This window comes from Lysinibacillus sp. NPDC097162 (assembly GCF_044762185.1).
GTDB lineage: Bacteria > Bacillota > Bacilli > Bacillales_A > Planococcaceae > Lysinibacillus.
Genome location: NZ_JBIWDT010000008.1, coordinates 78,101 through 165,883 on the forward strand (window position 1 = coordinate 78,101; position 87,783 = coordinate 165,883).

Below are 87,783 nucleotides of genomic sequence, written 5' to 3' on the forward strand. Positions count from 1 at the left end.
ACTTTTGGTTCTGTTGGGACTGTCATTGTTTCATCCACTTTTGGTTCTGTTGGGACTGTCATTGTTTCATCCACTTTTGGTTCTGTTGGGACTGTCATTGTTTCATCCACTTTTGGTTCTGTTGGGACTGTCATTGTTTCATCCACTTTTGGTTCTGTTGGGACTGTAGTTGATGTTGGTACACACCATTTAGCGAAGACTTCAGTTTTGCTAGTAATTGGCTGTGTGCTAAAATCAAATCTTTTCCCATCTTTATCTACCCATTCGATAAATGTCTTGCCTTCACTTGTCGGCTTAGAAGGCTCTTTAACTTTATCTCCTGAAAGAACAAGTGATGTCGCTAAAATTTCGCTCTTCTCACTATTTCCATAAAATGTAACTGTATTGTAATTTAAAGTAGCGATACTCGCCAGACGACCATTATGGTGTATTGTAATTTTCCCAGCTGGTTTTAACATTTTATGAACATTTGCTGCTTGAGCCGAGTCTGTTAAATCATAATCTGTCAAATCATAAATGTAATATGTTCCTGTATCTTTTACTGAAAGGGCTCTTGGTAATGTTCTTGTATAATATACATTATCGTCTTTTGTACTAACTAAACGAAGTGTTCTGCCACCCCATTGACCAGTTACTTTTTCACCGTCTATTTTCATTACAATGTTATAGTCTGCTTGTAATACATATACCCATCGTGATACAGCTTCAGCGTCTATTGGCGCTACTATTGCTGGTGTTACTAGTGCAGCAGTAGCAGCAGCAGCAAAAATTGCTGTTTTTTTAAATTTATTTCTTTTTTTCTTCTTCATTTTTTGACCCTCTCCCTTTCTTTAATTTTTTTTGCAATTTTGCAATCTATCTAAACCATAAATTATTTAATAGGCACGTAAGAATCTTCTTTTTTGCTTCTTTTATCTTTTTTTGAGAAATTTTATAACTACAAATACACTTTTATGTATAAATATTAGAAAATGAATATATTAAAATGAGCATTTTACACTTTTTAATGATAATTACTTAATTTTTCAACTATATTCAAAATCATATTTTTCTTTTATTTTTTATTTTTTTGATACAACCTAAAACATAATAGAATATAAACGAATGGGTTTAATTTTTAACGATGGCTTAAAAAGGATGAAAAAAACATTGATTGTCCTTTCAAAGGGGAAAGGGTTCAGTCCTTTAACAAACAAAAACAAACTGGACTGTTTAAGCCCAGTTTGAAATAGTATTTAGCACTATTTGTGTCGGATTTTCACTTATTTCTTTTGATAAGTTCATAAACATTCTTTTCTCAGGTGGCACATTTTCTTTCTTCATGTTGTACACTCCATTATCGTTAATGTACAAAGATTAAGTGTCCTTCGTTTTATCAACCCGATGATATTCGGAAACTTGAATAACGCGTACATTTTTTGTGTGTAATTCATGATATATTCCTCTACTATCTGTAAAAGCAATATATTGATCCCGTTCACTTTTAACCAATTGTTGTGCTTTTTCTTGTGACTCAATATGAATAAATCGCCTAACATAATGAATCTCATCAAAGAAATAGGTTATTTTAAATTCCTTCATTGTCAAACAACTCCTCCATTAATGCACTTATCATATCCACTAGCTGTTTTTATCATTCTTCCGCAAAAGTATAAGATTGAAAACGTGAGCAATAATAAAAAGTATCGGAATACGTTTAAACGGAGGTAAAAAAAATTGACCGCTACAAATAATGCATTATCCATTTTTGCTCTAGGTGGTATTAACGAAATCGGTAAAAATATGTATGTAATACAATATGGAAATGATTTACTTATTGTCGATTGTGGAGCAAAGTTTCCAGATGAAAGTCTACTTGGCATTGATTTAATTATCCCTGATATCACCTACTTACAGGAAAACAAAGAAAAAATTAAAGGATTAATTGTCACGCATGGGCATGAAGATCATATAGGTGGCATTCCGTACCTTTTAAAGAAAATTAACGTTCCCATTTACGCTACAAGATTTACATTAGGGTTAATTGAGTTAAAACTAAAGGAGCACAAGCTGCTAAGAGAGACTGATTTAATAGAGATACGCTCAGACTCCTCGTTACATTTCGGACAAATTGATGTGAGTTTCTTCAGAACAAATCATAGTATTCCTGACTGCTTAGGTATCGTTTTTCAAACACCTGAAGGCAAAGTAGTGCACACTGGAGACTTCAAGTTTGATTTAACTCCAGTTAATAATCAGTATGCTGATATTCACAAGATGGCAGCTATTGGATCTGAAGGCGTATTATTATTAATATCAGAAAGTACAAATGCTGAACGACCAGGATTAACACCATCGGAAAAACTTGTAGGTCATCATATTGAAGAAGCTTTTCTTCATGCCGAACGTAAAATAATCATTTCTACCTTTGCTTCCAATGTAAATCGAATTCAACAAATTGTAGATGCCACTATTGCAACGAATCGTAAACTTGCATTGTTAGGTCGCAGTATGGTGAATGTAGTTGATGTCGCCTTAGAGCGTGGGTATTTAGCGATGCCTGATGAGTTGTTACTTGATGCCCGTGAAGTGAAGTATCTCCCTCCAGAAGAAGTTGTTGTATTATGTACAGGGAGTCAGGGAGAGCCATTGGCCGCACTTTCTCGTTTAGCTAGTGGCAATCATCGTGAAGTAAAAATTTTACCTGACGATACTGTTATTTTAGCTGCCTCTCCAATACCAGGTAATGAAAAAGGCGTTTCGCGAATTGTCGATAATTTATTTCAGCTAGGGGCTAACGTCATTTATGGTTCGGCGAGTAACACAGGCATGCATGTTTCTGGACATGGTTATCAAGAAGATTTAAAGCTAATGTTGACGCTAATGAAACCAAAGTTTTTTATTCCGATACATGGAGAATTTCGTATGCTACATCAACATCGCTTGTTAGCAGAATCTGTCGGTGTCAAAAGAGGACATACCTTTATAATGAAAAATGGGGATGTTGTTGATATCGAAAAGTCGAAAGCTAGACAAACACGAAAAATCCCATCTGGTGAAACGTATGTTGATGGTATTGGCATTGGTGAAGTTGAAGGAATTGTTTTACGTGATCGTAAACAACTATCTGAGGACGGCATGCTCGTTATCGTGTTAACGCTTAGTAAGAGTGATGGGTCTATTATTTTAGAACCTGATACTACATCAAGAGGATTTGTTTATGCAAAAGAGTCGGAGAATTTGCTACAAAAAGTGAATGAACTCGTAAAAGCAACTATTAGCGAACTCCAAGGGGAAAACAAGCAACAGCTATTTGTTTTAAGGCGAGAGATTAAAAAAACGGTCGGCCAATATTTGTTTTCACAAACGAAACGCAAACCGATGATTTTGCCTATTATAATTGAAATTTAACTTCATATCGCTTTATGTTAAAAAGTCGGTGTTAGTCTTTCTATATCACACCGACTTTTTTTAACGCCAACTCAAGGTTTCCTTTTAACATTATTGTTGTGGAACTGATATAGCTCTCCAGTAAAGATTTTATGAAGTGCCAGATGATATAACGTTTGAAGCTGTTCAAATCCGTCATTTAAATGGCTAGCATGTTGTTCAGTTTGCTTTGAAATGTTTCGAATATGGAGTGGTAACTCCTCCACAACAGCTAGCAATGATTTTTTATGTTTCAATAAAAGCTGACTAGTTTTTAACAGCTTTACAATATTTGTTTGTATTTCTAATGCAGGTAAATCTAACTTTATATGATGCAATTGTCTCCAGTCTTTATTGGTCTGATACCAATGGAGAAAAAAATACAAATAATCACTTAAAATAATAGATTCATTTGGGATAATTGCAACTACATCATTAGCAATATATGCATCTTGTTCACATTGAAATATATACTTTTTAGCACGACCTAAGTCATTTTTCGCGAGAATAATTGTTTTTGCTGGCACCTTTGCACACTTAAAATGCATATTAACTGTATCATTCCATTTAGATAATTTACGAATATCACCATCAAGTGCTAACCATTTTAAATTTTTTGCTGTAATAAGAGGTTGACCAACCTTTGAGTAATCTGAAATATTAGGTGTTGTTAAACTAGCAACAATAAGAGCTATTTCATCTAGTCTATAACGCTCCAACAAGTTGAGATCCTCCATTCTTAAAGAGCTTTCAAAATTTCATACAACCAATCAAAAAATGCTTGTGTAGACGGCCAAAATGCAATGAATATTCTTCCATATCAATATTATAGTGATTATTGTACCATTTTAATGTAACATTATCTACATTATATAACTTTAATGGTATATGCATTTTCATTGTTTTTCACTAGCTTTTTACATAGAGGTGAGTGATATGTCAGACTTTTTAAAGCTAGTAGGTGAACAACTCCGTATCATTAGAGTTTCCAAAGGGCTTAGTCAAGAAGAAGTAGCAGAGAGAACGGGGAAGTTAGGTTTTAGTAAAGGTCGCATTTCAAATATTGAGCACGGGCAATCAAATATTACTTTAAGTACGTTAGAATTGCTTATGAAAGCGTTAGATATTGCACCTGAGGAACTTTTTAATTTCCAACGATTATCGGGTGTTACTGATATTGAAGAAAAAAATCTTATGCTCGACATTCATCGCTCATTATTAAGAGAGCGCAATTTAGACGAAGTAAAATATGTAGTACGCATTACAAGAGATTTTCTAAATACGATTGATGCTCAATCAAAGAAAAACAGCTCCAATGTTGAATAACATTGGAGCTGTAAGACTGTAGACGCACCTTGTCCCTTTCAAAGTGTTAATTGATTTCCGTTACGGGTTGCTCGCTTTCCGCGGGCGTGAGGCTATGTGGCGTGCCAGTCACCCATACAATTTCTATGCTTTGCATTCTAAACTAACAAAGGAAAAATCCACGTAGACTCCTGCGGGAACGCACACAGCGTAAGACGCAACAAGCCGCGCATTAGCGAGGATTGCGGCTTACGTGTGTGCCCGCGGAAAGCGCAGTGGATTTTTCCGTTTTAGGAACTACTACTCTTATGCCATGGGGCTATACGATGCGCCAGTCACTCATACTATTTCTAGGTTTTGCATTCTAAACTAACAAAGGAAAAATCCACGTAGACTCCTGCGGGAACGCACACAGTGTAAGACGCAACAAGCCGCGTGTTAGCGAGGGTTGCGGCTTACGTGTGTGCCCGCGGAAAGCGCAGTGGATTTTTCCGTTTTAGGAACTACTACTCTTATGCCATGGGGCTATACGGTGTGCCAGTCACTCATACTATTTCTATGCTTTGCATTCTAAACTAACAAAGGAAAAATCCACGTAGACTCCTGCGGGAACGCACACAGCGTAAGACGCAACAAGCCGCGCGTTAGCGAGGGTTGCGGCTTACGTGTGTGCCCGCGGAAAGCACAGTGGATTTTTCCGTTTTAGGAACTACTACTCTTATGCCATGGGGCTATACCGTGTGCCAGTCACTCATATATTTCTAAGCTTTGCATTCTAAACTAACAAAGGAAAAATCCTCGTAGACTCCTGCGGGAACGCACACAGCGTAAGACGCAACAAGACGCGCGTTAGCGAGGGTTGCGGCTTACGTGTGTGCCCGCGGAAAGCGCAGTGGATTTTTCCGTTTTAGGAACTACTACTCTTATGCCATTGGGCTATACCGTGTGCCAGTCAATCATACTATTTCTAAGCTTTGCAGAAAGCGACCGTGCGCAACGGATATCGACGGTCACAGCAAGGTTAGTGCAGTCAAAGTAACACTTTTCTCTTTTACCCTATTCGCCTTCCATACCGAACTTTTGACGGTAGCCACATTTTCTACATAACTCTTCGACCGCTTCTCGTCTTGAAAAACCATCAACTAAATTATTGGCACGCTCGCCTTCTACAATTTCACTAAAGGACTGCTCATGTACATTCCCCAAGTTGATAACACCTTCTCCATCAAGACAACATGGCACAACTGTACCATCTACAAGAATGGCTGCTTGGCTGCGTAACGCATGACAAAAGCCTTTGCCTTCATCCTCAGGCGCAAGCAAACTTGGCCATCTAAATTCATGATCCTGATTTAAATAAACATTGTTCGCAATTTTTACGCCCTTGCCTGGCTGAACTTTTTCCTCAATGCGAAAATCGAGATTATATTCATTTTCTAAAATTTCTAATGTCTCACGGTTTCTTCTAGCAGCAAGATCTGTAACATGATCCTGCTGTAAATTCCACAGACGATACGAAATTATTGTGTTAAATTCTTTTGCTTCGCGGACAAAATCTAAAATATCCCCTAAATATTTCTCACGATTTTCAGAGCCCTCATGGCCATCAAAGCTGTGTAATGAAAAATTAATTTGGCGTAGTGCTGGCTTGCCCAATAGCTTTTCACGATTCTTTTTAATAAGTGTGCCGTTCGTCGTAATATTCACCTTAAAGCCCTTGTCATGTGCCGCGTCTAATAGCTGATTAATCCGCGGATGCAAAAGTGGTTCGCCTTTAACATGCAAGTAAATGTATTTAGTATGAGGTCGTATTTCATCAAGTATTTTATTAAACTGTTCTACCTTGATAAGCCCTTTTGCACGCTCAGTTGGCGGGCAGAAACTACAAGCTAAATTACAGACGCTTGTTATTTCTATATAAACCTTTTTAAATGTTTTCAACGTTTATTCACCGTTCCAGTTCCATAGATATTCATATAATCTTATTCATTTTAACAAATTTTCGTTACGTCGCGCAGAAATTCATTATTAATAACTACTGCTTTACATAATATCTTCAATATTTCCGATATGTATAAGGCTACACGTACAAGTGAACCCCTAAAAAATTAATACTTTAATAATAATACTTAATGAAAGGGGTGAAAACTATGACAGGTTATAATAATGCCTCTAGAAATTCTAATCACTCTGAGGAACCAGAAAGAGATAAAGAAGCAAAAAATAACATTACTATAAATATCACTTTTAATATTGGCAACACAGAGAACCATTTTGAGCAAAGAGCTGAAGGTGGCGGTCAAATCAATAAAGATGTTGGTACAAATGCCAACCAAGGCGGACAAAATGCGCTCAATCATAGCCAAACAAGAAATCTTAATTCTAAATTCGCTGACGGTAATGGTAGAAGTGGAATTGCCGGAGATAATAATGATGAAGCTGGTGGACAACAAGGTATAAAAGTCCGAGATAGTTTAGTCATTGATAGTGATATACATTCGACTTCTAATCAATCACAAGACGTTGAAGAAGAAGAATTACAAGATTCAGCAATTGAAGAGCATCCTTCTAACAATGAAAACAATGAATAAAGTTATCTCAATAAAAAAGTAAAACTTCTATCTGTAGGGTTTTTCATCCTACCTGATAGAAGTTTTACTTTAGACAGAGCGCTTATAATTTTTTGTACCATCATACGAATAAAGCATCGGTTTTCCCTCAACAAACGTCTCTAAATGCACAGGACGCCCCCACAATTGATAAATATACGGCAATACATTTTCTAAATAATGTGGATCTAGCTCCATTCCCTCATAACCATGCACTAAATATAGCTCTCCATTTCGTAGATAATCGCCGTTTTTCACAACGATATATGGGAACCCTCCATTAACGCGCATCGATACAAGCTGATCACGAACCATTTCATGATCTTTGTCTGTAATGCGATATTCATTACCCTTTTTCTGGAACAAATATAGATCCTCTTGCTTTGCTAAATCCTTTGTTAAATAGTTGCGAATAAAGGAAATATCCGATTCAATCTCACGCACCTCAAACATCTTTTCTCGTCCGCTATTTGGTAGTACCCCTAATCTTAGCATCTCTTCACTTGGATTATTATAGCGTTTTTCAATATCCTCAAATATTTTCAGACCCAAATAATAAGGATTAATTGATGTTTTTGATGGCTGGACAACACCAGCGTTTAATTTGGCATATTCAATCGTCTCTACTGTTGTTAAATTGAGTTCACGCATGATGCGCTGATGCCAAAAGGAAGCCCAACCTTCATTCATTATTTTCGTTTCTAATTGAGGCCAAAAATATAGCATTTCCTCACGCATCATTGTTAAAATATCACGCTGCCATCCCTCTAGTTCACGACTATGCTCTTGGATAAAAAGTAATAAATCCTTTTCAGGTTTCATTGGAAACTGTTTAATTTTTCTACGTACCGACCTTTGCTCTTTTTCCTTATTATCTAAATTCCAAAGGTCATCATACGGCGATCTAGAAGTAACAATTTCTTCTTCATCATGCTCTTCATCTTCTGATGACAGCTTTGGTCTTAATAAAGAAGGATCGATATGTTCTTGAATAGCTAATATCGCATCTAAAAACTGTTCTACTTCTTCCTTCCCATATTCCCTTTCATAGCCTGCAATCCGCTCTGCAGTTGCTGTCATACTCTCTACCATATCTCGTCTTGTATTAGAAAATCGTACATTGTTTTTAAAGAAGTCACAGTGTGCTAATACATGCGCAATAATTAGCTTGTTTTGTGTGAGAGAATTCGTATCAAGTAAAAATGCATAGCACGGATTTGAGTTAATAACAAGCTCATAAATTTGACTTAGCCCTAAATCATATTGTAGCTTCATCTTATGAAATTGCTTTCCAAAGCTCCAGTGGGAAAAACGCGTAGGCATACCATATGCGCCAAATGTATAAATAATATCTGCAGGACATATTTCATAACGCATTGGGAAAAAATCTAAACCAAACCCTGTTGCAATTTCTGTTATTTCATCAATCGCACGGTGAAGCTCCTTCTCCATTTTTCAACCTCCTCCTCTGGAAAAATGAATGCTTCGCACCTTCCTAATATTAATTTTCATTTTGCAACTCATGTTTTTGGAAAAAGCTCTTTAAGGCATCATAGACATCGCCTTTTTTCTTTAAAATATGATACCTAAACTTTGGATCATCAATTTTTTTATACGTATACATTAATGTTGAAAAACGATTATGTTGATTTACTTCGCCATATCCAAACATGCTTGAGACGTCCATCAATTCATTAACTAGCTTTAAACATTTTTCATTATCCATTGAAATGTTTTCACCATCTGAAAAATGCACAGGATAAATATTATAACGACTAGGATTATACTTCTCACGAATCAACTCTAACGCTTTAATATAAGCCGAAGAACAGATCGTTCCGCCACTTTCCCCTTTAGTGAAAAACTCTTCCTCTGTCACTACTTTTGCCTCTGTATGATGTGCTATAAATTCAATTTCAACTGTTTCATATTTCGACCGTAAAAATCTCGTCATCCAAAAGAAGAAACTTCTAGCACAATATTTTTCAAAAGCACCCATAGAACCACTTGTATCCATCATTGCAAGGACTACAGCCTTTGATTCAGGCTTCTCCACTTCATCCCATGTTTTAAAGCGTAAATCATCATTATGAATTGGTGTAATTTGCGCTTTTCCTTCCATGGCATTGCGTTTCAGCGCATTCAATATTGTGCGCTTCTTATCCACATTACCCATAAGCCCTTTTTTCCTTATATCATTAAATTCAATTTTTTCGGTTTTAATATCTGCTTTTTCTTTTTGCTGTAAATTAGGAAGCTCCAGCTCTTTAAATAACACACTTTGAATTTCTTCCATACTTACTTCTGCTTCATAATAATCTTGACCAGGCTTGTCACCGGCTTCTTTCCCATTGCCCTGCTGATTGCTCTTGCTACCGTCACGCGCGACAACATCCCCTACGCTACTATCACCTTGTCCTTGACCTACATGCTTAGAATTATCATAATTGTATCGAATTTTATATTCATCGAGGGAGCGTATAGGTATTTTAATTACCTCACGACCATTTGACATGACAATACTTTCTTCACTAACTAAATCGGGTAAATTATTTTTAATCGCATCTTTAACCTTTTCCATATGACGTTGCTGGTCTTGGTGCCCTTTACGATGGAGGGACCAATTTTCCTGAGAGATGACAAAACCCTTATTTTCGTTTTCAGTCATTTTTATCCTCACCCATCTATCAAATTCGCTTTTTCTATACTATGCTAGTGATCCGCTTTATTGAACTTTTTTAGAGAAATAAAAGGAGTGCCCTAAAATTGGGACACTCCTATTACGTCTATCAATTACGCTTTTGGCATAATTGTGGCTGCCACTAAAATGAAAATTAACGATTCAGTAAGCTTCCTACATATTGTAATAACTCATTTGCTGACGTTGTATTATAGCCGTGTTCATCGACAAGTCTTGCTACAACTTCATTAATTTTCTTCAACTGTGACTCATCAGGCATTTTGGAAGAAGTCGTAATTTTCACGACATCTTTTAAATCAGCAAATAATTTCTTTTGAATCGCTTCTCGCAATCTTTCGTGAGAATTGTAGTCAAACCGTTTTCCATTTCTTGCATAAGCCGAAATACGAATTAATATTTCCTCACGGAATGCTTTTTTCGCATTTTCAGAAATACCAATTTGTTCTTCAATGGAGCGCATTAATTTTTCATCTGGATTCATTTCTTCACCAGTTAAGCGGTCAAATATTTTATTTTTATTACAAAATGCCTCTACATTATCGAGGTAATTATTCATTAACGTTTTTGCAGATTCCTCGTACGAATAAACGAACGCTTTTTGCACTTCATTTTTGGCAATATCATCATACTCTCTTCTTGCCACAGCTATATAGTTCATATATTTTTCTCGATCTTCCTGCGATATAGAAGCATGCTGGTCAAGACCATCCTTCAGTGCGCGCAAAACATCCAATGCATTAATCGATGGAATTTCTTTTCGAATAATAGCTGAAGAAATACGATTTATTATATACCGTGGATCAATACCGTTCATGCCTTCGTTAGGAAACTCTTTTTTAAGCTCCTCTAAGTCAACGGAATTAAATCCCTCCACATTTTCTCCGTCGTACAAGCGCATTTTCTTTATAAGATCCACACCTTGTTTTTTCGGAACTTCCAGCCTTGTTAGGACCGAAAAGATTGCTGCGGCCTTCAATGCATGTGGCGCAATATGAACATGGGACATATCACTTTCATTAATCATTTTTTCATAAATCAGTTCTTCTTGGCTCACTTTTAAATTATAAGGAATTGGCATTACAATAATTCGCGAGTGTAATGCTTCGTTCTTTTTATTAGAAATGAAGGAACGATATTCAGTTTCATTAGTATGGGCTACGATTAACTCATCCGCACTAATTAAGGCAAATCTTCCTGCCTTAAAATTCCCTTCCTGTGTCAGTGACAACAAATTCCATAAAAACTTTTCATCTAATTTCAGCATTTCTTGGAATTCCATCATCCCTCGGTTTGCCTTGTTTAACTCTCCATCAAAGCGATAAGCACGAGGGTCTGACTCTGAGCCAAATACGCCAATTGTCGAGAAATCAATGCTACCCGTCAAATCCGCAATATCTTGAGATTTTGGATCAGAAGGTGTAAAGGTTCCTATACCTACACGTTTGTCTTCAGAAAAAGTTATACGTTCAATGATGACATTCTCAATACGTCCATCGTATTCTTTTTCAAGACGCATCGTATTTAAAGGCGATAAGCTACCCTCAATTCGTATTCCATACTCTTCAAAAAAGTCATGACGTAAATGATGTGGAATTAAATGCAGGGGATCCTCATGCATTGGACATCCTTTAATTGCATAAACTGCTCCCTCTTCCGTACGCGAAAACTGTTCAAGTCCACGCTTTAACAAGGTCACGATCGTTGACTTTCCTCCACTTACTGGCCCCATCAATAACAAAATTCGCTTTCTAACATCTAATCTTCTTGCTGCTGGATGGAAATATTCCTCCACCAATCTTTCAATAGCTGATTCAAGCCCAAAAATTTCTTGCCCGAAAAATTGATACATTTTTTGCTCATCGCGTTCCTCTACTCCAGCGCTTTTGATCATATTGTAGACGCGAGAATGGGCTGTTTGAGCAACTTCAGGTCTTTCCTTCAGAATGCTTAGATAATCTGCAAATGTACCTTCCCACTTCAGTCGATTTTCTTCTTCGCGATAGCTTTTCACTTTATCTAAAATGTTGATAGCCTTCCCTCCATTCAGGGCTTGATTTATAACATAGTATGAAGTTAAAGACATTATGATACCCATTACTTTTTCTTTGATTAAGTTTCTTCTTATTGTTCCTTTTTTTTCTTGCTATAAAAAAGGCATTTACTGTATGTAAAGCGGACTTATGAAATATAAAATTTCGGTTATTCTAATCTGTAGAAAGGAGGTTCAATTTTGAGTCGTCATTTTATTTTCCTTCTGACATGTATGCTAGTGTGGAGTTATTTCTTTCCAACAGTTACATTGGCAAATGAAGGACCTAGTAATGAGGAAATTTTACAACAACGCATGTCTTATTATGTTCAATACGATGAATTACTGATTCCATGGCACTTCTTAGCAGCAATCGACCAATATGAGCGCAATCTCCAATCTGTTCGCAAAGATATTCCTAAGCGAGATGGCTACATTGCCATTCAATTTTCTGATGAATATTGGTCAGGCGCATTAAATCCTGTCAAGGAAGATACGATACCCGAAACAATCAGTTACTTCGGTGGAATGGGACTTGATGGCAATAATGATGGAATCGCTAGTCCTAAAGATGATGTAGATGTTATATATTCCATGGCAAGCTATTTAAGTAAATTTGGTTCTACAGATGAGGACTTCAAACTGGCTTTATGGGAATATTACAAAAGCGAAGAAGCTGTCAATCAAATCGTAACAATTTCTACTTTGTATAAACATTTTAAAACAACTGAGCTTGATGCTCATACATTCCCTATTCCAACTCGCTACAATTACAGCTTTAGAGGTACTTGGGGCGACAACAGAGGCTGGGGCGGTAGGCGCATCCATGAAGGCACAGACATATTTGCCAGCTATGGGACGCCTATACTTTCCACTTCCTATGGTGTAGTCGAAATCAAAGGCTGGAACCAATTTGGTGGATGGCGAATTGGCATTCGAGATAATCATAATTCTTATCATTATTATGCCCATCTTGGTAGCTATAATAAGGACATTAAGGTTGGAGATGTTGTAGAGCCAGGAACAATACTCGGCTATGTCGGTAGCTCTGGCTATGGGAAAGAAGGAACTTCAGGAAAATTCCCACCACACCTTCATTATGGAATTTATAAATTTAATGGTCGAACAGAATGGGCATTCGATCCATATCCATCCCTCTTGCAATGGGAGCGTCAGGCCAAAAAGGACAAGCAATAGTTGAAATTGCAAAGGGCAATTTTTTAGCGTTTATAGCCCTTTATACACAGCGTAAGCAGAGACATAAAGCAAGCCCCCCACGAAAACTATGTGGAGGGGCTTGTTTTTTTAATATATCTTTTTGATTAGTGTGCAGTGATGTAGGAAATTAATAATTTATCGCTTTCTAAAAATGACATTAACATAGGCAAATAGATAGACATTTTTTGCATTCTAACAAAAATATAAGAAAATTGTAAATTAATTATGCCAAAAAACCTTTTTTAGTATTTTCATCAAAAAAATTCTACTTTTCTTATGAAATAGTAATAAAATAAAAAGATAGGACTAGTTCTATAGAAAAAGCGAAAGGATGGGAAAAATGAACCATTTATTTCAGTTTAAATCAATCAAAGCGCGCATTTTAAGTAGATTTATAATTTTATTAGTATTATTTGTGTGTTTTACTACTTATACTTATTTTTCTAATACGAACATGGAGAAGCAAGCAACAGGACTTGTTAAGGAAGATTTAGTTGTTTTAGAAGCAAGTAAAAATCTATCTATGTCTATTAGTGTACGATTATCTTCAGCCCTAAGTTATGTTGTTACGGGCGATGAAAAATACATAGATACTTTTAATGAGTACCGTCAAATTGCTGAGGATAATAACCGTATCGTGGAGCAATATGAAAAAACGGCTGAACGTGAAAAGCTTGTAGAGAAAGCTCGTGAATGGAGCAACCGTGTTAATAGTGAAGTATTTGAAGTATATAAAAAGGGCGATAAACAATTAGCATTAGAAAATTTAACATCTATTAATCAGCTCGTCGATGAAGTTCGTGATGGCTATGAAGAAGTAGCTAATAAACGCGCTGAATCGATTACGCAAGTCGGCAATGATGTCGTTTCAACAAGTTCAAACAATAAATCCATTGGGTCCACTGTAAGTCTCATCTTAATTGTTGCAGGCATACTTTTAGCGATTTTTACAGCAAGTCGAATTGCTAAGCCAATTACGATTGTTTCAAATCGTATGAGAGAATTAGCTGATGGGAATTTGCGTCATGATAAGTTTTCAGTAACAAACCAAGATGAAATTGGGCAATTAATGCTTTCTGCCAATGACCTGAATGAGAAATTAAAGGATACTATAAGCTCTATTCATAATGTATCTGAAACGGTCGCTGCTAGCAGCGAGGAATTAGCGCAATCTGCCAATGAAGTTCAAACAGGTACAGAACAAATTTCTTATACTATGCAAGAGCTTGCTACGGGAACTGAAACACAAGCATCTACAGCTAGTGATTTAGCAGAAACTATGACAACTTTCCAACGCAACATTCATGAAACAACGCAAGAAGGAATGGAGTTAAAAGAACATTCGGGGCATGTACATGATTTAACAACGTCAGGTAAAAAATTAATGGTACAATCAACAAAACAAATGGCAACTATTAATGACATTGTATTGGATTCTGTGAAAAAGGTAGAAGGCTTAAACGAGCAGTCTGCTGAAATTTCGAAGCTCGTTTCAGTAATTGATGAGATTTCAAACCAGACGAATTTACTTGCTTTAAATGCTGCAATTGAAGCGGCACGTGCAGGAGAGCATGGCAAAGGCTTTGCGGTTGTTGCCGATGAGGTACGTAAGCTTGCCGAACAAGTGCAATTCTCTGTTACTGATATTTCAACAATTGTTCACCGCATTCAAAACGAAACAGGAAGTGTAACAAACTCACTACAATCTGGCTATGAGGAAGTAAGAAAAGGTACTGCGCAATTAGATCAAACTAATAATACTTTCGATCAAATTTCTCAAGCTATTGAAGATATGAATGACAATATCAATGTCATTTCAACTAACCTAACAAAAATATCTCAACACTCCGAAATGATTAATGGTTCTATTGATGAAATGGCTTCTATTTCCCAAGAGTCTGCTGCAGGCGTAGAGCAAACAACTGCAACTGTCGAAGAAACAGCCGCGACGATGGATGAAATTTCAAAGAGTGCAAATCAACTTGCAGAAATGGCTGAAGAGCTAAACGCACAACTACAAAAATTTACTTTATAACAGTATTACAAGCTATCCGAAATGTTTTTCGAGATAGCTTTTTTTATTACTGCCACCGTCGAATGGGCACTCTTTCAAGTTCATAGCGCTTTATAATAATACTGATCTTTTGATACCATTGCTCACATAACTCCATTGCCTCTATATACGTATCATCTTCTTTGGAAATCGCATCCTCTTGTTCTAAAAAGGCATATTCAATAATTGGAGCCGTAATATTATCTACCACCATCTTTATAGCTAATTGTGAAACCTCCTCCATTTCCTCATATTCTTCTTCCTCAATCTCATCTTCTTCTCCTAAAGAGCTTCCGTCTTCTTCTAGTAATGATTCACTAAATAGTCCATTACTAGTTCTGGCAATGATATGACCATCTTCAAAAATGGCTACTTCATAAATTTCATTAAAATGGACTTCCTTCTTTATTAACTCAGCTTCCCAATCTTCTTTAACACCTACTAATAGTGTTTTTGTATGCTCATTGAGCAATAATGCATGTAAACCGTCACTGGCGATTGTGCCATGTGTATGTGGGATATTATTTAACTCCTCTTCACTTGCTCTTTTTAGCTCTGTCATTATTTTATAAGTATGATATTTCCATTTAATATAACGAATGACCCCAACAGTAATTAAAGCAAGTCCAATTAAAAAATACGCTTTCTTAATTAGTATGGCTTCCATTGCATTTGCTAAAAACAAATAAATTGTACCTAACAATAATAGAAAGACTGTTTTCATTATTATCCCACCTTCAAAATAAATAATAGATAGGAAAAATACATCTATATACTAGAAATCTTATTCAGTAATCTCTCTTTTCATTCTTCATTTGAATAGCTTGCCACTACAAAAAAGCAGCGACAACGTTTTTTAAGACGTGTCGCTGCTCTACTATTAATAAACACTTACCCCTAAATGTTTATTGTATAAAATCATGCAAATTGTGTTACGAGTAACACAGATGGAATAAAGGATAAAGCAAAAACAAACATATACCATACTGAAGTACGGCGTAATGAAAAACGAACTTTTTTGTGTTCTGCATAAAAAATATCTAACATGATTGCTACTATTAATGGAATACTAATGCAAGAAACAACAATTAAAATAAGATCAAAAAATATCATAAAAGCACCCCTCTGTTCATGAACATTTCTTTTCCCTTTTGTGACAACATTGTGTCAATTCAAGTGTACACAATTTTGTCACATATTGCAATGGTTAAAAGAAAAAAATGGTACTTTTACAATATATTTTTTAATTAAGTAATGATTGTTGTTTTAGTCTCTATATTTATATGTTAAACCTTTTAAAAAATTCCTTACGAATCGATCACCGCATTCTTTGTAGTTACGATGGCTTGGATTTCTTAAAATTGCACCTAGTTCACCTTTCGATACTGACACGCCACCTTCAGCTAAAAGCTCAAGCATATCCTCAGTTGTTAAAGCTAGTGCAATTTTCACTTTTTTCATCAGCATATTATTTGAGCTTTCATTACCAGTCACTGGTGGGGGTCCTTCTTGTTGACCTTGTGTTGATGGTTGTGGGCCTCGTTTAAATGTAATTAAACCATTTAAAAATGCCTCTAACATTTTATTATTACATTTGATGTAATTCTCTGGGATGTTCTCTTCTTCTTCATCTTTAATTTTTATTAGCATATTTAAAACATCTTCTTTTGAATATTTCATGCCACCTAGCTTAAAGATTTCCACCATATCCGTATTTTTAATATCTAATGCATATCGTAAACGAATCAAAATATCATTATTCGTCATATCAAAACCTCCTCGATCTTCTAGCTAAACCTTAATTTTAAGAGCCAGGATTTATTATAACAGAGTAAATTGCATTTTTAGCTAGCTTTCCTGTTATTCCTAACTATAGTATATAGTTTGCACATTTCCTTCTTTTTAAATGTATGAAAAACAAGCTCACGACCATTCTAATATCACAAGGAGGTGAGAAAAATGGCTAACAACAATCGCAGTTCAAATAAGCTTCAAGTTCCTGGTGTACAAGAAGCTGTCAATCAAATGAAATATGAAATCGCACAAGAATTCGGCGTACAACTAGGGCCAGATGCTTCTTCTCGCGCAAACGGTTCAGTAGGTGGAGAAATTACAAAACGACTAGTAGAAATGGCTGAAAAAAGAGCAAAAGGTTTTTAAATAAAAAAAAGTGCCAGTCACTAAAACAATTTTGAATTGTTTTAGTGACTGGCACTTACATTTTAAGCACACGGTCACATATCGCATCAATGTCGGCAGGATCATGCGAAACAAACAAGCAGGTTATGTTCGCTTTTTGTAAAATTTGCCGAAGTTCATTGCGAATATTAGCTTTCAATTCTGCATCTAGACTGCTAAAAGGTTCATCCATCAGAAGCACAGAAGGCTGTGGAGCAAGCGCTCTAGCTAAGGCAACACGTTGTTGCTGTCCTCCACTGAGCTCATGGGGATAGCGCTTTGCATATTCTGTCATTTGCAATAGCTCAAGCATTTGTTCCAAGCGTAAACGACGCAAAGTCCGATTTAGTTTATGTAATCCAAAAATAATATTATCCGCTACGGTCATATTTGGAAATAAGGCATAGTCTTGAAAAACCATTCCTACACAACGATGCTCAGGCTCTACAAAAGTACGCTCCCCGACTATCAACCGATCATCGATGGAAATAATCCCTCGTTCCGGCATTTCGAGTCCCGCTAACAATCGCAGAAGTGTACTTTTCCCGCTACCACTTGGACCGAGAACACCAACAATTTCTCCTTTAGACATTGTGAAAGAAAGTTCATCGATAACCGCTGGAAGTCCATTTGCAAAACGGAACGTCATTTTTTCAACGGATACAAAGGACATTTTGTCATCCCCTTTCTTTCTTAATAATAATAAGTACTGAAGCTAATCCGATTAGAACTAGCAATAACGATGGTAGCGCAGCATCAAAGATACGTTCATCTGTTGCATATTGGTAAGCACGTGTCGCTAACGTATCAAAATTAAATGGTCTAAGTAGTAATGTCAGTGGAAGTTCCTTAATAATTTCCACAAAAGTTAATATAAAACCACTTAGCAACGCACCTCTTAAAAGTGGGAGCTCTATTCGAAAGAATGTCGACAAACTACCTCTCCCTAATGTTCGAGCCGCTTCTGTATAAGCCCGAGGCAACTTGTCATACCCCGCTTCCAATGAACCATACCCAGTTGCCATAAACCGAATTACATAGCCAGCTATAAGCATTGTTAATGACAAACTGAGCACGAGCACGCCTTCCTCCTTGCCGAATAACGTATAGAGTGATGCCAGCTTTTCATCTAGCGCAAGAAATAGAGCGAGAACACCAATTGCAATAATCGCACCTGGTACAGAATATCCTGCTGACATCAAACGCGTAAGTGCTTGTATAAACGGTGAAGCAAACATTACTGCTGCCCTTGAGGATAAAAGTGCAATAACTAGAATAAGCGCCGTTCCTATAGTGGCTCCTTTTAGCGTATTGATAGTTAAGTCAAAAAAATCAGATCTCCAAATTTTGCTCCCATATTGAAATGTCCATACTATTAATTGGCTTACTGGTGCAACAAAAGAGAGTAGGAATATAATTGTACAAAATATCGTGGCAACCCAAGCTTTGATTCCCTTCAATTGTTGCGGTTTAAGCCTATTGCTTCGATTTGCCTTCGCTGCATAGCGACGATTTCTTCTCAACAGTCGTTCGAACATAAAAATAGCAATTACAACGAGCATAAGCCAGGCAGCCAATTTCAACGCTGACTCTATATCATACATACCAAACCAAATCTGAAATATTGCGGTGGAAACGGTCTGTACGCCAAAAAAATTGGCTACTCCGTAATCGCTCAATACTTCAAAAACAACAAGCATTACACCTGCCATAATAGCGGGTCTAGCAAGTGGCAGTACTACCTTAAAAAAAATTGAAAATGGCTTATGTCCAAGTAATCGTGCATTTTCAATAAAGGATGCACTCTGAGATTGTAAAAAAACCCGCGTTATAATGAATATATATGGAAATAAAAACAGTGTTAGTATAAAAATAGCTCCGCGCTCTGACATTACCTCAATGGAACCTGGTGGTAGCTCAATACCAAATTTATTGCGAAGCATTGCTTGAATAACACCGGTATAGCCAGTCATATAGCTATACGTATAAGCAGCTATATACGGTGGAACTGCTAGTGGCAAAATAAATGCCCATTTATAAAAGTTACGCAATGGGAATGTATATCCGACTACAAGCCAAGCAAGTACTACTGCAATTAATGTGGCAAAGAAGCTGGTGATTAGCACCAGCTTCAATGATCCCAAAATATAATCTGCCAATAAAAATTGCAAAATGTTGTCCCAATTTTCATTGGCAGGACGGAACAGACCAGTCAATACGTAAAGGATTGACAGCAATACCATTGCAGCACCCAAAATACTTGTTATCGTCCAAACATTTATACGTCTCCAAATGTATTTTGGAAGCAGAGTTTGTTTCATCTTTTACTTCCAACCAACTTTATTGGCGATTTCCACAGCTTTTGGATTTAACTCACCATACTTTGCAAAGTCAACGTTTTGGTGCTTGAACTTGCCCCAACTTTCTAGAAGCCCTGGAAGCGTTGCTTGACTGTTTACTGGAAACTCATAGTTGGCATGAGAAATTTTTGTTTGAGCTTCTGCCGCAGTTAAAAACTCTAATAGTTTTAAAGCATTTTCCTTGTTTTTGCTATGTTTAACAAGTCCGGCGCCGCTAATATTAATATGTGTTCCTGTCGTTTGCTGGTTCGGGAAAAATACGCCGATATTCTCAGCAACCTTGACCTCCTCAGCATCATCAGAAGAAGACATATGTCCAACATAATAAGTATTCAAAATCGCGACATCACCTACACCAGAAACGATTGCTTTGGCTTGATCGCGATCACCGCCCTCTGGCTCACGTGCAAAATTCGATACAAGACCAGCCGCCCAAGCCTCTGCTTCTTTTTCTCCCATAACATCAATAAAGGAAGCAAGCATCGATTGGTTATATAGGTTTGTTGAAGATCTTACAACTACTTTTCCTTTCCACTTATCAGTTGCTAAATCCTCGTAAGTCGAAAGCTGGCTAGGATCAACGCGGTCTTTTGCATAGACGATAACACGCGCTCGTGTAGATAATGCAATCCAATGATTTTCTTTGTCACGCAAATCACTAGGAACTTGTTTATCCAATTCGTCTGACACAATTGGTTGTAGAATCCCCTCAGTTTTAGCTGAATTTAGAATACCACCGTCTACAGTTATGAACAGATCAGCTGGTGTACTAGCTCCTTCACGCTTCATGCGTTCAATCAACTCTGGTGCTTTTCCTTCCACCACGTTTACTTTAATGCCCGTTTGCTCTGTGAATTGATCGTATAGCTCCTTATCCACATCATAATGACGAGCTGTATAAATATTAACTTCACCGCCCGATTTGCTAGACTCTGTATTATTTGCATTGGAAGCCTCCGCCGTTTTTGCTGATGAAGATTCCTTGGCACTACTTTGGCTAGAACTGTTTGCACTACATCCAGCCAGCACAAAAACAAGTACAAGTACAAATGTTAAAAACGTTGAACTGTATTTGTTGTACATCTTATTTCCTCCCTAAATTATTTTCAGCAATTGATAATAACATTCATTCTCATTTATCCTGAAAAAAAATAACCTTCAAGTCATAAATGAAAATTATTATCTATACTGTCTATAATTTAGTTTAGCAACTGAAAATGAGAAAACGCTGAGAAAGGAAAAATTTTTTCACTTTCAAATATCTCTTTATTGCCAGCCTACATTTTCAAAAATTTCCGTTGCATTGTTGTGTAATCTTCCTAGACTTGCAACATCAATCGGTTGCCTTTTGAAGTTTTGCCAATCTTTTAATAGTGTAGGCATCGTTGATTCTGGGTTCACTGGAAATTCAAAGCTTCCTTGTACTAACAAAGTTTGTCCCTCTTTGCTCGTCAAAAATTCAGCAAATTTAATGGCGTTTTCTTTATTTGGGGCATTCTTGGCCAAGCCAATTCCACTAATATTTACATGAGTACCTGTCGTCAGTTGATTCGGAAAAAACACCCCTAGTTTTTCAGCAATTTCCCGCTCTTCTGGATCGTTCGAGTTCAACATCTGACCAATATAATATGTGTTCATAATGGCGACATCTCCAACCTTTGCTACAATTGCCTTCGCTTGAGATTTGTCCCCGCCTTCTGGTTCACGGGCAAAATTTCGCACAATTCCTTGTGCCCATTTTTCTGCCTGCTGTTCCCCATGCAGTTCAATAAACGAAGCCAACAAGGATTGATTGTATAAGCTTGAGGAAGATCGGACCAATACTTTGCCCTTCCATCGCTCGTTTGTCAAATCTTCATATGTAGACAACTCTTCCATCCTTACACGGTCTTTTGCATAAACAATAACCCTAGCACGAGTAGCAATTCCAAACCAGTAATACTCTTTGTCACGCCACTCCATAGGTACATTTCGTAGCAAAGTTTCCGTTTTTATTTTTTGCAGAACGTCTTGTTGCTTTGCGAATTCCAGTGCCCCTCCATCAACTGTTAACAATATGTCAGCAGATGAAGTTTCCCCTTCTTTTTTCATACGTTCTACAAGCTCCTCCGCTGTTCCCTTCACTTCATTGACATGAATGCCTGTACGCTTCGTAAATTCTTGAAACAACATACTGTCAACATAATAGTGTCTAGTTGTAAATACATTAACAACCTGTCGACTGTCTTCAGATTCCGCTTGTCGTGTCAAGCTACTAAGCGAACAACCCGTATTGATGAGCAGAATCCCCCCTGACAATAGCATGGCTATTCTTTTAACTAGCTTATTCACTTGGTTCAGCCTCCCTTTTTTTAAAACGAAGATGACATGTAAACGAAACTGTTACGGTCGTCCCTAAAGATTCCTTGCTTTGGATTGTTATTTGACCGTTGTACTGTTCTATTAACCGTTTAGCAATGGCAAGCCCTAGACCAGTTCCTCCCTGCTTGCGACTTCTTGTTTTATCCACCCGATAAAAACGCTCCATTACAAAAGGCAAATCTTTCTCTGGTATACCAATTCCACGATCAGTTACTTCAATGAACGCCTTATCATGTCTAACATAGCCTGCAATACGTATGGCAGAACCAATTTCTGAATATTTCACCGCATTGTCCAGCAATATCATTAAAATTTGTTCCAAATGACTATCAGAAACCATCATCTCTCGTTCCTCAAAACCTTCAAAAGACGTTTCAAATGTGTAATTGGGATGTAGTTGTTCACATTTTCCGACTGTCTTTAATATAGCTTGATCTGCTTGGAAAACTACTTCTTCACTAAAGTTTCCATCCCTCTCTGCACTAGTAAGAAGGAGCAGATCCTGAACGAGCGATTTCATACGAGTAAGTTCATGGTAGGAAATATTTAAAGATTCCTCCATCACTGCAGGATTATGCTTCCCCCAACGAAGTAGTAAGGACAAATGTCCATCGATAATCGCAATAGGTGTTCTTAATTCGTGTGAAGCATCCTCGACAAATTGGCTTTGTTGATGAAAAGACTGTTCAACTTGATCCATCATCTTATTAAACATTTTCATTAAGATGGCAATTTCATCATTACTTTTCGGAACTTCCATCCTTTCCTGTAGCCCTTTCCGCCCGACATTTTGTATCGTCGTTGCCATCGACTGCAATGGCTTTAACAATTGTTGGGCAAGCAAGCCACCACCCAAACCGCTTAAAATAACTGCCCCTAATCCAGATAAAACAAAGACGCGTAAAATATCTTCAGTAAATTGCTTAAATTGATCTATGTTTTTTACAATCTCGACGGTTCCTTTAAAAGAATGAATCGTGATGGGGCTTCTCATGATTAAAAAAGAATGATCTGCATAATCTGTAATAACGATTTCTGTTAAAGCGCTTTGCTTTGGAGGAATCCATTCTTCTGGGATACCATCAGATACTGAGATAATCTTGTTATTTTGCTTATTAATAATACGTATTAATTGCCCTTTTTGATTTTTTTTATTTAAATCATTTCGTATTTGAGGCAATTCGGTTTCAGCAAATTCAACTTCCTTCTCTAGCAATTCATTCAGAACGTCATTCATTTGTTGACGTATATGTACTTTCTCTTGACCAATCATCCATTTTTCCACAAATATATATTGAACGCTATTATAAGCAATGAAAAGCAACAAAATAAAAAAAGCAGACCATAAAGTAAGCTTCCATTTAATCGGCATTGATGATAACCATCGTTTACGATTTTGTTGTATCATTGTTTCATCACGTAGCCCATTCCACGAACCGTTTGAATATAGCTTGCTTGTCCAGGTTGGTCAATTTTATTACGTAAATACCTAATATACACATCTACAACATTCGTATCGACGACTGTCTCAAAGCCCCATACTTTATCGAGGAGCGTTTCACGGTCCATTACCCGATTAATATTTTGCATAAGCGCTACTAATAAATCAAATTCACCCTTCGTTAGTCCAATTTCAACATCTCCTCGTTTAACAACTCTCAGATCTAGATTGACAGATAAATCTTGAAACGTAAGAAGTGCTTGGCTTGTAGCAGCACTTTCCTCTAGCCTTCTAAAAATAACTCTCATGCGCGCCTGAAGCTCCTCAATGGCAAATGGCTTTGGTATATAATCATCAGCTCCACAATCGAGACCCGAGACTTTATCCTTAATGCTATCCCTTGCCGTCAGCATGATGACAGGTGTTTTTTTCAATGCGCGAATTCTCCTACATACTTCTAATCCATCTAGCTGTGGAAGCATAAGGTCTAGTAAAATAAGGTCCCATTCCTCGGAAAGCGCAAGATGTAGCCCCGTCACACCATCATAAGCCAAAACAACATCATACCCTTCACGCTGGAGCTCCAATTCTACAAAACGTGAAAGATGCTGCTCGTCTTCTATGAATAGAATACGTTTCATTCCACTCAACTCTCCTTAATGCCTTTTTAAATTACTATTTTATGAGTCTAGTATAGCTTATCAAAAGCTAATTGAGAATCAATTGAGAATAAAAGTGCCAGTCACTAAAACAATTCTGAATTGTTTTAGTGACTGGCACTGCAATTACTTCTTCTTCGCTCCATTAATCATGACAATAATGAAGACTAATAAAAGAATAAGTAATCCACCTATAATTACGTATCCGACCATACTAGTTATACCCAAAACGTTGTTGCTCCTTCCCATACGTAAAGTGGAACAAAATCTTTCCGATAATAATGAAATTGTTAAAATTCCACTTTAGTTTACCTATTTAAAATAACCTTCTACTTCTATTTCTTCAACTAAACTGCTCTATTACTATAATAAATTCAACCACTACAACTTTATTTTTATTCACATTAATTTCATTTTTCCCGATAATGGCGAAATATAACCTTCTACTTATGCTTGTGGAAGAAGATTTCACTTTTGAAGTCCTATTTCTCAACGCTTTTCTTGAAAGAGCAACACACCAAACAAACCAATGATGGAGAAGATAACTGGGGCAAAAAAACCATAGTAGTAGCCATCGCCTAAATTACCTGAAGTAGATTGAAAATAATCCAATAAATATCCGAAAATAATCGGTAGTAAGACAGCACTTAGAAAACCACCTGTATTTGCAAACCCCGAAACTACCCCAGCTTCATTTAACGGGAATGATTGTCGTACAGCAGCAAAAGTTAAAGCACTTGCACCGTAGCCAAATCCAATAATAAAAAATAATAACATTAATAAGAATAAAGATGGATGCCCATTGAATAAAAGAAACGAACACCAACCGAGTAAGACGATCATATGAACGGCAATATATGGTCTTTTTATTGTTTCTAACCTACTTGAAATCCAACTAATTAAAGGAGCTCCAATAAGTGCCCCAATAAGACCTACCATAATGAATTGACTTGCATCCAAACGTGTCATGTCATACATATTCATCCCATATGGTACAGCCCAAGAGCTAATAAATCCCACATAGCCTCCTACTACACCAAAATGACAAAAGAATAGCGCCCACGCTTGGGGATGTGAAAATATTCGTTTCACTAAGACGAATGGTTTTTCGCGTTGTCCTTCTGCTGTGACAACTACTTGCTCATCCTTAAACAGTGTTTTCGGCTTTTTTACAAGGACAAAATAAAGAACAACACCACAAAAACATAATAATAACCCCGCTGAAAAAAATGCCGCTCTCCAACCAAGTAAATCTATCCATTCGGAAAAAGGGACTGTCGCCAATAAAAAACCAAGACTCCCAGTCATACCTGCTAAGCCAATTAACCGAACAAATTCCTTTCGATAAAACCATTGAGCTAAAATGAGCACCATATTAACCCATATGGTCGCATCCCCTACCCCAGTAAGTATTCTTGAAAAGAACAACACAAATTCATGTGTACCAAAACTATAAATGATTGTGCCTAAACCTGTAAGCGTCGCACCAATAATTAAGAAAAAGTTCGGACCATAACGATCAGCCAAAATCCCCATTGGAATTTGCAAACTTGTGTATACAAAAAATTGTATACTCGTTAACAAGCCAATCGTTGCTGCTGTGACATGAAAATCCCGCATCAATTGCTCTGTAATTAATCCAGGTGCTGTTCGTTGACTCGCCATTAACAAATAAGTAAATAACACAACAACAAATACAATCCATCTGTATTTGCTATTTTGTTTGTCCATTAATATCTACTCCTATTGGCTTTTACTAAAATATATGAAAAGGTGCCAGTCACTAAAACAATTCAGAATTGTTTTAGTGACTGGCACCATATTTTTCTTTCGTGAATTGTAAAAATGCCGAAGCTGCAGGAGATAAGACACTATCCTTTTTGTAACTAATGACAACATTGTTTTTATAGGTGGGATTTCCTAATGTATAAAAATTCGATTCAAAGTTCAGGTGATCACGTGTAATGACACATTCGGGTATTATAGTCATACCTACCCCGCTGTTCGCTAATCTAAATGCATTTTCTATATTATTTGTTTCCAACACAATATTAGGTTTTATGTTGTACCGTTCAAAAATTTGATCCGTTAATCGGCGCAATCCAAGCCCTGGGTTTAGTAGCACAAACTTTTCTTTGTTTAAACTCGAAGGTTGAAAAGGTATATGAGTTGCTGTCTTAATATTTTTTTGATAGTAAGCGTGACCTGGTGGCACTACTAAATATATATCTTCTTCATAAAGACTTTCATAAACAAGCTCTGTATTCGTAATAGGTAACATATTGATACAAATATCAATTTTATTTTGAAGTACTAATGCTTCCATCTCATTGGCCGATGCTTCTTCAAGTTCAATTTCTATACCAGGATACTTTCTCATGAAATGCGGAAGAAATTTATAAAGTGTATGGGAAGCTAAAATTGGGTTAATGCCAATAATTAGTCGGCCCTTTTTTAAATTTGTTATCGATTCAATTTCACGTTCTAATCTCTCGTATGTTTTCTTTATATCTATCATATAAGAGACGTATAATTCGCCTGCATAAGTTAGTGTCAAAGGTGTTACTTGGCGATTAATTAATTCTACACCAAGCTTCTCCTCTAGATTTTTAAAAAACTTACTTAAATAGGGCTGCGAAACAAACAGTGCACTTGCTGCTTGGGATATATTCCCGTATTCTTCAATGGCCTGTAAATAGGCTAGTGATAAATCTTCCTTCATATATATTAACTCCTCAATTCCATGTATAAATATCACCTTATTATAGAATATATGCGACATTAATAGAATTTTTATGTATTTAGTAAAATATAAATTGCATTTTTTATGAATGATAACCATTTTGTTATAGACATGATAATAGAAATAGTATTATAAAATCCGACATATTTACGACATAATAAAACTGTCAAATAGCTGAAAATTGACACTAGAAAATGTGGAGGACAAATAGTATGGGTACATTAGGAATTATTGTTGCAATCTTTTTTGTCGTATTTTTGGCAATGAGAGGTTACAGCATTGTATTTATAGCGCCTGTAGCTTCAATTATTGTCATCGTAACAAATGGTATGAACTTTTTTCCATCGTTAATTGGAAATGAAGCTTCCTATATGACAGGACTTACAGGGTTTATCATTAATTTTTTTGCAGTATTTTTATTAGGTGCTATTTTAGCACAGTATATCGAAAAGAGTGGTGCAGCTCAATCCATTGCTCAAAAAGTATTATCAATTACTGGAACAGAGAAACCATTTTCTGTATTAATCGCAATTTTCGTTATTAGTGCCATTTTAACTTTCGGTGGTATTAGCTTATTCGTGGTACTGTTCGTAATTATTCCATTAGCAAAACCATTATTTAAACAGTTAAACATTTCATGGAACCTTATTGTTATTCCTGTATTTTTAGGAATCGGTACATTTACTATGACAATGTTGCCAGGTACACCTTCTATACAAAACGTTGTACCAACAAATTATTTAGGCACTACTGTAACCGCTGCACCTTTAATAGGAATTATCGCAACCATTGTCGCGATTGTTGTTGGTGTTTGGTATATGAAAAGCGCTCTAAATAAAAGTTTAGCTAAAAATGAAAAATTTGAAGCGAGTGAAGATAAAGATAATCAAACCGTCTTAAAAGAAAATATCCCCCCTTTCTTCTTAAGTATTTTACCGATTTTAGTACTAATCCTGATTATCTTTGTTGGTAGTGCACTCAAAGTACCAAACATTGTCTTAATGGGTTTAGGTGCAGGCGTTGTTGTCTCTGCAATTGGTTTTCACAAATATATTCCATCACATAAGCAGGCGCTTAGCCTTGGAGCCAATGGAGCCATTAATCCAATCTTCTTTACGGCAGCTTCAGTAGCATTTGGTGTGGTCATTACATTAGCACCTGGTTTCAAAGTAATCTCTAATTTAATTTTAGGGATTCCTGGGAACCCACTGATTAGTTTAACGATTGCTTCAAGTGCGCTTGGTGCAATTACTGGCTCAGCATCTGGCGGTCTAGGTATTGCAATGGAAGCGTTCGCACAATCGTACTTAGCTATGGGTGTAAATCCAGAAGCAATGCATCGTATATCAGCAATTGCATCAGCAGTGTTTACAGGTTTACCACATTCCGGTGCCATTCTATCAACATTTGCTTTAACTGGATTAACTCATGAAAAGGCTTTTAAATATTCATTTTTAAGTATGACATTACCAAATTTATTAGCATTAATCGCAGCTTTAATCGTTGGCGTTTTATTCTATTAATGGTTTGGAGAAGATGAGAGTTCTTCTCCAATTATAAAAATATTAATAAAGGTAGGAGATATATGATGAATAAAGAACGTACAGTTATTATTACAGGTGCAGCTCAAGGAATTGGATATGCAATTGCTCAGGAATTCATTGCCAATGGTGACTATGTAGCAATATTCGATATTAACGAAGAAGCAGCCGTTAATGCAGCTTTACAATTAGGCAATGCTAAAGGCTACCGTGTAGACGTAACATCAGAAGAAAATGTAAAGACAGCTATGGATGCTGTAATTTCTGAACGTGGGTCTGTAGAGGTTGTTATAAACAATGCAGGTATTCAATTTATTTCAAAGGTTGAAGACTTCCCAGTAGAAAAATGGGATTTAGTAAATGGCATTATTTTAAAAGGGACATTCCTAATGACAAAACATGCACTTCCCAACATGAAACAAAATGGCTATGGCCGTATTATTAACATTGTATCTGCACACGGTCGTATCCCTGATGCATACAAATCCGCTTATTGCGCTGCTAAAGCTGGACAAGTTGGATTTACTAAAGTCGTGGCATTAGAAAATGCAACTAGTGGTATTACTTGTAATGCAATTGAGCCTGGCCCAGTTCGTACAGAATTAATCGAAAAGCAATTACCCGTATTAGCAGAAAAAGACGGTACTTCTGTAGAAGAGGCATTAAATCACCACATCCTGGGCAAACAATGGATGAAACGTTTACTTGAGCCATCTGAAATAGCAAAAACTGCAGTATTTTTAGCATCAGAAGGTGCGGCTGCAATCACAGGGGAAGCAATCCCTGTAACTGGTGGTATGTAAGAAAAGTAGAGTGCCAGTCACTAAAACAATTCAGAATTGTTTTAGTGACTGGCACCTTTGTTGTGGATGCTCAGGCAACATAGAGTCTATCATTTTCTTTACAACAGGATGTTCTGATGCAAAAAATTGCCTTTTTGAATTGTATAAATTGACTAATTCTCCTCTTTCTATTACACCTAATGTATCACTAATCGCGCAGGCTGCTTTAATATCATGTGTAATAAAAAAATAAGATAATCCAAAGTCTTTTTTTAGATCTCTTAGTAACCCTAAAATAAGGGTTTGATTCACCATATCTAGACTACTAACAGATTCGTCTAAAACAATAAGCTTTGGCTTAAGTGAAATTGCCCTTGCTATATTGATACGTTGCAATTGGCCACCACTAAATTGATGCGGATATTTTTTCAAGTCCTTTTCACTGAGCCCTACCCTTTCCAATAATTCAATAACAACGCGCCTTTGTTCAGCTATTGTCAGCTTTTCATAATTTTCTAGTGGTTCTGCAATAATCCGTTCGGCAGTCATTCGAGGGTTAACGGACGAGTAAGAATCTTGAAAAACAGCTTGCAAATTACGGCGAATTTTTTGACGAGTATGCTTATCTACTGTATAAATATCATGCCCTTGAAACAGAACTTGTCCATGCTGTGGTCGTTCCAAACCAAGAATCACTTTTCCTAACGTACTTTTACCAGCTCCACTCGTACCGAGTATTCCTAAGCAGTTTCCTTCCTCAATCGAAAGAGAGATACTAGAAAGCACTTTTTTAGGACGATTGTGCCTTTTAAAAAAGCTTCGGAAGCCAAATCCGTAGCTATGAGTTACTTCATTAACTTGCAATAAACTCATTTGTTCACCCCCGCTAACATGACTATCATCACTCAATTTATATATTCTTCTATGTGTAATATTGAACGTGCATTTAATAGCCTCTTCGTATAATCAGACTGTGGCTCATTAAATAATTGAAAGACATCTGCTTGTTCGACTATTTTGCCGTTTTGCATAACTACTACTTCATCAGCCATTTCTGAAATGACACCTAAATCATGAGAAATTAATAAAATGGCTGAGCCATATTCAGAACGTATTTGATCTAAGTGATGTAACACCTTCTTCTGATTGTTTACATCAAGTGCAGTTGTTGGTTCATCTGCAATAATAACAGCTGGATGTAAGCATGCTGCAGTAGCAATCATAACCCTTTGAAGCATACCTCCACTTAATTGAAAAGGATACTGTTTTAAAAGATTAACTGGATTAGGTAAGTTCACATGTTGCAAAGCCTCGATGGCAAGCTCTCTAGCTTGTTTTTTATTCCACTGTGTATGAGAGCGTATTGTTTCTATCAGTTGGTGTCCTATCGTAAAAACAGGTGTAAAAGCATTCATCGGGTTTTGCATAATAAACGCTATATCCTTACCACGTATTTTTCGCATTTCTTTCTCAGCTAAGCCATTCAATTCTCTTCCTTGTAGTGCTACGCTACCTATAGTAGTTGTTGTCTTCTTATCTAAAAGTTGAAGAATAGACATACTAGTAATAGTTTTACCGCTTCCACTTTCCCCAACAAGTCCAAGTATCCTCCCACGATTTAATTCAAAATTAATATCTCGAACGAGGATAGCATCGCCATTTTGGGATTTAACTTTGACATATAAATTTTTAACATCTAATACCTTCCTCTGTTCAATTTCCAATCTTCTCATTCCTTTTTAAAATCTTCGTTTGATACCGTAACGTTCTGCTAAAGCTTCGCCTAATAGATTGAAAGTAATAATCACAAGCATAATGCTCAAGCCTGGATAAAGCATTAATTCTGGATTTGTCCGAATATATGCTTTTCCTTCATGAATCATCGCCCCCCATTCTGGTATAGGGGGTTGTACCCCAAAGCCTAAGAACGACAGTGCCGATATATCGATGATAGCCCAGCCGATTTCTAATGTACCAATTACCACAAGGGGTGGAAGAACATTAGGAATAATATGCTTTTTAATTATTTTTCGTTGTGAAGAGCCACTAATTTTCGCAGCGGCAATAAAGTTCTGCTCCTTCAGACTAAGAACCATGCCTCGGAATATTCTGGCGTAATAAACCCATTGCACAAGCATTAGCGCTAAAATAACTTGTGGAAGCCCTGGACCGAATATGCCAACTAAGCCAAGAATAAGAATCAGATTCGGAAATGCCAAAATACCATCGCATAATCTCATCAACATATAATCGATCCATCCACCTTTATATCCCGAAAAGGTTCCTATAATTAAACCAATAACTAATGAAGAAATAAAAATAAGCATAGCAAACCCCAATGAAATGCGCGCGCCATATAATATCCGTGACAAGTTACATCTTCCTAAATGGTCTGTCCCTAATGGGAACTGCCAAGATGGAGACTTCAGCTTATATGCTAAATTAACAGCAACAGGATCATTTGGTGCTATCCAAGGAGCAAAGATTGCGATGACAAAAAGAACAGCTAAAATGATTGAACAAATGGTAATCGCTTTCTGATGTTTCAACAATGTACGTATTCTTATTCTCATTGAAGACGCCCTTCTTTCCTTGAAATACGGGGGTCGATATACATTTGAATAAGGTCTACGATTAAATTGCTAATAATAAATAAACAAGCTGCAATTAATACATAGCACTGAATGATAGGTATATCACGGTTTAAGATAGCTTCAATAAAATAGCGACCAAACCCTGGCCAAGAAAAGACCGTTTCAACGATAATTGCTCCCGTTAGAAGTTTTCCAAGATTTATCCCTAGTCCAGTAATCATTGGAGAAATCGCAATCCTTAATACATGCTTTGCCATAATAATTGTTTCTTTTATTCCTCTCGTCCGGGCAAATAATACATAAGGCTCTTGTATATTTTCTAACACACTTGCACGCAACAGCCTTGTATACGTAGCCACTAAAGGAACAGCTAATGTAATGGAGGGCAGAACAAGATGCTGCCATGTCCCAATACCCTCCACTGGAAATAGATTAAGTTTGACAGAAAAGAAAAAAATCAATATATAACCTAGCCAAAAAGAAGGAATCGATGCTCCCATATACGAGAGTAAGCGACTAGTATAATCAATCAAGCTGTTTTTCTTCACTCCGGCTAAGAACCCAAGAGGAACACTGAACACCACCGCTATTAATAAACTTCCTAGAGCTAGCTGAATAGTGGCCGGTATTTTAGATGTAACCTCTTCCCAAACAGGCTTTTTAGAAACATACGAGTTACCAAAATCAAGCTGAATTATTTTAATAATAGAGTTTATATACTGTTTTAAAAATGGTTGATCTAAACCAAATTCTTGTCTTTTTTGAGCTAATATTTCATCTGTTGGTTGAATATGAGCCGCTGCTAAATACGCCTCAGCTGGATCCACCGGCGAAAGGTGGATCATTCCAGATGTAAGAAGTGTAGCCAAAAGAAAAACTGGAATAATCGACGTAATTCTTTTTAGTATATAAGTACCCATCAAATCCCCCTAGCTCACTATTTAATGCTTATTCCTGTGAATGGGTGCTCGTCTCGATTAGCAGGGAATGTGAAGTCAGAGACGTTCTTTTGATAGACCGCTGTCTGGCTTAAATAGGAAATAGGAACAAGAGCTCCTTGATCTTGTAGAGATGATAATATCGATGCGTATAATTGTTGACGCTCTTTTTCATCTGTAGTTTTAGGAACTTCTGTCATTTGTTTAAGCAATTCATCTTTGTTCGGATAAGCAGATATTGCTTCACTAAATCCAAAACCTTCTGTTGCTACAATATTAATAAATGTATGCGGATCATAAGGAGCACCATAGTTACTAAAGAAATTAATAGCAAAGTTATTATCTTTAAATCTTTGAATTTGTTCTGCCAATTCTAGCGGAACAATATTTAATTTCACCCCAATAGCAGCCCATTCTGATTGCAGTGTTTCCGCCATTACTTTTTGAATAGTTTCAGCTGAATTGTACATTAATTCCACTGCGAGCTGCTCTCCATCTTTTTCACGAACCGTTTTCCCCTCTGGAAGTATCCAGCCTGCTTCATCTAATAAAGACTTTGCCTTTTCGACATCATATTGAATCGACTTCACTTCAATTTTGGATGTATACGGGAAATTTGTTGATAAAATACGATCTGCTACTTTTTCTAAACCTGAGCTAATTCCTTCGACCATTAATTCTTTATTAAATCCATAATGTAAAGCCTGGCGCACACGCTCATCAGACAGTTGTTCTTGCTTTGTATTCATGACAAGTAACCTCGTCGCAACTGGCTCTGAAATACTAGTGTTATATTTACCAGTCGATTGTAATTGTAAGAAGGAATCTAAACTTATAGCCCCTTCACCGAAAATTAAATCTACTTCACCTTTTTCAAAGGCTAGTACCCTTGTTTCTGTATCAGGAATGACTTTCACCATTATTTTCTCCACTTTCGGCTTATCACCCCAATAATTGTCGTTCCGTTTGTACAGTGCATATTCATCAACCTTATGTTCTTCCAAAATCCAAGGGCCAGTACCAATCGCTTGCTCGACACCTTTTGAAGTATCAGAATCATTAGGGAATCCAGCCTCACCTAAAAAACGAACAGGCCGAACGACAGCTAACTCTTGAATCGTTGGATAATACGGCTCGGTTAATGTTATTTGAAACGTATTTTCATCCTTTACGTCCGTATGCTCTATTTTAGAAAGAAAACCCAGCCAACTATGTAATTGGAGATTGTTCATGATCGTATCAAAATTCTTTTTAACAATTTCCGCGTTAAAACTTGATCCATCAGAAAACTTTACGTCTTTACGAAGATGAAATGTATAAACTTTTCCATCTTCAGAAACTTCCCACGACTCAGCAAGGTGCGGTTTTAACTCACCCCCGCTTTGATAGCTTACTAAAGGTTCGTAAACCATCGACTGAGCAAATAATTGTGTAGGGTTATAAACATGTGGATTCATTTCACCTACATCTCTTGGCCATGCCATAGTTAGTATATTTTTTGCCTCTTCGCTCTCAGCCGTTGTTGGTGTAGCCTCTTCATCAGACTTTGTACAACCAAATAATACTGTTGATAGCAACAAAATAAACAAAGACGTTAAAAAAACTCCCGATTTATTCATTGCACAAAGCATTACAATTACCTCCTTGATTGATATTGATAATCATTATCAATTATATAATAAAAACTTGATTTTTTTTTGTCAAGAAAAAAAAAGTGCCAGTCACTCAAACAATTCAAAATTGTTTGAGTGACTGGCACACATCTTTTTATTCAAATCTATCTAGCAATGCACGTACTTCATCTGTTGTTTTTGTATTCATCAATTGATTTCTTAATTCACCTGCTCCGCGGAATCCTTTAACATAAATTTTGAAAAAGCGATGAAGTGCTGTAACTGAACGTGGCAACTCCTCTGCATATTTATCTTGAAGATCAAGCTGTAATCTTAAAAGATCTAAATATTCCTTACTACTATGTTCTTTCGGCTCTTTTTCAAAGGCAAACGGATTTTTAAAAATACCTCGACCAATCATAACCCCATCAACACCATATTGTTCAACAAGCTTCATGCCAGTTTCACGATCAGGAATGTCCCCATTGATTGTTAACAGCGTATTAGGTGCAATTTCATCTCGTAATTTCTTAATATCCGGAATTAGCTCCCAGTGTGCTTCTACTTGGCTCATTTCCTTTCTCGTACGTAGGTGGATAGAAAGGTTTGCGATATCCTGCTTTAAAATATGTGTTAGCCATTCTTTCCACTCATCTACTTCAGTGTAACCAAGTCTTGTTTTAACACTTACAGGCAGACCGCCCGCTTTAGCTGCTTGTATTAGCTCCGCAGCAACTTCTGGGCGTAAAATTAGACCGCTACCCTTTCCTCTCGTTGCCACATTCGGTACAGGACAGCCCATGTTAATATCTATGCCTTTAAAGCCTAGCTCTGCCATTCCAACACTCATTTGACGGAAATATTCAGGATTGTCTCCCCATATATGTGCAACCATTGGCTGTTCGTCTTCAGTGAAAAGTAGACGTCCTCGCACACTTTTCTGTCCCTCTGGGTGACAGTAGCTATCCGAGTTTGTAAACTCCGTGAAAAATACATCTGGTCTACCTGCTTTACTTACTACATGACGAAAAACAACATCTGTCACATCTTCCATAGGTGCAAGTACAAAAAACGGTCGCGGTAAATCCCGCCAAAAATTATCTGTCATCTCTACTTCAAATCCTCTCATGATGGGATACATTAGTAAATTCTGCTCCCTAAAATGCTTCTACTTTTGCACATTTGTGCCATGTTTAATACCTAAAACGTGCCCGAACAAAGGGCAAAATGTTAGGTTCAAGTAGTTAAGTCATTATTATAGTATAACCTAGCTTTTTTAATTTATCTTCACACAGATTCATCTTTAACTAGATTTTCATTTTGATTTATTTTTGATACTTAGAAATAAAAGCAGATGGCCAATTAGAAATGCATGTTTGCACTTTTAAACCGTCTGCTTTTTATGCTTTCACGAAAATTAAAATAGGAAGAGCCTGTGTGTATTCATATAAAAAAAGGCAATTCAAGTAGACGGGAAGATATCCTAAAGCAGTCTTATTATAAACGCTTTGATATCCGACACATCTTCTTGAACTGCCCTCTTAACTAGTAATTATTTAGATTCTACACTCTCATCTTTGCTGTAGTTATACTTAGATGGATCTACGGGCGTGAATCCTGTTGGCGTATAAAATCTCAATAAGTCACCATTCACTACTTTGTCAGATAACCCTAACTTAAAGTCTACTTCTTTTTTCATAGCTTTCGCTGACTCTAATTGACTATCATCTAATAGTAAACCTGTTTTGTTATCGTAATATTTTTCATTAATTGAATAAATCGAAGGACTAACAAAATCACCATTTCTAAATGGTACAATTTCATTGTGCTCTTCTGATAATAAATCGGAACCGAATTGAACATAGTTTTGCGTTTCAATTCCTAGTAAATGTAATAACGTTGGAAGAAGGTCTGTTTGACCACCATAAGTATGGTTAGTTTCACCTTGCATTCCTGGAACATGAATAAACAGTGGTACGCGTTGTAAATTAGCACTTTCATATGGTGTAATTTCTTTACCCATAACTTGTTCCATCGCCGCATTATGATTATCTGAAATACCATAATGGTCCCCATAAAGAACAATCATCGTATTATCATATAAGCCTGATTCTTTTAGTTGATTGAACATCTGCTCGATTGCTTCATCTGCATAACGTGCAGTTTGGAAATAATTATCTACACTTGCATCTCCAGTAGTAGCTTTATCGATTGTTACTAAGTCTTGATTCATTTTATATGGATAGTGATTCCCTACCGTAATTAACTTTGTATAAAACGGTTGTGGTAAAGAACTTAAAAGACTTTGAGATTGTTCAAAGAATGGTTTATCTAATAAACCATATTCAGCCATGTTATCTGAAGAGGCTGTGTCATAATAACTAGCATCATAAAACTTATCGAATCCAAATGATTTATAAATGACATTTCGGTTCCAGAAGCTTCCGTTGTTGCCATGGAAGACAGCTGAAGTATAACCATAATTTTTTAAAATACTTGGTGCTGCTTGGTACGTATTTTGTGCTTTCGTAATATAAGCAGAACCTTGTGGTAATCCGAATAAAGAGTTTTCTAACATAAATTCTGCATCAGATGTTTTACCTTGTCCTGTTTGGTGGAAGAAATTATCAAAATACAATGTATTTTGATCTTTTGCTAATGAATTTAAAAATGGCGTAACTTCTTCACCATTTAATTTATAGTCGATAAGGAAGTTTTGGAATGATTCTAAATGTAAATAGACAACATTCATTCCTTTTGCCGCCCCAAAATATTTTGGATTAGGGTTGGCATAGTTAGATTTTGTATAGTTAATTACTTCTGTAATATCACTACTATCCGCCAATGCTCTTTCTGAAGATGCTTTCATCGTTTCTACTGTGTCATAAATAGTATAGTTATACATTCCTAAATATTTCACAATATAGTTTCTATCAAAACCTCGAGATAAAAGTTGCGGACGACTAGTTTCAGCTAATCCTAAGTTTACGATTGATATTGCTAAGGCAAATGCAATAATTGCAAATGCTTTCTTATATCCAAAACGATTTGTTTCTTTTTCTATTTTTCTTGAGAAACGTAGGTAAATCATGACAAGTACATCGACAAAGAATAAAATGTCATAAGGTTTTAATAAAGATAGAATACTACCACCTAAATCGCCAAAGTTCTGTGTTTGGAAAATTGTTGGTAATGTAATGAAATCACTAAAAAATCTGTAATATACAACATTTGCATATAAAAGAATAGACATAAGCGTGTAAATTACAACGAGTGATGTATATTTTTTCTTTCCTCTAAATAAAAATGAGAACCCTAGGAATAGCATTGCTGAACCTAGTGGATTTAATAGTAAAAGGAAATGTTGAAGTGCTCCTTCTACACCTAAATCAAACTGTGCTGTTTGAGCGATGTATGTTTTAACCCATAACATTAAAACAGCTAATATATAAATCCCTAAAAATTTGTTTAATAAGTTTTTACTTACTAGATTTTTCATTTTTGCACCTACCTATTACTTATTTAAAAATATATCTAGATTAGAATATAAGTATAAATTTCGGAAAATTATTACTTCACTATAGCTTTTTTTCGGCGGCTAATGTATAATACTCCCGTTTTTACACTTCTGTCAAGTTGTAGACGATATTGCAAGAGAAATAGTTTCGTTTCTCTCTATTACTGGAATCCTTGCCATAAAAACACCCCGCAAACGTTAGTTTTTACTAACATTTGCAGGGATAAATTTTCCTTCTTATCTCGTTTAAATTCAATTATTCCACAGCCTTATACTATGTGTTGGTAGTTTCAGTTGGTCAAACTTCTGCTATAGTAAAACTGAGCTTTTTTTATCATCAAATAATTTTTCTACGGGTAATTTCATTTTTCATAATTCAAATATTAAACAGCAGCATATGGGATAATGAAAAAAAGATTAAAGACACGCTCTTCTTGAGCACATCTTTAATCTTTAAAATTTCTCTCTATTTTTTTTCCTTATCGTATAAAATCTCTTCAGCAAATTGTGCTAATTGTTGAGCTTTCAAGCTTATTTCTTGAATCGTTGAAGAAAACTCGTAGATTGAACCCGATTGCGTATCTGTTAATGTGTTGACTTCTGCAAATGATTGATTTAACACTTTTAGAAGCTGTTGAATATTTTTTGTAATATGATTAATTTGATCTGCATTTTGCTTCGAATTTGTAGCAAGCTTACGTATTTCATCGGCCACTACTGCAAATCCTTTACCCTGTTCGCCTGCACGTGCAGCCTCAATTGCCGCATTTAAACCTAATAAATTACTCTGATCTGAAATCCCTTTTACTACAGAAGAAATCTGACCAATTTCCTCCGCACTTGAACTCACATCTTTCATTGAAGAGGTCATATCTTTCACGCGGTCGGATAAATTGCCTACTGAGCCACTAATTTCTTCAATAGAAGCGGCCGTTTGCTCTACAATCGCAGAGAAACTTTCAGCCATTTCAAATAGTTTATGAGCTTTTTCCAAACTTGTTCCAATACCTACCCCACCAATTACTTTCCCAGTACTATCGTGAAGCGGGATAGCTCTTGCAACAAGTGGGAAGCCGAATAATTCTTTCGGTATAACTGCTGATAAAGATTTATTCGCTTTAATCGCATTTGTGATGACATCACCTTCAACAAGTGGATCCCCTGGCGTAACATTTAAAGAGAATGTCTTCGCTGGAATATTAATGATTAGTTTCTCAGTATCGTAAATGCCTACCGTAATATCGTCCTGAATAAGCCCGTTTAACAAAGGAGCTACTTTAATAAACGCACTAATTACATCTGCTTCTTGCATATTTTCCGACCCCTTTGTCCTTAATAAGGTAAAATTCTTTTGCTATAGTTTACAGAAATCCATTTTAAAGTTGTAAACTCCTCAAGGCTCCATTCTCCGTTTAAGCGACCGATACCTGATTGTTTTTCGCCACCAAATGCAACATTTGGTTCATCATTAATTGTTAAATCATTTACATGAATCATACCTGTATGTACTTTCTTAGCCATTTCTACACCACGTTCAAGGTTAGCCGTATGAATTGCACCGCTTAATCCAAAACGAGTATCATTTGCGATTTGAATAGCTTCTTCTTCCGTTTCGAATGGAATAACACAAACAACTGGGCCAAATAGCTCTTCTTGTGCCACACTCATGTCTGTTGTTACATCTGCTAAAATCGTTGGCTCTACCATTCTACCTTTAATATTACCTTTAATAACGGCTTTCGCACCTTCAGCAATGCCTTTTTCAATCATTGCTTCTAGGTTAGCTGCTTGGCGATCATTAATGACTGGGCCAATGATTGTTTCAGGATCTCTTGGATCACCAACTTTCAGTGAAGAAACTTTCGCTACATACTTGTCAAGGAACTCATTGTAGATCGATTTCTGCACTAAAATGCGGTTTGCTGACATACAAATTTGCCCTTGGTGTGTGAATCGACTAAATGTCGCAGCACCAACTGCGTACTCCATATCTGCATCTTCTAATACGATAAATGCACTATTGCCACCTAACTCTAATAATGGCTTTTTGAAATTTTTAATCGCTACTTGACCAATATAACTTCCTACCTTTGTTGAGCCTGTGAAGGAAATAATTCTTGGAATTGGATGCTCAACAAATGCATCCCCGATTTCATTAATATCCGTTACAACAACATTCATTAATCCTTTTGGTACACCAGCTTCTTCAAAAATCTTTCCAATTAATGTTCCACCTGTAATAGGTGTATCTTCATGAGGCTTTAATACAACAGCGTTCCCAGCACCTAATGCAGGTGCTACAGATTTCATCGATAAAAAGAATGGGAAGTTAAATGGACTAATGACGCCAACAACGCCTGCTGGAATACGATAAAGTCTGTTTTCTACATCATCGATTGTTGAAGGTAAAATCTTACCTTCCATACGAATTGGGAATGTTGCAGCCTCTTTAATAATATTCTTAACAAGACCAATTTCAAAAGCAGCCTTTAATCTTGTCCCACCTAATTCATCCATAATAATCGATGTAATGGCCTCTTCGTTTTCCTCAATATATTTCACTGCATTTTCAAGAATATCACGCTTTTTATATGGGTTTACTTTGTCCCATTCTTGCTTCGCTTGTTGCGCGGCTTGATATGCATAATCAATATCAGAAACGTTTGCTAATTTAAATTCTGTTATGACTTCATCTGAATAGGGATTAATGTCATGTAAAAGGCTAATACTTTGTCCTTCTCTCCATTCCCCACCTATAAATTGATTTCCTAAATTTTTAATATCCATTTTATAACCTCCAAGTTTAATCGACGTGTGTAATACAAATATCGACAAATATTTAGAAAAATTTATAAAATAACAAAAATTTTGTAGGTTTTTCTTTCTAATTACAGCTTACTCATATTATGCTTTGTCCCTATTTTTAAAATTCCACATCTACAAAAAGGACCTTATCGTTTTAAATTTTTTTCTTTATATAATCTGTTTTACTCATTACATTTGACCCAAAGTCCTCAAATTGGTAATGAAAGGCGCTCCTTACTCATCTTACCGATAGCCCAAAATAGCTCCGTCTCAGTACATACGGCGAATATCTGACTATCTGTATTTATTGTTAGTTAGCATTTATTTCAGTATTTCGATGCATCGCTAAAACAATTTTAAAAAGAGAAAGGTGAAATTGAACGTAGTCAATTTCACCTTTCTTACTATTGGAGATTGCTATCGTAGCTCTCCAGCATTATTAGTATTTATATGATTGTCCACCATCGATTGGTACAACAACACCATTTATGAAGTCTGCTTGGTTAGAAAGTAAGAAGGCAACTAAGTAACCAACCTCTGCTGGTTTACCGAAACGGCGCATTGGGTTTGGTTTTACGAATTCTTTACCTACTTCTTCCCAATTATCTCCACCAATTTGACGTAAAGAGCCCTCTACCATCGGCGTCATTATGGCACCGGGTGCGATTGCTTTAATAGAAACACCAAATTGTCCATATTCAATTGCTGAGTTACGTGTTAATCCGACTACACCATGTTTAGATGCTGCATAGCCTGATTGATTTCCAACACCACGAATACCACCTACAGATGCTGTATTGACAATTGAACCTGACCCTTGTTCTTTCATTACTTTTAAGACGTATTTCATCCCGTAAAATACGCCATTTAAGTTAATAGACACAACTTTTTGGAACTCATCAATACCAAAGTCTTCTGTTAAATTTTGTTTTCCTTCAATGCCTGCATTGTTAAAGAAACCGTCAATTTTGCCGAACTTTTCAACAGTCGCATCTACAAAACCTTTGACAGCATTTTCATCTGCTACGTTTGCTGCAATTAATAACAGTTCAGCCTGTGGTGAAATGGCTAACACTTTTTCTTCTGTTTCTTTTAAACCCGCTTCATTCAAGTCGACTAATACTAGTTTAGCACCTTCTTCTGCTAATTGAAGTGTTGCTGCTTGTCCAAGACCAGATCCAGCACCTGTTACAATGACTACTTTCTCTTCAAAACGTTTCATATTATATTCCTCCATTATTAAATATTATATAGTGACCCATCTACTGTGTAGGATGAAGAACTTACATAAGAAGCTTCATCTGATAGTAAAAACGCAATGACATTGGCTACTTCATTTGGTTCACCATAGCGCTTCATTGGCACTGCATCTTGATATGCAGATTGCGCTGCTTCGGCGGCACCTGGTGCAACTTTTGCCTCAATTTGACGCATCATTTGTGTATTAATAACACCAGGATTGACTGTATTCACTCGTACATTATATGGAGCAGCTTCTAATGCAGCTACTTTATTAATGCCCATTAGAGCATGTTTTGACGAATTGTATAGCATCATATTTGGCGAACCAATTAATCCAGCAACAGAAGCTGTATTGACAATTGAACCTGCTTTTTGCTGTTTCATAATGGGCATGACATATTTTAAACCGTAGAAAGCACCTTTTACGTTAATGCTATATACGAAATCGAAATCTTGTTCAGTAATTTCTTCTAAAATTTTTGCTGGACCTTCTACCCCTGCGTTATTTGCAAATCCATCAATGCGACCAAATTTTGATACAGTTTGATCAACATAATTTTTTACTTCTGCCTCTTTAGAAACATCTGCCTTTAAAGTCAGTACGCGATCCTCACTTAAGTTAAGCTCCTCTGCAACCGCTTTCACAGCAGCTTCATTTAAATCTACTAGCGTTAACTTAGCTCCTTCACCTGCAAGCTTGCGAGCAATCTCTTTACCGATACCTCCTGCAGCACCTGTAATAATGACAACTTTGTTTTCAAATCTCATTTTTTGTACCTCCCCTAAAGATTGTTGTTACATTTATAGTTTAATCCGTTTCATTTTCTGTAAGCCATCCTTAATATTTGCTATAATGTCGAAGAAACCAACACTTTTTATCAATCTGTCTAATGTAGGAGATAAATTTGATGAAATCTAATTCCAATCAAGCTTTACGTACAAAGCATTTCTTAAAAAAGGCATTTATTGATATGGTCCATAAAAAGGGATTTAGTGCTGTTACAGTGAAGGATATTGTAGATTATGCTCAATATAATCGGACAACCTTTTATGTGTACTATCAAAATATAGATGATCTTGTGGAAGAGTTAATGGAAGAAATGTTTGAAGCTATCCAATATAACAGCATGTCTAAGTATGTAAGTAATAGTCGTGTGAAAGTACAAGAGTTGACTACCCATTCCTTTGAATTGCTGTATTACATTTACGATCACCGTGATTACTTCACATTATTATTGTTAGAAGATACGTTACCTCGTATCCATCAGCAACTACCTGAAGCGATTTTTAATTTGCTCAAAGATAAATTTGATATTCATTACGGCGTGTCGGTTGTTGATGATCATTCCCAAAAGCGCTATATGGCTTATGGGACAGCCGGTTTGATTTTGGACTGGATTGCACAAGATTTTGATGCGACACCTGGTGAAATGACAGAGCGTCTCAATCGAATTTTCAACACTTTTGCAAGAGGCTTTATTATAAAAGAAATCGATACTTAATAAACAAAAGAACGAATTCCACCGTCCGGAATTCGTTCTTTTAATTATTATTAAGCTAACTTCACCACGCAATATGGAAACGAACACTTTAATTTTACTTTTAAATATGTGTTCCTACGTTGCTTTCCTGTATGTTTTTGCTAAGATGCGTCTCTACGTTCTCCGTTTTTTTCGACCAATACGTGGCTAAAATTGGACCTGAAATATTATGCCATACAGCACCAAGAACACTCGGTAAGGCAGCTAACGGACCAAAATGGGCAGTCGCTAACGCCACCCCAAGACCAGAGTTTTGCATACCTACTTCAATTGAAATAGCTCTTCGATTACTTTCATTTAGTCCTAACACAAGCGCTGTTAAATAGCCCAGCAGCAAACCGAATGCATTATGAAGCATTACTGCCGTAAAAATAATAAATCCAGCTGAAGCAATGCTATCAACATTTCCGGCAACAACCGCAGAGACAATAATAATAATAGCAACTACTGAGATTAGAGGAATGACGTTGATGCTTTTTTCTACAACTTGAGGAGCAAATCTTCTTATAACAATACCTAGAATAATAGGCAAAATAATTACTTGAATAATTGAAGTAAACATTGCGATTGGATCTACAGGCATCCATTTACCTGCAAGTAATAGTAGAATTAATGGTGTTGCAATTGGGGCTAGTAACGTCGAAAAAGATGTCATTGTAATTGACAACGGTACATTACCTTTAGCTAAATACACCATAACGTTTGAAGCAGTACCCCCTGGAACAGAACCGAGAAGGACTAGCCCCGCAGCTAATTCCGCTGGTAAGTTCATAATGTAAGCAATTAAAAAAGCTGTCAGTGGCATAATAATATATTGAGCACATACACCAATGATGACTGGCAATGGATTCGTTAAAATCAATTTGAAATCAACCGCTTTTAACGTTAGCCCCATACCAAACATAACGATGCCTAGCAAAATCGTAATATATCCTCCAAATATTAAAAATGGATCAGGAACTATAAAGGCAATAACAGCTATACAGATAACCCATACGGCAAAGTATTTTCCCGCTATCGTACTAATGGCTTCTAAAATTTTCATATTTCCACTCCCTATTTCTTTATTTTTAATATTTTATTTGGATTCAAAAGAGCGTCAGGATCGAGCGCTTGCTTAATCTTTTCCATCACAAGTAGTGCTTTTCCATGTTCTTTCTCCTGGTATTTCTGTTTCCCAATACCGACACCATGCTCTCCTGTACAAGTTCCCCCTCTTTCAAGTGCATACATTACTATCAATTCATTGAATTCATCAGCTTTCTTTATTTCATCACAATCATTCATATCAATCATTAAAAGAACATGGAAATTACCATCACCGACGTGGCCCACAATCCCCCCTGTAAGTGCTAACAAATTAAGGGCTTCTCTTGCATGTTCAATTGCTCCTGCTAACTCTGAAATCGGTAAACAAACGTCGGTCACCATAAGTTTTTTCCCTGGGTGTCCATGGACATAGGCGTAAGCTAAATTATGACGAGCTTCCCACAGCTGATTGCGAGCTGCATTATCGGACTCAAATTCAATATTTTCACAATTATGCTCCACTACAATTTCTTTCATAAAGTCAACGTCTTGCTTTAAGCCAGCTTCATTTCCATGAAACTCTAAAAATAAGGTCGGTTGCTCCTCATAAGCTGTTTTACTATGCAAGTTTACTTGTTTCATCGAATGCTCATCAACCAGTTCTACTCTTGCAATGGGAATTCCCGCTTGTAAAATACTAACGACTGCCTCGACAGCATCATTGACTGTTTTAAACGATGCTCGAGCAGCCATTTCATGTTCAGGAAGCCCATAGACTTTTAGCGTCAATTCAGTAAAACAACCAAGCGTTCCCTCAGACCCTACAAATAGACCATTTAAATGATAGCCAGAGGATGATTTTTCTGCTAAATTCCCAGTATGAATTACCTCACCATCTGAAAGAACAACCTCTAAATCTCGAACTTGGTCGCGCATAACTCCATATTTAACAGATGTTGTTCCACTAGCATTTGTTGCTGCCATCCCCCCAAGTGTTGCATCTGCTCCAGGATCGACAGAGAAAAACAATCCGTATTTTTTCAATTCTTTATTCAACTGAGAACGCGTTACCCCTGGTTGAACTTTTACGAGAAAGTCCTTCTCCCTAACTTCTACTATTTTGTTCATGTTGGAAAAATCTATCGTTATCCCGTGGTCGTAAGGGATAACATGCCCTTCTAAGCTTGTTCCTCTACCAAATGGCACTATTGGTACTTTGTATTGGTTTGCTATATTTATTGTCTTACTCACTTCTTCCGTCGTTGTCGGAAACACAACAATATCCGGTAAACTGACTCTATGATAGGATTCATCACTACTATGTTGTTCTAAAATCGTTTGATTGATTGTTACTTGGCTTTCAGAAAGAGCACTTCTTAGAGCAATCACCAATTCCTCATTTGTTGCAATCATTTTTTTCTCCCCTTTTTACTCTCATTCCTTCACAGTACTTGTTTATGGTGTTTTGATTGTGCAAATAATATATGTCATACCAATTTACAAAATAACGAAATTGGTCCAACCATTATTATACTTAATATTCTGAAAATATCAATAATTATTAATTTTCTTTAATTGATAACAATGTAGTATTTCTGTATGATTAAAGCGTTTATAATATTAGGTAATTGAGGGGAAGGACATAGGTAATGTTGCAACCAAGAAAAAAAGCCTATCAAGTAATTGTTGATCAAATAAATGAATATTTTTTAAATGGGGAATTACAACCTGGAGAAAAACTCCCGACAGAAAGAGAATTAGCGAGTCGGTTTAATGTTAGTCGAACATCGGTTAGGGAGGCACTTCGGAAGCTTGAAATAAAAGGAATTATTGAAATTAAACAAGGCAGTGGCAGCTTTGTTAAAACACAGGAAAGCCATTCTGTAGGACAAGAGCTTTCATCTACAATCTTAAAAACTGAAAAAAAATTAGTATATGAAATGTTAGAGCTACGCCAGACACTTGAAGTAGAATGTGCTTTTTTAGCTTCACAACGTGCCACTTCAGAAGACTTAGAACGCATTGGTCATGCATTAGAAATGATGGATCAAGTTAAAAATGATGTGGAACTAGGCATACAAGCTGATCTCAGTTTCCACATTAGTATTGTTCTCGCCTCACATAACTCAATCTTCTCGCAATTGTTCCAAACCCTTAGCGAACATATGCAAGATACAATCCGAGTTACCCGAACACAACGCTTGAAAGATGTAGAACGAACGCAAGAGACTATTGATGAACATAAAGAAATTTACTTGGCAATCGCAGCTGGCGATGCAAATCAAGCTAAACAACTTATGGAAAAGCATATTAAGCAAATAAGAAGAGAATTGACAGAGTCACTTTTTAATCATATTTGAAAACTAATCAAATAAAGCGCCCTACTCGTTGATTGGAGCGGAGGACGGGCGACTCCCGCGGAAACGCACAGTAAGTAAGACGCAACAGACCGCGCGTTAGCGAGGGTTGCGGCTTACGGTGTGCACGCAGAAAGCGCCCGTTCGTAGCAGAAATCAACGGCAGGAGACATCACTTCTATATTAATTTTAAATAAAAAAAGGACTATAGCAAACTCGAAAATCTTCGAGTTTGTCTATAGTCTGAACAAATCCTCTCTTAGGATTCGTCCTTTCATTCAAAGCTTAATTTATTCTAAAACAGCCATTCGAAAAGCCGTCGCAATTATTTGTGTACGGTTTTTTGCATTAAATACAGTTAGTAGCTTTTGAATATAGTCACGAATTGTGTACTCACTGAAAACGAGAAGCTCTGCCATTTCTTTATTACTGAATCCTTCCGCTAATAAAAATAAAACCGCCAAGTCTTTATCCGTTAACTTTAAGTCATGTAGTAGCCGTTGTGTACTGCGTGTACGTGAAAAGTAACAGCCTAATAAGTTCCCTACTTCTTCAAGTAATTGCATTTCTTCTTCATTATATGAAAAAGGCGTTCCACATTGGTCAAACGTTAACCAACCAAATAATTGTCCATTTTGCTGAATCGGAATAAAAATAATCGTAGATAAATTCAACATTTCTATTGCAATCGGATTTATATATGGCGCTGGTTGTTCTAAATAGAGTGGCTTTTTAATAGCAAAAACGGCCACCTCTTCCAGCTTACCTTTTAGCATTTGTACTTTGTGTAGCTCAGAGCCGTATACACCTGAAAATTCATTGAGCCATGGATTATAGCTATGAAAAATGACACGTTGAAATCCGAAGTTTTCCTGTGCTTTCGATAAAATAGTTGGTATATGATCTACGCCATCTAATTGAATAAGCAATTTGCTAAAACGTTGTAACTTTAGCAAACTTTCAAGACTTATTTCAACCTTTAGTGGAGATTGTATTACTTTACTGTTTACAAGACGTAATACATCTAGTACTTTTTCGTGATACTTTAGCATTTCGTTTGTATTCGGGTGCTTAATTTGTACAAGGACATCTCTTGTTGCGTAATAAGACAATGAAGGAAATATAGTGAGTAATTTTTCTGGTAAAAGGCGACTATGCATAGTCGCCCAGTTAATAAGTTCTTCGCGTTGAATCGTTTTATTTTTTAACTGACCATTTAAAAACGTCAACCAAGAACGATACCAATAACCAATTTGAATAATTTCTTGCTCATTTAACTCTCTTTTCGTTTGCAAATGCTTATTCCACGCATAGGCAATATCCTGATGGTGAATTTTATGAAACAATACATATTGAAAGTTGATTTTAGTCATAGTACACCTACATTTGCATGTTTATTTTCAATTAATATACCCTGAATTGCCGGTATCTTTGCATTAACTCTATCATTTACACTCTAGATGTAACAACTTTATTTTGTTATTTTGCTCCACTATTTATGTAAGGGTATTCAAATACAGAAATGAGGTACTAGATATGGAATTTAAAAAAATATTAGTCGCAGGTAGCGGCGTATTAGGAAGTCAAATTGCTTTTCAAACGGCATTTTTTGGATATGAAGTGAATGTATATGACATTAACGATGATGCGATTGCAGCAGCGCAACCACGCATGCAATCGTTATCGAACACATACGGAGATTATTTTAATGATACTGCACGTGCAGCTAAAGCATTAGAAAGTTTATCATTTTACACAGATTTAGCACAGGCAGTAACTGATGTAGATTTAGTTATTGAAGCTGTACCAGAACGTATTGAAATTAAACAATCATTTTATGAGCAGCTAGCAAAAGTAGCACCAGCAAAAACTGTTTTCGCATCAAATTCTTCCACACTATTACCAAGTCAATTTGCACAATATACTGAACGACCTGAGAAGTTTTTAGCATTACACTTTGCAAATTCTATTTGGAAAAACAATACGGCTGAAGTAATGGGTCATGAAGGAACTGATCCACAGTACACTGAACAAGTAATTGAATTTGCTCGTACTATTGGCATGATTCCATTCCATTTAAAGAAGGAACAACCAGGCTATATTTTAAATTCATTACTTGTACCCTTTTTAAGTGCTGGTATGGAGCTTTGGGCAAATGGCATTGCAGACCCACATACAATTGATAAAGACTGGATGATTTCAACTGGTTCACCATCAGGGCCGTTCGGATTTTTAGATATCGTTGGTATGGAAACACCATATAACTTAAATATGATGAAGGCAGAAATTAATCCAATAGCTAAAATCATAGCGGAAAAAATTAAAGCCGAGTATATCGATTTAGGGAAAATGGGTGTATCTTCAGGGGAAGGTTTTTATAAATATCCAAATCCAGCCTATCAGGATAAAGACTTTCTTAAACAAAATTAATTAGCAACAAAAGTGAAAAAGTGTTAGATTGACTACATCAATCTAACACTTTTTTGCATCACCGTTGATGTCCGCTACGGCGATACTTTCCGCAGGAGTCACGCCTTCGCTACTATCAATTTGTGCTATCTTATTTATGCTAAAGAGCGATTAGCTAAAGCTTCATTCATTTTGCATTGAAGAAAAATACCATCGATGGAATTCGTCGATATCCGCCACGGCGATGCTTTCCGTAGGCACATCGTAAGCCACAACCCTCACAAACTTTATAATTCTGAAAAAGTGGGTGGTTTCTTTTTGAAGCCTTTCGTCGTAATGAAAGCATAGATAAAACCGATTGCAAGCCACAGAAAGCCAATCTTCAATGTCATCGGTGATAAATTAATGAATAAGTAGAAACAAATACCGAATCCTAACCCTGGAATTAATAAGTATCGAATTCTTTTCTTTTCTACGGAAGAACTAATATACGATTACTGACAAGTTAACAAACATAAATCCTGTCAGGCCACCAAAGTTCATTAACTCTGCTACGAAAAATGCTGATAAAAACAGCGCTCCTAAAACACTAAATAAACTTACATTGTTATATAGTTTCGCTTACATTCCCTAAATTATCTTTTTTAAGCATTAACATGACAATAAAGGAAATACAATATAAACCTGCTAAGTAAAGCATCGCAACTTTCATATCATAACTTTGTAAAATATAGCCGACAAGGATTGGTGAAAAGCCTCCTATAGCTCGTCCAAAGTTAAAAATTGTATTTGTTGCGGTACTTCGAATTTGAACGGGATATAGACTACCAATCAATGCTCCATATCCAGCAAACATACCATTTGAGAAGAATCCGACAATTGCACCACCTATTAGGACACCAACACTACCCGTAGCATAAGAGTATAAAAACACAGCACATGCTGAGGCAATAAGGAAGACGCCAAAGGCACGCTTTGCGCCAAATCGATCTAGGAATAGTCCAAAGGTTAACATACCGATAATCATGCCAACCGCTGTACTAATTGTCCAAATGGCAGAACTTGAAATAGACAAACCTTGTGACTGTTGCAACATCGATGGTAACCAAATCATTAATCCGTTATAACCGGCAATTTGAACTGTTGCCATTATGATTAACGAGATTGTTGTCATCGCTGTTCGTGGCGTTTCAAACAATTGTACCAACTTACCCTTTTCATCTTTCTTACTAGCCTTTTTATTTTTCTGAGCAGCGAGCCACTCAGGTGATTCATCTAAATTTTTCCTTACGATAAAGGCAAAAATAACAGGTATTACACCAACAAAGAATAATGCTCTCCATCCTAAAGTAGGAAGAATGATGGCACTTAGTAATGCTGCTAAAATAACACCATATTGAGCACCTACACTGACATATGAAGACGCACGCCCTTGTTTATTTTTCGGCCAAGCTTCTGCAACAAGCGCCATACCAATTCCATATTCTCCTCCGGCACCTATTCCTGCGATAAATCTAAATAGGTACACTTGTTCAATGCTAGTGGCTAATCCTGTTAAAGCAGTACCAATGGCAAACAAGATGACGGTATAAGTAAAGACCTTTACCCTTCCATACTTATCTGCTAAAACTCCGAAAACGATTCCTCCTAATAGCATCCCTACATTCGTTATAGAAGAAATAAGTCCTCCCGTTGCTAAATCAATGTTAAATTCTGCAATAATCATTGTCATCGCAAATGAGATAAACATGATGTCCATGCCTTCTAATGTTAAACCAGCTACCGATGCGACCACGGTTTTTTTTCGATAATCCATTCTACTCTCCTCCAGTATGTTCTAGATGAAATAAATCTCTTTTATTTACGAATGAATGGATGTATCTATATAAATATAACGTTTCCATTCTCCTTTTAAGCCTCACTGGACTTCCTTTAAAAGAGGTACGTTAGTTGTGTTATCACAGCTAAAATGCAAAATAAATGCCCTTTCGTCAGAACAGACAAAAGGGCATGAATAAACAAAGATATTACTAGCATAATAACTTAAAGTATCATATAGCCCTTTTCAGCCTCTCTGGACCGTATTAAAGGTAAATTATTTCAAAAGATATCTTAGCAAAATTATTTATATTTTCATACAAGAAAATTTTGGTAAAATCTCGATTAAGCTAGTTCTAGTAATGCTTCTAACTCAAATAAAAAAATTTTAACAGTTGCTCACACGAAAAAAACTAGTCAAGATAGGCGGAGATTTGCTCCACACTCACGAAGAAGTGGAATCGAGCCAATTTTCTTCATCATATTTGGTTTTTGCTTATTTTATTAAAGTCCCACTTCGTTAGCTCAATAAATTCAATTAATACAAAAAGAACGAATCCCATTAATAAGAATTCGTTCTTGCTAAATAATTATATTAACTCCACATGTTAATTAGCAAACAGAGCAAAGCACTGTTCGGCATTAGTGATAGCTAGGAGATTATGTCAGTGTCCTGTCATTCTTATCTTTAGGCTAAAGTCTAAATACGCATTAATGCACCATTAGGCTTTGGTAAATCATGATCTGTTATTTGATTCATTTTACAAAAATGTTTAAAAAATCGTTGTGCTAGCTCTTGTTCTGTTGGTTCACTCTTCAACGAAACGATATCAAGTAAAATTTGAGCCATCCATACATTATCAAAATAACGGTATTTACCTGAATTCCATGTCATTTTGTCAGGGGATTTTTTATCTGTATAATACTTCCATAAAAGTAATTTATTTGATTCCTGTTCTGAAAGTTGGAGTTTGTATTTTGAATGGGCAGGAATATTTCCATCTTCACACAGCTTACCGATAAAATCTTCATTCACCATATAGACACCTATGATACGTCTGTCTTTTTCAGGCATGCCGGGATCTAGTGCTGTTAACAGGACAGCGCTATTTTGGTGCATGCGGATAGGTTTGTTTGGCTTCCCCTTGTTATTACCACTTTTTATTGCGCCTGAAAAAACCTTCCACTCTGAAACAGAACTATTTTGTTCTTCTATGTCACATCTAAAAACCATTTGTGATTCAGGATGGAGTTTATGATGTTTCATAAGTTTTTCGTGTTCTAATCGAAGTTTCAGGTTTTTTCGCTGTAGTTTTTTTTCTTCTTCCTTCTTCCTTTCTTCCTCTTTTCTTTCCATTTCCTTTATTTGTATTATTTTTTCGATTAAATGAGCATCACTTTTATCATGTAGTTTTAGGTACTTTCCAAATACATCAGGGAAAACAAACATTTTATTTTCCGACGCAAAATGTATTTCAATAATAGACTCATTATGTTTAACTATACTACCCATGCCAAAACGCTTATGTGTAACTTTTTTATTGATTAGATTCATTATTCTAATCCTCCTTTTGGAATAAAAACGCGGTTACTATTAGATAGTAAATTAATTAGACCTATTATCTTAAAAGCTTAAATAACTGTTTTAAATTTTTTCCTTTGTCTTAAGATAAAGGATATAAAAAAAACGTATCCGAATTCTATCTGCAAAAAAGGTCAGCGGAATTCGAAATACGATCTGAAAAAAACAACTATAAGACTATTATAACATTTTTTTAAAAAATCACAAATTTATTATTGACACCATATTTTATTATGAGGTAAAATAAAAAATTACTCTCTAAACCCTCATAAAATAAGACCCCTTATAAAAAGTCATGAAACTTATGGAAAGCCCCTATAAAAAGCAACTAATTTACTGTGATAAGCATAGGATATCTTCATGAAATAAATCCAATTAAGTTCCATATAAAAAGACCCCAATTTCGCAAAAGTTATTTGCAAAATCAGGGTCTGTATGGAACTTTTCTATTTTTTAAATTTTAATCCGTATTGTTAAGAATTATATGTGTACCCCATATATTAAGCTAACTCCAACCATGCAACTGCTTCACAATGTGTGGAATGCGGGAACATATCGACAGGTTGAATTTCCTGCGTTTTGTATCCGCCATCTTCCAATATGCGAAGGTCACGTGCGAGTGTAGCTGGGTTACATGATACATAAACAACTCGTTTTGGGCGTTGTTCTAAAATTGTTTGTAAAAGTGCTTCATCGCATCCTTTACGTGGCGGGTCTACAACAAGGACATCTGCTTCTTTGCCTTCCTTATACCAGCGTGGAATCACTTCCTCTGCTGGACCTGCCTCGAAGTACGTATTTGTAAAGCCGTTAAGCTCTGCATTGCGTTTTGCATCTTCAATGGCTTGTGGGACGATTTCGACACCCATTACTGCCTTCGCTTTTTGAGCGAGGAATAATGAAATTGTACCGATGCCACAGTAAGCATCAATGACACGTTCATGACCTTGTAAATCAGCATAGTCTAGCGCTTGCTTGTATAGCACTTCCGTTTGTTGAGGATTTACTTGGTAGAACGAGCGTGCCGAAATTTCGAAGCGCACATCACCGATAGAATCAATGATTACATCATTGCCCCAAAGGTTGATCGTTTCATCACCAAAAATAACGTTTGTTTTATCGCTATTGATGTTTTGCATGATAGATGTAACGTTTGGCAATAGCTTTAATATGCTCGCTACAGCCGCTTCTTTTTGCGGGAATTTTTTCTTTTTCGTAACGAGTACGACCATAACCTCACCAGTTGCACGTGCAGTTCGGATAACGACGTGACGCAGCATCCCTTCATGTGATGCTTCATTATAAGGCTGAATACCGATTGCCGTTAATTCCTTTTTTAGTCCCGAAAGAATTGCGTCCGCTTCGCCTGTTTGAATTAAACAGCGGTCCATATCGACAATTGTATGCGATTTTGTTTTGTAGAAACCAGCAATGACTTGTCCCGCGTCATTTGTAGAAAATGGAATTTGAGCTTTATTGCGATATTGCCAAGGCTCCTCCATCCCCTTCACTGGTAAAACGGGTGCGTCAATTTTGCCTAAGCGTTGCATAACATTCCGCACCATATTTTCCTTCCACTTTAACTGCCCCTCGTACGATAAGTGCTGTAACTGACAGCCACCACATTGCTTAAAATAATCGCAAGGTGCATCTACTCGATCAGGTGAAGGTTGAATTATTTCTATCACTTTTGCAAATCCATAATTTTTTAACGTTTTTAAAACATGAATTTCTGCTGTTTCATTCGGTAATGCACCTTGAATAAATAATGGATAGCCATCGACTTTTGCGACACCATTGCCATCATGTGTTAAATCTTCTATATAAACTGTGAGTTGGTCATTCTTTTTTACGGGTGCTGACATTCGTACATCCTCCATTTCAATCTTCTTATTGTAGCATGTGATAGCGGAGGAAAAAAGAACAAGGCATGAATTTATCACGCTATTCTAGCTGTGCTAAAAAATAATGACCTGGAGCGACCACGACTCGCAATGTGAACGAGCTCCCCGTTTTCCTTAGCGTATCTTCAATTGATAGTTACCTTAGCCCAGACAGTGCTAAAAAAGAGTCGCTATTCGCGACTCTTTTCATTATTTTTCGTTACATAATCATCTTTTGGTGCCCACCAGAACATCACAATAATCCCGAGAATGACAACAATAAATGGTGCATAAAACATTAAAAACTTTTCCATCGCTATAACCTCCTATGCATGATGGTCTTCTTTCCCTGTCACATAATTTTTGTTGAATAAAAATAGTTTCAGCAATAAATATAGTGAAGGTAGAAGCAGGCATAATCCTAAAACAAATACGATAACTAATGCAATGGCCATTTGTGTGTTTGTAAAGCTATCATAAATCGTTAAATATGGATACAGTAAATATGGATATTGCGCGATACCGTAAGCAAAAAACGCTACTGCGAACTGAGCGATTAATAGTCCTACAGCAAGCCCATAATTTTTTCGCATCCATAACAATATGACAGTAATAATAAATAATACTGCGGAAATAGCAAACATCCACCATAAGTTGACCATATGCTGATAGCTTTCAGGGTTAATGGATTTCATTTCATACATAATCCCCAGTGCACTAATCATTAATGGTGCTGCCCAAATTAAGGCATATTTTCTCATTAAATTTGTTGCCTCTACATCTGTTGCTTTATGTGCATACCACGTTAAAAATACTGCGGATATATAAAGAACAGCTGCTATGCTTAATACGACAATACTCCAAGCAAATGTACTCGTATATAGTGTCCAATAATTTAATACTGGTTGCCCTTCCACCATATCCACATAGCCGCCACCTGCAATAGCAAATACTACAGATAATGAGGCTGGTATAAGTAAACCTGTTAAGCCATATGTCAGAGAATAACCAACATGTCCACGTGCGCCATACGATTCAAATGCATAGTACGAGCCACGAATCGCAAGTAACACTAATGAAATACTAACCGGCACAAGCAAAATTGTTCCATAGTAAAATGCTGTTTGAGGGAAAAATCCTACAATCCCAACAAAGAAAAACACTAAAAAGACATTCGTTACTTCCCATACAGGCGATAAATATCGTTTAATAATATTCGTTATAATATGGTTTTTCCCAATTAGGAGACTGTAAGCATTGAAAAAGCCTGCACCAAAATCAATGGATGCGACCATCACATAACCAAAAAGGAAAATCCACAATACTGAAATTCCTAATATCTCTAATGTCATATGATGTCACCGCCTTTTTCTATATTCCGATCTTCAATTTCACGCTCAATTGGATTCTTTTTAAACATGCGAATTAATACAACGGTACTACCTACTCCAAGTACCGCATAAACACCTGAGAATAACAGCATCATTAAATCCACATGATCGCTCGTTGTTGCGCCCTCTGGTGTTCGCATAATACCGTATAGTATCCACGGTTGACGTCCAACTTCGGCAAGCCACCAGCCTGATTCAATCGCTATTATTGACAGTGGTGCACCTGCAACAATAATCCATCTAAACAACCGCGAATGAATAAACCGCCAACGACGTAATTTCCCTACTACATAAACTAAAGAAACTAATGCCATGAACATACCGATAAAGACCATCGTATTAAACAGATAGTGAATATAAAGCGGTGGTCGGTCTTCCTCCGCAAATTGGTCTAAGCCTATCACTTCTGCATTTGGATTATTAGCTGCTAGTATACTTAATGCATAAGGTACTTTAATGGCATACTTTACTTCCTCGCCATCTAGCACACCGAATAAAATAAGTGATGCTTTATCTGTTGTTTCAAAATGCCATTCAGCCGCAGCTAATTTTTCTGGTTGGTATTCCGCTAAGTATTTGCCTGAGAAGTCACCTATTATTGCTGCTGAAATTGATGTCACCAGACCAATCTTCATTAATAAAAATAATGATTTTTTATGATAAACATGGTCTGAACCTTTAAGCATACGGTAGCCTGCAATTGCTGCCAACACAAATGCTGATGTCATGTAGGCAGTAACAAGCACATGCGCTACTTTAGTTGGCATAGCTGGGTTAAACATTGCTAAAAATGGTTGAATATTAACGAGCTGACCGTCCACTATGTCAAAGCCTTGTGGTGCGTTCATAAAGGCATTCACGATTGTTATAAAAACTGCAGACATTGATGCACCTAAAGCAACAGGAATTAGAAGGAGCATATGTTTTTTCTGACTATCGAAACGATCCCAAGTGTATAAGTAGATACCTAAGAAAATGGCCTCAAAGAAGAATGCAAAGGTTTCCATAAAGAGTGGTAATGCTATAGTTTGCCCTGCGAGTTGCATAAAATTCGGCCATAGTAAAGATAATTGTAATCCGATAGCTGTACCTGTAACGACCCCTACAGCAACGGTAATGACGAAACCTCGTGCCCAACGTCGTGCCATTAAAATATAATGCTCGTCATTCTTTTTGTATCCAGTCCACTGCGCAATCATAATCATTAACGGCACGCCGACACCAATCGTTGCATAAATGATATGGAACGATAACGTAAGCTCCGTTAATGCACGACTCCAAAAGACTGCTGATTCATTAATCATCTCATTACCCTCCTAACTACCAAATATTCTTCCCAGTATGGAAAGTAGCATGATAATTGCAACACCGAAGCTTAACCAAATAAGCTTTCTTTCCTGTGACTTATACAAATTGCACCACTTCCTTTCCCTTATCCATACCCATATTTTCCACTATTTCAACGAAAAAAACCTTTATAATGGACCGAAACTTCGGCCTATTATAAAGGTTTCAAATTTTGTTCATTTAATATACGCATATTCGCCAAACATTTTTCTTAATTCGTTCACAACCCCAATTTATGAGGGGATTACAAACAAATAAGTGTAAATTTACAAAATTATTTACACTTATTTGTCATTGTTCCATAAGATTAATTTAAATCCGATCTTCCTCCCGAATATCTTCAATCGGTACAAAAATTTCAATATGGCGCTTCAAGTTTTCAAATGTTGCAGGTGCATCTCCACCATATTCGCCATCTAGATTTAAATGCACTTCGTTTTCCGTCGTAACTTTCACAACACTTGCCTTTTTATAAATAACACGATCATCCTTTAAATGTTCGCCTCGTAACGCCATTGCCGCAAGTTGAATAAATTCTGGAAGGCTCACTTTTTTCAATACTAATAATGTAAAGTAACCGTCGTTTATGCTCGCATCTGGTGCAAGCTTTTCAAAGCCGCCAACAGAGTTCGTTAAGCCACATAAAAACATCATTGCATCTCCATCAAATACTTCACCATCATATTCAATACGCATATGTGATGCCTTAATAGATGGAATCATTTCAACCGCTTTTAAATAGTAAGCTAACTGCCCTAGCATTGTTTTCATTTTGCTTGGCACTTCGTACGTTAGCTCAGTAATACGTCCCCCAGCAGCGATATTGATGAAATAGCGTTCTCCATTTAACAATCCAACATCTACTGGTAAGGTATCGCCTTTAATAATAATATCAACGGCTTCATCAATATTTCGTGGAATATGGACGGCACGTGCAAAATCATTCGTTGTCCCCATTGGAATTAAGCCAATCTTCGGACGTTTTTCAAATTGCCCGACACCAGAAACAACCTCATTTAACGTCCCATCCCCACCAACTGCTATGATAATATCAAAACCACGTTCTACTGCGTTTTTTGCTGCTTCTATAGCATCGCCTTCACAAGTCGTTGCGTGACATGATGTCTCATAGCCTGCTACCTCTAGTTTCTCCAATACTTCTGGTAAATGCTTTTTAAACGCTTCTCGCCCAGATGTAGGATTATAAATGATTCTTGCTCGTTTCATAACATACCTTCCTGCTTCATAAGATTCTAATACTTTCAACGAATAAACCATTGAAATGTTGCACTGATGATTTAATGCGAAGTTCTACGCCTTGCAAAACAAATTACACCATATGCTTTCAATACGCCCGTACGAGCGCGTATTGTACGTTACACCTTTGACTAAGCCAATTGCTCCATTATTGTAATGCTGCTGTTACATGTTTTTTGAAATCTTCGTATACATATGTCCAATTTGCTTTGTTCGTAATATTATCTTCACGTATTTCAGTGTAAAGTGCTTTTTGTGCTTCCTCAAAAGTTGGATCTTCTTTGTCTGGTAATGTAGCTCTTTTCTTCACAACAATATCCTGTAACTCAGGCGCACGTGGTCCCCATTTACCTATAACTTGACCTGATTCATTAAGTAAAATATACATAGGAATTGCACGGCCACCGTTTGTTAAGTAACGGTCGATTAAATCTGTATCTTCATCGCGTAAAACGGTGCGCATATCTAATCCAGCTGCCTCTGCAACACGGCGAATAATTGGATTATTTAACATCGCATCTCCGCACCAATCTTCAGTAATTGTTAAAATTTTAGGTTGCTTGTCTTTTAATAAAGCTACAAAACCATCGTTCATTGGCACTTCAAAGCCATCATAAATACGGAAGCTATCTTCTTTAAGCGTTGTCATGTTTTCCATATATTGTTGAATTGAAATGGCTTCTTCAAAATATTGTTGTTCAGTTTTCATATACTTATCCCCTTTTTAAATGAAGTGTTTGTTCTATTCTATATTTTGCTATGAATACTCTTTTTAGACAACTATTTAGTGTTACGATTTGTTAGTATGTACAATTTTTACATTTAAAAAGCCAAGAAAGTGAATACACTCTCTTGACTCATCGAAATATCAAAAAAATTAGCGTTTTGCAATTTCTTGTTGTAATAATTTGTTGACCATTGGTGGGTTCGCTTGGCCTTTTGTAGCTTTCATAATTTGTCCAACTAAGAAGCCAATTGCACGATCCTTACCATTTTTGAAGTCTTCGATCGATTGTGCATTGTTATCTAATACTTCTGTTACGATTGCTAATAATGCACCCTCATCAGAAATTTGAACTAATCCTTTTGCCTTCACGATGTCATTAGCTGAACCGCCGTTTTCGACTAACTCAGTAAATACTTTTTTACCGATTTTAGAAGAAATTGTACCGTCTGTAATCAATTTCACCATGCCTGCTAGGTTTGCTGGAGTTAACGCAGTATCTTTAAGATCTTTTTGTTCAGCATTTAAATATGCAGAAACATCACCCATCAACCAGTTTGCAGAAAGTTTTGCATCTGCTCCTTCAGCTATCATCGCTTCAAAGAAATCAGAAATTTCTTTAGAAATAACAAGAACGCCAGCGTCATAAGGTGTTAATCCTAATTCTTCAACATAACGTTTTTTACGAGCATCTGGAAGTTCTGGAATCTCTGATTTTACGCGCTCTAACCACTCATCATCGATTGACAGACGCACTAAATCTGGCTCTGGGAAGTAACGATAATCATCTGTTCCTTCTTTAACACGCATTAAAATAGTTTTACCTGTTTTTTCGTCAAAGCGACGCGTTTCTTGATCAATCACGCCACCTGACAGTAATACGTCCGCTTGACGTAACTCTTCGTGCTCAATACCACGACGTACGTAGTTAAATGAGTTAAGGTTTTTAAGCTCTGTTTTTGTACCAAATTCTTCTCGGCCATATGGGCGAATTGAAATGTTGGCATCACAGCGTAGTGAACCTTCTTCCATTTTACAGTCTGAAACATCTGTATATTGGATAATTGATTTCAATTTTTCAAGGTAAGCATATGCTTCATTTGCTGTGCGAAGATCTGGCTCAGAAACGATTTCTACAAGCGGTGTACCTTGACGGTTAAAGTCCACTAATGAATGGTCACCAGCATGAGATAGTTTACCAGCATCTTCTTCCATATGAAGGCGCGTAATACCGATACGTTTTGTGTAACCATCTACTTCAATATCAATCCAACCGTTTTTACCAATTGGCTTATCGAATTGTGAAATTTGATATGCTTTCGGATTATCCGGATAGAAGTAGTTTTTGCGGTCAAATTTTGTTTCTTGCTCGATTTCCATGTTTAGTGCAAGAGCTGCACGCATTGCGAAATCTACAACATTTTTATTTAAGACAGGAAGGACACCAGGATAACCTAGGTCGATTACTGTTGTATTTGTATTTGGTTCAGCACCGAAGTGAGCTGGCGCTGGCGAGAAGATTTTTGAGTTTGTTTTTAACTCAACGTGTACTTCTAAACCAATGACTGTTTCAAAGTTCATGTTATTTTCCCTCCCAAATTTGAGGAACTTCTTTATGGAACGCAGTAGCTTGCTCGAACGCATGCGCTACACGGTAAATTGTTGCTTCATCGAAGTATTTACCAATGATTTGCAAGCCTAGTGGTAGACCGTTTTCAAAGCCACATGGAATTGAAATTGCTGGCACGCCCGCTAAGTTCATAGGAATTGTTAAAATATCGTTGGCATACATCGTCATTGGGTCATCAACATTTTCACCAATTTTAAATGCTGGCGTTGGTGCCGTAGGTCCAATGATTACATCAAAGTCTTCGAATACTTTGTCGTAGTCTGCTTTAATAAGTGTACGTGCTTGCTGTGCTTTTTTGTAATAAGCGTCGTAAGTACCAGCGCTAAGTGAATAAGTTCCTAGCATGATACGACGTTTTACTTCATCACCAAAGCCTTGTGCACGTGTTTCTTTGTAAAGGTCCATTAGGTTATTAACGTTTTCTGCGCGGAAACCGTAACGGATACCATCAAAACGAGAAAGGTTTGATGACGCTTCAGAAGAAGAAAGGATATAGTACGCTGCAAGTGCATATTTAGAATGAGGAAGTGATACTTCTTCTACTGTCGCACCTAAGCCTTTTAGTACTTCTAGTGCATCAAGTACTGATTGACGTGCCGCTTCGCCAACACCTTCACCTAAAAATTCCTTTGGTACAGCAATACGTAAACCTTTTACATCGCCAGTCAGTGCTGCTGCGAAGTTTGGTACTTCTACATTTGCTGATGTTGAATCATTAGTGTCTAATCCTGAAATAGCTTCTAGTAAAAGCGCATTGTCTTCAACATTACGTGTAATTGGTCCGATTTGATCTAACGAAGAAGCGAATGCCACAAGTCCAAATCGAGATACACGACCGTATGTAGGTTTCATCCCTACGACACCGCAATATGCTGCTGGTTGACGGATTGAACCACCTGTATCTGAACCAAGTGAGAATGATACTTCGCCTGCTGCTACTGCTGCCGCAGATGCACCTGAAGAACCACCTGGTACGTGATTTAAGTTCCATGGATTTTTTGTTGTTTTATAGAATGAGTTTTCATTTGAAGAACCCATTGCAAACTCGTCCATGTTCAATTTACCGATTGTAATCATGCCAGCTTCGCGTAGCTTATTAACGACTGTCGCATCGTAAATTGGCATAAATCCTTCAAGGATTTTAGAAGCACAAGTTGTTTCTAAGCCCTCTGTTACGATATTGTCTTTTACACCAATAGGAAGACCAAAAAGTGGTCCACGTTCTTCAAATGGCACTTTGTCCATTTCAGCTGCTTGTGCAGTTGCTTTTTCTTCGTTTGAAGCAAGGAATGCTTGTACATCGCCGTCAAGCTTTGTTACGCGTTCATATGCTTCTTTTGTTAAGTCAGCGATTGTTAGGTTACCAGCTTTAATTTCAGCTTGTAGCTCCTTTGCTGAACGTTCAAATAACGTCATGAGGAATCCTCCTATTTTTTAGTATTACATGATAGCTGGTACTTTTACTTGACCATCTTCTTGTTCTTTCACGTTTAACATCATTACATCACGGTCTAGACCTTTTGTTGCCACATCTTCACGCATTACGTTTACCAATGGTAAAACGTGTGTTGTTGGTTCAACATTTGTAGTATCTAACTCGTTTAGTTGCTCTGCAAAGTCAGTAATTTTCCCAAGTTGCTCAGCAAATTTTTCCGCTTCTTCTTCTGTAATTGCAAGACGTGCTAAATTCGCAACGTGCTTAACTTCTTCTTTTGTTAATTTTGCCATTTTTTACACCTCCGAATACGATCCAATTCATTGTTTTTGTTGATAACAATAGGGTTGAATAAAGTTAACCATGCCAATAATCATAACATTTTTCCTATTAAAAATCACAACTTTCACCAAAAATACAGAAACTTTCACTACTATAACAAAGTGTTGTCCTAAGATGTCTTCTTTTGTTGAATGTAGCTATATTTGTTAACTGATCTGGATTTCAGAAAAGCTTTACAAACCATTACTTACGTATGATGTACATTGTCCAAATTCTATTAAACGAAAACCTAGTGGATTTAAGTGCGATTATGCATAAAAATAGCCAGCACAAGGCTGACTATTTTTTACTCATAAACGTGTACATACGGGTCTTTATCATTCGCTTCTTTCATAATTAAAGCCTCTGGACCATTAATTGAAGTAATGCTCACTTCGACATTTATATTATCAAATTGATTGATTAGGGCGCCCGTTAAATATTGTGTAAAGCCTATAATTTCAGCAGTGCCGAAAAATTGAATTGGAATTTCAATTGTTAGCTTTTGTATTTTTTTATTTTGATAGAAACCTGTGCCAATAACACTTGTATAGTTAGAAAAATATTTATCGACATCTTGTTTGAAGTTTTTGAAGTTATTACTAACATCTCGATAAGTATCATGTGTATCATCTGTTGGGAACATCACATACTCTTCGTCAAGAGGTTGCCAATCGCCAATATCATTTTGCCCCTCTTTTGCAACACCATAAGTAAAATACGTACCTGGAATAATTTCATTGCGAGCCTGCTGTTTAAACAACCCAACGACTATCGGTACATCTTTTAATTCATCACGTGTACGCATACGGGAAACGATTTCAGCCGCCATTTTTTTGCCTTGCTCAACAAGAGCAGACTCAGGAATAGGCTCCTCGTAATACTCACCATATTTTTCTTTTTGATAATAATAGATAGAATTTAATGATAGCCCTATTGAAATACCAGCTAATTTCACCTTATTATCATCCGTTTTCTTTAAATAATTTTGCTCAACAATATGAGATAAATAAATAGGTGCTTTTGTTGCACGTTCTTCTGGTGTCATAGCATCTGTTGTTGGAGGATTTAAACCATCCTCCGTTTGTGAACTACGTGCTAGCCAAGAGCTTACAGTGCTTTCAGCTAAATATTGGCCTTCTTGGAAGTAATAATTTTCAGTGTCAAACTCATTTTGAGAAAGACGCATTAATCCTGTTTCTACTTCCTTCATATCATACTTCGTGTAAATATTCGAAACGACTAACCCACGGCTTGCACTTTCTTTATATGGTATTAGTGTTTTATAAAAAGATTCATCAATCTGTAGACTAGGAATAATCGTTGTTTCCGCTTTTTCCTGTTGCGTTTCCTGTGTAAGCTCTGTCTCCTTCTTATTCGAAGGCACACAGCCGACTAGCATTGCAGCAGCTACAATTGCTGGAATGAGTCGAAATGACTTCATTATTTTAGTACCCCTTTACTAATTATCAGATTCACCTTTGACAAATTTTCTATACCGCTCTCATTTAAGAGCAAACATCTGCCAGTGCTATATCTTTTACGTATTGTTTAAGTTAGTTGCTCAATTAGGTCGTCTTCATTCCAAACTTCAATACCTAATTGTTCTGCCTTTGTCAGTTTAGACCCTGCATCCGAACCTGCAATAACAAGATCCGTTTTTTTACTGACACTTCCTGTGACAATTCCACCTAACTCTTCTATTTTCGCCTTTGCATCGTTCCGTGTCAATTGCTCAAGTTTACCAGTTAGCACGATTGTCTTGCCTGCAAATGGATTGTCACCTACGACTACCTCTACCTTTTTGCCTTTATAGGTCATATTGACACCAGCCTCAGCAAGACGCTGAATAACAGCACGTGCATCTTCATTGGCAAAATACTCAACGAGGGAAGATGCCATTTTATCGCCAATTTCATGAATTGCTATAAGCTGCTCCTCAGTTGCAGCCATTACCGCTTCCATCGTCTCAAATTGCTCTGAGACAATTTTTGCCGCCTTCTCGCCAACATGTCGTATCCCTAAACCAATGAGTAGACGTTCCATTGAATTGTCCTTCGATGCTTGAATAGCATTCACTAGGTTTGTAGCTGATTTTTCGCCCATACGTTCTAGCTCGACTAACTGCTCTACTGTTAACTGATATAAATCAGATACATCATGAATTAAATCTGCACGCAACAGCTGCTCAACAACCTTTTCACCAAGTCCGTCAATGTTCATGGCGTTACGGGAAACGAAGTATTTAATGCTCTCAGCAATTTGTGCAAAACATGCTGGATTTACACAACGCAGGGCAACCTCTCCCTCAATTCGAATAAGCTCACTATCGCAAACAGGGCAATTTGCTGGCATTTCATAAGGAATGGAATCCTCTGGACGTTGCTCTAGTAATACACCGACTACTTGTGGGATAATGTCGCCAGCTTTTCGGATAATGACTGTGTCCCCAATTCGAATATCTTTATCACGAATTAAATCTTCGTTGTGTAAAGATGCTCGTTGCACAGTAGTTCCCGCTACTTGTACAGGTGTTAAAATCGCCGTTGGTGTCACGACGCCTGTTCGACCTACTGTTAAATCGATATCAAGCAACGTTGTTACAACTTCTTCTGCAGGGAATTTGTAGGCAATTGCCCAACGTGGACTTTTTGCTGTATAGCCAAGTTCATCCTGCTGCGCAAAACGATCGACCTTGATTACGATACCATCTATTTCATAGGCTAAATTCGGGCGATTTTCTGTCCACGTTTCAATAAAGGACAAAACCTCTTCAATCGAAGCACAGCGTTGACGTTCTTTATTTGAAGGGAATCCAAGCCCTTCCAAATAATCTAGCATCTCGCCATGCCCATCAATGCCGTACGCTTCACCATCTCCTCCAATTGCATAAATGAAGGTTGATAGTTGACGACTTGCTGCAATTTTTGGATCTAATTGACGTAATGAACCAGCAGCAGCATTTCGAGGGTTTGCAAATAATTCTTCACTATTTTCAGCGCGCTGTGCATTTAATTTTTCAAACGACTTTTTAGGCATATATGCTTCACCGCGCACTTCAATCGTAATTGGTTCTTTTAATCGAAGTGGCACAGCACGAATTGTTCTTAAATTTGCTGTAATATCCTCACCAATAACGCCATCACCGCGTGTTGCTCCTTGGACAAAAACACCATTCTCATATTTAAGAGAAATCGCTAGACCATCTATTTTTAGTTCGCATACATAGGAAAAGTGATCTCCGATTGCTTGACGAATTTTACGGTCAAACTCGCGCAAGTCCGCTTCATTAAATGCGTTGGACAGACTTAGCATCGGATAATCATGCGTCACTTTTTTAAATCCCTCTATGACAGCACCGCCAACGCGCTGTGTCGGTGAATCTGGGTAAATTAGTGAAGGATTTGCCTCTTCTAATGCAATGAGTTCGTGTAATAGTTGGTCATATACACTATCTGCAACAAGAGGATTATCTAGCACGTAATACGCATGCCCATATTCATGCAATAATTTATTTAACTCCGCTATGCGCTGTTCAATTTCGTTCATTTAAGTTCCTCCGCTTACGCTTTTTCAATAGGTGCAAATTGCGCTAGTAATCGCTTAATACCAATTGGTTGTGGAAAAGCGATATCTAGTTCTGTACTATCACCCTCACCTTTTACGCTAACAACCATACCTGTTCCCCATTTTTTATGAATCGCTTTATCTCCAGCTTTCCATCCAAATTGGTCACCCCCAGTTGCTTGCAGGCGTGCCGTTGCTGGTTGTGTATGCTGTTGCGAGCCAAGTGTCCTCTTTTGATAACCACTTGCCGAACGATTACTTGAGCCAAATGGAACTTCAGGCTTTGGACCACCTTTTGAGATGGATTCTAAAATATCCTCTGAAATTTCACGTAAGAAACGGGAAGCATTGTTAAAGCTTGAACGACCAAAAATCGTTCGAGATTGCGCACATGTTAAATACAACCGTTCCTCTGCACGCGTGATGCCGACATACGCGAGACGTCGTTCCTCTTCCATTTCATCATTATCATCAAGAGAACGAGAATGTGGGAAAATATTTTCTTCCATGCCAATAATGAAAACTATAGGGAACTCTAACCCTTTAGCAGCATGCATTGTCATTAAAATGATATTGCCTTTAGATGCATCTTCCTTATCAAGCGCATCAATATCTGCAATTAAAGCTAAATCTGTCAGGAAGGCAATTAAGCTCTTATCTTCACTACGTTCTTCAAACGCTTTTGTCACAGATAAAAACTCTTCAATATTTTCTAAACGACTTTCCGCTTCAATGCTCTTTTCATTTTGTAGCATCGCTCGATAGCCTGATTTCTCAATAACTTGTTCTACGATTTCCGTTACGGACAAGTAATTTTGCATTTCAGTAAAGCCTTTAATCATCGCATAAAAATGTTCTGCTGAAGCAGCGGCTTTCCCTGTTAATCCCATAAACACAAGATCATTCATTGCATCAAAAATAGAGCGATCCTGATCGATGGCATAGCGTGCCATTTTTTCGAATGAGGTTGCACCAATACTACGCTTCGGTTCATTGATAATACGTGCAAGCGATAAATCATCGTCATTGTTCGCAATGAGACGCAAATAGGCTAATAAATCCTTTATTTCTTTACGATCATAGAACTTTGTACCACCGACAATTTGATAAGCCATATTAGACTTAACTAACACTTCCTCCATTACACGAGACTGTGCATTCGTGCGATATAAAATGGCAAAGTCATCAAATGAACGATTTTCCTTTTCCATCAACTGTTGAATCGTTTGTACGACAAACTGTGCTTCTTCCTGCTCATTATAAGCTTTGTACAAAGCAATCTTTTCACCATGTGCATTTTCGGTGCGCAGCTCTTTTGGGTAACGGCTTGTGTTATTTTGAATGACGTCATTTGCAGCTTGAAGGATGCGTTTTGTTGAGCGATAATTTTGCTCTAGCATAATGACTTTCGCATTCGGATAATCCTTTTCAAAAGACAGGATGTTCCCAATATCTGCGCCACGCCAGCGATAAATTGATTGATCCGAATCCCCTACTACGCAAATATTTTTAAATTTCTTCGCTAGTAATTGCACAAGTAAGTATTGGGATTTATTCGTATCTTGGTATTCATCAACATGGATATATTGAAATTTATTTTGATAAAATTCAAGCACTTCAGGTACTCGCTTAAATAATGTAATCGTCGTCATAATCAAGTCATCAAAATCAAGTGACTGATTGCGACGTAATCTTTTTTCATATCCTTTATAAACACGAGCAACCGTTTTTTCATAAGGATTTTGTTCATTAATTTGCCCTGCATATTCATCGGCAGTTATGCATTCGTTTTTTGCTGAGCTGATTGCATTTAAGATTGCCCGAGGTTCAAAACGCTTAGGGTCAATATTTTCATCCTTCAAGACATTTTTTATGACAGAAAGTTGGTCAGTAGAATCTAAAATCGAGAAATTACGCGAGATGCCAAGCTGCTCAATATTACGTCGTAAAATGCGTACACACATCGAGTGAAATGTTGATACCCACATGCTGTCGCCAGTACCATTTCCGAGAATACCATCTATACGCTCACGCATTTCACGAGCTGCTTTATTCGTGAACGTAATGGCTAAAATCTTCGAAGGGTATACTTCTTTTTCTATGATTAAATACGCAATACGATGCGTTAATACTCTTGTTTTTCCCGAACCAGCACCTGCCATAATTAGTAATGGCCCTTCTGTTGCTTTCACTGCTTTTTCCTGTTCAGGGTTCATACCTACTAATAAGTTTTTTGTTAAATGCTCCATTTCGCACCACCTTACAAACGTTTGTTCCTAATTATATCGCATTTTTTACGGCCTTAACAGTCGCAAGTGCAGCTTTTAAATCTTCATAAATAATATTTCCTACAACGACCGTATCAGCAAACTGTGCCATTTCTGCGGCTTGCTTTGTAGAAGTTATGCCACCACCGTAAAATAGCTTTGTATTTTGCAATTCATTTTTCACAGCACGTACCATTTCAATGTCGCCATATACACCGCTATATTCTAAATAAAATACAGGTAGCTTAAAGAAATTTTCAGCCATGCGCGCATACGCAACAACATCATCCACTGATAAATCTGTCTTTGCTTGTGTTACTTCTGCAACTTTACAATTTGGATTTAAAATACAATAACCTTCAGCGACTAACTCATCCCATACCATAATGTCTCCGTATTCTTTAATCGCCTCATGATGCAAATTTTTAATCCATTTCGGGTCATCACTATTTAATACCGTTGGAATAAAATAATAGTCATAGCCAGGTGTTACTGAATCAATCGTTGAAATTTCAAGCGCTATTGGTACTTCAAAGCGACGTACGCGGACAAGTAAATCTAAAACACCATCTAATGTTACCCCATCTGTTCCACCAACTAAAATGACATCTGTTCCAGATTCACAAATTTTTTCTAATGCTTCATCCGATATATCCTTTGCTGGATCTAGCTTGAACACATGTCTCCACTGTAAATAATCCATCTATTTTACCACCTATCATTTTCTATCTACTCGTTTACAAGTATAGCTTATGACTCTCGACAAAAAAATAAAAAAGCTGAGCAGAAACTCTACCCAGCCTCTTATCTACTATTCTTTTGGTGCTTGGAATGGCTTTTCATCTGGATACAAACGACCTAACATTTCATCATATGTATCATTTCCATAATCAAAGCATCGACGTACACGAGAAATCGTTGCTGTACTTGCCCCAGTCTCCTTTTTAATGGATTCATAGGTTTTCTTTAAACGTAATAAATGCGCTACCTCAAATCGTTGTGCTAGCGATTGAATCTCACTAATCGTACATAAATCATCAAAAAATTTATAGCATTCTTCAATGTCCTTCAGTTCTAATACTGCTTTAAATAACTGATCTGTTTGATGCCCTCGAATTTTTTCGATTTGCATGCAGTTTTCCTCCCTCTTACGGCTGCGTTTTCACCATTGCTTCTAACCCTGGTGAAGCTGGTACGAAATGAACCCATGTCTTTCCTGGAACTAGCTTCACAAGTTCACCAGTCTCTTCGACAGCCGTTGGTAATCCATCGATATTAGTCCATTTTACTTCTCTTAAATAACCATTTTGAAATACATACGCATTTCCACCAGAGGTTAAATCAATATCTTGGCGACCTACATCATCAATTGTTTGATGCTTCATTTCAAAAAATAAAACATTTGCAAATGTTAATGCTTCACCTGTCAACATATCCTTTGTTTCTACGCCTGCCGATTGTCGACCATAACGATTTGTTTCATGATCATATACATAGGTGTTGTGGAAAGAATTACTATTCCCATAGTAAATGTCAACTTGACTTGTTTCAACGCCTATTTTACCACGTTCATCGGGTTCATAAAAAGCCTGACGCACTTTTTCACTGTAATTCATTGAAGCGCCTACTTTTTCAGCACCATTTAATATATTTTCAGAAGTTATATAGGAATTGTGTGGGGCTACACGATCGTTAGAACGTTTAAATAGTGTGCCATCATAGTTCATCCCATTAATATTATCAACAACATTATTGCTAAGCATCGTTTTCGCCTCTGGACTATAGCCGTGTGCTACATAAAATGCACCAAGGCCCTTCGCCATATCAATAAAATAAGAACGAGCACTTCGGACCGGTCCAATATTTTCTGGTAATTCACTTTGATAGACTGCTAGGAAACGAGTGACATTTCCTTCTGCTAGCATTTCGTAAATAATATCTGCTGCTGCCAATCCTGATTGAGGACGAGCAGCAGGATGATTGTTAACAGTCACAATAATTGGACGCTGCGTCACTTCTTCTTTGACAGCCTCTCCCGTTAATGGGGCCACAATTATTTCTTCCTTCACAGGCTCTTCAATAGCTGGTTCATCATCTATTTTAGTTACGTCCTCTTCTGGTTCAGAGGCATCTTTAGAACATCCGCCGATAAACAAAGCGCTAAATGCTAGGCCAACTAGTAGTTTCTTTGATTTCAACACTTGCATTACTCTCCTTTAGTCAATACCGCCTCGATGTAAAAGTGTATGCTGCTGCTCTGGCGCTACAAAAAATGTGCTACTACACCTAACGCATAACTGCAGGTAATAATAATTTATTCTTCATTACATCGAAAATTCCTTTAGGTGTAATTCGAATATACGGTAAATGCGTAGATTGTAAAAATAGTAAAGTATAAATAGCGTCGCCTAGACGATAACCACGTTCTGCTAATGCTTGCTTTAAGGCAAGCTCTTTTACTGTAAGCTCCTCCACATCGCCTTGATATAGAAGACCACCAATTGCTAGCGGAACGGATGCGACAACTTCTCCTTTTTCTACAAGGACAATGCCCCCACGCATAGCCTTCATCTCTTCAAACGCTTTAAGCATATCGTCTTTATTTTTCCCGATAAGCAAAATATCCCCAGTGTTTGAATATGACGATGCAAAGCCTTGAACATTTGTTGCAAATCCTTTAATCATCGTATTAACATGCCAGTTTCCACTTCGGTTAATGAGCATTAAATAGCTTTCATCATGGTTTGCAAGCTGTCCTTCTCTTGTGATTAACGAATTATAAGGTTTTGTAATAACATCATTTACTAATTCAATCCCAAAAGGCATTGAAAATTGGAAGTCATGGGAAGTTAGTGAAAAATCCAATTCGAATGATGGAATTGCTTTATAGTCGATTGCATTAAAGCGATGCACTCGTTCGCCATCACGTTTTAACCAAACACCTTTTGACAGTACACTTTCTGGAACTGGATGCCATTCATCTTGCAAAATATTAAGCGAGGCGAAGCGACCAGTCGCAATAAAGCCATGTAAGTTTGACATATTGTAATAACGCGCAACATTATATGATGCCATTTGGTAAGCATCTATTGGTGAGACACCTGCATCTAAAGCGACTTGAATACATTTATCCATTACGCCATCTTGATGGAATGAAGGCGTTGAGCCATCAGTTGTCATCATTAGATGGTCGAAAATAGGTAGTTGTTTTTCTACGATTCCTTTTAATAGATTCGGTAAATCAGGGCGGATAGAAGAATGACGAAGCGTTACTGCAAATCCTTGCATAATCCGTCGCTCTACTTCTTCCACCGTCATCGCCTCATGATCGCCATCTGCACCAAGTAATTTCATACGCGCTAAAGTGCGTTCTGAAGCACCTGGGAAGTGGCCTTCAATCTTTTTGCCATGCGCCTTGGCCATTTGCATGCGATATAACATTAAATCATCACCATGCAATAATTTTGGCCAACCAGTTAGCTCGCCACCTAACAATACATCATCACGTTGTAACCATTCTAAAATAGAAGTATTTGAAAAAATTTCTTCTTCCTGTTCCATTTCAGTCTGTGAGTCAAACCGCGCCCACCAATAAAAAGAGAACGGTAACTTCTTTAACTCATCTAATATTGAAAACGCTTTCTTGTTCTCTAAAGATAATACAAAACTTAAATTATCTGAGATAAAAGCGGTAGTACCTAGTTGCCCACAAAAATCAGCAAAAGACTGTGGATGGTACAACTGGAACGGATGAACATGAGGTTCAATATAACCTGGAACAATCGTTTTATTCGTACAATCAACAATTTCTGTGCCTTCTATTAAAGGTGGCATTCTATCCCCCGCATAAACAATACGGTCTTCTGAAATCCAAATGTTTCCTACCACCCATTGCTTTAACATGCTATGTAAATAACGCGCATTTTTCAAGACAATATTAGGTGATTTTTTGCCATCTATGACAGCTATATGTTGACGCAATTGCGAAATTCTCCATGTTGGATCCATGTAAATCGCTCCTTCCTAATTTGCGTAAAATTTCATTGTGTAAATCCTACTTGAATTCACATACTACTATTGCATAAACGCTTATTTGTTTTCATTGCGCCTTTTGCGTAATGATTCGCATTTTGAATAGGACTCGTTATTTGACGCCTTTCAAAATCCGTGCCACATATCCTCTTTACTAAAAGACGATAAAATAATGCTGCTTTATGCAATCATCTTGTTTCAATCGTAACACAGCACTTTCATAAAGCAAAGTGCACCCCGCTTTATTTTTTCCACTATGACTAAAGGAGGAAATTATATGATGCAACAAGCAAATCTAAGTGATAAAAATGCCTTTTGCCGCTTTGCCCTTGGGACAAGTATGACGGCGTTTGGTATCGCTAAGGTATCTAGAAATCCTAGCTGTATGAAAGGACGACTTATGATTGCATTAGGAGCCATGAAAATGGCTGAAGGTATTTTTAAATATTGTCCTTCGAAGGCAATGTTGAACACAAATGTGGAAAATGCCATGAACACCTCTATGCAAAGTATGTTCAGTGGACAAAATTCTATGTCTTCTGAACAAAATTCTATGTCTTCTGAACAAATCAGTAAACTTATGAAGGATTTCTCCTCTGCTATTACTGGAAATTCGTCAGAACTAACAGCAAGTTTTAATTCATCTGACACCAGCACTTCAACACAAAATTCCTCAGACAGTAAAAATTCTACAAATAAAGCACAAAATCCTTCTTAGTCAAAGAAGCCGTCTCAATCAACATGAGACGGCTCCTTACTTTTTTAGAGAAATGATATGTCTATGAAAAATAATTATTTCAAGTAAAACTGTTATTTAAATGTACGCCAGCCGATATCTTTGCGGTAGAAAAAATTATCCCATTCTGCTGTTGCGATACCAGCATAAACTTTTTCTTGTGCTTCCTGTAAAGAAGATGCTTTAGCAGCAACAAGTAAAACGCGCCCGCCATTCCCTACAAACTTTCCATCTACATGCTTCGTACCTGCATGGTAGACAGCATGGGATGCAGATAATGCTTCTAAGTTCGGTAAGGCATTTCCTTTTACAACATCACCAGGATAGCCTTCAGCAGCAATGACAACACCTAACATAGCTTCGTTTGACCATTGCAAATCAAATGGTTTTTCATCCATTAATGCGCTCATAAACGCACCGAAATCGGATTTCATGCGTGGTAATACGACCTGTGTTTCTGGGTCACCAAAGCGGGCATTGAACTCGATTACTTTAGGGCCACTTTTCGTTAAAATAAGACCTGCATATAAAATGCCAGTAAATGAGACCCCGTCTGCTTCCATGCCTTTAACAGTAGGTTCAACAACTGTTTGATACGCTACATCTACTACATCCTGTGAAATTTGTGGTACAGGTGAATATGCACCCATTCCGCCAGTATTTGGTCCTTTATCGCCGTCATATGCACGTTTATGATCTTGTGCAATGACCATAGGATAAATTTGACCCTTGTGAACAAAGGACATAAAGGAGAACTCTTCACCATCAAGGAATTCTTCAATGACAACACGAGATGAAGATTCACCGAAACGTTGATTACCAATCATATCTTGCACTGCTTCAATCGCTTCTTCTTCCGTCATTGCTACAACAACACCTTTACCAGCTGCTAAGCCGTCTGCTTTAATAACGATTGGTGCTCCTTGTGCTTTAATATAGTTAATCGCTTTTTCTGCTTCTGTAAACGTCTCGTGGGTTGCTGTTGGGATATTATATTTATTCATAATATCTTTCGCATATGATTTGCTACTTTCAATTTGTGCAGCTGCCTTCGTCGGACCAAATACGCGTAGACCACGATGTGTAAAGAAATCCACGATTCCTTCTGCTAGTGGTTGCTCTGGACCAACAAATGTTAAATCTACTGCATTTTCTTTTGCAAATTGTGCAAGACCTGCAAAGTCCATTGTATCAATAGCAACAACCTCTACATCTTCTCGCATACCGTCGTTACCTGGTGCAACGAATACTTTTTCTACGGACGGAGAAATGCTAAACTGTTTGGCAATTGCATGCTCACGACCGCCACTTCCTATTACTAATACGTTCATAATTAGTGAATCCTCCTCTTTAAAGGTAAGGACTGTCTCATAAATCGCTCCACACTTTCTAGAAAAGTCCACTTCGCTTTCCGCGGCACAGTATTCGTTACTTGCTGTTTAGTGCGTCATACTGTCTTGTGCTGTTTCTGCTTAAGTCGACTTGTACTTGGATATGAAAAAATAGCATACTAGAAACACGTCCAGTATACTATTTTCTTCTATTAGGACAGACCCTTTGTTTTTTATCTATTTGTAAATTACTGCATATCTACTATTAATGCTTGAAATGACGTACACCTGTAAACACCATAGCAATGCCGTATTCATTTGCTTTATCAATTGAATCTTGGTCTTTAATAGAGCCACCTGGTTGAATAATCGCTGTAATACCTGCCGCATGCGCAGCCTCCACAGTATCACTCATAGGGAAGAATGCATCAGATGCTAGTGAAGCACCTTTCGCCTTATCACCCGCTTGCTCGAAAGCGATTTTTGCAGCACCTACTCGGTTCATTTGGCCAGCACCAACACCCAATGTCATTTGCGAATCTGTTACAACGATTGCATTTGATTTCACATGTTTAACTACAGACCAGCCAAGTTGTAATGCTTCCCATTCTTCCTCAGTCGGTTCTCTGTCTGTTACTACTTTAATGTCAGCGTCTGCAAAGCCATAGCTATCTGGCTCTTGTACAAGTAAACCACCTTCAACAGAAACAACGTTAAATTGATCTTTTTTAGCTTGCTCAAATGGAATTGTTAGTAATCGAATATTTTTCTTTTGTGTTAAAATGTCTAATGCTTCTTGAGAGAAAGCAGGTGCAATAATAATTTCTAAGAAAATATGGCTTAACTTTTCTGCAGTAGCCGCATCTACTTCCTGATTCAATGCAATAATACCACCGAAAATTGACGTAGAATCAGCTTCATATGCTTTATCAAAAGCTTCTTCTAGTGTTACGCCTGTACCAACACCACAAGGGTTCATATGCTTCACAGCAACCGCTGCAGGCATTTCAAACTCTTTTACGATTTGAAGTGCCGCGTTTCCATCTTGGATGTTATTATATGACAATTCTTTTCCGTGCAGTTGCGTTGCATACGCCAATGAGAAATCAGAACCAAGGCGTTTTTGATAAAAGGCTGCTTTTTGATGAGGATTTTCGCCATAACGTAAGTTTTGTTTTAACTCGTAAGTAAGCGTTAAGCTTTCAGGGAATGCTTCTTCAGTTAAATGATTCGAAATATAAGAATCATAAGCTGCTGTGTGACGGAAAACTTTTGCCGCTAGCTTACGACGTGTTTCAATTGTTGTAGCGCCAGTTGCTTTCAGTTCTTCTAATACTGTTGCATAGTCATTGCTATCTACAATAACTGTTACGTATTGATGGTTTTTAGCAGCAGAACGTAGCATAGTTGGCCCACCAATATCAATATTCTCGATGGCATCATCCCATGTTACATTAGGCTTTGAAATTGTTTCAACGAACGGATAAAGATTAACACATACAATTTCAATTGGTTCAATGCCGTGCTCATTCATTTGTGCTTGATGAGAAGCATCATCAAATTTCCCTAATAGTCCACCGTGAATCATTGGATTTAAAGTTTTCACACGACCATCTAAAATTTCTGGGAATTTTGTTACTTCATCCACTGCTGTTACAGCGACATCATTGTCTTGTAACATTTTTTTTGTACCACCAGTTGATAAAATTTCATAACCTAATGCCACTAATTCTTTTGCAAATTCTAAAATACCATCTTTATTGGAAACACTGATTAATGCACGTTTTGTCACAACGAAATCCTCCTAATTTGTCTCGTGTATAGCCACGAAAATATCTTACCAACTTGATTTAGCGGAGTTAGGTGCTAATTGAACGACTCGTTCTATTTGAGCGGAGTTCATCATAAATTGATCGAATCTTACGGGTAATTAGCGTTTCCCGTTACAATAAGCCAGACCTAACTACCTACCAATCTACTTTAATAATTGCTGTAATGCCTTTGTATATAGTACATGCTCTTCTTTATGAATAGCAGTTTCAGTTGCCTCGCGATCCCCTTCGATAACTTCAACAGCAGCTTGCGCAATAATAGGCCCTGTATCCATGCCTTCATCCACAAAATGCACCGTAACACCAGTCACCTTGACACCGTGCTCTATTGCTTGGCCAATCGCATCTTTTCCTGGAAAGGATGGTAATAGTGAAGGGTGGATATTAACGATACGCTGTGGATATGCCGCCAATAGCACCTCACTAATTAGACGCATATACCCTGCAAGCACAATCCACTGCACACCACATTCACGTAAAGCTTCAATAATAGCAGTTTCATATTCTACTTTCGAGGCAAATTGTTTTGGGCTCAAAGCTAGCACTGGGATGCCAAATTGTTGAGCACGTGTAACGACAAATGCAGTAGGCTTATCTGTTACAACAAGCTCAACCTTTGCATGTAATTCTCCACGTTCAATCGCTTCTTGTATAGCTTGAAAATTACTGCCGCTTCCTGAAGCAAATACGGCAATTTTAACTGGTGCAGTCATTACACTAAACTCCCATCATGTGAGCCGTTAAATACAACACCCTCGCCTTTCACAACGCGACCGATTTTGTACGCTTTTTCACCATTCGCTTGTGCTGTAGCAATTACTTTCTCTGCTTCTGCTGCTGGTACAGCCAACACGAAACCAATACCCATATTGAAAACATTGTATAAATCTTTGTCCTCAAGCTGACCTTTTTCCTTTAAAAATTCGAAAATACGAAGAACTGGCCAAGAACCTAAGTCAATTTCTGTTGCTAAGCCCTCTGGCATCATACGTGGAAGGTTTTCATAGAAGCCGCCACCTGTTACGTGTGCGCACCCATGAACGTCAGCTGCTTTTAAAGCTGCAAGTACTGGTTTTGCATATAACTTAGTTGGTACTAGAAGCGCTTCACCAATTGGACCTAAATCTTCGAAGCCTTCAACAACTGCGTCTACTGCATAGCCGTTGTCAGCGAAAACAATTTTACGTACTAATGAATAGCCGTTTGAATGGACACCACTTGAAGCTAATCCAACAAGCACGTCACCTTCGACGATATTTTCACCTGTTACGATTGCCGATTTTTCACATGCGCCTACAGCGAACCCTGCTAAATCATACTCATCTTCTTCATAAAGGCCAGGCATCTCAGCAGTCTCACCACCGATTAAGGCAGCACCAGATTGTACACAGCCATCTGCAACACCTTTCACGATTTGTTCGATCTTCGCTGGCTCTGCTTTACCAAGTGCCACATAATCTAAAAAGTAAAGTGGCTCTGCACCTTGCGCTACGATATCATTTACACACATAGCAACACAGTCCACGCCAATTGTATCGTGCTTGTCTACCATAAATGCTAATTTTAATTTTGTCCCAACACCATCTGTACCTGAAATGAGAACAGGTTCTTTAAGATTTAGTTCTGACAAGTCAAACATACCACCAAAGCCACCAAACGTACCCATCACACCTAGTCGATTTGTACGTTCAACGTGAGACTTCATTCGTTTTACAGCTTCGTAGCCTGCTTCAATATTTACACCTGCTTGTTCATATGCCTTTGACATGCAGAGATCCTCCTTTAAATTATTTACGCAGCAGTCCATTACTTTTAAAAGTAGAGGACATATGCATGTTCCACATTCAGTGAGGAATCGTAATCCTTACTCAATGTTATTCCACCTTCAGCGGATACCCACCAAATAACTGTGGGCAGTCCGACAAGGTTTCATCCATTAACATACACTTAGCGTAAAAGTTCTTTTTCATGTGGTAAGATTGTATCTGGGAAAATTTCAGTTGGGTATTTGCTTGTAAAGCATGCTAGGCAAAGACCTTTGTTCTCATCCTCAAATGGACGTGCTATCGTTTCTACCATACCTTCAACGGAAAGGAATGTTATTGAATCAGCACCGATCGCTTCTCGGATTTCATCTACACTATGACTCGAAGCAATAAGTTCTTCATGTGTCGAAGTATCAATGCCGTAATAACAAGGGTCAGTCATTGGTGGAGAAGAAATAACTACATGCACCTCAGCTGCACCAGCATCTTTCAGCATTTTGACAATACGACGTGAAGTAGTACCGCGCACAATCGAATCATCTACCATCACAACACGTTTTCCTTTGACAACTTGAACTACAGGTGAAAGCTTCATTTTTACACCGCGTTCACGTAATTCTTGCGTCGGTTGAATGAACGTACGGCCAACATAACGATTTTTAATTAAACCCAACTCATACGGAATACCACTTTCTTCAGCAAAGCCAATTGCTGCAGAAATACTTGAATCAGGTACACCTGTTACGACATCCGCTTCAATATGTGCACATTCACGTGCAAGTTGTTTCCCCATACGTTTACGTGCCATATGCACATTAATACCGTCAATATCAGAATCTGGACGTGCTAAGTATACATATTCCATCGCACACATTGCGCGATTTTCCATATTAGCAAAACGGTCAGATTTTACGCCCTCATCGTTTATAATTAATAATTCCCCTGGTTCCACAGAACGAACAAACTCTGCCCCTATTAAATCAAACGCACAAGTTTCAGAAGCAACAACCCAACCATCTCCTAGCTTTCCAAGAGATAATGGACGTAAACCATGTGGATCACGTGCAACAAGCATTTCATCTTTTGTCATAATTAAGAACGAATACGCACCCTTTAGTAATGAAAGGGCATTTTTCACCTTCGCTCGGAATGGTGAATGCGAGCTTTTCTTAATAAGATGCGCTAACACTTCTGTATCTGAGCTAGAGTGAAAAATACTACCTTGACGCTCTAGATATTGCTTTAAGTGTGTCGCATTGACTAAGTTACCGTTATGAGCAATTGAAAGGCTACCTGTAGATGAATGAAATAGTAATGGCTGTACATTTTCGATACCGCCACCACCAGCAGTCGTATAACGAACATGCGCAATAGCCGCTTTTCCGTCCACTGCCTTTAACTTCTCTTCATTGAAAACATCATTCACTAATCCTTCACCTTTCACCGCGCGAAGGTGAAGACCGTCAGAAACGACGATACCAGCACCTTCTTGTCCACGGTGTTGAAGAGCATGAAGCCCGTAATAACTAAGGTGTGCTGGATTTGGATTGCCCCAAATACCAAACACCCCACATTCTTCGTTTAAGCCTCTGAGTTCAGCAAGCATGGGATTGCTCCTTTCCAATTAGAACGGAATTCCTCCACTGTACCTTCTACAAGCACACCGTTGTCCCCGTTGATTTTAACAAGTGCATCGTTCGTTACGACACCGATTTTCAGTGCACCTTCTACTGTTTCTACAAATGCAGCTGCATTTTCTTCTTTGACAGTTACAACAAAACGGGATTGTGTTTCACTGAATAGAGCCGTTGTTGCAGAACCTGTTAACGTTACATCAATACCAAGACCTTGCGCACCAAAAGTAGTTTCTGCAAGTGCTACAGCAAGTCCACCCTCTGCTACGTCATGCGCAGATTGTACAAGTCCCGCTTTAATCGCTTTTAGCAATGCTTGTTGGCGTGCTGCCTCCACAGCTAAGTCTATAGCTGGTGCTTTTCCTGAGATTACACCATTATTTAATAATTTTTGAAGCTCAGAGCCACCGAATTCAGTTTTCGTTTCACCAATAACGAATACGACATCACCAGTCGCTTTTACATCTTGCGTTGTTACATGTGCTAAATCTTCTATTAGTCCTACCATACCAATTGTTGGTGTTGGATAAACAGCTTCTCCTGAACGTTCGTTGTAAAGTGATACGTTACCACCGATTACTGGTGCATTTAATGCTGTACAAGCAGCAGAAATACCATCAGCAGATTTTTCAATTTGCCAAAAGATTTCTGGCTTCTCTGGATTACCGAAGTTTAAGCAGTCTGTAATTGCAAGTGGTGTACCACCCGTTGCCACAATGTTACGAGCCGCTTCTGCTACTGCAATGGCACCGCCCACTTCAGGATCAAGGTAAATGTAGCGAGAGTTACAGTCTGTTGTCATCGCAAGACCTTTGTTCGTACCACGCACACGGATAACTGCAGCATCTGAACCAGGTGCCACAACTGTTGACGTACGTACTTGATAATCATATTGATCATAAACCCATTCTTTTGAAGCAATTGTTGGTGCTTTTAAAAGCGCGTTTAATGTTTCTTTGTAATCTGTTATAGCTGGCTCAGCGTTGTCGATTGCTTGGAATTCTGCATAGTATGCAGGCTCAGCAGAAGGCTTATGGTAAACTGGCGCATCTTCCGCAAGTGCATCCGCTGGTACATTCGCTACAACTTCACCGTTGTGAAGTAAACGAAGCATTTTATCGTCTGTAACGACACCAATTGCTACTGCATCTAAATCATATTTATCGAATATCGCTTTAATTTCATCTTCGCGACCTTTTTTCACAACTAATAACATACGCTCTTGAGATTCGGATAGCATCATCTCGTAAGCAGTCATGCCTGTTTCACGTTGAGGTACTAAATCTAAGTTCATTTCTACACCAGATCCAGCTTTAGAAGCCATCTCTGCTGAAGAAGAAGTAAGACCCGCAGCACCCATATCCTGAATACCAACTAAAGCATCCGATTTTACAACTTCTAAGCAAGCTTCAAGTAGTAGCTTTTCCATAAATGGGTCCCCTACTTGCACAGCTGGACGTTGGTTTTCTGATTCCTCTGTTAATTCTTCAGATGCAAATGTCGCACCATGAATTCCATCACGACCAGTTTTTGCACCTACGTACATAACTGTATTTCCTACACCTGCGGCAATACCGCGTTGAATATCTTTGTGGTCAATTAAACCAACACACATTGCGTTCACTAGTGGATTTCCTTCGTAGCAAGGGTCGAATTGAATTTCGCCACCAACCGTTGGAATCCCAATACAGTTACCATATCCAGCAATACCTGCAACAACTTCTTCAAATAAATATTTACCACGTGCTGATTTCAACTCACCAAAGCGTAGTGAATTTAGCATCGCGATTGGACGTGCACCCATTGAGAATACGTCACGAATAATGCCGCCTACACCTGTTGCTGCACCTTGATAAGGCTCGATTGCTGAAGGATGGTTATGTGATTCCATTTTAAATACAACTGCTTGCTCGTCACCAATATCTACAATACCTGCACCTTCACCAGGACCTTGTAATACTTGTGGTCCCTTTGTAGGGAATTTACGTAAAACTGGTTTCGAATTTTTGTATGAGCAGTGTTCAGACCACATTACTGAGAAAAGACCTGTCTCTGTCCAGTTTGGTAGACGGCCTAAAATACCTTCTACCATTGCAAATTCTTCGTCTGACATCCCCATTCCAGCGTATAGCTTTTCATCTTTAATTTGCTGTGCTGTTGGCTCAAACTTAGTTGTTGACATGATTTTCCCTCCACTGCTTCACAATTGATTTAAATACTGCTAGACCGTCTGCTCCACCCACTAGTGCATCGACAGCTCTTTCTGGGTGAGGCATCATTCCTAATACATTTCCGCGCTCGTTAATAATCCCTGCGATATCTTCTAAAGAACCGTTTGGATTTTCTCCTGAGTATGTGAACACGATTTGATTGTTATCTTTTAGTTTTTGTAATGTTTCCTCATCACAGTAGTAATTGCCTTCACCGTGTGCGATTGGAATATTAATTACTTGACCTTGCTCATATTGATTTGTGAATAATGTATTGTTGTTTTCAACTTTAAGCTGTATAGTACGACACATGAATTTAAGATTTTTATTGCGAAGTAAAGCACCAGGCAATAATCCTGCCTCAGTAAGAATTTGGAACCCGTTACAAACGCCTAATACGGGCTTACCAGCATCTGCTGCTTTTTTAACTTCAGCCATAATGTTTGATTGGTTTGCCATAGCGCCACAACGTAAGTAGTCGCCATAAGAGAAACCACCAGGTACTAAAATACCGTCAAAGCCACTTAAATCTGATTCTGTATGCCATACATATTCTACTTCTTCACCTAGTTCGTCTTTAATCGCATGATACATATCGATGTCACAGTTTGACCCAGGGAATACGAGTACTGCGAATTTCATGATTAGTTAGCCTCCTCGACTTCGTAACGGTAGTCCTCAATTACTACATTTGTTAAAACTTTTTCACACATTTCTTTAACTAGAGTATCTATATCACGCGCTGAATCTCCAACAGTTAGTTCAAGATATTTACCGATACGTAAATCTTCTACTTCACCATAGCCCATTTTTGCTAAAGAACCTTGTACTGCTGAACCTTGTGGATCTAGAATACTCTCACGTAATGTTACGTAAATTTTAACTTTTTTCATTGTTATTTGCCTCCGAGTCTAGAAAGAATAATAGTATATACTTCAGTTAAATTACCAAGGTCTCGACGAAAGACATCTTTGTCCAACTTTTGCTTTGTTTTTGTATCCCAAAGTCTGCACGTATCTGGTGAAATTTCATCTGCCAGTAGGACATCTCCGTTTGTGTCACGTCCAAATTCCAGTTTAAAATCAATTAGCGTGACATCAACATCAGCGAAAATCGGTTGCAGTACTTTATTAACTGCTAATGCACCATCATACATAGCTGTTACTTCTTGCGCTGTTGCTAAGTCAAGTACATCAATATGCTCCGTTGTAATAAATGGATCGCCTAACGCATCATCCTTATAATAAAATTCAACGATTGGGCGTTTTAATGGTGTGCCTTCTTCAAAGCCAAGACGTTTTGCTAAGCTACCTGCCGCGATGTTACGTACGACAACCTCAATTGGAATAATATCAACCTTTTTCACTAGTTGTTCCGTAGCAGACAATTGTTTTACGAAATGTGACGCAATTCCGTTAGCTTTTAATTTTTCGAAAATTAAGGAGGTAATGCGGTTATTTAACACGCCTTTGCCTTCAATCTCTTCTTTTTTCTCACCATTAAATGCAGTTGCACTATCTTTGTATTCTACTAAAAGTATAGTAGGCTCTTCTGTCGCATATAATTTTTTGGCTTTACCTTCATACAAAAGTTGGTCTTTCGTCATTTCGTCATTCCCCCAGATTATTATGAAATACGCCTCGACGTATTGATGTTATGGATTTTGAATCTGGGATAAGATTCAAAACCCGTAACATCCGTCGTGGCACTAACTGTCTATCGTTTCAATACGGTTAGTTAAGTCCAAGACGTTCAAAAATCATGTCTACATGCTGTAAGTGGTAGTTGTAATCAAAGCACTCATCTAACTCTTCCTTCGTTAAGTATGAAGTGATTTTTTCACTTCCATCAACTAACGTACGGAATTGTACTTGCTCGTCCCACGCCTGCATCGCTAATGGCTGAACTGTATCATACGCTTCTTCACGTACTAATCCTTTATCGATTAGTGCTAATAAAATGCGTTGAGAGTAAATTAGCCCAAATGTTCGACCCATATTACGTTTCATGTTTTCAGGGAATACTGTTAAATTTTTCACGATGTTACCGAAGCGATTTAACATATAGTTCAATGTAATTGTCGCATCCGGTAAAATAACGCGCTCAGCAGATGAATGTGAAATATCACGCTCATGCCATAACGCTACGTTTTCATAAGCTGTCACCATGTAACCACGCATTAAACGTGACATACCAACCATGTTCTCAGAACCGATTGGATTACGTTTATGCGGCATAGCAGATGAACCCTTTTGCCCTTTCGCAAAGGCTTCTTCTACTTCTCTCGTTTCTGATTTTTGCAAACCACGAATTTCAGTTGCGAACTTTTCGATTGATGTTGCAATTAATGCAAGAGCACTCAAATATTGTGCATGTCGATCACGCTGTAATGTTTGCGTAGAAATCGGCGATGCTGCAAGCCCTAATTTATCACAAACATATTGTTCAACACGTGGGTCAATATTTGCATACGTGCCAACTGCGCCAGACATCTTACCTGTTTCAATTACAGCTGCAGCTGCATCAAAACGTTCTAAGTTACGCTTCATCTCTTCATACCATAAGCCTAATTTTAAACCGAATGTTGTTGGTTCCGCATGCACACCATGTGTACGGCCCATCATAACGGTATGCTTATGCTCTTTTGCTTTTGCTGCAATAATATCAATAAAATTCACAATATCTTTTCTTAAAATATTATTTGCTTGTTTAATCACGTAAGAAAGGGCTGTGTCCACAACATCTGTTGAAGTTAAACCGTAGTGCACCCATTTCCGTTCTTCGCCTAGTGTTTCAGATACAGCACGTGTAAAGGCAACTACATCGTGACGTGTTTCTTTCTCAATTTCTAAAATACGATTTACATCAAATGAAGCATTTTCACGAATTTTAGCTACATCTTCTTTTGGAATATCGCCAATTTCTGCCCAAGCCTCACATGCTAAAATTTCAACCTCTAGCCAAGCTTGGTATTTATTTTGTTCTGTCCAAATTGCACCCATCTCAGGTCTTGTGTAACGTTCAATCATCGCTTATCTCCTTCTATTCTGACCAAATGCCAGAACTCTCGATTTGTTGTAGTGTTGCTTCTAAGTCTTTTGTCATAATCGTTACGTGGCCCATTTTACGGTTCACCTTAGCTTCAGCTTTCCCATAAAGATGTAATGACCATTCAGGATATTTTGCAATTGAGTTACTAAGTGGCATAACATGCTGCCCTAATACATTCACCATTATAGATGGCGCCCAAAGTTGTGGTTTACGCAATGGCCAACCACAAATAGCACGGATATGCTGATGGAATTGTGATATATTACATGCCTCTATCGAATAGTGACCAGAATTATGAGGTCTCGGTGCTAGTTCATTAATAATAATGTCGCCATTTTCTAAAACAAACATTTCTACTGCCAGCGTCCCTACTAGATTTAAGTAATCAGCTATTTTTATAGCCTCTTGTTCAGCAGCCTGTGCTGTCGCCTCTTGGATGCGAGCTGGTACAATTGTTTCGTGTAAAATATGATGAACATGAATGTTTTCACCAACTGGCTGACAATATAATTCGCCATCACCGTTTCGTTGTACAATAACTGATACTTCTTTCACAAAAGGTACGAAACCTTCAGCAATACATTGTGAATGAGCAAAAAGCCCTTTTGCCAATGGTAAATCTGCTGCTGAATTTAGAAGTTGCTGCCCTTTGCCATCATAACCACCTCTTGCAGTTTTTACGATACATGGGTAGTTAATCTGGTCAATGCTAGCTACTAACTCCTCATATGTATTTGCTACGATATAAGGAGCTACTGGACAGCCTGCTTTAACGATTGCTTCCTTCTCAGTCACACGGTTTTGTGTAATGCGTACTAATTCTGCTCCTTGTGGTACATAAGCCATTTGAGTTAAACGTTTTAAGCCTTCGTAATCGATATTTTCAAACTCATACGTAATAACGTCACTGACTTCGGCAAGTTCCTCGAGTGCAGCCTCATCATCGTAAGGTGCCACAATTCGAATATCTGCAACCTGTCCACATGGTGAATCCATTGTCGGTTCAAGAACAGCTATTTTAAAGCCTGCTTCCTTAGCAGCTAGTGCCATCATACGGCCAAGCTGTCCTCCTCCGATAATTCCTATCGTTTGTCCAGGATATATAATTTTTGTCACACTAAGTCACCTGTGCTTTCCAATACTTGTTGCTTCGTCGCCTCGCGTCTAGCATCTAGTTTATTAGCAAGCTCTACGTCTGTTGTCGACAAAATTTGCGCTGCAAGTAAGCCAGCATTTGTCGCACCTGCTTTTCCAATTGCCACAGTTGCTACAGGTACACCACCTGGCATTTGAACAATTGATAAGAGTGAATCAAGACCATTAAGTGCACGAGATTGTACAGGCACTCCAATGACAGGTAAGGTTGTTTTAGCTGCTACCATACCCGGCAAATGCGCCGCACCACCAGCACCTGCAATAATCACCTGAATACCTCGCCCACGTGCTGCCTCTGCGTACTCAAACATTAAATCAGGCGTACGATGTGCAGATACTACTTTTTTCTCGTACGGTACTTGTAATTCATCTAAAATATCACACGCATGTTTCATAGTTTCCCAGTCACTTGAACTACCCATAATGACACCGATTTTCGGATTCATGAATTGTCGCTCCTTTTAAACGATAGAAAAATGATCGATTATTGTGCAAGCCTCTATTATTCAATAGTCACTGCATTTCTTTACTTTTTGAACAAAGAAAATCCTCAAATAAGCTACTCTCTACAATACACGTGAAAGCAGCCTACTTGAGGACTTATTATGAAAAGAATATGCAGATTTAGACATCTGTACACACATCTTCCCGTAACATGCCAAAAGTTGCTTTCCCGCATAGTCCAGCATTTACGGTGCCGGGTAGAGACACTAGAGCCAATCCTCTAGCATATATGGGGATTTAATTGTTTTCCTTATCACATTTTAACAATTGCAAACACTGACGTCAATGCTAAAATGCGAACAATTTATTTTCGGCATTAATTATTGTTCGGTTTTAAGTCGTGTTTATTCAGAATCTTGACACAACATTGCTTTAAATTGTATTTTTTGACGTAAATACGTTGGTTCACCATTCACTAGATGAAAGATAGGCTCTTCTTTCCGTCCCATCGCTATATAGCCATCCTGACGCATTCTTTCTAAACATTGATCAATTGTTTCATTTTCTTCTACTTCATACCAAATTTGCTTTTTCCCCAAACCGTTCTTCCTTCCAATCACTTGTCATTTTTATTCTTCCTTACTTGTACTCCATTATACCCGATTTGACTCATTCAAAATGTACAAAATTGTAACAATTACTACCGCCGCAATAATCCGAAAGATATGTAAACAACAGCGGAGGTTATCCTCATATTTCATATCCAATATTGTTATTACATTCTAAAAAAATGAAAAAACAAAAAAGCCAAGGGATATATCCTTGGCTTTTTTTTATTGCCTAGCGACGTCCTACTCTCACAGGGGGAAGCCCCCAACTACCATCGGCGCTAAAGAGCTTAACTTCCGTGTTCGGTATGGGAACGGGTGTGACCTCT

Annotated in this window: 75 protein-coding genes, 1 rRNA gene and 1 riboswitch; of the genes, 12 read left to right on the forward strand and 64 right to left on the reverse strand. The window is 37.5% G+C overall.

The features are described 5' to 3' along the window. Positions 1–809 (reverse strand): InlB B-repeat-containing protein (locus ACIQXW_RS22040; protein ID WP_402765552.1); only part of this gene is annotated, 809 nt, incomplete at its 3' end. Positions 810–1,356: 547 nt separating this feature from the next. Next, positions 1,357–1,581, reverse strand: coding sequence for a hypothetical protein (locus ACIQXW_RS22045; protein ID WP_340826417.1), 225 nt, complete (start codon positions 1,579–1,581; stop codon positions 1,357–1,359). Between the two features lie 201 nt (positions 1,582–1,782). On the opposite strand from ACIQXW_RS22045, the gene ACIQXW_RS22050 reads away from it, so the two are divergent. Then, on the forward strand, positions 1,783–3,390 hold the full coding sequence (locus ACIQXW_RS22050; RefSeq protein WP_402765665.1) for a ribonuclease J: 1,608 nt from the start codon (positions 1,783–1,785) through the stop codon (positions 3,388–3,390). Between the two features lie 71 nt (positions 3,391–3,461). On the opposite strand, the gene ACIQXW_RS22055 is transcribed toward ACIQXW_RS22050, so the two are convergent. Then, positions 3,462–4,130 (reverse strand): restriction endonuclease subunit S, encoded by a 669-nt coding sequence (locus ACIQXW_RS22055; protein ID WP_401021859.1) that lies wholly within the window; start codon positions 4,128–4,130, stop codon positions 3,462–3,464. 214 nt (positions 4,131–4,344) lie between these two features. On the opposite strand from ACIQXW_RS22055, the gene ACIQXW_RS22060 reads away from it, so the two are divergent. Then, entirely contained in the window at positions 4,345–4,734 is a 390-nt protein-coding gene (locus ACIQXW_RS22060) for a helix-turn-helix domain-containing protein (RefSeq protein WP_340822280.1), read from the forward strand. Positions 4,735–5,769: 1,035 nt separating this feature from the next. Here ACIQXW_RS22060 and ACIQXW_RS22065 read toward each other — a convergent pair. After that, a complete protein-coding gene (locus tag ACIQXW_RS22065) occupies positions 5,770–6,654 on the reverse strand; it encodes a radical SAM/SPASM domain-containing protein (protein ID WP_340822278.1) in 885 nt (294 codons plus the stop codon). Between the two features lie 209 nt (positions 6,655–6,863). Here ACIQXW_RS22065 and ACIQXW_RS22070 point away from each other — a divergent pair, with 209 nt between their 5' ends. Beyond that, positions 6,864–7,304: a hypothetical protein gene (locus ACIQXW_RS22070; protein WP_401021861.1), complete on the forward strand. Its 441-nt coding sequence runs from the start codon at positions 6,864–6,866 to the stop codon at positions 7,302–7,304. Between the two features lie 69 nt (positions 7,305–7,373). Here ACIQXW_RS22070 and ACIQXW_RS22075 read toward each other — a convergent pair whose 3' ends face one another. From ACIQXW_RS22075 to ACIQXW_RS22085, 3 genes are all read right to left on the reverse strand, one after another. Then, a complete protein-coding gene (locus ACIQXW_RS22075; RefSeq protein ID WP_340822276.1) occupies positions 7,374–8,774 on the reverse strand; it encodes a SpoVR family protein in 1,401 nt (466 codons plus the stop codon). A 49-nt stretch (positions 8,775–8,823) separates the two neighbouring features. Continuing rightward, complete coding sequence (yhbH, locus tag ACIQXW_RS22080) at positions 8,824–9,990, reverse strand: sporulation protein YhbH (RefSeq protein ID WP_340822275.1); 1,167 nt, start codon at positions 9,988–9,990, stop codon at positions 8,824–8,826. A 166-nt stretch (positions 9,991–10,156) separates the two neighbouring features. After that, on the reverse strand, positions 10,157–12,052 hold the full coding sequence (locus ACIQXW_RS22085) for a PrkA family serine protein kinase (RefSeq protein WP_401021964.1): 1,896 nt from the start codon (positions 12,050–12,052) through the stop codon (positions 10,157–10,159). A gap of 201 nt (positions 12,053–12,253) precedes the next feature. On the opposite strand from ACIQXW_RS22085, the gene ACIQXW_RS22090 reads away from it, so the two are divergent. Together ACIQXW_RS22090 and ACIQXW_RS22095 are read left to right on the forward strand one after the other, a co-directional pair. Further along, positions 12,254–13,249, forward strand: a complete 996-nt coding sequence (locus ACIQXW_RS22090) for a M23 family metallopeptidase (RefSeq protein WP_402765557.1) — start codon at positions 12,254–12,256, stop codon at positions 13,247–13,249. A gap of 361 nt (positions 13,250–13,610) precedes the next feature. Further along, positions 13,611–15,305 (forward strand): methyl-accepting chemotaxis protein, encoded by a 1,695-nt coding sequence (locus ACIQXW_RS22095; RefSeq protein ID WP_402765560.1) that lies wholly within the window; start codon positions 13,611–13,613, stop codon positions 15,303–15,305. Between the two features lie 46 nt (positions 15,306–15,351). On the opposite strand, the gene ACIQXW_RS22100 is transcribed toward ACIQXW_RS22095, so the two are convergent. The 3 genes from ACIQXW_RS22100 to ACIQXW_RS22110 form a co-directional block, all read right to left on the reverse strand. Continuing rightward, positions 15,352–16,047 carry a hypothetical protein gene (locus tag ACIQXW_RS22100; protein ID WP_402765562.1) on the reverse strand — a complete coding sequence of 232 codons (696 nt, stop codon included), beginning with the start codon at positions 16,045–16,047 and terminating at the stop codon, positions 15,352–15,354. A 194-nt stretch (positions 16,048–16,241) separates the two neighbouring features. Next, a complete protein-coding gene (locus ACIQXW_RS22105; RefSeq protein ID WP_401021872.1) occupies positions 16,242–16,436 on the reverse strand; it encodes a hypothetical protein in 195 nt (64 codons plus the stop codon). Between the two features lie 153 nt (positions 16,437–16,589). After that, positions 16,590–17,090: a YehS family protein gene (locus ACIQXW_RS22110; protein ID WP_402765565.1), complete on the reverse strand. Its 501-nt coding sequence runs from the start codon at positions 17,088–17,090 to the stop codon at positions 16,590–16,592. A 192-nt stretch (positions 17,091–17,282) separates the two neighbouring features. On the opposite strand from ACIQXW_RS22110, the gene ACIQXW_RS22115 reads away from it, so the two are divergent. Beyond that, a complete protein-coding gene (locus tag ACIQXW_RS22115; protein WP_340822267.1) occupies positions 17,283–17,483 on the forward strand; it encodes an alpha/beta-type small acid-soluble spore protein in 201 nt (66 codons plus the stop codon). 55 nt (positions 17,484–17,538) lie between these two features. Here the strand turns inward: ACIQXW_RS22115 and ACIQXW_RS22120 are convergent, their stop codons facing one another. The 8 genes from ACIQXW_RS22120 to ACIQXW_RS22155 form a co-directional block, all read right to left on the reverse strand. Further along, the gene (locus ACIQXW_RS22120) at positions 17,539–18,174 is read right to left on the reverse strand and encodes an ABC transporter ATP-binding protein (protein ID WP_402765568.1); all 636 of its coding nucleotides are present in this window, start codon (positions 18,172–18,174) and stop codon (positions 17,539–17,541) included. A gap of 4 nt (positions 18,175–18,178) precedes the next feature. Continuing rightward, positions 18,179–19,822 carry an ABC transporter permease gene (locus ACIQXW_RS22125; protein WP_402765571.1) on the reverse strand — a complete coding sequence of 548 codons (1,644 nt, stop codon included), beginning with the start codon at positions 19,820–19,822 and terminating at the stop codon, positions 18,179–18,181. 3 nt (positions 19,823–19,825) lie between these two features. Further along, positions 19,826–20,944, reverse strand: a complete 1,119-nt coding sequence (locus ACIQXW_RS22130) for a Fe(3+) ABC transporter substrate-binding protein (RefSeq protein WP_401021879.1) — start codon at positions 20,942–20,944, stop codon at positions 19,826–19,828. A gap of 183 nt (positions 20,945–21,127) precedes the next feature. Continuing rightward, on the reverse strand, positions 21,128–22,165 hold the full coding sequence (locus ACIQXW_RS22135) for a Fe(3+) ABC transporter substrate-binding protein (RefSeq protein ID WP_402765668.1): 1,038 nt from the start codon (positions 22,163–22,165) through the stop codon (positions 21,128–21,130). Between the two features lie 19 nt (positions 22,166–22,184). After that, a complete protein-coding gene (locus ACIQXW_RS22140) occupies positions 22,185–23,630 on the reverse strand; it encodes a HAMP domain-containing sensor histidine kinase (protein ID WP_402765574.1) in 1,446 nt (481 codons plus the stop codon). Continuing rightward, the gene (locus tag ACIQXW_RS22145; protein ID WP_402765577.1) at positions 23,627–24,304 is read right to left on the reverse strand and encodes a response regulator transcription factor; all 678 of its coding nucleotides are present in this window, start codon (positions 24,302–24,304) and stop codon (positions 23,627–23,629) included. Before ACIQXW_RS22145 ends, ACIQXW_RS22140 begins: the two co-directional genes overlap by 4 nt. Positions 24,305–24,811: 507 nt before the next feature. Further along, complete coding sequence (locus ACIQXW_RS22150) at positions 24,812–26,053, reverse strand: MFS transporter (RefSeq protein WP_402765580.1); 1,242 nt, start codon at positions 26,051–26,053, stop codon at positions 24,812–24,814. Between the two features lie 73 nt (positions 26,054–26,126). Further along, positions 26,127–27,044: a LysR family transcriptional regulator gene (locus tag ACIQXW_RS22155; RefSeq protein ID WP_402765583.1), complete on the reverse strand. Its 918-nt coding sequence runs from the start codon at positions 27,042–27,044 to the stop codon at positions 26,127–26,129. A gap of 233 nt (positions 27,045–27,277) precedes the next feature. Between ACIQXW_RS22155 and ACIQXW_RS22160 the strand changes: the two genes are divergently transcribed. Then, positions 27,278–28,588 carry a GntP family permease gene (locus ACIQXW_RS22160; protein WP_402765586.1) on the forward strand — a complete coding sequence of 437 codons (1,311 nt, stop codon included), beginning with the start codon at positions 27,278–27,280 and terminating at the stop codon, positions 28,586–28,588. A 65-nt stretch (positions 28,589–28,653) separates the two neighbouring features. Continuing rightward, complete coding sequence (locus ACIQXW_RS22165) at positions 28,654–29,409, forward strand: 3-hydroxybutyrate dehydrogenase (protein ID WP_401021889.1); 756 nt, start codon at positions 28,654–28,656, stop codon at positions 29,407–29,409. A gap of 30 nt (positions 29,410–29,439) precedes the next feature. Here ACIQXW_RS22165 and nikE read toward each other — a convergent pair whose 3' ends face one another. The 11 genes from nikE to ACIQXW_RS22220 all read right to left on the reverse strand — a co-directional run bounded on the left by nikE (position 29,440) and on the right by ACIQXW_RS22220 (position 42,865). Next, positions 29,440–30,261, reverse strand: coding sequence for a nickel import ATP-binding protein NikE (gene nikE / locus ACIQXW_RS22170; protein WP_340822264.1), 822 nt, complete (start codon positions 30,259–30,261; stop codon positions 29,440–29,442). Between the two features lie 32 nt (positions 30,262–30,293). After that, on the reverse strand, positions 30,294–31,112 hold the full coding sequence (gene nikD, locus ACIQXW_RS22175; RefSeq protein ID WP_340822263.1) for a nickel import ATP-binding protein NikD: 819 nt from the start codon (positions 31,110–31,112) through the stop codon (positions 30,294–30,296). A 15-nt stretch (positions 31,113–31,127) separates the two neighbouring features. Next, on the reverse strand, positions 31,128–31,961 hold the full coding sequence (gene nikC / locus ACIQXW_RS22180; RefSeq protein ID WP_402765591.1) for a nickel ABC transporter permease subunit NikC: 834 nt from the start codon (positions 31,959–31,961) through the stop codon (positions 31,128–31,130). Beyond that, positions 31,958–32,902 (reverse strand): nickel ABC transporter permease subunit NikB, encoded by a 945-nt coding sequence (nikB, locus tag ACIQXW_RS22185; protein WP_401021893.1) that lies wholly within the window; start codon positions 32,900–32,902, stop codon positions 31,958–31,960. Before nikB ends, nikC begins: the two co-directional genes overlap by 4 nt. 17 nt (positions 32,903–32,919) lie before the next feature. Then, positions 32,920–34,551 (reverse strand): nickel ABC transporter substrate-binding protein, encoded by a 1,632-nt coding sequence (gene nikA, locus ACIQXW_RS22190; protein WP_401021896.1) that lies wholly within the window; start codon positions 34,549–34,551, stop codon positions 32,920–32,922. 136 nt (positions 34,552–34,687) lie between these two features. Beyond that, complete coding sequence (locus tag ACIQXW_RS22195) at positions 34,688–35,641, reverse strand: tRNA dihydrouridine synthase (RefSeq protein WP_402765671.1); 954 nt, start codon at positions 35,639–35,641, stop codon at positions 34,688–34,690. Positions 35,642–36,085: 444 nt separating this feature from the next. Next, positions 36,086–38,032: a lipoteichoic acid synthase gene (ltaS, locus tag ACIQXW_RS22200; protein ID WP_402765595.1), complete on the reverse strand. Its 1,947-nt coding sequence runs from the start codon at positions 38,030–38,032 to the stop codon at positions 36,086–36,088. A 484-nt stretch (positions 38,033–38,516) separates the two neighbouring features. Continuing rightward, entirely contained in the window at positions 38,517–39,362 is an 846-nt protein-coding gene (locus ACIQXW_RS22205; RefSeq protein ID WP_401021900.1) for a methyl-accepting chemotaxis protein, read from the reverse strand. 20 nt (positions 39,363–39,382) lie between these two features. Further along, positions 39,383–40,837 (reverse strand): benzaldehyde dehydrogenase, encoded by a 1,455-nt coding sequence (gene yfmT, locus ACIQXW_RS22210; RefSeq protein WP_402765598.1) that lies wholly within the window; start codon positions 40,835–40,837, stop codon positions 39,383–39,385. Between the two features lie 457 nt (positions 40,838–41,294). Next, the gene (locus tag ACIQXW_RS22215) at positions 41,295–42,077 is read right to left on the reverse strand and encodes an SDR family oxidoreductase (protein ID WP_402765601.1); all 783 of its coding nucleotides are present in this window, start codon (positions 42,075–42,077) and stop codon (positions 41,295–41,297) included. A gap of 17 nt (positions 42,078–42,094) precedes the next feature. Then, the gene (locus tag ACIQXW_RS22220; protein ID WP_401021907.1) at positions 42,095–42,865 is read right to left on the reverse strand and encodes an SDR family NAD(P)-dependent oxidoreductase; all 771 of its coding nucleotides are present in this window, start codon (positions 42,863–42,865) and stop codon (positions 42,095–42,097) included. Between the two features lie 140 nt (positions 42,866–43,005). On the opposite strand from ACIQXW_RS22220, the gene ACIQXW_RS22225 reads away from it, so the two are divergent. Continuing rightward, positions 43,006–43,599 (forward strand): TetR/AcrR family transcriptional regulator, encoded by a 594-nt coding sequence (locus ACIQXW_RS22225; protein WP_340822254.1) that lies wholly within the window; start codon positions 43,006–43,008, stop codon positions 43,597–43,599. A 100-nt stretch (positions 43,600–43,699) separates the two neighbouring features. Here ACIQXW_RS22225 and ACIQXW_RS22230 read toward each other — a convergent pair whose 3' ends face one another. Both ACIQXW_RS22230 and ACIQXW_RS22235 read right to left on the reverse strand, forming a co-directional pair. Next, on the reverse strand, positions 43,700–44,683 hold the full coding sequence (locus tag ACIQXW_RS22230; RefSeq protein ID WP_402765605.1) for a bile acid:sodium symporter family protein: 984 nt from the start codon (positions 44,681–44,683) through the stop codon (positions 43,700–43,702). Positions 44,684–44,694: 11 nt separating this feature from the next. Beyond that, entirely contained in the window at positions 44,695–46,080 is a 1,386-nt protein-coding gene (locus ACIQXW_RS22235) for an FAD-binding oxidoreductase (protein ID WP_340822251.1), read from the reverse strand. A 236-nt stretch (positions 46,081–46,316) separates the two neighbouring features. On the opposite strand from ACIQXW_RS22235, the gene ACIQXW_RS22240 reads away from it, so the two are divergent. Further along, complete coding sequence (locus ACIQXW_RS22240) at positions 46,317–47,027, forward strand: FadR/GntR family transcriptional regulator (protein WP_340822250.1); 711 nt, start codon at positions 46,317–46,319, stop codon at positions 47,025–47,027. A 287-nt stretch (positions 47,028–47,314) separates the two neighbouring features. Here ACIQXW_RS22240 and ACIQXW_RS22245 read toward each other — a convergent pair whose 3' ends face one another. Then, positions 47,315–48,397: a LuxR C-terminal-related transcriptional regulator gene (locus ACIQXW_RS22245; protein WP_402765610.1), complete on the reverse strand. Its 1,083-nt coding sequence runs from the start codon at positions 48,395–48,397 to the stop codon at positions 47,315–47,317. A 163-nt stretch (positions 48,398–48,560) separates the two neighbouring features. Between ACIQXW_RS22245 and ACIQXW_RS22250 the strand changes: the two genes are divergently transcribed. Next, the gene (locus tag ACIQXW_RS22250; RefSeq protein WP_402765613.1) at positions 48,561–49,454 is read left to right on the forward strand and encodes a 3-hydroxyacyl-CoA dehydrogenase; all 894 of its coding nucleotides are present in this window, start codon (positions 48,561–48,563) and stop codon (positions 49,452–49,454) included. 586 nt (positions 49,455–50,040) lie between these two features. Here ACIQXW_RS22250 and ACIQXW_RS22255 read toward each other — a convergent pair. The 18 genes from ACIQXW_RS22255 to ACIQXW_RS22340 form a co-directional block, all read right to left on the reverse strand. Continuing rightward, the gene (locus tag ACIQXW_RS22255) at positions 50,041–51,249 is read right to left on the reverse strand and encodes an MFS transporter (protein ID WP_402765616.1); all 1,209 of its coding nucleotides are present in this window, start codon (positions 51,247–51,249) and stop codon (positions 50,041–50,043) included. Between the two features lie 702 nt (positions 51,250–51,951). After that, positions 51,952–52,806: a malate synthase gene (locus tag ACIQXW_RS22260; protein WP_402765619.1), complete on the reverse strand. Its 855-nt coding sequence runs from the start codon at positions 52,804–52,806 to the stop codon at positions 51,952–51,954. Between the two features lie 527 nt (positions 52,807–53,333). Further along, positions 53,334–54,698 (reverse strand): 23S rRNA (uracil(1939)-C(5))-methyltransferase RlmD, encoded by a 1,365-nt coding sequence (gene rlmD, locus ACIQXW_RS22265; protein WP_402765621.1) that lies wholly within the window; start codon positions 54,696–54,698, stop codon positions 53,334–53,336. A 209-nt stretch (positions 54,699–54,907) separates the two neighbouring features. Continuing rightward, complete coding sequence (gene cydS, locus ACIQXW_RS22270) at positions 54,908–55,030, reverse strand: cytochrome bd oxidase small subunit CydS family protein (protein WP_340822240.1); 123 nt, start codon at positions 55,028–55,030, stop codon at positions 54,908–54,910. 12 nt (positions 55,031–55,042) lie between these two features. Then, entirely contained in the window at positions 55,043–56,068 is a 1,026-nt protein-coding gene (locus tag ACIQXW_RS22275; protein ID WP_340822237.1) for a cytochrome d ubiquinol oxidase subunit II, read from the reverse strand. Beyond that, positions 56,065–57,411: a cytochrome ubiquinol oxidase subunit I gene (locus ACIQXW_RS22280; RefSeq protein WP_402765625.1), complete on the reverse strand. Its 1,347-nt coding sequence runs from the start codon at positions 57,409–57,411 to the stop codon at positions 56,065–56,067. The genes ACIQXW_RS22275 and ACIQXW_RS22280 overlap by 4 nt, the downstream gene beginning before the upstream one ends. Before the next feature lie 355 nt (positions 57,412–57,766). Continuing rightward, positions 57,767–58,681 (reverse strand): diacylglycerol kinase, encoded by a 915-nt coding sequence (locus tag ACIQXW_RS22285; RefSeq protein WP_340822233.1) that lies wholly within the window; start codon positions 58,679–58,681, stop codon positions 57,767–57,769. 178 nt (positions 58,682–58,859) lie between these two features. Further along, positions 58,860–59,420 (reverse strand): thioredoxin family protein, encoded by a 561-nt coding sequence (locus tag ACIQXW_RS22290; protein ID WP_402765628.1) that lies wholly within the window; start codon positions 59,418–59,420, stop codon positions 58,860–58,862. A gap of 168 nt (positions 59,421–59,588) precedes the next feature. Continuing rightward, on the reverse strand, positions 59,589–61,016 hold the full coding sequence (gatB, locus tag ACIQXW_RS22295; RefSeq protein WP_402765631.1) for an Asp-tRNA(Asn)/Glu-tRNA(Gln) amidotransferase subunit GatB: 1,428 nt from the start codon (positions 61,014–61,016) through the stop codon (positions 59,589–59,591). 1 nt (position 61,017) lies between these two features. Further along, a complete protein-coding gene (gene gatA, locus ACIQXW_RS22300) occupies positions 61,018–62,481 on the reverse strand; it encodes an Asp-tRNA(Asn)/Glu-tRNA(Gln) amidotransferase subunit GatA (protein ID WP_340822228.1) in 1,464 nt (487 codons plus the stop codon). A 24-nt stretch (positions 62,482–62,505) separates the two neighbouring features. Beyond that, positions 62,506–62,793 (reverse strand): Asp-tRNA(Asn)/Glu-tRNA(Gln) amidotransferase subunit GatC, encoded by a 288-nt coding sequence (gatC, locus tag ACIQXW_RS22305; protein ID WP_024364473.1) that lies wholly within the window; start codon positions 62,791–62,793, stop codon positions 62,506–62,508. Positions 62,794–63,128: 335 nt separating this feature from the next. Further along, entirely contained in the window at positions 63,129–64,265 is a 1,137-nt protein-coding gene (locus ACIQXW_RS22310) for a CamS family sex pheromone protein (RefSeq protein ID WP_340822225.1), read from the reverse strand. Positions 64,266–64,372: 107 nt separating this feature from the next. After that, entirely contained in the window at positions 64,373–66,370 is a 1,998-nt protein-coding gene (gene ligA, locus ACIQXW_RS22315; protein ID WP_401021932.1) for an NAD-dependent DNA ligase LigA, read from the reverse strand. Positions 66,371–66,384: 14 nt separating this feature from the next. Next, a complete protein-coding gene (gene pcrA, locus ACIQXW_RS22320; protein WP_340822222.1) occupies positions 66,385–68,637 on the reverse strand; it encodes a DNA helicase PcrA in 2,253 nt (750 codons plus the stop codon). A 31-nt stretch (positions 68,638–68,668) separates the two neighbouring features. Continuing rightward, positions 68,669–69,358 carry a heptaprenylglyceryl phosphate synthase gene (gene pcrB, locus ACIQXW_RS22325; protein ID WP_401021935.1) on the reverse strand — a complete coding sequence of 230 codons (690 nt, stop codon included), beginning with the start codon at positions 69,356–69,358 and terminating at the stop codon, positions 68,669–68,671. A gap of 108 nt (positions 69,359–69,466) precedes the next feature. After that, a complete protein-coding gene (locus ACIQXW_RS22330; RefSeq protein WP_004225717.1) occupies positions 69,467–69,787 on the reverse strand; it encodes a YerC/YecD family TrpR-related protein in 321 nt (106 codons plus the stop codon). 16 nt (positions 69,788–69,803) lie between these two features. Next, positions 69,804–70,856, reverse strand: a complete 1,053-nt coding sequence (locus ACIQXW_RS22335; RefSeq protein WP_402765638.1) for a DUF3048 domain-containing protein — start codon at positions 70,854–70,856, stop codon at positions 69,804–69,806. Between the two features lie 85 nt (positions 70,857–70,941). Then, the gene (locus ACIQXW_RS22340) at positions 70,942–72,663 is read right to left on the reverse strand and encodes an adenine deaminase C-terminal domain-containing protein (RefSeq protein WP_340822218.1); all 1,722 of its coding nucleotides are present in this window, start codon (positions 72,661–72,663) and stop codon (positions 70,942–70,944) included. A gap of 301 nt (positions 72,664–72,964) precedes the next feature. Here ACIQXW_RS22340 and ACIQXW_RS22345 point away from each other — a divergent pair, with 301 nt between their 5' ends. Next, positions 72,965–73,405, forward strand: a complete 441-nt coding sequence (locus ACIQXW_RS22345; RefSeq protein WP_401021940.1) for a hypothetical protein — start codon at positions 72,965–72,967, stop codon at positions 73,403–73,405. Between the two features lie 92 nt (positions 73,406–73,497). On the opposite strand, the gene purD is transcribed toward ACIQXW_RS22345, so the two are convergent. From purD to rrf, 14 genes are all read right to left on the reverse strand, one after another. Next, the gene (gene purD, locus ACIQXW_RS22350) at positions 73,498–74,754 is read right to left on the reverse strand and encodes a phosphoribosylamine--glycine ligase (RefSeq protein ID WP_402765641.1); all 1,257 of its coding nucleotides are present in this window, start codon (positions 74,752–74,754) and stop codon (positions 73,498–73,500) included. Positions 74,755–75,019: 265 nt separating this feature from the next. Next, positions 75,020–76,546, reverse strand: coding sequence for a bifunctional phosphoribosylaminoimidazolecarboxamide formyltransferase/IMP cyclohydrolase (purH, locus tag ACIQXW_RS22355; RefSeq protein WP_340822215.1), 1,527 nt, complete (start codon positions 76,544–76,546; stop codon positions 75,020–75,022). Positions 76,547–76,729: 183 nt separating this feature from the next. Next, positions 76,730–77,299, reverse strand: coding sequence for a phosphoribosylglycinamide formyltransferase (gene purN, locus ACIQXW_RS22360; protein WP_402765644.1), 570 nt, complete (start codon positions 77,297–77,299; stop codon positions 76,730–76,732). After that, positions 77,299–78,354: a phosphoribosylformylglycinamidine cyclo-ligase gene (gene purM / locus ACIQXW_RS22365; protein WP_402765647.1), complete on the reverse strand. Its 1,056-nt coding sequence runs from the start codon at positions 78,352–78,354 to the stop codon at positions 77,299–77,301. The genes purN and purM overlap by 1 nt, the downstream gene beginning before the upstream one ends. A gap of 179 nt (positions 78,355–78,533) precedes the next feature. Beyond that, positions 78,534–79,958, reverse strand: coding sequence for an amidophosphoribosyltransferase (purF, locus tag ACIQXW_RS22370; protein WP_340822212.1), 1,425 nt, complete (start codon positions 79,956–79,958; stop codon positions 78,534–78,536). Continuing rightward, positions 79,934–82,168 (reverse strand): phosphoribosylformylglycinamidine synthase subunit PurL, encoded by a 2,235-nt coding sequence (gene purL / locus ACIQXW_RS22375; protein ID WP_401021952.1) that lies wholly within the window; start codon positions 82,166–82,168, stop codon positions 79,934–79,936. Before purL ends, purF begins: the two co-directional genes overlap by 25 nt. Beyond that, positions 82,155–82,838, reverse strand: coding sequence for a phosphoribosylformylglycinamidine synthase subunit PurQ (purQ, locus tag ACIQXW_RS22380; RefSeq protein ID WP_340822209.1), 684 nt, complete (start codon positions 82,836–82,838; stop codon positions 82,155–82,157). The genes purL and purQ overlap by 14 nt, the downstream gene beginning before the upstream one ends. Before the next feature lie 2 nt (positions 82,839–82,840). Then, a complete protein-coding gene (gene purS / locus ACIQXW_RS22385) occupies positions 82,841–83,089 on the reverse strand; it encodes a phosphoribosylformylglycinamidine synthase subunit PurS (RefSeq protein ID WP_024364458.1) in 249 nt (82 codons plus the stop codon). A 2-nt stretch (positions 83,090–83,091) separates the two neighbouring features. Next, positions 83,092–83,802, reverse strand: coding sequence for a phosphoribosylaminoimidazolesuccinocarboxamide synthase (gene purC / locus ACIQXW_RS22390; RefSeq protein WP_401021955.1), 711 nt, complete (start codon positions 83,800–83,802; stop codon positions 83,092–83,094). Positions 83,803–83,929: 127 nt separating this feature from the next. Next, positions 83,930–85,225 carry an adenylosuccinate lyase gene (purB, locus tag ACIQXW_RS22395; RefSeq protein WP_340822206.1) on the reverse strand — a complete coding sequence of 432 codons (1,296 nt, stop codon included), beginning with the start codon at positions 85,223–85,225 and terminating at the stop codon, positions 83,930–83,932. A 13-nt stretch (positions 85,226–85,238) separates the two neighbouring features. Further along, positions 85,239–86,363, reverse strand: a complete 1,125-nt coding sequence (purK, locus tag ACIQXW_RS22400) for a 5-(carboxyamino)imidazole ribonucleotide synthase (RefSeq protein ID WP_340822205.1) — start codon at positions 86,361–86,363, stop codon at positions 85,239–85,241. Beyond that, positions 86,360–86,848: a 5-(carboxyamino)imidazole ribonucleotide mutase gene (purE, locus tag ACIQXW_RS22405; RefSeq protein ID WP_340822204.1), complete on the reverse strand. Its 489-nt coding sequence runs from the start codon at positions 86,846–86,848 to the stop codon at positions 86,360–86,362. Before purE ends, purK begins: the two co-directional genes overlap by 4 nt. Before the next feature lie 212 nt (positions 86,849–87,060). Further along, a riboswitch (purine riboswitch) is annotated at positions 87,061–87,159 on the reverse strand. A 91-nt stretch (positions 87,160–87,250) separates the two neighbouring features. Continuing rightward, positions 87,251–87,445, reverse strand: coding sequence for an NETI motif-containing protein (locus tag ACIQXW_RS22410; RefSeq protein ID WP_340822203.1), 195 nt, complete (start codon positions 87,443–87,445; stop codon positions 87,251–87,253). A gap of 239 nt (positions 87,446–87,684) precedes the next feature. Then, a 5S ribosomal RNA gene (gene rrf / locus ACIQXW_RS22415) occupies positions 87,685–87,783 on the reverse strand; the annotation flags it as partial.

Bases quoted from the DNA above. Each gene is read 5' to 3' on its own strand.
- ACIQXW_RS22195 (WP_402765671.1), bottom strand. From the start codon at position 35,641: ATGACAGATAATTTTTGGCGGGATTTACCGCGACCGTTTTTTGTACTT.
- ACIQXW_RS22280 (WP_402765625.1), bottom strand. From the start codon at position 57,411: ATGATTAATGAATCAGCAGTCTTTTGGAGTCGTGCATTAACGGAGCTT.
- purE (WP_340822204.1), bottom strand. From the start codon at position 86,848: ATGAATCCGAAAATCGGTGTCATTATGGGTAGTTCAAGTGACTGGGAA.
- ACIQXW_RS22155 (WP_402765583.1), bottom strand. From the start codon at position 27,044: ATGAAGGAAGATTTATCACTAGCCTATTTACAGGCCATTGAAGAATAC.
- ACIQXW_RS22275 (WP_340822237.1), bottom strand. From the start codon at position 56,068: ATGACATTAGAGATATTAGGAATTTCAGTATTGTGGATTTTCCTTTTT.
- ACIQXW_RS22060 (WP_340822280.1), top strand. From the start codon at position 4,345: ATGTCAGACTTTTTAAAGCTAGTAGGTGAACAACTCCGTATCATTAGA.
- ACIQXW_RS22095 (WP_402765560.1), top strand. From the start codon at position 13,611: ATGAACCATTTATTTCAGTTTAAATCAATCAAAGCGCGCATTTTAAGT.
- ACIQXW_RS22135 (WP_402765668.1), bottom strand. From the start codon at position 22,165: ATGCTATTGTCAGGGGGGATTCTGCTCATCAATACGGGTTGTTCGCTT.
- ACIQXW_RS22130 (WP_401021879.1), bottom strand. From the start codon at position 20,944: ATGTACAACAAATACAGTTCAACGTTTTTAACATTTGTACTTGTACTT.
- nikA (WP_401021896.1), bottom strand. From the start codon at position 34,551: ATGCTTTGTGCAATGAATAAATCGGGAGTTTTTTTAACGTCTTTGTTT.
- ACIQXW_RS22250 (WP_402765613.1), top strand. From the start codon at position 48,561: ATGGAATTTAAAAAAATATTAGTCGCAGGTAGCGGCGTATTAGGAAGT.
- purS (WP_024364458.1), bottom strand. From the start codon at position 83,089: ATGAAAAAAGTTAAAATTTACGTAACATTACGTGAGAGTATTCTAGAT.
- purC (WP_401021955.1), bottom strand. From the start codon at position 83,802: ATGACGAAAGACCAACTTTTGTATGAAGGTAAAGCCAAAAAATTATAT.
- ACIQXW_RS22225 (WP_340822254.1), top strand. From the start codon at position 43,006: ATGAAATCTAATTCCAATCAAGCTTTACGTACAAAGCATTTCTTAAAA.
- purF (WP_340822212.1), bottom strand. From the start codon at position 79,958: ATGCTTGCTGAACTCAGAGGCTTAAACGAAGAATGTGGGGTGTTTGGT.
- purQ (WP_340822209.1), bottom strand. From the start codon at position 82,838: ATGAAATTCGCAGTACTCGTATTCCCTGGGTCAAACTGTGACATCGAT.
- ligA (WP_401021932.1), bottom strand. From the start codon at position 66,370: ATGAACGAAATTGAACAGCGCATAGCGGAGTTAAATAAATTATTGCAT.
- ACIQXW_RS22290 (WP_402765628.1), bottom strand. From the start codon at position 59,420: ATGAAAACTGAACAACAATATTTTGAAGAAGCCATTTCAATTCAACAA.
- nikB (WP_401021893.1), bottom strand. From the start codon at position 32,902: ATGGGTACTTATATACTAAAAAGAATTACGTCGATTATTCCAGTTTTT.
- ACIQXW_RS22240 (WP_340822250.1), top strand. From the start codon at position 46,317: ATGTTGCAACCAAGAAAAAAAGCCTATCAAGTAATTGTTGATCAAATA.
- ACIQXW_RS22220 (WP_401021907.1), bottom strand. From the start codon at position 42,865: ATGAGATTTGAAAACAAAGTTGTCATTATTACAGGTGCTGCAGGAGGT.
- ACIQXW_RS22125 (WP_402765571.1), bottom strand. From the start codon at position 19,822: ATGAAACAAACTCTGCTTCCAAAATACATTTGGAGACGTATAAATGTT.
- ACIQXW_RS22345 (WP_401021940.1), top strand. From the start codon at position 72,965: ATGATGCAACAAGCAAATCTAAGTGATAAAAATGCCTTTTGCCGCTTT.
- pcrA (WP_340822222.1), bottom strand. From the start codon at position 68,637: ATGGAGCATTTAACAAAAAACTTATTAGTAGGTATGAACCCTGAACAG.
- ACIQXW_RS22255 (WP_402765616.1), bottom strand. From the start codon at position 51,249: ATGGATTATCGAAAAAAAACCGTGGTCGCATCGGTAGCTGGTTTAACA.
- ACIQXW_RS22235 (WP_340822251.1), bottom strand. From the start codon at position 46,080: ATGATTGCAACAAATGAGGAATTGGTGATTGCTCTAAGAAGTGCTCTT.
- ACIQXW_RS22105 (WP_401021872.1), bottom strand. From the start codon at position 16,436: ATGATATTTTTTGATCTTATTTTAATTGTTGTTTCTTGCATTAGTATT.
- ACIQXW_RS22205 (WP_401021900.1), bottom strand. From the start codon at position 39,362: ATGCAAGAAGCAGATGTAATTAGTGCGTTTATTAAAGTAGCTCCTTTG.
- ltaS (WP_402765595.1), bottom strand. From the start codon at position 38,032: ATGAAAAATCTAGTAAGTAAAAACTTATTAAACAAATTTTTAGGGATT.
- ACIQXW_RS22310 (WP_340822225.1), bottom strand. From the start codon at position 64,265: ATGAAGTCATTTCGACTCATTCCAGCAATTGTAGCTGCTGCAATGCTA.
- ACIQXW_RS22340 (WP_340822218.1), bottom strand. From the start codon at position 72,663: ATGGATCCAACATGGAGAATTTCGCAATTGCGTCAACATATAGCTGTC.
- purD (WP_402765641.1), bottom strand. From the start codon at position 74,754: ATGAACGTATTAGTAATAGGAAGTGGCGGTCGTGAGCATGCAATTGCC.
- ACIQXW_RS22110 (WP_402765565.1), bottom strand. From the start codon at position 17,090: ATGACGAATAATGATATTTTGATTCGTTTACGATATGCATTAGATATT.
- rlmD (WP_402765621.1), bottom strand. From the start codon at position 54,698: ATGTCAGCACCCGTAAAAAAGAATGACCAACTCACAGTTTATATAGAA.
- ACIQXW_RS22115 (WP_340822267.1), top strand. From the start codon at position 17,283: ATGGCTAACAACAATCGCAGTTCAAATAAGCTTCAAGTTCCTGGTGTA.
- ACIQXW_RS22230 (WP_402765605.1), bottom strand. From the start codon at position 44,683: ATGAAAATTTTAGAAGCCATTAGTACGATAGCGGGAAAATACTTTGCC.
- ACIQXW_RS22215 (WP_402765601.1), bottom strand. From the start codon at position 42,077: ATGAAACGTTTTGAAGAGAAAGTAGTCATTGTAACAGGTGCTGGATCT.
- gatB (WP_402765631.1), bottom strand. From the start codon at position 61,016: ATGAACTTTGAAACAGTCATTGGTTTAGAAGTACACGTTGAGTTAAAA.
- ACIQXW_RS22165 (WP_401021889.1), top strand. From the start codon at position 28,654: ATGAATAAAGAACGTACAGTTATTATTACAGGTGCAGCTCAAGGAATT.
- cydS (WP_340822240.1), bottom strand. From the start codon at position 55,030: ATGGAAAAGTTTTTAATGTTTTATGCACCATTTATTGTTGTCATTCTC.
- ACIQXW_RS22285 (WP_340822233.1), bottom strand. From the start codon at position 58,681: ATGAAACGAGCAAGAATCATTTATAATCCTACATCTGGGCGAGAAGCG.
- ACIQXW_RS22140 (WP_402765574.1), bottom strand. From the start codon at position 23,630: ATGATACAACAAAATCGTAAACGATGGTTATCATCAATGCCGATTAAA.
- yfmT (WP_402765598.1), bottom strand. From the start codon at position 40,837: ATGGATATTAAAAATTTAGGAAATCAATTTATAGGTGGGGAATGGAGA.
- ACIQXW_RS22150 (WP_402765580.1), bottom strand. From the start codon at position 26,053: ATGGACAAACAAAATAGCAAATACAGATGGATTGTATTTGTTGTTGTG.
- nikE (WP_340822264.1), bottom strand. From the start codon at position 30,261: ATGAGTTTATTGCAAGTTAATGAAGTAACTCATAGCTACGGATTTGGC.
- ACIQXW_RS22070 (WP_401021861.1), top strand. From the start codon at position 6,864: ATGACAGGTTATAATAATGCCTCTAGAAATTCTAATCACTCTGAGGAA.
- gatC (WP_024364473.1), bottom strand. From the start codon at position 62,793: ATGGCAAAATTAACAAAAGAAGAAGTTAAGCACGTTGCGAATTTAGCA.
- pcrB (WP_401021935.1), bottom strand. From the start codon at position 69,358: ATGGATTATTTACAGTGGAGACATGTGTTCAAGCTAGATCCAGCAAAG.
- ACIQXW_RS22050 (WP_402765665.1), top strand. From the start codon at position 1,783: ATGTATGTAATACAATATGGAAATGATTTACTTATTGTCGATTGTGGA.
- ACIQXW_RS22245 (WP_402765610.1), bottom strand. From the start codon at position 48,397: ATGACTAAAATCAACTTTCAATATGTATTGTTTCATAAAATTCACCAT.
- ACIQXW_RS22145 (WP_402765577.1), bottom strand. From the start codon at position 24,304: ATGAAACGTATTCTATTCATAGAAGACGAGCAGCATCTTTCACGTTTT.
- ACIQXW_RS22330 (WP_004225717.1), bottom strand. From the start codon at position 69,787: ATGCAAATCGAAAAAATTCGAGGGCATCAAACAGATCAGTTATTTAAA.
- purM (WP_402765647.1), bottom strand. From the start codon at position 78,354: ATGTCAAAGGCATATGAACAAGCAGGTGTAAATATTGAAGCAGGCTAC.
- nikC (WP_402765591.1), bottom strand. From the start codon at position 31,961: ATGAGAATAAGAATACGTACATTGTTGAAACATCAGAAAGCGATTACC.
- ACIQXW_RS22045 (WP_340826417.1), bottom strand. From the start codon at position 1,581: ATGAAGGAATTTAAAATAACCTATTTCTTTGATGAGATTCATTATGTT.
- purL (WP_401021952.1), bottom strand. From the start codon at position 82,168: ATGTCAACAACTAAGTTTGAGCCAACAGCACAGCAAATTAAAGATGAA.
- ACIQXW_RS22100 (WP_402765562.1), bottom strand. From the start codon at position 16,047: ATGAAAACAGTCTTTCTATTATTGTTAGGTACAATTTATTTGTTTTTA.
- ACIQXW_RS22160 (WP_402765586.1), top strand. From the start codon at position 27,278: ATGGGTACATTAGGAATTATTGTTGCAATCTTTTTTGTCGTATTTTTG.
- yhbH (WP_340822275.1), bottom strand. From the start codon at position 9,990: ATGACTGAAAACGAAAATAAGGGTTTTGTCATCTCTCAGGAAAATTGG.
- ACIQXW_RS22120 (WP_402765568.1), bottom strand. From the start codon at position 18,174: ATGTCCTTTGTATCCGTTGAAAAAATGACGTTCCGTTTTGCAAATGGA.
- ACIQXW_RS22075 (WP_340822276.1), bottom strand. From the start codon at position 8,774: ATGGAGAAGGAGCTTCACCGTGCGATTGATGAAATAACAGAAATTGCA.
- gatA (WP_340822228.1), bottom strand. From the start codon at position 62,481: ATGACGTTATTTGAACGTTCAGCAAAGGAGCTACAAGCTGAAATTAAA.
- purN (WP_402765644.1), bottom strand. From the start codon at position 77,299: ATGACTGCACCAGTTAAAATTGCCGTATTTGCTTCAGGAAGCGGCAGT.
- ACIQXW_RS22260 (WP_402765619.1), bottom strand. From the start codon at position 52,806: ATGAATCTAATCAATAAAAAAGTTACACATAAGCGTTTTGGCATGGGT.
- purB (WP_340822206.1), bottom strand. From the start codon at position 85,225: ATGATTGAACGTTACACAAGACCTGAGATGGGTGCAATTTGGACAGAA.